Origin of the sequence: Streptomyces sp. NRRL S-920 (assembly GCF_000717945.1) — a bacterium.
Classification (GTDB): Bacteria; Actinomycetota; Actinomycetes; order Streptomycetales; family Streptomycetaceae; genus Streptomyces; species Streptomyces alboniger.
The window spans coordinates 1-115343 of the sequence record NZ_JODF01000009.1; the positions used below are offsets into that span (position 1 = coordinate 1).

Consider the following 115343-nt stretch of genomic DNA (forward strand, 5'->3'; position numbering starts at 1 on the left):
GACCGGGGTGGGGCGGGTGCGGCTCGCCGCCGGGGACGTCGACGCGGCCGTCGTCGAGTTCGAGCGGGCGCGGCAGCTGCGGCCCACGGCTGCCGGGCCGCTGCACTGGCTGGGCTGCGCGGCGGCGCACCGCGGTGACCTCGCCGCCGCCGAGCGCCACCTCACCGCCGCGCTCGCCTGCGCCGTCCCGCACCGTCGCAGCCTGATCCAACGCGCGTACGTCCACGCGCGCGCGGGCGCCTCGGATGCCGCCCTCAGCGATCTGCGCGCCGCCTCCCGCATCGCCCCGCTGGACGACGAGGCCCGCTGCGTCATGGCGGCGCTCTCGGGCCGCCCCGCGCGCGAGGTGGCGCTGCGGCTGCGCAAGGCCGCGCTCCAGGGGCTGATGAGCGAGCGTGGCGCGGACCCCGCACGGGAGTGCGCCGGTTGGGCGCGGGCCGGGGCGCTGATCGACGCCGCCCGCGGCCTCGACCCGGAGCCGGGCGGATTCGTTCCGCTGTACGCCGTGGTGCTCGTGCGCGGCGGCCGGCGTGCCGCCGCCGTGGAGCTTCTTGGCGAGGCCTCCCGGCGCGACCCCACCGCCCACAGGGTCACCCACACCCTGGCGCTGGCCCTGCTCAACTCACCCGGCGGGCAGCGGGGTCCCCAGTGGGAGAGGTGTATCGCCGCCTGGGCTTCCGTGTTGCACGACGCGGGGTTCTGGGAGCGGGCCCGCGCCACCGCGGCCCGGCGGTACGGCGTGGCGGTGGAGGCCTCCCTGGTGCCTGCCCTGCGCGCCGGTCTGCGCGAGGCGCTGGAGCGGCGCATGCCCGACGACGCCGGTACGCGCGTAGCGCCGGGACCGCTGCTCCAGCGGGAGGCCGACGCCGCGAAGTTGCTCGCCGCCGTGGGCGGCTTCCCCTCCGCGCAGGGTGGCGGGGTGCCCCTCTTCTGCGGGCCGCTGCGCATCGCGGAACTGGGCAGGTCGGCCGAGTTCGGCGCGTTCGCCGCGGCTCAGGAGGCCCGCGCGCTGCACACGGGCGCCGCGTACACCGCCACGCAGCCGGGCCACGCGCCCCGGGTGGACGGCTTTAACCCCGTCGAGGGCACGCCCGCCGTCGGCGCCCCGACCACGTACACCTCCCTCACCTACGCCTTCTCCGAACTGGGCTTCGCCCAGCTGCTGTTGGGTCTCGGAAAGCCCGGCGACGCCCTCGCCGCCCTGTCCGAGCTGCGCTGCCCGAGCTGTCGCGCGCGGGGTGGGCCCGGGGCGGCGGCCGTGTGCGAGCCGGACTGTGCGCGCTTCGACGAGCTGAACCCCGGTTACGCCGGGCTTCCGGACAGGCACCGCAGGCTCTCCCTCGACGCGCGCGGCCTGGCCCTGGAGGCACGGCTCAGCATGGGGCGCGACGAACTCACCGCCGAACGGCCCGACTTCACGGCGGCCGCCGCGTACTGGCGCCGCGCCCTGGTCCACAGCCGGGAGCTGGACCGGTACCGCGAGACGCAGACCGCCATCGTCGACATGGCGCTCGGCGCGGCCCGCGCGGCGCACTACGAAGGACGGTTGACCCGCGCGGTGGCCACCCTGGAGGCGACCCGCTCGGTGATCGGCGCGAACGAACGGGGCCGACTGGAGGGCCAGTTGGCCCGAGTCCTCGCCGACCGGGGCATCTCCGTGGCCAACGAGGAGGACGCGCCGCTCGACCAGCCCGCCGCCGACCTGCGCCGCTCCGTCGCGTTCAACCCGCACCTGCTGCGGACCCAGGTCAGCCTCGGCATCGTGCTGCGCCGCCTGGCCGCCGCCCGCTGGGGCTCGGGCAGCCTGTCCGGCGCCCGGGACACCCTGCGCGAGGCCATCGACCAGCTCACCGCCGCCCTGGAGCACTTCCCCGACGACCCCGACCTGGAGGACCAGCGGGAAGCCGCCGTCGCCGACCTCGACCACGTGATGTGGCAGCCCGACGAGAGCGAGCGGTGACGGCCGTGCTCACCTACGAGGAACTGCGCATCCGGGTCCGCCGCGTCGGCGGTGACCGCTATCTCGTGACCGCCAACGGCCCGGCGGCCGCCGCCGAGATCATCACGGTCGGCGCGGAGCCCGCGGCGCTCCGCGAGCAGTGGGACCGGCTGATCGCGGCGGAACTCTGCCTGGCCCCGATGGGCGAACTGCACACCGTGACGCAGCTGCGGGAGCTGGGGCGCGGGGTGTTCCGCCTGCTGTTCGGCGGCGAGGGCAAGGAACCGGAGGAGAGCGGGCACGAGGAGGACCGCCAGGGGGCCGAGGGCGAGGACCGCGAGGGGATCGGTACCCGTGTCGGCGCCTGTGTCGAGGCCGCGTACGACCGCGCGCAGGGAATGTCGCGGCAGCGCGGGCTCCGGCTCCGCTTCGACCTGCCGCCCGAGCTTCGCGACCTCCCCGTGGAGTCGCTGTGCGGGCCGCCCGGCAGCCCGCAGCAGGCCTTCGCCCTCAACCACGGTTACTCGCTGGCGCGTTCCCTGCCGGGCGGGTCCCTCGGACAGCGGCTGCCGGGGCCGACGGACGAGCCGAGCGTGATCCGGCTCGTGGTGGCCTGCGCCTCCCCCAAGGACCTCGCCCAGCTGCGGACGTCGGCGGAGGTGGCCGCCCTGCGCCACGATCTGCCCGATGTCGCCGTGAAGACCAGGGTGCTCGAGCGGGCCACGCGCGCGGGTCTGGAGTCGGCGCTCGCCGAGGATCAGGAACTCCCCACGGCCGTCGTACTGATCGCGCACGGCGAGTACGACCAGGAGCTGGGCAAGGGCGTGGTGGCCCTGGAGACGGAGAGCGGTGGCAGCGACCGGGTGCCCGCGGATCTGCTCAGCGGGATCCTGCTGAAGTCCCGTCGGCTGCGGCTGGTCGCCCTCAACCTCTGTTTCGGCGCGGACAGTTCGCACCTCGAACCCTTCTCCGGGCTCGCGCAGGCGCTGATCGGCGGCGGCGTGCCCGCGGTGGTGGCGATGCGGGGGCTGGTCAGCGATGCATCGGCGGGCGCGTTCAGCCCGGAGCTGCTGAAGGGCATCGCGGCCAACAGGACCGTCGACGAGTCGGTGGCCGCGGCGCGGCTGCGCATCTCCCACATGCCGCAGCACACGGCGGTGGAGTGGGCGACGCCCACGCTGTTCCTGCACGAGGGCTGCCGGCAGGGGTGGCTGTTCAAGGCACGGGAGGTACGGGACCGGGCGGAGCCGGACCCGCTGCTGGAGGGCGCGCACGCGCTGGAGACGCTCCAGAGCCCCGTCGGCCACGTCGGCTCGGCCGTCCTGATCGGCGCGGCGCGCTTCCAGCGGGACCGGGGCGAGTGGGCGCAGGTGCAGCGGATCCTGCGGACACCGGCCGAGAGCTACGCCGATGAGCAGCGCCGGATGCGGGCCGAGGCCGACTTCGAGCTGGCCTGGCCCCAGGTCGACAAGTTGTGCGCGCTGCTCGCCGGGGAGCGGGACGCGGCCGCCGCCGTGGCCCAACTCGACGTAGTCCGGCGGGCCTTGCCGGGCGCGGTGCCGGGCTGCCTGGAGGCGGAGGTGGCCGAGCTGGAGCGCCTGGCCGCGCTCGTCGACGAGGCGCGGGCCGCGGAGGCGTCGGCGGACTGGCCCACCGCCATCAGCCGTTACGAGGACGTGCTCGCCGCGCGGCCCGGCGGACTGCGGGACGTGGTGGAGCGGCTCGCGGCCGCCCGCGACGAACTGCACGTGGCGCGGACCTGCGAGGCCGCCGAGCGGGCGCGGCAGGCGGGCGACTGGGCGGCGGCCTCGCGGGGGTACGCCGCCGTCCTGGCGCTGCGCCCCGGCCACGGTACGGCCGCGGCGTGGGCCGCGTACGTGGCGGGGCGGGCCGCCGAGGCGAGCGAGGACTGGCCCGCCGCGCTGGCCGCGTACGGGGCGTGCGCGGATCTGGAGGACGCGGCGGGGCGGGCTGCCTACGCGCGCGGCCGGGCGGCGGCGCGGGACGGGGACTGGCCGGGCGCGCGGGAGGCGTTCGCGCAGGCGGGGCCCGAGCGGGCCGACTGGTGCGCGTATGCCGAGGGACGGACGGCGGAAGCGGCGGGCGCGTGGGCCGCGGCGGTGACGGGCTACGGCTCGGCGGACGGCTTCCTCGACAGCGGGGTGCGGCTCCTGTACGCGCGGGGGCGTGCGGCGGCGGACGCGGACCGCGTCGTGGACGCGGTCACCGACCTGTCGGCGGCGGCCGCGCGGGGCTGGGACGCGGAGCCGTGGCTCGGCGAGCTGCGCCACCGCGCGTACGAGGGCGCCCTCGCCGCCGCGGAGTCCGCCGACTGGACGGCCGCGCTGGCCCAACTGGCGCCCCTGCCGGGCGAGTACCGTGCCACGGGGCCGCTCCGACGCTATGTGCAGGGCCGGTCGGCGATGGCATCGGGTGACTGGGGCGCGGCGGCGAAGGCATTCGGGGAAGCAGCCGACGGTGACGCCGGGGGCGGTCTGCCCTCCGACACGCTCCATCTGCGCGCGTACGCCGAGGGCCGGCTCTGCCAGGAGCAGGGCCGCTGGGCGCAGGCGCTCGCCCACTTCGCCGGGTTGCCCTCCGAGCTGACGGACGTACCGGACCGGGTGCTGTACTCCCGCGGGCGGGCCGCCGACGAGCGGGGCGAGTGGGGCGGGGTCATCGATGGATTCGGGCGGCTGCCCGACACGTACGCGCAGGGCGAGGTCGGCGTGCGGCGCCTTTACGCACGCGCGCGCGTGGCCGCCGATCGGCGTGCCGACTGGGCGGCGGTCCTCGGCCTCCTCACCGGTGTACCGGACGAGGCCCGCGAGGGCACGGTGGCCGCCCTGCGCCGCAAGGCGGAAGGCCGCAGGGCGGAGGAGGCGGGCGACTGGGCGAGGGCCTGTGAGATCCACGCCCGCGCCTTCCCCCCGCCGCTGCGCGGCGCACCGCTCCCGCCCGGCCCGCCGCCCGCACCCCCCGCATCCGGCACCACCCCCGTGGACGAACCCGCCCACCTCTACCACTACGCCCTCGCCCGCACCCGCGAACTGGACGGACGGTGGCAGGACGCGCTCGGCGTCTACGAAGTGATGGACGAGCAGTGGGCCGACGTCCGGGCGCGGCGGCGTTACGTGCGGGCCCGGATCGCCGAAGAGGGTGCTGACGGGGCCGCGGCGTGGCGAGGGGTCGTCGAGGCGTACGAGGAGTTGGAGCGGGAGGAGGCGCACGGTGTGGACGCCGCCACGCGCGGGCGGTACGCGCGCGTGCGGCTCGCCGAGGCCGAAGGGGACTGGGCCCGTGCCGCCGCCGAGGCCGACGCTCTCGGGGCGCACCGGGACGCCCACGCCGTCGCCGCCTACGCGCGCGGGCGTCTCGCCGACGCGCACCAGGAGTGGCAGCGGGCCGCCGATGCCTTTCGGCAGTGCCCGGGGCACCAGGACGCCGACGCTCATCTCGCCTACGCGAAGGGGCGGTTGCTTGAGGCGGCGGGGAAGTGGAGCGCGGCCGTCGCCGCGTACGAGCGGGCCCGGGGTGTCCTGGACCGCGCCGACGTGCGCTGCCGCAGGCTGCGGCGGCTGGTCGGGCTGCTCCCCTGGGCGGACGGGCTGACCAGCGCGCCCCTGGTCGCCGACCCCTTCGCCGTACAGGACCAGGCCTTTCCGTATCTCGCGCTCCGGGACGCGGGCGTGGATCCCGGCGCCTCCATGGACGTGGTGAAGAACGCCTCGTACGCACTCCTTGAGCGCGGTTCCATGTCGTGGCACGAGCGTGTCGCGCTGGAGCGGCTGCGCCTGCCGGCCCGACGGCTGCGGCTGGACGCCCTGCTCTACCGCTGGCACTCCCCCGAAGCCTTGCGCGACGCCCTCGCCGGGCTCTCGCCGGACGAGGGGCCCGGCCTCCTGGACGCGCTGTGCGAGCGCTTCCCGAAGGACGCCCCGCTGCTCCTGCTCCTCGCGCGCGACCGCGAGGCCGCCGCCGCCGAGTGGGAGCGGCGCCTGAAGGAGGCGCCCGGTGACATGGACGTGGTGCACGGGCTGGCCGCGGCCCGGCTGTGGCAGGCGCAGGAGCTGGAGCAGAGCGGCGCCTGGGAACACGCCGTGGGCGCCTGGGAGTCGGCGCTCGCGTACTGGGCGACGCTGCTCAGCGACGACGAGTACTGGGACGGCTGGCGTGCCGAGCGCGCCGTCTGCTACGAACGCGACCTCACCCACGAGGACATGGCGTCGTTGCGCTGGGAGCTGAGCCAGCACCTCTTCGGCCAGCTGTCGGCCTACGAGCAGCGCCACACCGAGCAGGACCGGCCCGGACAGGCCGCCGCCTACCAGGCGTTGGCCGGTGTCCTGGAGTCCGAGCTGGGCGGCGCCCGGGTGCTGAAGGACGTGGGCGGCCTGCCGTCGGTGCCGGGTGCGCGCGCCACGCTGGCGTGCGGCCCGCGCTATCTGCGGCTGCTGCGGCTCCAGGCGCCCCTCGGTGATCTGGTGGCGAGCCTGGACGCGGCGGCCCAGCAGGGCAAGGACCCCGGCGAGTACGCGGTACGCGAACTGCGCTGGGCCTTCTCGGAGCTGGCGCGGAGCTTCGCCCTGTGCGAGGTGCGCAAGTTCGGGCCCGCCTTGCGCGCACTGCCCGCCCTGCGCACGCTGAGCACCCTCCCCGACGACTGCGCGGGCCCCGCGTCCCGCGCCGGGCACGCCGAGGAGTGCGACCACTGCAAGGACTTCCTGCTGCGCAACCCCGCCTACGTACGTCTGCCGAGCCGCCACGCACGCCTCCTCCAGGACGGCGTCGAACTGGCCGTGCACGTGCGGCTCGCGCTCGCCAGGGCCGCCCTGACGCGCGGTGACGGCGGGCTCGACGAGGCCCTTGAACACTGGCGGGAGCTGGTGCGGGTCTCCCGGGACGCGGGGATGCAGGCCCGCTCGAAGAAGGCCGTGATCCGCACGGTCCTCGGCCGGGCCGAGGCCCTCGCCGACGAGGAGGGCACGCAGCTCGGCCCCTGTCTGGACGAGGCCGTCCTGCTCGTCGAGTCCGCCACCGCCGTACTGCACCCGCTCGACCGCGACCTGCTCGGCCGGCTCAACGGCAGGCTGTCGGCGCTGCTGTCCCTGCGGGGCGTGTGGCGCGGCTACACCTGCACCAAGCACGGCATGCGCTGCGACGTGTACGGCGCGGAGGCCGACCTGCGCCGCGCCCTCGCCCTCAACCCGGAGTCGAGCCACGCCCGCGACAACCTCGCGCGGGCCCTCGTGTTCACCCTCGACGAGCGGACGTACGAGGTACCGGCCCGCCTGGGACTCCTCCACGAGGCGCTGGGTCTGCTCGACGTGGGCCTCGGGCAGGCGCTGACCCACCGCTACCGCGAGACGCTGAGCGAGTCCCTCGACGAGCTGGAGAAGCTCCTCACCCGGCACCTCGGCGTCGGCGGGATGGGCGATCTGATCCGCAGCGACGGCCAGGAGACCCCGCCCGACGACGACGATCTGCCGTGCTGGGCGGCGGAGTTGACGGACAAGGCGGAGCGGGCGCTGCGCCGCGGGGAGATCCTGTGGGCGCTGCACCACCTGATCCGCGCCACCCGCGCGGATCCCACCGACAGCCGGATCCGGCGCGCGCTCCTGGACGCGGTGCGCCGCTGGCTCGCCGAGCTGAGCCCCGGACAGGGGACCCCCGAGAACGAAGCAGGAGGCAGTGTCGCGTGATCAAGGACCCCGACGCGAGCTGGGAGGGCCCCTTCCCCTACGACGCGCTCGCCCCGGCCGGTGTGACGCCCTGGACGACCCACGCCGACATGCGGGACGTCTCCTTCGAGTTGCTCGCCCGGCACCTGATGACGCCGGTCACCCAGCAGGCGTGGGACGAGCTGCGCGTCGTACGCCGCAGAATGCTCGTCGATCTGCTCCTGTACGACGTCGACCTCGACGCCGAACTCCCGGTGGCGGCAGCGGAGGTCGACCGGCACCTGGCCGTCGAGACGGCGTCCCCGGGGCATGCGGACGAGGCCACGCCCCAGGAGCGCCCCGGGCACCCGCTCCCGGAGGTCACCGCGCGCCTCCTGGACGATCTGATCCGCTTCGATGTCTGACCCGACGGCCCGGCTCGCCTACGAGCACGCCCGCGACCTGGCCGCCCGCGACGCGGTCCATCAGGCGCTCACCGAACGGCTGTTGCTGCGCTGCGCCGACGCCCTCGACTCCTTCGACCGGCTGCTCTCGGACGGCGCGGCGAGCGATGTGGAGACGTACAGAAGGAGCCTCGCGCTGATCGCCGGGCAGTTGGAGGCGGCGCTCGCCGAAGAGGGTCTTGAGCGGGTCGGGCGGGTCGGCGAGCGGGCCGAACCGGCGACGCACCAGGTGACCGAGGTACGTGCCGCGCCGCCCGGGAGCGCCGACGACGAGGTCCTTGAGATCCTCCAGCGCGGGTATCGATACCGGGGGCAAGTGCTGCGCGCCGCCCGGGTTGTTGTCGCCGTGGACGGCGGCACGGAGCAAGGGACGGAGCGGGAATGAAGGCCATCGGCATCGACCTCGGCACCACCAACAGCGCGGTTGCCGCCCACGATCCGCACCGCGCGGACATCGCGGTGCTCACCAACAGCAAGGGCGAGCGGCTCACCCCGTCGGTCGTCGGGATCAAGAGCCGCGACGGCAAGGACCAGCCGCTGGTCGGCGAGGACGCGCTGAACTGGGCGATCAGGCAGCCCAAGGAGACCATCGTCTCCGTGAAGCGGTTGATGGGCCGGGACTTCGCCGACGCGTCGGTGGCGCAGGCCCGCGACCGGATGAGCTACGAGATCGTCGCGGGGCCCGACGAGGACCCGCGGGCGCACGTGGTGCTCGGCGGCCGGGCCCGCACGCCCGCCGAGATCTCCAGCGTGATCCTGGACAAGCTGGTCAGGGACGCCTCGCGCACCCTCGGCGAGCCGGTGACGCACGCGGTCATCACCGTGCCCGCGTACTTCCGTGACGCGCAGCGCGCCGCCACGCGCGAGGCCGCCGAGAAGGCGGGCCTGGTGGTGAAGAAGATCGTGGACGAGCCGACGGCCGCCGCGGTCGCCTTCGGCCTGCACAAGCCCGGCGGGGCGCGCAGCCGGGTCCTGGTCTACGACCTCGGCGGCGGCACGTTCGACATCTCCGTACTGAACGCGGTCAAGGACCAGGAGGGCAGGAGCCAGTTCCAGGTGCTGCGCTCGGCCGGCGACATCTGGCTGGGCGGGGACGACTTCGACCTCGCGATCGTGGAGCGCATCATCACGTGGATGCGCGAGGAGCACCACGTGGACCCGTCCGGCGACAAGGCGTTCCTCTTCCACGCGAAGAAGGCCGCCGAGCGCGCCAAGCGGGAGCTGAACGACATGGAGGACACGTACATCGTGATCCCCGCCGCGTACAAGGGCGAGAACGGCGTGCTCGACGTCGAGATGAACCTGACGCGCCGCGAGTTCACCGCGATGATCGCGCCGCTGGTGGGCCGCACCATGTCGCTCGTCCAGGAGACCCTGGCGCGCTACGAACTCTCGACCGACGACATCTCGGACGTGCTGCTGGTGGGCGGCGGCACGCTCACGCGGCCCGTGTACGAGGCGGTCGAGGCGTTCTTCGGCGCGGACAAGGTGCGCAGGAACATCAACCCCATGGAGTGCGTCGCGTTCGGCGCGGGCGTCCTCGCCGAGACGCTGCGGGGCGTGGAGTGCTCCGACGCGGGCTGCGCGAAGGTCAACGAGTACGGGGCGAGCGCCTGCGCGGCCTGCGGCAGGAGCCTGGCCGACGGGCGTTCCAAGGGCGACACGGGGCTGTACGAGTCGACGCCGATGGCGATGGGCATCGCCGCGATCAAGGGCAGCCAGCGCGACGTGTTCGTCGAGATCATCGAGGCGGGCTCGCCGTACCCGCTCTCCGAGCCGCGCCAGCGCACGTTCCACGCGACGGACAGCCGCCGCATCCGGGTGCCGGTCTACGAGGGCGACAGCAAGGTGGCGAGCGAGAACCACGAGCAGGGCGTGGTGGAGTTCGAACTGCCGCAGGAGATCGAGATCAACCGCCAGGTGGACGTCTCCTTCAACTACTCCGCGGACCGCATCATCACGGTGAAGATCAGCGTGCGCGGCACGGACATGGTCCTGGAGGCCACGCCGAACCGGGAGAAGCCGCGCACCCCGCCGCCCGAGCCGGTGGAGGAGCTGGACAGCGCCGTCCTGCGCGAGCAGCTGGCCCTCGCCGAGCGGGAGGCCGACCACTTCCTGAAGCGGTACGGGCCCTATATCGAGCCGGTGCAGGCGATGAAGGTCCGCAGGGACATCGAGCAGGCGCAGCGGGCCGTCACGATGGGCGACAGCAACGAATACAAGCGCCTGACCGAGCTGCTGCTGGACGACATGTACCGCCAGTGCGGTCTGGCGAGCCAGTTCCGGCAGGCCGAGCTGGCGTCGGAGGGCGCTCCTCCGGAGACGGTCCGGCAGATCAACGAAGCGGTCGAGTACGTCAAGCAGGCGCACCGGCAGGGCAACAACGTCCAGACCGCCCAGCAGGCGCGCAACCTCGTGAACCTGGTGGCGGTCGCGCAGTCCGAGCGTGCGGTGCCTTCGCTCCCCGACAGGCCGGACTACGAGGGCATCCTGCGGTTCGCCGAAGAGACGGCCGGCGGATGAGCCAGCCGCGGCAGGACGGCCGCCCCGCGCCGGGGGCGGCCGCTGTCAGTCTCGGCATCGACTTCGGCGCCACGGGGGTGCGGGTGCTCTTCGCGCTGCCGGGCCGGCCGGGGCGGCGCCTGGAGGCGGGCGCGGAGGACGGGCCGTGGCTGCTGTGCGAGCCCGCCGAGACGGGGGAGCTGCCGGTGACCTTCCCCAGCCTCAAGAGCCGCCTGGGCAGCGGGCGCCCGGTGTGGGTCGGGGACAAGCCCGTGGACGCGGACCAGCTCGTCGTGCGGCTGCTGCGGTCCGTGCGGGAGCGGGTGGAGGCGGCGGCGCCCGGACGGGTGACGCAGACCGTGATCAGTGTGCCCGCGCGGTTCGGCTCGGCGCAGCGGGCGGCGCTGCGGGACGCGGCGCGCGAGGCGGGGCTCGACCCGGCGCGGCTGGTCAGCGACTCCATGGCCGCGGTGATCGGTCATATGACGGAACGGGACAGTGGCACGTGCCTGGTGTACGGCATGGGGTACGAGGGGTTCGAGCTGGGTCTGGTCCGCAGTGTGCGCGGGCACTTCCGCTCGCTGGGGTATGAGGGCGGCACCACGTCGGGGGGGCGCGCGTTCGACGCGGCGCTGCTGTCGTCGGCGGTCCGGCTGCTGCGCAGGCACCGCGCCCCGTCCTCGGTCACCGGGCTCGACGCGGCCGTGTGGCAGGGCCTTCGCGCGCGCGGGCAGGAGGCGCGGGAGGCGCTCGGGTCGCCGGGCGGCCCGGAGGCGGCGGTGCTGGACATGATGCCCGGCGCCGGGGTCCCGCTGTGGTTGCGGATCGAGCGGCCCGACCTCGACGCGTATCTGGACCGTCATGTGCGGCGCACCCTCGACCGGGCGCGGGCGCTGCTCGACCAGACGGGGATGGAGCCGTCGGACGTCGACACGCTGCTGCTCGTGGGGGGCAGCACCCGTATGGAGCAGGTGCGTGCGCGGACCGCCGGGCTCGGGGAGCGCAGCGTCCAGGCGCCGCCCGAGCTGCTGGCGCTCGGCGCGTTGAAGCACGCGGTGCGGCTCGCGGGCGGCGCGTCGTCCTCGGGGTCCTCGGCCCTGGAGGAGGGCCCTCTGGAACCGGCGGCGCCGGCCCAGGACACCCTCTCGGACGCGCCGCCGCTGACGGCGACGCTGGTGGGGGTCGATGCCGAAGAGGTACGGGAACCACGGGACCCGGGTGCCCCAGAGGATGACGATGCCGCACGCGATCGGCGGCCCGCGCGCGCCGCCGTACGAGACCCCCGCGAGGCCACCGCCCCGCACGGCGGGCGGGAGGAACGCGCGAGCCATGGCGCCCGCGACGTGGAACAGGCGCGGCTGCTCGTCCGGCAGGGGCGCCCGCGAGAGGCCGGCGCCCTGCTGCGCGAGATCATCGTCGAGGCCCAGGAGCTGCTGGACGACCTCGACCGCCCCTCGCCCCGGTCCGATCCCGCGCCGACCGCCCGGCCGGCCGCTCCCCCGCACCCGGACTCCCGGCCCCCGCTGCCCGCACCGGAGCCCGCGCCCGCCCTCGACTACGCCTCCCAGCGCCAACTGGCCCGCGCCCGAGCGCTGTTGTCCCTCGGCCGGTACGAGCACGCCGTGCGGGTCGCGCACCTCGCCTGGCAGGACGCGGCGACCAGGCCGACGGGCGCCGACATGCTGGACGCGATGATCGACGTGCACTGCGAGGCCGCGATGGCCGATATGTCGCCGGAGCACTTCACCGGCGCCGAGCAGTGGCTGAAGTGCGCGTACAACCACGATCCGACGAACGTACGGGTGCGCGGCCTGCTCGCCGAGCGCACCTACCGGCACGCCGTGGAGCTGGACCGGCGCGGTGAGCGCGATGAGGCCATTGAGGCCCTGGGGAAGTGTCTGACGTGGGACCCTGAACACTCCGCGGCCGAGGCGCTGTTGGCGCGGCTCAACCGTGACGGCAGGAACCGGCGCGGCAGGGGGGACGTCCTCGGATAGAGGCCGGCCGTGAGTCATGGAGGGGAACGCGCTTGACGCCCGACCAACTGCTCGACAAGGCCGTGATCATCACGGAGCTGAAGCGACTCGCCGCCCTGCGCGCGCTGGAGCCTCGCGGCGCCGAACTGACCGCGCTGCACCGGGACATGGGCACGATGACCCGGCTCGACAGCTGGGCGGAGGTCGACCTCGTACAGACGTACGTACGACCGGAGAGCGTACGCACACCCCCCGAACGGACATCCGGGCGGCATGACCGGCTCCTGGAGGCGGCCCTCGGGGTGCTCGTCTTCATTCCGCTGCTGATCACCTGGTTCGGACTGCGGGAGGCCGTGCGGGCGTACGGCGAGCTGGCCGACGAGGACCCCAAGCAGGCGACGCGCCCCTTCCTCCAGCTGTGGCAGACGGGCTTCGGCGGCCATCTGTCGTCGCTCGGGCGGTTCGAGAACGTGGCGCTGATGGCCGTACTCCTCATCGCCCTGCTCGTGGGCCTTTCGGTGTGGCACGCGCGCGTGCGGGTGCGCGCCGAGCGCGACGACGCGGAGCGGGAGGCGGAGCGGGAGCTGCTCCTCGCCCAGCTGGCGTCGGTGCTCACCCGTACGCAGATGGTGCTCGCGCCGTACCGCAGCGCGACGCCGCAGCAGTTCATCGCGGAGCTGAGACAGGCCGCCAAGGAGATGGGCGACGTCGCGGCGAAGGCGGAGCAGAGCCACAAGGCGCTCAGCGGGGCCACGGCGTCCGTGGGGCATGCCACCGACGCCCTGAAGAACGCGGCGCTGTCCCTCACGAAGGAAGTGCCCAAGCTCGGCGCCGCGGCGGACCGCATCGACACCACCCTGCGCGACGGCGCGGCGGCGACCGCGAAGGCGGGCCGGGCCAACGCGCTCGCGGCCCGCGGGATCGCCGACCACGTCAAGGCGGCGGGCGACACGGTCGAGGCCTCCCTGAAGGCGCTGGTCGCCGCGCAGCAGACGCTCGTCACGAAGTCCGAGTCGGTGGCGAAGGCGACCGAGCTGGCCTCTCAGGCCCTGGTGTCGAGCACGGGCCGCACGGGCGACGCGGTGGACGGCATGCGCGAGGCCACGGAGCGGTGGGACGCGGCGGCGGCCCACTGGCAGGACGCGGCGGCCCGCCTGGACGCCCGCATGGACACGCTGGCGACCGCCCTGCCCTCGCTGTCGCCGCGAGGCGAGGCTTACGGCGCGTCGCCCGGCAGGGGCAATACCAATGGGGCGTACGGCTCTTCGGGCGGGGCGTATGGCTCTTCGGGCGGTGCACATGGCTCCCCGAGCGGGGCGTACGGCTCCCAGAGCGGGGCGTTCGGCCCGAGCGGCGGCCCGTACGGCTCGGGCAGCTCGTACGGCTCGGGCAGCTCGGGCAGCTCGTACAGTTCCGGCGGTTCGAACGGGAGCGCGAGCGAGCCGCGTCCAGGGCGAGCCGGGGCAGCCGACAGCGGGGCGGCCCCTGGGCATGCCGCCGAGGACGGTTCGCCCGTACCCGCGCCGAGCCCGCCCGCGGACCCGCCGACGACCCGGCTGCCCCCGCCCGCGCCCCGTGACGGGGGCCCCGCGTGAGCCGAGGGGGGCCGGTGCGCGGGCGTGGCGGCCGGTTCAGCGTGGTGTTCCTCGCGGGGTGGCTCTTCGCCGACCTGCTGCTCGTCCTCGCACTCGTGTCCATGGCCGACCGCCCCGACCCGCAGGCCGACGACCGCCCCAAGCCCTCGCCGTCCAAGGGCGGCAAGCCCTCCCCCACCCCCACCGGGCCCCTCGCCGTGGACCGCGACCCGCAGGAGTTCCGGGTGTCGGGGCGGGGCAAGGGCGACCTCGTCGCGCAGATCTCGAAGGGCACCCGGAAGTGGTCGGGCCGCCGGGCCGCGCTCGTACTGACCTTCGGCGGCGGCCCGAACGGCACGGTCTACGCCCACCGCGTGAACGGCCTGCTCGGCAAGGGCCGTCCGGAGATGTTCACCAAGAAGACGGCGACGGACGACTTCCACAACCTCGGCAAGCGGCCCGAGACCGCCGTGGTCCGCGTGTACTTCTACACGGCGCCGGGCGGCTGAGGCATGGCGGTCCTGCGCCCCGGCGAACACCCGAAGGGGAGCGGCGCCCGCCCGCCGCTGCCCGCCCTGCCCCGCTGCCCCGGCATGCGCGGGTACCTCGCGCTGCGCGAGGCCATGCGGGAGGCGGGCTTCCGGCACGCGGCGGAGGTGCTGCGGGCCCCGGCGGCCGCGCCCGCGACGGACGCCCTGTTCGGCACGCTCCCGAGGGCCGACACGGACGACGGCTTCCGGGTGCTCGACGGCCTCTGGTTCCCCGGCCGCGGCGGCATCTGGCAGCGCGTCGACCGGCCCTACGTCCAGCGGGCGGGCGCCCGCTGGCAGGCCTCCGGGGAGCCTCGTGCCCAGCGGGCCGCGGCCTTGGTGGACACTCTTGAGACGGTCCTGCTCGACGACGCGATGGGCCTGCGCCGCATCGTCCTGTGGGAGGTGTGCTGCCTCCTCACGGACGCCGGTGACAGCCCGGGGGCCGCCGAGGCGGTGGCGCTCGGAGTGCACCGCAGCGAGGCGGGACAGCTCGCCGCGGCGGTCGCCGCCGGATTCCCCGGCGCCGGGCCCGCCCGGCATGCCGCCGAAACACTCAACGACGTATGGCCGGGCCCGCGGCTGCGCGAGGCGGAGCGGATCGTGGCACGGCTGCCGCGCGGCTCCGACTCCCCGGACGGGCCGCAGGACCACCGCCTGACCGCACTGGTGGGCTCCGTACGCGCGCGAGCCGCGGACGTCGACCGGCTCACCGCCGAGGCCGCACGGTCCGAGGCCGAGGGCGCGCTGCGCGCCGCCGCCACCGCCCGGCTCGGCGCGCTGCGCCTGGCGCGGGACGACCCGCACGCCCAGACGGAGCTGCTGCGCGTGGCCTCGCTCCTTGCCGACGACCCCTTCGCCCCGGCGGACGCCGAGGTCGGCGCCGTGACCGACGACCGGGCCGTACGCCTGTCCTGGTGCGCGCCGCCGCGCCACGCCCCCGGCGTCACCTACCGCGTCCTGCGCTTTCCCGACGGCGCTCCCCAGCTGGCGGTCGAGACGGCGGCGGGCGAGACGGGCCTCGGCAGCGTCGACACCGAAGCCCCGGTGGGCCGCCCCTTGAGATACGCCGTCGTCCCGCTGCGCCGCGATCGCATCGCCGGGGTGCCCCGCGTCACGGGGCCGGTGCTGCTCACCCCCGTGGTGACGGAGCTGCGCGCCACCGTCGTCCCCGGCGGGGTGCGGCTGCGCTGGCGGCCCGACCCGGCGGCTGCCGAGGTACGGGTGACGCGCTCGGGCTTCGGTGACGCCACCGAGGGCTGGGGCGGGGCGTCGCTGGTGCGGGTCCCCTGCGCACACGACGGGCTGCTCGACGCGCCCCTGGCACCGGGGACGTACACCTACGAGGTGCGCTGCGGCTACCGCGATCCGGACGGCGACCTCGTGTGGTCCCGCGGCGTCACCCTCACCGAGCGTGCCGAGCGGTGGCCGTCGCCGGTGGAGGAACTCACCGTACGGCGGCACGCGGACGGCGAGCGCGTGACCATCGCCTGGCGGCCCCCCGCCGTCGGCGACGGGCTGCTCCTCCCCTGGACGGCGGGCCCCGTCCCGCCGGGCACGGACGTGTCGGACCTCGTGGGCGCGGTGGACGCCGTCCCTGCGCGGTCGGCCGGCGCCGAGTCGTGCGCCGAGCTGACACCGCGGCCCGAGCGGCGCGTCCGTGTGACGGCGGTGAGCGTGCTCGGCGGCCGGGCCGTGTCCGGACCGAGCCTGGTCATCGAACACCCGGCGCCCATAAGCGACCTGATGGTGCGTCGGGTCGGCGCTGACCGGGCCGAGGTGTGCTTCGACTGGCCCGAACCGGCGGTCCTCGTCCGCGTGGCGTGGGGCGACGGCCTGCGGGGCGGGGAGCGGCATGTGGCACGCAGCGCGCTGCTCGCCGGGCGCGTGGAGATCCCCGTGTCCGCCGACGAGTGCGTGGTCACCGCGGTGCCGCTGCCCCGCCCCGACGCGGTCGCGATCGACACGCCCCCGGCCCGCGCGACGCTCCCCGCGGCGCCCCCGCCGCCACCGCCACCGCCGCCCTCCGATCCCCCCTGGTGGCGGGGGTGGTGGCGGCGCTGGTGGCGGCCGTGAGGCGCTCCCGCGTCACTCCTTGACCACGGCCTCCGTGCCGCCGCCGAACTCGATGAGCAGTCCCGAGCGCAGGGCGATCGTCTTGCCCGGTTCCACGTCCCGGACCGTGCCGTCGTCCTTGCGCGCCGTCCACACCGACTTCGTACGATTGGTGAGGCCGAACCGGCCGCGCTGCTGCGGGTGTTCGGTGACCTCGCCGACCACGGCGGTGAAGTCGTGGCGGTCGGGGTCGTCGCGCAGGTGATGGGCGTAGACGCGGGCGCTGGGAGCGAGGCGGATGCCTCGCCGGGTGCGCAGCGTGCCGGTGCCCGTGAGCAGTTCGAGGCGGGGCGGGAGGGTCAGGGTGGTGCGGCACTTCCAGCAGTTGGGCGGGGCTCCGTCCGGCTGGGTGAGGTTCTGCTTGCCGCACGCGCCGCACTGCGTGATGGCGTCGAGGACCTGGCTGAGCGCCTCGCGCCACTGTGACTCGCGCACCCGCAGGGAGGGGTTGTGCAGGCCGTCCGTGAACGTACGCACGAACAGGTCGCGCAGGATCTGCGGCAGCGCGTTCCAACTGGCCACGACGGTCGGCTGCTCGCTGGGCACCGGGCGGTTGCGGGTGTCCTTGGGGTCGTACACGAAGACGGGATCCGTGCCGTACAGCTTGCGCTTGGCGGCCATGTCGAGGCAGCGGATGTTCAACTCCAGGGCGCCATTGAGTGGGTGATCGTTCATCAGGAGATAGAAGAGGAGGACGGCGAGCGAGTGCAGGTCGCTCTGGGTGCCGGGCTGGGTGCCCTTGTCGCCGCGCACCAGCTCGGGCGCCATGAAGTCCATGGTGCCCGCGACGCCCGCCTCGGCGCCCTCCACGACGGCGTTGTCGTTGTCGCAGACGAGGACGTCGCCGGTGCGCGGGTCGAAGAAGATGTTGCCCCAGTTGATGTCGCGGTAGGCGATGCCCCGGGAGTGCAGCGCGCGGTACGCCTCGACGGTGTGCAGCGCCACGGTCACCAGGGTGCGCATCGTCGCGGCGGACACCGAGGGGTCGCGGCGGAAGAGGGCGGGCAGGTCGCAGAAGCGGGCGGGCCGTACGTCCATGAGGTAGCCGAAGCCGGGCTGCTTGCCCGCGGGGTCCATCACGATGGAGCGCGGCCACAGGAAGCGGTCGTCGTCCCAGCCCTTGGCGATGAGCCCTTCGAGGATCTCCCGCTGACGGGCGTCGGCCAGCTGGGGGTAGTACCACTTGACCGCGTGGTCGCCGGTGGGCGTCGTGACGCGGTAGACCTCGCCCTGGCCGCCGGAGCCGAATAGCTCGGCGACCTTGAGCTTCTCCCCCGACTCGGCCACCAGGGTCTTTCCGGCGGCGAGCATGCCGTTCACCATTCTGTTCCTCTCTGCCTTTCTGCCCTTACGATTCGTCGCTGCGCCGCGCGGGCGCCGCGATGGCGCCCACGAGGGTCGTGTCGTCCCCGGAGAACTGGGCGGCCCGCGCCAGCCAGTCCGGTAACTGGCTCTGGACCGCCGCCACGCCCTGCTCGGCGGCGCGGCCGCTGAGGCCCGTGGCGAAGTCCAGGAACCCCTGGTGGTCGGCGAAGCTCTTGGAGAGCCCGTCGGTGGAGAGCAGTACGCACGGCGGGGCGCCGCCCGTGAAGGGCTGCCAGTGCGAGCGCATCTTGCGCCAGGGCTCGGGCGCGCAGAGCGAGTCGGTCTCGTCGCCCATGTCGGGTCCGGTGGAGAGCGGGGTGTGCGGGACGCCCCCGTCGTCGACGAACACGATGTCGCCGTCGCCCAACTGCCAGCAGAACACCATACGTTCGGTCAGCACGGCGCCGATGAGGGTGCTGCCGTAGGCGGCGAGGTCCGGGGGCTCCTTGCGGTCGCGCTCCGCCTCCGCACGCCCCGCACGACACGAACGGGCGCCGTGCGCGGGCGAGTTGCGGTCGTGCAGCAGGGCCCATTCGTGCCAGCGGTGGCCGACCTGCTGCGGCAGGCGGCGCGCCTCCTCGCGCAGCCCGTTCCAGCCCGAGGCGTCGCCGCCGACCCGGACCGCTTCGTACGCGAAGGTCCGCGCGCACGCGGTGAACTCCCCGACCGCCCAACTCGCCCCGAGATCACTGCGGAAGTGGGCGGCGCTGCCGTGCCCGTCGGCGACCGCGAGGACGACCGCGCGGCCCCCGGCGACGGACAGCGCGGCGCTGCGGTCCTGGCTGTACTTCTTGGCCACTCCCTTGACCGCGCCGCTGAGCAGCGCCCAGGGTGCGGCCGTCGTGGGGCCGGACACCGGATCCGGTCCGGTCGCTGTCTGCGGACCCGTCACCAGATGTCGTCTTCGCCCTTGGTCATCGACGGGACGTCGATCGGCGTCGTGGGCCTCGAACCGTCGTCGACCTTCGGCGTGGAGGCGTCCTTGACGACCGCGGTGGACATCCAGCGGATGGCCGCGGCGAGCTGGCGGGGGTTCTTCGCCTGGAGCGGCTCCAGCTCGGGGTTGCCGAGGAACTCCTTGAGCATGCTCTTGTCGGCGTCGTCACCGATGGCGACCGCGACGCGCACGGCCCGCTTGCCCCACGGGGTGCCGTCGATGGCGCGCAGCCCGGCCCGCCAGTCGTCGGTGGGCTGCCCGTCGGAGGCGAGGGCGAGCACCGGCGGCAGGGCGCGCTGCGGCATCGGCGGCGTCTGGAGCGCGCCGGCGGCCAGTTTGAACGCGGCGCCCATGTCCGTACCGCCGTAGATGTGCACGTCCTCCCAGGAGAACTGGTCGACCGGCGTGGGGTCGCTGACGTGCCAGCTCGCCCCGCTGGCGAAGGTGATGGCCCGCACGAGCAGGGAGGCGGCCGGGTTGGACTGGGCGGCCTGCTGCATTTCGGGAATGGCCTCGCGGATGGCGAAGTTCAGCTCGCCGATCTTGCCGTTCACTCCCATGGAGCCCGAGCAGTCGAGCATCCAGATGAAGTGCACGGGTCGGCTGGCCATGCTTCCGCCGGGGAAGTTGTCGACGACGACGGTGTCGCTGGTGTCGCTCACGCTGGTCCTTTCCTATGGAGCGCGAAGGGTGCGGGGGGCGGGGTCTTCGGGGGGTCTGGGAGGGGGAGCTTCAGGGGCGCCGCTCGAACGCGCGGACTACTCGTCCTGGGGCGCGGTCGGGTGCGCGGTCGGGTGCTCCCGCTGTTTGATCCGCCGGCGCCACGCCGTCCATCCCTGCACGTCCTGGTTCTCCCGTTGGAGGACGGTCGCCACGCGGCCGAGGTGGTGGTCGTCCACGTGGTCGAGGACGGGCGCGAGGACCTCGTCGAGCAGTTCCTCGGCGACCGTGTTCCATTCCGGGCTGACGCCGTGCCGCTGCCGGGGCCGCCAGATGTGGAAGTACGCGGCCAGCTCGGCCGGTTGCTCGGGCAGTTCGCGCAGGAGGCGGTCGCGGGTGCGGTCGTCCAGGAAGTACGCGCGGTAGGGCCGCAGCAGTTCCCGTCGGGCGGCGAAGAGGATCCGCACGCCGTGGGAGTCGCACACGTCGAGGGCCTTCGCCCGGGCGAGGGCGTGGCCCACCCGCTCGTCGATGCCCTGCCGCAGGACCAGGCCGGGCGGCGGTGCCTTGCGGAACAGCTCCGCGAGGCGCTCGACGGTGGAACGCGTGAGGAGCATACGGCCGTCCGCGAGGTCCTGTGCGGTCACGAGCAGGGCGGCGGTATGCCGGTCTCCCGCGCCGAGTTTGGCGTCGCCGCACATCACCCGGGCGAATTCGACCAGCTCCGCGTCGCAGTGATCGGGCTCCCTCAGCCAGCCGATGACGCGCCGGCCGAGATCCGCCTCGACGATCAGGCGGGGCGTGCAGGTGCGGGCGATCCAGGGCTGCTCGGCGCGGTCCGGCGGGTTGGTGCGCCACACGATGTGCCACAGCAGGCCCAGAGTGGTCTTGTCCTCGACCTTCTGTCCGGGGAGGAGTTCGGTGAGCCGCTTGAACAGTTCGGCGCCGCGCAGGTGGTCCGGGGGGCCGTGCCACTGCGCTGCGGCGGCGACGAGCCGGACGGTGAGCGGCGCCTCCTCGATGTGCCGCCACAGCCAGTCGCCCTGCGGGGAGCGGGCCAGCTCCCGCAGGCGGTCGAGCTTGCGCTCGGTGAAGTCCTTGATGAGCAGGCGCAGCACCCGGCGGGTGAGGGGGAGGTGGCCGACCTCGTCGAGGACGCGGACCGCGTGGGCGCATTCGCCCCGGTCGGGGCGCAGCAGTGCTCCCGCGAGCCGGTTCATGGCCTCGGCGAGTCCCGGCCCGCCGTCGGTGCCCACGGCGAGGGCGAGCCGCAGCGGCTCCGTCCAGGTGTGGACGGGGTCGCACAGTCGGCGGCGCAGGGCGTCGTCCGCGCGGTCGCCGTACTCCTCGCGCAGCTGCCGCCAGGCCTCCTGGCCGAGCGGCAGCCCTTCGAAGGCGGTGAGGTCGGGCAGGGTGTCACGGGCGCGGGGCGCGTCGAGACGGTGTCTGACGAGGGCGAGGGCCAGCGGCCGGGCCGCGTGGGCCCGGTCGGCGTCGAGCCCTCGGCAGAGCCGGTCGAGTTCGCCGAGCGTGCGGGAGTCGGCCTCGCCCCGCGCGACGGACCCGGCGAGGTCGTCGAAGACCGCGCGGAGGGAGTCGTCGCCGAGCCCGGCGAGGTCGGCGCCCGAGGGGGCTTTCGTGAGGCCCGCGGCGTCACCGCCCTCACTCCCGTCGCCGCCGTCACTCGCGCTGCCGCCGCCTTTGGAGATGAGCGGGAGCAGCGCGAAGGCGTCCTCGGGCCGCGGCATGGCCCCGGGGGCGGGCCGCGGCGGGTTCCCGGAGATCCAGCGCTCGGCGGTGAACCGCGCCCAGGGGTCGCGGTCGGGGGGCGGGCTCTGGGGGCCGCCCGTGCCGTCGTGCACGCGGTACAGGTACGCGAGTGTGGCGGGGTCGGACCGGTCGAACTCCGCCTCCGGGCCGATCCCGATGATCTGCTGCGGGGACTGGTGCGGGGCGGTGGTCCAGGTGGTGAACGTGAGCAGAGGGACGTACGCCTCGGGCAGCGAGGCGCAGGCGAGCGCGACCCAGCGGGCCACGGCCTCGGAGTCCTTCTCGACGAGGACGATCTGCCGTCCCGCGGGGTCCTCGAAGAGGCGGCGCACATCGGCGAGGAAGGGCGCGACACGGTCCGCGCGCTCCCGGGCGAATTCCACCAGCCGCTCGCGGTCGAAGTGCGCCTCGGGGACGGGCAGTTCGGACTCGACGAACCCGGCGCCGAGTGTTTCCTGCGCGCCCGGTTCCCAGGTCGCGGAGCGCCACGTGTCGATCGGCCACACGGGGCCGGGCCCCGGGGTGTCCGCGCTCAGGTACAGCGCCTCCACGCGCTGTCCGGGAAGCGCCGCGCACAGGAGGCGGCCGCCGTCCGGGAGCAGGCTGTAGCTCAGCTCGGAGCCCGCCCCCATGACGCGTTCGACCGCGGGCCCGAACTCGCCGGGATCCGCGGCCGGTTCCCGACCGGGCTCCTGTCCGGACTCCTTCCCGGACTCCTGCCCCGGGACCTGCCCGCGGCCCTGTCCGGGCACCTGTCCGTCCGCCCCGGGCGAAGCACCCGCGGGGATCAGTCGGACGGCTCCGGTTTCGGGCTCCTGATCGAGCCGGTAGCTGAGGCGACGGATGGCCATGCCACATTCTGACCAGTCGCGGCACCGAACCGCAGGCCGTCCGGCAAGTTCATCCCCGCCGTCGCGCGTACCACCCGTACCGGTGCGGCCCTCGCGGGAGCAGGGGCGCCCTTGCGCGGCGTCGTAGTTGGGGCCACCGTGGTCGCGGGCCGGTGCCGACCGGCGGCGCCCGGACCGTGCCGGCGATCGGAGTCGATGTGACCTCCTTCCAGCTTCCCCGCACCCTGCTCGGCGAGGGCCCGCACAAGGTCGTCGCGGTCCATGGCTGGCTCGCCGACCGGTCGGCGTACGATCCCGTGCTCGCCGACCTCGACGGCGGGGCGTTCCAGTACGCGGTGGTGGACCTGCGGGGTTACGGCGAGGCGAAGGACGCGGTCGGCTCGTACACGACGGGTGAGGGCGCGGACGATGTGCTCGACCTCGCCGACCGGCTCGGCTGGGAGCGGTTCTCGCTGGTCGGCCACTCGATGGGCGGCAGCGTCGCCCAGCGGGTACTGGCCGCCGCCCCGCACCGGGTGCGCCGCCTCGTCGGGGTGTCGCCGGTGCCCGCCTCGGGCCTGCGGCTCTCTCCCGAGCAGTGGGAGTTGTTCGCCTCCGCCGCGCACACCCCGGCGAACCGGCGCGCGATCATCGACTTCACCACGGGTGGTGTACGCCCCGGCGCCTGGCTGGACCGCATGGTGGACCGTTCCCTCGCGGTCAGCGACGCCAAGGCCTTCCGCGCCTGGCTGGACTCCTGGGCGGGCGAGGACTTCCACGCCGAGGTGGCACGATCGCCGGTGCCCGCGCTCGCGGTCGCCGGCGCGCTGGACCCGGCGCTGTCGGCGGACCTCATGCGGGACACATGGCTGCGCACGTATCCCCGGGGGGAGCTGGCCGAGCTGCCGGGGGCCGGACACTACGCGATGGACGAGACCCCCCTCGAACTGATCCGTACCGTGGAGGACTTCCTGCGCGCGGACGACGACGCGGCTGACCCGCACCCGGGGAGCGCGGGCCGTGGAGGCTCCGGGGCATGAGGGCGGCGCCCGGGGGCGGGCCGCCGACGCCGCCCGTTTTATGCTCCCCAGCAGCCCGGCCGAGCCGGGGGCTCAGTGGAGCCTGCGCGGGCACCCGGGCGCACACGCCCACAGCTGCGCGCTCTGCTTCCTGCCGCAGCGGGCCCGGTAGGTGACGGTGCCCAGCAGGCGGTCCCGGTACAAGCGGGCCCCGCACAGCGCACAGGCCTGCTCGGTCAGCTGGAGGTTGGTCAGCGTCCGGGGGTCGGGAAGCACTTCCGCCGGGGCGTTCATGGCGTCCGCCTGCTCACGCGCAGGATCTCGTCCTCCTGTGCGGGCCGGACATACGCCGGATCCGCGTCCCACTCCCGGCCGCCGCCCGGAGGACGGAGTTGGAGGCGGTTGCCGACGTGGTCCATCACGCGCCCCAGCCGCTGCCGGGCGGTGTCGATCACCAGGTCGCCGGTTTCCCATGTCATGTCTCGCGTCCCCCTCGCCGGATCGTGTCGGCCAGGCGCAGGGCGACATCGGCGCGGACGCTGCCCAGGGTCACGAGTCCGAGATTGGGGGACGCGTGATCGGCCGCCAGGGATGGCAGGACGATGCCCGCCTCCCTCAGTGCGGCTCGCAGAGCCTCGGTCGCCGCGTGCGGGTCGGTACCCGCCTCGTACTTTTTCTGTGGGGCCATGAACAGGACGCTAGGGAGGGCGTGTTCACCGCGACAGCGAATGTTCTCGGATGTTCTCGGGGACTGGCCCGATGTTCTCTGGTGTTCTCATGCGGGCAGCGGGAGCCTGTGGTGCGGGGTTCGGTGCGCAGTCATCCTGGATTGATCAACGTCCCCGAAAGGACACGATCATGAGGCGACTGCGCTTCACCGGAACCGACAGCAAGAACGGCTCCTGCCCCGCAGTGCATGACGACCTGGACACCGGCGAGATCATCGTCCAGGGACAGCCGCTCACCGACCGCGACGACCTGGCACAGCTCCGGTACTTCGGGGCCGATGACGCCGCGGTCGTCGTCCCGCGCCGCCTGCTCGCCAACTGGATCCCGAAGGAGACGGACCGCGTGCCTGAGCCGATCACGCCGGAAGAGTTCGGGCGCCTCTTCGAGACGTTCGAGCACACGGCCTGGCACCTGGAGACGAGGCGCGGGTATGCGTCCGACCGGGAAGACCCTGACTTCGAGGTCTTCCGCCGGACCGGCGAGGCGACGTGGGACCTGGACAGTGCGTGGAACCAGAACATCCGCGTCCAGGTGGACGCCGGAAAGCGGGTCGGCCGCGTGCGCGTCGTCGACAGCCCGCCGACCGAGGGCCAGCGCTTCCTGCTCAGCTACGGCGCCGTGAACGCGGCATCCGGCGAGGACGTCGGCTGCCTGTGGCGAGCCGACGCGCGGCGAATCAGTCTGCTCGAAGAGGACTTCTGGATCTTCGACTCCCGACTTGTCGCTGTCCTGCACTTCGACGACGCCGACGTACTGACCGGCATCGAGACCATCACGGAGCCCGCCGTGGTCGTGCGGTACTCCATGGCGCGTGACGCCGCAGTGCATCACGCCATCCCGTACGAGGACTTCGTGGCGCAGGCGGCCGCGACCGAGTAGCAGCGAGCGTGACCGGTGACTACCGACTACCAGCAGGCGAGGGAAGCCCTCGGAGCGCGCTTGAGGGAGCTGCGCATGGAGCACTCCGGAGGCAAGCTCACCGGTCCGCAGCTCGCGCGCCGTCTCAGCTGGCCGCACTCGAAGATCTACAAGCTGGAGGGAGGCAAGCAGACCTCCACCCGGGAGGATCTGCGGCTGCTGGCCGAAGGCCTTGGGCGGCCGGAGGTCTTCGGTGAACTCGCCGCGCGCCTCGCGGGCTTCGAGACCCGCATCCGCTCATGGCGCCGACAGTTGGCGGAAGGTCACCAGCCCGTGCAGCAGCGCTGGCATGCGGAGATCGGCCGCGCGGCCGTCATCCGAGCATGGGAGGAAGCAGTCATCCCCGGGATGCTTCAGACCACGGACTACGCCCGGCACGTCTTCCATCGCTACGGCGCCTTGCACGGATCCCTGGACGATGTCGAGGACGCCGTACGTGCGCGGGCACGCCAGCAGGACTGGCTGTCCGAGCGAGGGCACCGCTTCCGCGTGCTGATCTGGGAGGCGGCACTGCGGTCGCTGATCTGCCCGCCGTCGGTCCTGGCCATCCAGCTCGACCGGCTGAGCGCGATGATCGGAATGGACACCGTCGAACTTGGGATTATCCCGTTCACGGCCTCCGTCAAGCTGGCACCGGCGAACGGTTTCTGGATCCTGGACGACCGGCTCGTGGCGGCAGAGGACTGGCATGCGGAACTGTGGCTCGACGACGGCGACAGCGTCGCCCTGTACACAAAAGTCTGGGCGACCCTGCGCGAGTCCGCCGTATACGGCACCGACGCGCACAACATCATCAATTCAGCCCGCCGGGCACTGGCAGCCCGCTGACTCCTCCCCCGAGGGCACCGCCCACTCACAGGGAGGGATGCCGGAATCACTCGGCCTCCCGCTCCACCGGCAGCCACAGCTCCGCATCGGCCTCGCTGCCATCCGCCGACATGCGCGTGCGAAGGATCTCCGGCCCGGCGCGGCTCCGGTACGGGTTCGATGGGAACCACTCGGTGAACACATCACGCCACAGCGTCTGGATCGCCCCCGGCGCCGGCCCCGACGTGGTGAAGACCGCCCATGTCCCGGCCGGCACGGGCAGCGTGGCCATGCCTTCCGGCGCGCACGCCGAGGTGACGACCCCGTGGTAGTAGTCGAGGCCGGTGCCCTCCGCCCGGCTGGGATCGAGGTCGTCGCAGACCGCGAGCATGCCGTGCGGCTCCTGGTCGGACAGCTTCTCCAGCAGCTTCCTTGCCTGCTCGCCGGTCCCGCGGACGAAGTCGATGATCGCCTGGTTCGGCCCCGAGTGCACGAGCGGCACCCGGGCCTTCGCCCCGACGACGGCGAACTCCCGCTTGCGCACGACGCGGTAGCGCATGCTGCCGCTCCCCTCGACGATGAGGCGGAAGGTCATCCGGGGCTGGGAGCTGAGCGCCGCGCCGGTGCGCCGCGCCTCGCCGGGCCCCACGCCGTGCACCGCGCGGAACGCCCGCGCGAATGCCTCCCCCGAGCCGTATCCGTACCGCACCGCGATCTCCAGCAGCGTCCGCTCGTCGGCCAGTACCTCCGCGCCCGCGACGGTCAGCCGCCGGCGTCTGACGTACTCCGACAACGGCATCCCCGCGAGTGCCGAGAACATCCGCCGCAGGTGGTACTCGGAGGTGGCCGCGGTCCGCGCCAGCTCGCCTACGTCGACGGAGCCGTCGAGCTGCCGCTCGATGTGCTCCATGGCCTGATTGAGCCGCTCCAGCACGCTCGCCTCCAAGATCCCGGCCATCGATTCAATCAGGCGCGGCTGCGAGCGCCGCACCCGACAAAGGCGGTGCGGCAAGTGTCGGGTGACCGGGACGGGCGGCGCCACACGATGGAGGCATGGACGACACGACCTTGGTATCCCGCTTCCTCCGCGACGGCTTCGTCAAGCTGGAGGGCGCCGTCGCGCCCCGCGTGGCCTCGAGCTGTGCGCGGCTGCTGTGGCGGGAGACGGGCTGCGACCCGGACGACCCGGAGACCTGGACGCGGCCCGTGCACTGGGTCGGCGGGATGGCACAGGGACCGTTCGCCGCCGCACCCAACTCTCCAGCCCTGCATCGGGCGTACGACCTGCTGGTCGGTGCCGGGCGCTGGGAGACGCGGTACTCACTCGGCACCTTCCCGCTGCGCTTTCCGCACGAGGAGGAGCCCGACGACGCGGGCTGGCACATCGAGGGCGGCTATGCGGTGGAGGGCGAGGCCTGGCCCTTCACCAATCTCCGCTCACGCGGCCGGGCCCTGCTGATGCTCTTCCTCTTCAGCGAGGTGGGGGAAGAGGACGCCCCGACCCGGATCCGGGTCGGCTCCCACCTCGACGTGCCAAAGGTGTTGGAGCCGTACGGGGAGGAGGGCGCGAGCGGCCTGGCCATCGCGCCGGACCTGGTAGCGGCATCCGCCCACCGGCCGCTCGCCCTCGCCACCGGTTCCCCGGGGGACGTCTTCCTGTGCCATCCGTTCCTGGTGCACGCGGCGCAGCCGCACCACGGGGCGCGACCGCGCTTCATGGCCCAGCCGCCGCTGATGCCGGCCGCGCCGTACGAACTGGAGCGGACCGATGGCGCGTACTCACCCGTGGAGACCGCGATCCGCCGGGGCCTGGGACAGTCCACCTCCGACCCCGCGTAGGGTGCAAGATCCATTCAGTACGGCGGTTACGTACGTACGCGGTTACGTACGACCCGCACGCGCGCACGCTAGTACGCACGCACGCGGAACACGGACCCGAAGGCGGAGAACGACCATGCACGCGGCAGCCGACGCCGAGGACGAATTCCACGACGAGATCTTCCCGTTCGTCCCCGCTCCGGAGGACGGCAGTCGGTGGCGGGCGCCCGCCGACCTCGAGGAGCACCTGTACGAACTTTGCGAGGACGACGACGCGTACACGTATCTGCGAGCCGTGGCCGTGGCGGGCCTGTACCGGCCGGTGGCACTGCACGGGAAGGACCCCGACGCGGACGCGAGCCCGCTGCTCACCGTCGATCTGCCGGACGGCCGCAAGGCGGCGCAGGTGTACACCGCGGGGCTGCTGCCGCGTCCGCACCCCGCCGTCGTATACGAGTTCGTGACGCTCGGCGCGCTCGCCGAGGGCTGCCCCGACGACGTGGACTTCCTGGTGGTCAACGCGGCGACGCCGTGCGAGCAGTACTACCTCACCACCGACGAGGAGCGGCAGGTCTGGGCCGACCTGCACGAGCGCCACCACCGTGCCGGCGGCCTCGGCGACCGCATCGAGACCCGCCGCACGGGGGCGCCCGAGCCGGGCCCGCTGCTGCACGGCCTGGCCTGCGGCGCGCACCTGTGCTTCGCCAACGGCGACCCGTGGAACACGCTCGACTGGCACGGGGCGGGCCACCGCAACGAGGTGGACCGCCTTGCGGAGTCCTGGGGAGTGGCCGGCCGAGCGGACTGGCTGGCCGTCCAGGAGCGCCTGCTGACGCGCGAAGTCAGCCCCTGGTACTGGGACTTCGTCCTCGGCGCCCGCCTCGCGGTGCTGGCCGAGGTCGGGGGGCGCCTCGACCCGGAGCGGTGGCGGGAGTGCGTCGAGGTGACGCTGCGCAACCGCGTCGTGGAGACGGGCGGCCCGGACACCCCGCACCGCCCGGGCGACGACCCCGAGCTGGACGACTTCGTCACCGCCATGCGCGGCCTGGTCGGGAAGATCCTGCGCTACGAGGCCCGCTTCCGCGCCGACGAGCTGCTGCCGCCCGACGGTTTCGTCCGCACGGTCGCGGCGTGGGACATCGGCCGCGCCTCCAAGATGGCCCGCTGGGGGCGGGGTGCCCGGTACGCGACCGAGGCGGAGCTGCGTACGGCCGTCGAGCGGACCTCGCATGCCGCGCGGGCCGCTTACGCCTCGTGGGAAGAGTTCTCCGCGGGCTACATCCTGGGCCGCTGCCTCCACTTCGACGACGAGTCGTTCGGCTCCTGGTACACGGACGTCCTGCACGCGCACCGCGCCCTGACCTCGGACCCGGACAGCCCTTGGCTGACGGTCCCCTTCCGGTCGGCCTGAGCCGCCGGCCCGCCCCTCCCCGCTTCATCACGATCAGATCTCACTCCCCCCACCGCCCCCTCCACCCCCTTGCCACACCCTCGTGTAATCGTTTCCAATCCTCCGTGTAATCGATTCCACAAGGAGGTGGACCGACGATGGCCGCAAGCTCGGGCTCCGTGAGCATCAAGGACGTCGCCGCCGAGGCGGGCGTCTCCGTCGCCACCGTGTCGCGGGTGGTGAACAGTCACCCCTCGGTCAGCCCCGCGGCCCGCGCCCGCGTGCTGGCCGCCGTCGAGGCGCTCGGCTACCGGCCCAACGCCGTAGCCCGGTCCCTGCGCACCGACCAGACCCGCACCCTCGGGCTCGTCATCAGCGACGTGCTCAACCCGTACTTCACGGAGCTGGCGCGCTCCGTCGAGGAGGCGGCCCGCGCGCTCGGCTACAGCGTGATCATCGGCAACGCCGACGAACGGCCCGAGCTACAGGACCACCATGTGCGGACGCTGCTCGACCGGCGGATCGACGGGCTGCTCGTCTCCCCCACCGACGGCGGCTCGCCGCTGATGCTCGACGCCGTACGGGCCGGAACGCCGATGGTCTTCGTGGACCGGTGGATCCCCGGCGTGGAGGTGCCCGTCGTCCGCTCCGACGGGCGGCAGGCCGTGCGCGACCTCGTCGCCCATCTGCACGGCCTCGGTCACCGCAGACTCGCCATCATCGCGGGGCCGGCCGCCACCACGACCGGCAGCGAGCGCGTCGAGGCCTTCCGTGACGCGCTGCGCGAGCACGGCATCGCCCTGCCCGACGCCTACATCGGCCAGGGCGACTTCCAGGCCGACAGCGGCCGCCGCGCCACCGAACGCTTCCTCGCCCTGCCCGAGCCGCCCGAAGTCGTCTTCGCGGCCGACAACCTGATGGCGCTCGGCGCCCTCGACGCGATCCGCGCGCACGGCCTGCGCGTCCCGCACGACATCGGGCTCGCGGCCTTCGACGACATCCCCTGGTTCGTGCACACCGACCCGCCGGTCACCGCGATCGCCCAGCCGACCGCCGACCTCGGCCGGGCCGCCGTACAGGCGCTGATCGACCGGATCGAGGGCAGGAGCCCGCGGTCCGTGACCCTGCCCGCCCGCCTCGTCGTCCGGCGCTCCTGCGGCGAACCCGCCGCCCGGCGTACGCAGCCGGGCGAGCGGGCGGACACGGACCCGAGCACGCAAAGGAGCAAGCCGTGACCCACGCGGACGAACTGCTGCGCATCGAAGGCATCCGCAAGACGTTCCCCGGCGTCGTCGCGCTCGACGCCGTCGACTTCGATCTGCGGCGCGGAGAGGTGCACGTCCTGCTGGGCGAGAACGGCGCGGGCAAGAGCACCCTCATCAAGATGCTCTCCGGCGCCTACCGCCCCGACAGCGGCCGCATCCTCGCCGAGGGGCGCGAGGTGCGCATCAACGGCGCGCAGGACGCCGAGCGGCTCGGCATCGCCACCATCTACCAGGAGTTCAACCTCGTACCGGATCTGACGGTCGCCGAGAACATCTTCCTGGGACGCCAGCCGCGGCGTTTCGGCATGATCGACCGGAAGCGGATGGAGGCGGACGCCGAGACGCTGCTGAAGCGGGTCGGCGTCCGGGTGTCGCCGCGCGCCAAGGTGCGCGAACTGGGCATCGCGCGGCTCCAGATGGTCGAGATCGCCAAGGCGCTGAGCCTGGACGCGCGCGTGCTCATCATGGACGAGCCGACGGCCGTGCTCACCTCCGAGGAGGTCGACAAGCTCTTCGCCATCGTGCGCACGCTGCGCGAGGACGGCGTCGGCATCGTCTTCATCACCCACCACCTGGAGGAGATCGCCGCGCTCGGCGACCGCGTCACCGTGCTGCGGGACGGCCGCAGCGTCCAGCAGGTGCCTGCCTCCACCCCGGAGGAGGAACTCGTACGCCTCATGGTGGGGCGCAGCATCGAGCAGCAGTACCCGCGCGAACGGCCCGAGACGGGACCGCCGTTGCTGTCCGTCGAGGGCCTCACCCGCGACGGCGTCTTCCACGACGTCAGTTTCGAGGTGCGGGCCGGTGAGGTCGTCGGCCTCGCGGGGCTCGTCGGCGCGGGCCGCACCGAGGTGGCGCGGGCGGTCTTCGGCGCCGATCCCTACGACGCGGGCAGCGTCGGCGTGCGCGGCGAGCGGCTGCCCCGGCACGACGTGAACGCCGCGATGGGCGCGGGCATCGGCCTCGTACCGGAGGACCGCAAGGGCCAGGGTCTCGTCCTTGACGCGTCCGTGCGGGAGAACCTCGGCCTGGTGACGCTGCGTTCGGCGACCCGGGCCGGTCTGGTGGACCTCAAGGGGCAGGCGCGGGACGCCGCCCGGATCGCCGAGCAGTTGAAGGTGCGCATGGCCGGGCTCGGCCAGCACGTGCGCACGCTGTCCGGCGGCAACCAGCAGAAGGTCGTCATCGGCAAGTGGCTGCTCGCGGACGTCAAGGTGCTGATCCTCGACGAGCCGACGCGCGGCATCGACGTGGGCGCGAAGGTCGAGATCTACCAGCTGATCAACGAACTGACGGCCGCCGGGCACGCGGTCCTGATGATCTCCAGCGATCTGCCCGAGGTGCTCGGCATGAGCGATCGGGTCCTGGTCATGGCGCAGGGCCGGATCGCCGGTGAGCTGCACCGCGACGAGGCGACCCAGGACGCGGTGATGGCGCTCGCCGTCAGCACGGCGGCCCCGGTCGACACCACGCACGACACGACGCGCGACACGACGCACGACACGAACGTACGGAACGACGAAGAAGAAGCGGAGGGCTCCCGTGGCCACTGAAACCGTGAAGCGTGACGCGGGCGGCGCGAGTGGCGCGGCCACGCTCCGCCGCGTCCTGCTCGACAACGGCGCGCTGAGCGCCCTGATCGTCCTGGTCGTGGCGATGTCGCTGCTCTCCGGCGACTTCCTCACCACGCAGAACCTGCTGAACGTCGGTGTGCAGGCCGCTGTGACGGCGATCCTCGCGTTCGGCGTGACGTTCGTGATCGTGTCGGCCGGCATCGACCTCTCGGTCGGTTCGGTGGCCGCGCTGTCGGCCACCGTCCTTGCTTGGTCGGCGACTTCGGAGGGGCTGCCGGTCTGGCTCGCGGTCGTCCTCGCCGTCGGCACCGGCATGGCGTGCGGGTTCGTCAACGGCCTGCTCGTCTCGTACGGGAAGCTCCCGCCGTTCATCGCGACGCTCGCGATGCTGTCGGTGGCCCGCGGCCTCTCGCTGGTGATCTCGCAGGGCAGCCCGATCCCGTTCCCCGACTCGGTCTCGCACCTCGGTGACACGGTGGGCGACTGGCTGCCGGTCCCGGTGATCGTGATGGTCGTGATGGGCCTGGTGACGGCCGTCGTCCTCGGCCGTACGTTCATCGGCCGTTCCATGTACGCGATCGGCGGCAACGAAGAGGCGGCCCGCCTCTCGGGCCTGCGCGTCAAGCGCCAGAAGCTGGTCATCTACGCGCTCTCCGGTCTCTTCGCGGCCGTCGCGGGCATCGTGCTCGCCTCCCGCCTGGTCTCCGCGCAGCCGCAGGCCGCTCAGGGGTACGAACTCGACGCGATCGCCGCGGTCGTCATCGGCGGCGCGAGCCTCGCGGGCGGCGTCGGCAAGGCGTCCGGCACGCTCGTCGGAGCGCTGATCCTCGCGGTGCTGCGCAACGGCCTCAACCTCCTCTCGGTGTCGGCCTTCTGGCAGCAGGTCGTGATCGGTGTCGTCATCGCGCTCGCGGTCCTGCTGGACACGCTGCGCCGCCGGGCCGGGGCGACTCCGGGAGCCTCCTCGGGCGCGTCCGGAGGCATACGGGGCAAGGGGCCGCAGGCGGCGAAGTACGCGGTGGCCGCGGTGGTCGTCGCGGCGGTGATCGGTGCCGTCTCCTTCTTCAACTCGGGCACCTCGGGCACCTCGACGAAGGTCGGCATGTCGCTCTCCACCCTCAACAACCCCTTCTTCGTACAGATGAAGGAGGGCGCGCAGGCGGAGGCCGACAAGGCGGGCGTCGACCTGACCGTGACCGACGCGCAGAACGACGCGTCCCAGCAGTCGAACCAGCTCCAGAACTTCACCGGCGAGGGCGTGAAGTCGATCATCGTCAACCCGGTGGACTCCGACGCGGCGGGTCCGGCCGTGCGCGGCGCGAACAAGCAGGACATCCCGGTGGTGGCGGCCGACCGCGGGGTGAACAAGGCGAAGACCGCCACGCTCGTCGCCTCCGACAACGTGGCGGGCGGCAGGCTCGCGGCGAAGGCCCTCGCCGGGAAGCTGGGCGGCAAGGGCAAGGTCGTCGTCCTCCAGGGCACGCCGGGCACCTCGGCGAGCCGCGAGCGCGGGCAGGGTTTCGCCGAGGGCATCAAGGCGTACCCGGGTATCAAGGTCGTCGCCAGGCAGCCCGCCGACTTCGACCGCACCAAGGGCCTGGACGTCATGACGAACCTCCTCCAGTCCAACCAGGGCGTGAACGGCGTCTTCGCCGAGAACGACGAGATGGCGCTCGGCGCGGTCAAGGCGCTCGGCGCCAAGGCGGGGACGTCCGTCCCGGTGGTCGGCTTCGACGGGACCCCCGACGGCCTCAAGGCGGTCGAGGCGGGCACGCTGTACGCCTCCGTGGCGCAGCAGCCCAGGGAGCTGGGCAGGATCGCCGTACGCAACGCGGTGCGGGCGGCGCGGGGCAAGGAGGTGCGGGAGATGGTGAAGGTGCCGGTGAAGGTCGTCACGTCGAAGAACGTGAAGAATTTCTCCTGACCGCCCTCGCCTCACCGACTGCCCTCGCCTCACCGACCGCCTCGCCTCATCACCGTACGAAAGCAGGAAGCAGCACATGAACGACAACAACGCCGGCAGCACGGGCGACCCGGACCTCGAACTGCTCGTCGTGGGTTCCGCCAACGCCGATCTGGTGGTCGGGGTGGAGCGCCGCCCCGCGCCGGGCGAGACCGTGCTCGGCTCGGACCTCGCCGTCCATCCGGGCGGCAAGGGCGGCAACCAGGCGGTGGCCGCCGCCCGGCTCGGCGCGCGCACGGCGCTGCTCGCCCGGGTGGGCGACGACGCGCACGGCACGCTCCTGCTGGACGCGCAGCGCGCGGCCGGGGTGGACACCGCCGGCGTCCTGGTGGGCGGCGCGCCCACCGGCGTCGCGCTGATCACGGTCGACCCGTCGGGCGACAACAGCATCGTGGTGTCGCCGGGTGCCAACGCCCGCCTGACTCCGGAGGACATCCGCGCCGCGAGCGGTCTCCTGGCGGCGGCGCGGGTGGTCTCCAGCCAGCTGGAGATCCCCCTGGACACGGTCGCCGAGGTCGTCCGCACGCTGCGGCCCGGCGCCCGCTTCGTCCTGAACCCCTCGCCGCCCGCGCCGCTGCCCGCCGAGGTGCTCGCCGCCTGCGACCCGTTGGTGGTCAACGAGCACGAGGCGCGCGTGATCCTCGGCGAGGACGCGGGAGACGCCCCGGAGGAGTGGGCGCGCGGGCTGCTCGCGCTCGGGCCCCGGTCGGTGGTGATCACGCTGGGTTCGGCGGGCGCGCTCACCGCGGACGGCTCCGACGCCGTCCGGGTCCCGAGCCCGAAGGTCGACGCGGTGGACACGACGGGAGCGGGCGACGCCTTCACCGCGGCGCTCGGCTGGCGCCTCGGCCTCGGCGAGGATCTCGCGACGGCGGCCGCCTACGCGGTCCGCGTGGGCGCGGCGGCGGTCACCCGCAAGGGCGCGCAGGGCTCCTACCCCACGGCGTCGGAGCTTGCCAAGGCCGTTCCCGAGGTCTCGTCCCGGTGAGGAAGTCGGGCATCCTGAACCGTCATCTGGCGGGCGCGCTGGCCGAGTTGGGCCACGGGCACACGGTCCTGGTCTGCGACGCGGGCATGCCGATCCCGGCGGGCCCGCGCGTGGTGGATCTGGCGTTCCGCGCCGGGGTCCCCGCCTTCGCGGAGGTCCTCGACGGTCTGCTCGCCGAGCTGGTGGTGGAGGGCGCGACGGCGGCACGGGAGGTCGGGGAGGCGAACCCGCGGGCGGCGCGGCTGCTGCGGGAGAGCATCCCCGCGCTGGAGCTGGTCCCGCACGAGGAGCTGAAACGCCTCTCGGCGCAGGCGCGGCTGGTGGTCCGGACGGGCGAGGCGCGGCCGTACGCGAATGTGCTGTTGAGGTGCGGGGTCTTCTTCTGAGGCCGGACGCCGCCGGAGAGGCGTCCGCTATACGAACATGGCTGACCGTATTCTGACCGGTTTCCGCTCTTGACGGCAGATCGTCGCGCCCTCAACATCAGGCAACGCACAGCTCCAAAGGCGCCCCGCGGCACCCGCGTCGCGGGGCGTCTCGCACGTTCCGTCCCCTTCGCTGTTCGGAATTCGGAGCCCCACATGAGACTCTCCAGCCCCACCGCGCTGCCCCGCACCCTGAGACGCACCACCGCGAGACGCACGACTGCGAGACGCACGACCGCGGGCATAGCCGCCTTCGCCGCGGCCGGCCTGCTCGCCGCCGCCGCGCCCACGGCCCTCGCGGCACCCTCGGCACCCTCGGCGCCCTCGGCCCCCGCCCCGGCACTCGCGGCGCCCGACATCCCGCTCGCCAACGTCAAGGCGCACCTCTCCCAGTTCCAGTCCATAGCCTCGGCCAACGGCGGCAATCGCGCGCACGGCCGCCCCGGCTACAAGGCCTCCATCGACTACGTGAAGGGAAAGCTGGACGCGGCCGGATTCACCACCACCGTCCAGCAGTTCACGTCCGGTGGTGCCACCGGCTACAACCTGGTCGCGGACTGGCCGGGCGGCGACCCCGACAAGGTCCTGATGGCGGGCGCCCACCTCGACAGCGTCTCCTCGGGAGCCGGCATCAACGACAACGCCTCGGGCTCGGCGGGCGTCCTGGAGACCGCGCTCGCGGTCTCCCGCGCGCAGCTGAAGCCGACGAAGCACCTGCGGTTCGCGTGGTGGGGCGCCGAGGAGGTCGGCCTGGTCGGCTCCCGCCACTACGTGAACACCCTCCCCGCCGCCGAGCGGTCGAAGGTCACCGGCTATCTGAACTTCGACATGATCGGCTCGCCGAACGCCGGCTACTTCGTCTACGACGACGACCCCACCATTGAGAAGACCTTCAAGGACTACTACGCGGGTCTGAACATCCCGACGGAGATCGAGACCGAGGGCGACGGCCGCTCCGACCACGCCCCGTTCAAGAGCGTCGGCATCCCGGTCGGCGGCCTGTTCAGCGGGGCCTCGCGCGCCAAGACCAGCGCCCAGGCGCAGAAGTGGGGCGGCACGGCCGGCCAGGCCTTCGACCGCTGCTACCACTCGTCCTGCGACACCACGGCGAACATCAACGACACCGCGCTCGACCGCAACAGCGACGCCATCGCCCATGCGGTGTGGAAGCTCGGCACGGACACGCCGGTCCCGCCCGGTGACAGCTACGAGAACACCACCGACGTCACCATCCCGGACAACGGCGCCGCGGTGACCTCCACCGTGAACGTGACCGGCCGCACGGGCAACGCCCCGGCCACCCTCAAGGTGGACGTCGACATCCGCCACACCTGGCGCGGCGACGTCGTCGTCGACCTCCTGGCCCCCGACGGCAGCGCGTACCGCCTGAAGAACTCCAGCGGCGACGACTCGGCGGACAACATCATCGCGACGTACACGGTGGACGCGTCCAGCGAGACCGCGAACGGCGCCTGGAAACTCCGCGTCCAGGACGTGGCGGCCCAGGACACGGGCTACATCAACAGCTGGAAGCTGACGTTCTGAAGCCCGTCCCCGGGCCGGCTCAGCCCTCGTCCGGCGTGAGCCGCAGCGAGATGCTGTTGATGCAGTACCGCTGGTCGGTGGGGGTGGGGTAACCCTCACCCTCGAAGACGTGGCCGAGGTGCGATCCGCAGCGCGCGCATCGCACCTCGGTGCGGACCATGCCGTGCGAGGTGTCCTGGATCAGTTCGACCGCGTCGGTGTCCTTCGGGTCGAAGAAGCTCGGCCAGCCGCAGTGCGACTCGAACTTCTCCGCCGAGGTGAACAGCTCCGCCCCGCACGCGCGACAGGAGTAGACGCCCTTCGTCCTGGTGTCCGTGTACTCACCCACGAAGGCCGGTTCCGTGCCGGCCTGGCGCAGTACCGCGTACTCGGCGGGGGTCAGCTCCGCGCGCCACTGCTCGTCCGGCTTCTCGACGTCGTACGACATGGGTGGGGTCCCCTTCACTTGGACAGTTCGGCCAGGATCCGCGGGCCGAGGTCCGTGACGTCGCCCGCTCCCATGGTGAGAACGAGATCGCCGGGCCCGGCCATTCCCGCGATCGCCGCGACCGCCGCGTCCTTGTCCGGGGCGGCCGCCACCTCGGCGCCCGCCGCGCGGGCCGCGTCGATGATCAGGGCGCTGGTGATGCCGGGGATCGGGTCCTCGCGGGCCGGGTAGATGTCGAGGACCACGGAGGAGTCGGCGAGGGCGAGGGCCTGGCCCATCTCGGTGCCCAGTTCCTGGGTGCGCGAGAAGAGGTGGGGCTGGAAGAGGACGAGGATGCGGGAGTCGCCGGCGGCGGAGCGCATCGCCTCCAGGTCGGCCGTCATCTCGGTGGGGTGGTGGGCGTAGGAGTCGATGACCTGGACGCCCGCGGCCTCGCCCTTGAGCTGGAGACGGCGCTTGACGCCCGTGTAGGAGCCGAGCGCGGAGGCGAGGTTGTGCGCCGGGATGCCGAGGGCGATGCCCGCGGCGAGGGCGGCGACCGCGTTGTTCGCGTAGTGGCGGCCGGGCACCGAGACCTGGAAGGTGAGGAACTTGCCGTTCAGCACGACGGTGACCTCGCTGGTCAGACCACGCGCTGTGATCTTGTGGATGCGCAGGTCGGCGCCCTCGGACTCGCCGTACGTGACGACCTTCAGCTGTCCGAGGTCCCGCAGGCGCTTGGTCAGCTCGACCGCGCCGTGCTGGTCCGCGGAGATCACCAGGGTGCCCCCGGGGACGACCTTGCCCGCGAAGATCTCGAAGGATTCGTAGATCTCGTCCATCGAGGCGTAGTTGGCGTGGTGGTCCAGCTCCACGTTGAGGACGATGGCGACCTCGGGCGCGTACTTGTGGAAGCTGCGGTCGCTTTCATCCGCCTCGGCGACGAAGATGTCGCCCTCGCCGTGCAGCGCGTTCGAGCCGGGCACGTCCAGGTCGCCGCCGATCGCGTACGACGGGTCGAGGCCGAGGGTGGCGAGCGTGACGGCGAGCATCGACGTCGTCGTGGTCTTGCCGTGCGTACCGGCCACGGCGATCGGGCGCCGGCCGTCCATCAGGGAGGCCAGGGCGTCCGAGCGGTGGACGACGGGGATGCCCAGCTCGGCGGCGCGGGCCAGCTCGGGGTTGTCGGCGCGGATCGCGGAGGAGACGACGACGCAGGTCGCGTCGGAGGCGAGGTGCGCGGCGTCGTGCCCGATGTGGACCGTGACGCCGAGCGCGCGCAGCGCGTCGGCCGTGGCGGACTCCCGGGCGTCGCTGCCCGCGACCTTGGCGCCGCGCTGGGCCAGGATCTTGGCGATGCCCGACATTCCGGCGCCGCCGATGCCGATGAAGTGCGGTCGGTCCATGTCGGCCATGGACTGGGGCAGGCCGGGTGCCATGCGTGTGTCTCCCCTGGTGGTGCGACGGTGTCGCGTTCGTACGGTGTGAACGGCCCCAGCCTAAGCGCCCCGCGGTAAAGCGCCCGCAGGGATGCGCCCCAAAGGGGCGCGGGGAACTGCGCGCCCAGCCACGAACAAACCCGCACGACAGAGACCCGCCCCCCAGCGGCAGCGACCCCGCACAACAAAGAACCGCCCACCCACAGCGGGCAGCGTCACGCCTCGCTGTGCGAGAAGAGCTTGAGAACCGGCACCCCGACCTTGTGCCGCGCCCGCGAGGCCCAGTCCCGGTGGAAGAACTCCTCCACGTAGTGGGGATCGGTCAGCACGATCACCTCGTCGGCGCCCACGTCGTCCACCAGCGCCTGGAGCGCGTCCAGCGGGTGGTCCTGGATGAGCCGCCCCTGCGCCGCGCAGCCCGCCGCGTGCAGCGCTGTCAGCGAGACGCTCAGCGCCTGCTCGCCGAGGGCCGCCGCGTCCTTGCCCTCGGGGGTCTCTCCTTCGCGCGCCGCCTCGTCCAGCTCCCCCAGGGCGACGTCGTCGATGGCTCGCAGCAGGCGGTCCGCCTGATCGCCCCGGGGCTGGAGCAGCACGTGGAAGGTGACCGGCTCGTCCCCGTGCAAGGTGGTGACGAACTCCACGTCGGCGGACGTCAGGGCCTTCTCGATCATCAATACGCTTGTGAACACGACAGGCGCCCTTCTCCTCCGTAGGCCGTACTGAGGCCCGTGCGGAAACCATCCTGCCCCGTGGCCGCACGGGGTCTGCGAGATCTAGTGTGCCCAGCGGAAGCCAAACGGAACGGGTGATTCCGCCGATTGTCAGCTACGACGGTATCGGGTGAAGAGGAACCCGGCCTCCTCCAGTACGGACGTCAGTACGAATTCATCGGGCGTCGCGAGCGCGTGCCCGCCCGCGATCCGCTGCGCGTCCCCCGCGGTGAGCATCGGCGAGACCGTCAGACACAGCTCGTCCAGCGCCTTGGCGGCCACGAGCTGCCCGAGCAGGCGCGGACCGCCCTCGGTGAGCAGCCGGGTGAGCCCGCGTTCGGCCAGGGCGGGCGCCACGCGCGCGGGGTCCACGGTCGCGCCCTCGCCCGCGATCACCACGACGGCGCCCGCCCGCTCGGCCGCCGCGATCCTGTCGGCGGGCGCGGCGGCCCCGGTCACCACGAGCGTCGGGGTCGGCGGCTCGGCGAAAAGCGGAAGCGAGAAGTCCAGGTCGAGGCTCGCACTGACGACCGCGATGGCGGGCGCCGGGGTCTGCCCGGCGGCGGCCCTGCGCTCGGCGAAGGCCTCACGCGCGCGTGCCGGACGATAGCCCTCAAGACGGACCGTCTCGGCCCCCACCACCACGACGTCGGCGAGCCCGCGCAGGGTGCCGAAGATCCGCATGTCGGTGTCGTTGGAGATCGGCCGGGAGCGGCCGTCGTGCTGGGCGGCGCCGTCGAGCGTGGACACCATGTTGGCGCGCAGCCAGGTGGCCGTCCCCGCGGCGGTCTCGGCCGGGTAGGCGTAGGCCTCGGCCAGTTCGTCGAGGCTCCACTCCCGTGCGGCCTCGGTGCTCGCGCCACGTCCGTCCGCGGCGTTCGTCTCGGTTGTCTGGTCGGTCACAGGGAACAGGCGTCGCATATCCGCAGTCTTGCACGCCCCTTAAGGTGGGGAACCGTGTCGTCCTCCACCGCAGCCCATGGGCCCGGCCCCATAGCCGAAGTCGCTCCGCTGTCCCTGTGCGCCCGCGAGCCCCACGTCCCCGCCGACCGTCTGGTCGCCGAGATGGTGCCGCCGCCGCGCTTCGACTCGGTCCGCTTCGATACGTACATCCCGGACCCGAACCAGCCGAGTCAGACCGAGGCGGTCCGCGTCCTGAGCGGGTTCGCGGCGGGTCTCGGCGGAGCGCACGCCTCCGGCGCGGGCAGGAAGCGCTGGTTCCAGAAGAAGGCCCCGGCCCCGACCGGGCCGCGCGGCGTCTATCTCGACGGCGGCTACGGCGTCGGCAAGACCCACCTCCTCGCCTCCCTCTGGCACGCGACGCCCGCGGCGCCCGAGCAGAAGGCGTTCGGCACGTTCGTCGAGCTGACGAACCTGGTCGGCGCCCTCGGCTTCCAGCAGACGGTGCGCACGCTCAGCGACCACCGGCTGCTCTGCATCGACGAATTCGAACTCGACGACCCCGGTGACACCGTGCTGGTGTCCTCGCTCCTGTCGAAGCTGGTCGAGCAGGGCGTGGCGCTGGCCGCGACCTCGAACACGCTGCCGGGCAAGCTCGGCGAGGGCCGCTTCGCCGCCACCGACTTCATGCGGGAGATCCAGGGTCTTTCCGCGCACTTCAAGGCGTTGCGCATCGACGGCGAGGACTATCGCCACCGGGGTCTGCCCCAGGCTCCGGAGCCGTACTCGCAGGAGCAGGTCACCAAGGCGGCGTACGCGGCCGAGGGCGCCTCGCTCGACGACTTCCCGCATCTGCTCGCGCACCTGGCCAAGGTCCACCCCAGCCGCTACGGCGCGCTGACCGACGGGATCGCGGCCGTCTGCCTCACCGAGGTGACGCCGGTGCCGGACCAGTCGACCGCGCTGCGGCTCGTGGTGCTCGCCGACCGGCTGTACGACCGGGAGGTGCCGGTACTGGCCTCCGGTGTGCCCTTCGACCAACTGTTCAGCGAGGAGATGCTGAACGGCGGATACCGGAAGAAGTACTTCCGGGCGATCTCGCGGCTCACGGCGCTCGCCCGGGATGCCAAGGGTCTCGTGCACTAGTCAGGGCGCATGGTACACACATCCGGTCACATTCCTGTCCGCCAGCAGGAGGTTGCCCATCATGTCTGCCACTCGACGTCAGGTTCTCGCCCGCACCGGTGCCGTGGGCGCGGGAATCGCCTTCACGGGCGCTCTCTCCGAGCTGTTCGCGGGGACGGCCGCCGCCCACGGGCGGGCCGGTTACGGCCCCCTCGTCCCCGACCCCAAGGGCCTGCTCGATCTGCCGAAAGGTTTCCGCTACCGGGTCCTCTCGCGCGAGGGTGAGAACCTCCGTTCGGGTGAGGGCAAGGTGCCCAGCAACCACGACGGCATGGCCGCCTTCCGCGGCAAGCACGGCGGTGTCCACCTCGTGCGCAACCACGAGAACCGCGTCACCGCCAAGATCGGCGTGCCGACGGTCGGCGAACTCACGTACGACCCGGCCGCCAAGGGCGGCTGCACGGCGCTCGCGCTCGACCGGCGGAACGACGTCCTGGACGAGCGCGTGGCGATCGCCGGGACCGCCGTGAACTGCGCGGGCGGGCCGACCCCTTGGGGCACCTGGCTCACCTGCGAGGAGACCGAGGACAAGGCCGGCACGAACGGCTACACCAAGGACCACGGCTTCGTCTTCGAGGTCGACCCGGTGGACCCGCGCCGCACCGGCGCCGTACCGCTCACCGCGATGGGCCGCTTCCAGCACGAGGCGGTCGCCGTCGACCCCGGGCGCGGCATCGTCTACGAGACCGAGGACGCCTTCCAGAAGCCCTTCGGCCTCTTCTACCGCTTCCTGCCCAAGAAGCCCGGGGGCGGCCGCGGTTCGCTGCGCGCGGGCGGCAGACTCCAGGCGATGCGCGTGCCGGGCGTACCGGACCTGTCCTCGATCCAGAAGACGGGCGCGAGCTTCGACGGTGTCGAGTGGGTCGACGTACCGGACCCGCTGGCCACCCAGACGCCCATCCGCCACCAGGACTTCGGCCCGAAGGGCATCACGCACGCGCAGAAGCTGGAGGGCTGCTACTGGGGTGGTTCGTCCGTCTACTTCGTGTCGTCCTTCGCGCGCAAGGCGGAGGGCTCGGCGGGCGACCACTTCGGCCAGATCTGGCGGTACGACCCGGCCGCGCGCCGCCTCACCCTGGTGATCGTCTTCGGCCCGAGCACGGACATCCAGCTGCCCGGCGAGTCCCCCGACAACATCTGCCTCGCACCCACCGGCGGCCTGATGGTCTGCGAGGACGGCGACGGCGCCCAGCACGTCTACGGCGTGACCCGGCGCGGCGAGGTCTACCCGATGGCCGGCAACCGCCAGAACATCGGCACCCCCGAGAAGCCCGAGTGGGGCGAGTTCGCGGGCGTCGCCTTCTCCCCCGACCACGCCACGATGTACGTCAACTGCTACACGCCCGGCACGACGTTCGCCGTGACCGGGCCCTGGCACAGGTAGCGGCCGACGTACTAGGACCCCGTCACGGGGTAGTGGTCCGACAGGTTCGTGTACGTGTACTTCTTGCCCCAGCTGGAGACCGTCCAGGGCGCGCTCTGTTCCTTGATCACGTCGTTGTGCCAGGTGGCGGGGCGTGCGTGGCCCTTGCGGTGCAGGACGTAGTCGAGGTCCTCGCGCGGGTCGTCGGGGTAGCGCTCGGAGGCGATCGAGTTGTCCCGGGTGTCGAAGGAGTACGGGTGGCCGGTGCGGGCGTCGGCGGGGGCGAGGCCTCCGTCGGCGAGCATCGAGGCGTACTCGGCGCTGTGCGAGTCGACGTTGAAGTCGCCCGCCACGATGACCTGTTCGGCGGCCGGGATGTTCTTGGCGTCGAGGAAGGCGTCCATCTCCTTGAACTGCTTCGCGCGCGTGGCGGCCGCCTCGCCGCTGCCGCAGCCCGGGTCGGTGGACTGGGCGTGCGTCCCCACCACGTGCGCCCTGGTGCCGTTCACGTCCAGCACGGCGTAGACGAAGCCCTTGTTGGAGTACGAGTCGGCGCCGCACGCGTCCTTGTAGACGTACTGCTCCTTGCGCACGACCGGCCACTTGCTGAGGACCGTCACGCCGCCGTCCTCCGGTGTCACCGAGGAGTAGGCGCCGCCGGTGGCGTCCCAGCCGCTCTTGCCGCGGCCCATCACCGGGGTCTGGTACGGGTAGCGGCTCTTGGCCCCGGCCAGCAGCGCCTCGGACGAGGAGTTGTCGAACGCCTCCTGGAGGACGACGACGTCCTGCCCCTGGAAGAAGTCCGCCGCCGGTATGGCCTTGGCGCGGTGGTCCTGGCCCCAGTTCGGGTAGAGCGTCTTGCTGAACAGGAACGTGTTGTACGTGAGCACCTTGAGCGAGGGCGTCGCGGCGGAGGCGTCGGCGGCGGTCGCGGACGGGGTGACGGCGGCGAGCGTGGCGGCGGCGAGCACGGCGGTGATCGCCGCCGCCCGGGTCCTGCGCGGCGCTGAGTGCGGCACTGAAACTCCTGACGGTGGGGGGCTGTTGCAGCCTGTTCCGGGTGGCCGGAAGTGACCGTTGATCCGGCGCCCGCACATCCAACCAGCTGGGATTACTTCTGGGGATACTCCGCGTGAACACGTTGTGGGACCGGGCGGGAAAATCCCGTCCGGCGGCGCCCCTGGAAGGCCCCGTGCGGCCTCTCGCAGGGGGTGCGGGCGCTTCTTGCGCCGGGGGGCGGAGGGAGTCGTCCGGCATCCGCGCACGGGCCCGCCGGATGCCCGTGAACGGCCCCGCACAGCATGTCTCGCACCCGGCCCGACCTGGGCTTTCATCGGTCCCCGCCCTACCATCGCCCCCTCGGAAAAGGGGAGTTGATGGATCGCGACATCCGCACGACCGACGACGTGCTGAACCTCCTGGACGGCCTGTTCGCACCGGAGGCCGACCGCTGGACGGCCGGCGGCGCGGCCTGGTGGGACGACTTCTACGCCGACCGCTCCAGGCCCGTGCCGTTCTTCGTGGCGAAGCCGGACGAAAACCTCGTCTCGTACGCCGAGCGGGGCCTCATCGCACCGGGCCGCGCGCTCGACCTCGGCTGCGGGCCCGGCCGCAACGCCCTCCATCTCGCCTCGCTCGGCTTCGAGGTGGACGCCGTCGACCTGTCACCGGCCGCGCTCGCCTGGGGCCAGGACCGCGCCCGCTCGACGGGGGCCGCCGTACGGTTCCACCAGGGCGACGCCTTCGCCCTCACGCAGGGCGAGTTGGCCGGTCCGTACGACCTGGTCTACGACTCGGGCTGCTTCCACCACCTGCCGCCGCACCGCCGCGTCAGCTACCTCGCCCTCCTGGGCCGCGTCCTCGCCCCCGGCGGCCACTTCGCCCTCACCTGCTTCGCGGCCGGCGCGGGGGGCATGGGCTCCGAACTGCCGGACGCGGAGTTCTACCGGCAGTCCGCCCTGCACGGCGGCATCGCCTACGACGACCGGGCGCTGCGGCACATCTTCGGGGACCTGACGGAGGTCGAACTGCGCCGCATGCGCGACGAGCCCGCCGAGTCCGCGCTCTTCGGCGAGCCGTTCCTCTGGACGGGCCTGTTCCGCCGCCCGGCCACCGAGAGCGCCCCGACCCGCCGGGGCGCCGCCTAGGGCCTGTCCGGCGGATCAGGCCGTACTTGGGTGGCGGTGACCTTTCTGCGCTGGTGAGCGGGGTCTGGTGCGTCGAGATGCAAGGCGGAGGAGGGCGGCAACGCGATGGGGGCGCCCCCTGCTCGAGCATGATCCGCCGGACAGGCCCTAGGACGGCCGTACGAGCCGCACCTTGTCGACTCCGAGCAGCCCCGCGAGCGGCACCCTTGCGGTGGTCTGCCGGGGGTCGACCGTCAGCCCCTCGGCGCGGAGGAGGTCGAGCAGCATTCCGGCCAGCGGCATGACCATGTGCCGCCCCCAGCAGCGTTCGGAGGCGTGGCCGAAGGGGAGGTAGCCGGGGTGGTCGTCCGGGTCGAGGGCGGCCCAGCGTGCGGGGCGGAACTCGTCGGGGTCGTCCCAGAGCGCCGGATCGCGGTGGCTGAGCAGCGGCAGCAGCAGGACGTCGTCGCCCGCGCCGATGCGGGCGTCGAGCGCCGGGTACTCGGGGGACGCGTTGCGCAGGATGTTCCAGGAGGGGGGCAGCAGGCGCATGGCCTCGTACAGGATGTGCTCGTTCGGGGTGTCGTCGTCGAAGGGCGCCCCGAGCCAGTACGCGCTCGCGACGAGCGTGGAGACGGTGAAGCAGACGGGCGCCGCCGCGCGCCGGTACAGGCCCATCGCGTACCGCCGGTCGCTGTAGGTGGCGGCCTCGGCGGTCAGGCTCGCGATCTCCGTCACGGGCGCGCCCGGACGCGGCCTGCCGGGGAGCGCGGCGCCGATGGCGATGGCCGTCCACGTCAGCTTGGGCGTCAGCTCCAGGGTGCGGTCCATGAGGATGCGCAGCCGGTAGGGGTCGGCGCCGAGGATCAGGTCGCGCAGGTGGACGTGGCCGACGTGCGGCCACTCCCCGGTGAGGTCGGCGTCCCCCGGCCCGGGGCCGCGCAGCGCCGCGCGTACGTCGCGGCCGATGGCCCGCATGACGTGCGACGCCTCGGTGCGGTGGATGGAACGGCCGTGCAGGGGCTTGAAGGTCGGGCGCTCGTGCTCGGTGGCGGGCCGGGCGGCGAGGATCCGGTCGGTCAGCTCGGGCCCGGCGACGCCCACGGTGTCGGCGTCCAGGCGGAACACGTCCTCGCCGCGGTGGTCGCGCAGCAGGGCGTCGAGCCGCGGCGTGAAGACGGTGGTCCGGGCGGAGCGGGCGGACCGGTCGGTACCGGAGAGGGGCATCGGTGGTCTCCCAGGGCGGAGGGCCCGCGCCCGGCGGCCGCTCGGGCACGCCGGACACGGGACGCACGGAACACAGAGGGACGATTCGCCGGTTTAGTACCAGTGGTACCAGGCGTACGCCTTCAGGCTCTTCTCTCCGGTGATCTTCTTCTTGAGCGAGCGGATCATCTTCATGCACATACCTCCGGTCAATTCCGTTGGTTCACTACGGACTTGGACCAGCGAAGCGTCCGGCGAGGCGATCAACAGCCGATAAACGGACCCGGGTGACGCGTGAGCGGTACGTGAGCGCGCCGCGGGTCCTCACAGATCGGCGAGCGCGCCCTCCACCGTGGCGAGCAGGACCTCCCGGTCGTCGTGTACGCGGCTGAGGACGCGCAGTCCGTAGTAGGCGCTCTGCACCCGGCGGGCCACCGTCCGCGCGTCACCCGTGGAACGGATCTCCCCGGCCCGCCGGCCCTCCTCCACGACCGCGCACAGTTCGTCCTCGACCCGGTCGAAGCTGCGCCGCACCGCCTCCTTGACCTCCGGGTCGGGCCCGGCGGCCTCGACGGCGGCATTGATCGCGAAGCAGCCGCGCGCGTCCGCCGGGTCGAGGTCGGCGTCGAGGGCGTGGAGCATCATCGCGCGCAGCCGCTCCTTCGCCGGGCCGGGGCCGCGCAGGATCTCGACCTGCTCGGCGGTGGCGGTGTCGTAGTAGTGCCCGAGGGCGCGGAGGTAGAGCTGCCGCTTGCCGCCGAAGGTGTTGTAGAGGCTGGAGGGGCCGAGGCCCGTGCTGTCGCACAGGTCCCGGGTCGAGGTGCCCTCGTACCCGTGGCGCCAGAACGTCTCCATGGCCGCGGTGACGACGCGGTCCTCGCTGAACTCTCGTGGCCTGGCCATGGCCCTACAGTAAACGTTTTGGAACGTTCTCACAAAACCTGGCGCCCTGGTGGGTCATGCCGGTGACGAGGTCCTCCCGCGCGCCGGTGCTCACGCCTCCGCCTTGGCGGTCTCGCGGGTGATCACGGTCGTACGAGAGCCCGGCGTCGGCACCCGCTTCGGCCCCGAGCGCTGGAGGTACGCCGCCCACAGCACACCGGCGACACCCGCCGCGGCCAGCGCGGCCCCGACCCAGGCCACCGAGGCGTAGCCGAACCCGGCGTCGATGGTCAGGCCGCCGAGCAGCGGGGCCACGGTGTTGCCGACGTTGAACGCGGCCGTGTTGGTCGCGCCGACGAGCGTCGGGGCGCCCGGCGCCAGGGTGAACACCCGGGACTGCAACGCCGGGTTGGTGACGTAGCCGACGAGGCCGAGCAGGAAGACCAGGGCGATCACCACGGTCGTCACGTGCGCCGCGAGGGCGAGCAGCGCGGAGAACAGGGCGAGCCCGCCGAGCCCGACGCCGAGCGTGCCCAGCGGCCGCGCCTCGGCCGTGCGTCCGCCGATCACGATGCCGACCATGCCGCCGACGCCGAAGAGGGCGAGCATGGCGGGCACCCACCCCTCGGCGACGCCGCTGACCTCCGTCAGGAGTGACGCCAGATAGCTGAAGGTGACGATGACCGCCCCGAAGGCGAAGGCCGTGATGGCGTACGAGAGCCACAGCTGCGGCCGTGCCATGCCCCGCAGTTCGGCCCTGACCGACAGGCGCTCGCCCTCGCCGCGGCCGCCGGGGACCACGAGCAGCGTGCCCACCAGGCTCACCACGGTCGCCGCGGCCACCGCCCAGAAGGCGGCACGCCAGTCGGAGTACTGGCTGAGGACCGTGCCCGCGGGGACGCCGACGATGGTGGCGAGCGTCAGCCCGCACCCCACCACGGCGATCGCCCGCGCCTTGGCCGCCGCCGGCACGAGCGCCACCACGGTGGCGACGGAGACGCCCCAATACCCGGCGTAGGCAAGGGCGCTGACGATGCGTGAGACGAACAGGACGGTGTAGCCGGGCGCGAGGGCGCCCACCACGTGGGCCGCGACGAAGGCGGCCTGGACGGAGACGAGCGCCGTGCGGCGCGGCCAGCCGAGCGTGGCGACGGCGAGCAGCGGCGCGCCGACGACCATGCCGACGGCGAAGGCCGAGATGAGCAGTCCGGCGTCCGGGATCGACACCCCCAAGTCGTCGGCCATGCCCGGCAACAGGCCGGACAGCATGAACTCCGAGGTGCCCTGGGTGAAGATACCGAGCCCCACTATGTACACCGCAGGTGGCATGGAAACGTCCTCCGACGCGCCGAGACCTTTTTGAAGCAACTGCTTCATAACTGACGAGTGAGGACGCTAACACATTCTGAAGCAGTTGCTCCATAACGGTGGGGCCCAGCAGGAGAGTCGGCCGGGGAGCCAGTCAGGGAATGAGCGAGGGCCGCGGGGTCAGCGGGGCGCCAGCCTCCACAGCGACGTGACCTCGGCCGCGCGGGCCGCGTGCAGCGGGTCGGTGGTGTCCGCGGCGCGCGGGTGGCGGGGGACGGTGTCGAGCCGGTCGGCGACCCGCAGGCCCGCCGCGTCGAAGAGCGCCAACAGGTCGGCGCGCGAGCGCAGTTGGAGGTGCTCCGCCAGGTCCGAGAGGACGAGCCAGCCTTCGCCGCCCGGCTCCAGGTGTTCCGCGAGCCCGGCCAGGAAGCCGCGCAGCATCGCGCTGCCCTGGTCGTACACGCCCTGCTCGACGGCGGAGGCCGGGCGGGCGGGCAGCCACGGCGGGTTGCACACCACGAGCGCGGCGCGGCCCGCCGGGAAGAGCCCGGTGTCGACCACGTCCACCCGCTCGTCGAGGCCGAGGCGCCGGACGTTGTCGCGTGCGCAGGCGAGGGCACGCGGGTTGATGTCGGTGGCCACGACCCGGTCGAACCCGCGCCGGGCGAGCACCGCGGCGAGGACGCCCGTTCCGGTGCCGATGTCGAACGCCGTGCGCGGCGCGGCGGGCGGCAGCGGGGCGTGCGCCACCAGGTCGACGTACTCTCCTCTGACCGGCGAGAACACGCCGTAGTGGGGGTGGATGCGGTCGCCGCCGAGGGCGGGCACCTCCACGCCCTTCGTCCGCCATTCGTGGGCGCCGATGACGCCGAGGAGTTCCCGCAGGGAGACCACCATCGGGCCGTCGGGCGGCCCGTACGCCTCCCGGCAGGCGGCCCGGACGTCGGGCGCCCTGCGCAGCGTCAGGGCGTACTCCTCGTCGAGGTGCACGAGCAGCATGCCGAGCACTCGGGCGCGGTGGCCGCGGGCCCGCCGGTGCAGGTGGAAGCCGTCGGCGGGGGTGGCGCCCGGCGGCGCGGGCTTCCTGTCGACGCGGCGTGCCAGGGCGGCGAGCAGTTGCCGGGCGCCGTGGAAGTCGCCGCGCCAGAGCAGCGCGGTGCCCTCGCAGGCGAGGCGGTGGGCGGCGTCGGCCTTCGTCCGGTCGTCGGCGACGACGACCCGGCGGGGCGCGGCCGCGTCGCTTTCGGAGTGCCAACGGGCGTACTGGGTGGGGGTGTTGTCGTTCTCGGTCCACTCGATGCGGGGCATCGGGGTCTCCTCGTGGTCGCGGGCGCCGGGACACGAAGCGCGCTTCGACGAGGAGCACCATGCCCATGCTCAGGACCGGAAACCTGTCACACCGGCCTCTCCCCTGGCAAACGTACGTCCGCGGCCCCCGCCACGCCCGCGAGGATCCGCTCGGTCGCGCCGGACTCCACGGCCCGCCCGTCGGAGAGGACCAGCAGCGCGTCCGTGCGGCTCGCCACCAGCCGCAGGTCGTGGCTGATGAGGACGAGGGCGAGGGCGCGGCTCTCCCGCAGCTCTTCGAGGAGGTCCATCACCGCCCCCGCGGTCCTGTCGTCCAGGGCCGAGGTGACCTCGTCGCAGACCAGGACGTCGGGGTCGGCCGCGAGCGCCCTGGCTATGGAGGCGCGCTGCCGCTGCCCACCGGAGAGTTCGTGGGGGTAGCGGTCGGCGAAGTTCGCGGGCAGGCCCACGCTCTCCAGAAGCTCCAGGACGCGCCCGGGGACCTCGGCGCGCGGGGCGCGGCCGTGCAGCCGCAGCGGCCGGCCGAGGGTCTCGCCCACCGTCCGGCTGGGGTTGAGGGTGCCGAGCGGGTCCTGCGGCACGAGCTGGAGCGCGCGGCGCTGGGCGCGGGTGCGGCCGTGCGCGGCGGGGTGCAGGCGTACGCCGTCGAGCGTGACGGTTCCGTCGGCGGGCCGGTGCAGCCCGACGACGGCGCGTACGAGCGTGGTCTTGCCGGATCCGGAGGCGCCGACGATGCCCGTGCTGGATCCGGCGGTGACGGTGAGGCCGACGTCGTGCAGGACGGGGACGGCGCGGCCGCGGTGGGTGAAGGACGCGCACAGTCCGGCGACGGCGAGCTTCGGGGTGCCGTCCGCGGGGGGTCGGGCCTCGGCCGTACGGGGGCGGGGCGCGGGCAGGGGCAGGGGCAGGGGCGGCGCGCCGGCGGCGGACAGGTCGACGACGTCGTCCGCCAGGCGGGTGACGAGGTCGGTGTCGTGGCAGGAGAGGGCGACCGCGAGGCGGTGGTGGGCCGCCAGGTGCCGCAGCAGTTCGGCGATCTCGTCCCGCACCTCCGGGTCGAGGCCCGCGGTGGGCTCGTCGAGGAGGAGGACGGCGGGGCGGCGGGCGAGGGCCCTGGCGAGGGCGACGCGGCGCTGCTGGCCGCCGGACAGCTCGCCCGTGCGCCGGTTCTCCAGCCCCTGGCCGAGAGGGAGCCGTACCTCCTCCAGCTGGGCGCGCAAGGCCTCGGCGCCGCGGTCGACGGCGACCTCCGCGATGAGGCGGCGCACCTTCATGCGGGGGTTGAGCCCGGAGCCGGGGTCCTGGCCGAGGTAGGCGAGGCGGTGGCGGCGCAGGGCGCGCAGGTCGGCGGCGCCGAGGGCCAGGGGGTCCTGGCCGAGCACCTCGACCGTGCCCGCGGTGCGCCGGGCGCCGGGCGGCAGGACCCCGGCGACGGCCCGCAGGAGGGTGGTCTTGCCGGACCCCGAGGGCCCGACGAGCGCGGTGACGCGGCCGGGCCGCACCTCCATGCCGCCGCCCTCCAGGAGGAGCCGTCCGTCGGCGGCGGCCACGCTCAGTCCGTCGACGCGCACCGCCGCCCCGGAGGAGGGGATCTGCCCCTTCGGATACCAGTCGGGCATGTGGTTCACGAGGCGACCCCCTGGGTCATCGCGGGCTCTTGCATCGCGGAGACGGGCTCTTGCTTCGCGGAGGCGGGCTCCCGCTCCGGGAAGACGGGCTCTTGCTTCGCCCAGGAGGGCTCCCGCTTCACAGCGCGGTCACCTCTCTCCTTCCGGAGCGCGGCACCAGCGCCGACGCCGCGAGGTTGACGCTCATGGCGAGGAGGCCGATGGCGAGGGAGGGGGCGAGGACCGCCCAGGGGTTCAGGACGATTCCGCCGGAGTTCTCGCGGATCATCAGTGCCCAGTCCGCGGCGGGTGGTTGCGGGCCCACCTGGAGGAAACCGGCCGTCGCCACGATGTAGACGGCGGCGACGAAGCGCAGGCCGAAGAGGGCGAGCAGCGTGGCCCGCAGATTGGGCAGGACCTCGCGTACGACGAGGTGCCACAGGCGTTCCCCGCCGACCGCCGCGGCCTCGATGTACCCGGAGGCGGCGACCGGCGCGGCGGCGCCCGCGACCAGGCGTACGGCGTAGGGCACGCCCATCACCACGGCGGCCGCGATGACGGCGAACCGTCCGCCGCCCGGCCAGGACAGCGCGATGAGCAGGATGCCGAGGACGGCGGGCAGCAGCATGAGGATGTCCGCGCAGCGTTCGACGACGCGCCCGACGGCGGGGCGCAGCGCGCCGAGGGCGCCGAGGAACGCGGCGGCGCCGGTCACCAGGGCGGCCACCAGCAGGGAGGTGGCGATGAGTTCGCGGCCGCCGGCGAGCAGGCGGCTCAGGACGTCGCGGCCGAGCTGGTCACCGCCGAGCGCCGCCTCCCCGCCCGGTTCGGCGTAGGGGGCGGTGACGGGGGTGTCGATGGCGTGCGGCGCGAGCCAGGGCCCGGCGAAGGCGAGGGCGACGAGCAGCAGGGCGGGCAGGACGCGCAGGACGACGCCGCGGCGCGGGAGGCGGCGTGCGGCCCGCTTCGCCAGGGTGAGGGGCGCGGTCATGTTCGGCCTCCCGAAGCCCAGGAACGTACGAGGTCGGCGAGGAGCAGCACGCCGGTGATGACGGCTCCGGTGACGGCGACGACGCCGGCGACGAGGGGGCCGTCGCGGTCGGTGACGGCGCCCGCGAGGACCGAGCCGATGCCCGGGTAGTTGAAGATGGTCTCCACCACGACGGCACCGCCGAGCAGCATGCCGGTGGAGGTGGCGATGCCCGCGGCGATGGTGGGCAGCGCGCCCGGCAGCAGGTGGTGGGTGAAGACGCGGTGGCGGGGCAGCCCGTCGATGACGGCGCTCTCCACGTGCGGCGCCTTGGCCTCGTCGGCGAGGGCGGCGCGCACGATGCGGACGTTCCAGCCGATCTGCGGGATCGCGAGGGCGAGGACGGGCAGGATCAGCATCCGCCAGGAGGCGGGCGAGCCGTCGGCGTCGGTGAGGGTGACCGCGGGCAGCAGGTCGGTCCAGAGCGCGAACACCAGGACGAGCGCGACGGCGACGACGAACTCCGGCAGCGCGAGGATCCCGGTGGCGGTCGCGGAGACGGCCCGGTCCGTGGCACCGCCCGGCTTGAGCGCGGCCCAGCAGCCGAGCGCGAGCGAGAGGGCGAGGGTCACCAGGAGCGCGAGCCCGCCGAGCAGCAGGGTGTTGGGCAGCGGCTTGGAGAGGATGTCGGCGATGGGCTCGCCGCGCGCGGACGTGCCGAAGTCGCCGGTGGGCAGGCCGGTCATCCACTCCCAGAAGCGGGTGAGGACGGGCCGGTCCAGGCCGAGGAGTTCGCGGCGGCGCGCCAGGTCGGCGGCGCTCTCGCCGCGCTCCGATGTGGCGTTGGCGGCGTCGCCCGGCAGGAGTTCGACGGCGACGAAGACGGTGACGAGCAGGACGGCGAGCAGCAGCGCCCGGCGGGCGAGCAGCCCGGCCAGGCGCAGGGTCCCGGAGAGCGCGGGACCGGCGGGCCGCGGGCGAGGACCCGCGACCCGCTCGCTCACCGTGCCGCTCAGCGGGCCAGCCATGCCCGCTCGAGCTGGACGCGTCCGTAGCCGGGCAGCTTGGGCAGGCCGTGCACGGGGGCCGCGGCGAGGTCGATGCCCTCGGCGACGCCCCACAGCAGGTAACCGGAGTCGTCGTGCTGGATCTGCTGGACCTTCTTGAGGGCCTTGGCGCGCGCGGCCGCGTCCTTGCCGCCGATGGCCTCGCGGTAGGCGGCGTCGAACTCCTTGCTCTTCCAGGCCGCCTCGTTCTGCGCGGACTTGGACTCCATGGTCTTGCTGGCGAAGAAGAGCACCGAGTCGTTGGTGCCCCAGTAGGTCGTGTACAGGTCGGCCTTGAGCCACGTCTTGTCGTAGAAGGTGGCGGACTCCTGCTTGACGACCTGGACCTTCACGCCCGCCTCGCGGACCTGGCTCGCGAAGAGCGTCGCGGACTCGGCGAGGCCCGGGACGTCCTCGGTCGTCATCAGCTTGTACGTCTTGGAGGTGTCGAAGTCCGCTTCCTTCAGGAGGGACTTGGCCTTGGCGAGGTCGCGTGCGCGCTGCGGGATGCCCGACTCGTAGGCGGGGTCGCCGGTGCCCATGATGTCGTTGCCGACGGTGCCGTAGCCGGACAGGACCTGCTTGACCATGGCCTTGCGGTCGACGGCGAGGCGCAGCGCCTCACGGACCTTGGGGTCGGCGAAGGGGCCGTCGCCCGCGCGCATGATGATCGGCATCGCCATGTCGTCGGGGCGGCGCACGACCTGGATGTCGCTGCGCTTCTCGGCGGTGCGGGCGGCGACCGCGCCGACGTTGGAGGCGAGGTCGATCTGGCCGGCGAGCAGGGCGTTGGACATGGCCTGCGGGGACTCGAAGATCTTGACCTCGATGGCGTCGAGGAGCACTTCGCCGCCGTGCCACTTGTCGTTGCGGACGAGGCGCGCGTTGCCGGAGCGGAACCAGTCGAGCTTGAAGGGGCCGGTGCCGGGCGCCTTGCCGAGGTCCTTCTCCTTGGTGTCCTTCTTCAGTACGAAGGTGGACAGGCGGGTGAGCAGGGGCAGTTCGGCGTTGGCGTAGTCGGAGACGAGGACGACGGTGTCCTTGCCCTCGGCCTTGATGTTCTCGGCCTTGATGCCGGGCAGCCGGGAGGCCCCGGAGGGCGTGCCGCGCAGGCGCTTGAGGGACCAGACGACGTCGTCGGCGGTGACGGGGGTGCCGTCGTGGAACTCGGCGCCCTCGGCGATCTTGAAGCGCCAGGTCTTCAGATCGGCGGACGGCTTCCAACTGGCCGCGAGGCGCGCGGCGGTGTTGTCCTTGGCGCCGGGCGCGGTCAGGGTGTCGTACACGAGGGCGATGATGAGGTAGTCGCTCTCGTTGGCCTGGGTGCCGTGCGGGTCCCGGGTGATCGCCGAGGCCCGGCCGAGGGCTCCGACGCGCAGGGTGCCGCCCTTGCGGGGCTTGCCTCCGCCGCCCGCCTTGGACGAGGTGTCGTCGCCCCCCGAGCACGCGGTGAGCAGTGTCGCCGTGCCCAATGCCCCGCCGGCCCACAGCACTTGGCGCCTGGTGATGTCCACGTACGTCCTCGTTCCAGTTCAGAGCGGCCTGTCGAAGCGCGATCGAAGTACGTGTCGAAGCACGATCGAAGCGCGTATCGAAGCAGAAATACGATCGGAAAATCTTAGGGTTGCCTACCCTAATGGGCCGTGTCTGCGCAACCCCGCGCACGCCGCCAAGTGCGCCCCCTGCCCTCCCACTTGCCGTCCGGTAGGAGATGGTTCAACCATAAATCAGGAAGGTTTGCCTTACCTAAGTTTACTGCTAGCGTTCGACTCGTCACCGGTGATCGCACGCCCGGATTCCTCCACCAACTCGACGGAAACGGACTAATTTCGCGATGAGCACGGCCGCAGCCGCACCTGTCCGCCAGCTCGATCCCCACTCCGTGGGCGAGCTGCGCACCGCAGCCGAGAAGATTCTCGGCGAATTCGGCACTTCCGCGACATCTCCCCGGCTTCTCGCACGAGTTGAGGAGTCGGCGGCGGAGTTCGGCGCCGCCCTGCGCCACCACTGCCGCCCCGTCGACACCGACGACGGCCTCTTCGTCCTGCGCGGCCTGGAGGTCGACGACGCCCAGGTGGGGCCGACCCCGCCCGGCTGGGCCCACGCGGGCGACAGCGGAGCCGTGCACGACATCGTGCTCCTGCTGCTGGCCAGCGTGATGGGCAACCCCATCGCCTGGCAGGGCCAGCAGGACGGCAGGTTCGTGCACAACATCGTGCCCTCGCCCGGTCATGAGTCCGAGCAGACCGGCGCGAGCAGCGCGGTGCTCCTCAGCCCGCACACCGAGGACGCCTTCCACCCCGGCCGCGCGCATCTGCTGATGCTCGGCTGCATGCGCAACCACGACCGCATCGCGACCACCGCGGCCAGCGTCCGCAAGGTCCGGCTCACCGATGAGGACGTGGAGCTGCTCTCCCGGCCCGCCCTGCCGATCCTGCCCGACGACGCCTACGCCGAGGCCCAGGGCTACGCCGACGCCGCTCCCCCGCCCGTGCCCACGCTCTTCGCCGCCGAGGACGGGCTCACCCTGCGCTTCGACCCCGCGTACACGCCCCTCGACCAGGCGGACGAGGAGTACCGGGCCGCGTACCAGCGCCTTGAGGACGAACTCGCCCGTGTCTCCGTCGCGGTCAGCCTCGACCCGGGGGAGGTCCTCGTCGTCGACAACGACCTGGTCGTGCACGGCCGGGTGCCCTTCAAGGCGCGCTACGACGGGACCGACCGCTGGCTCAAGCGGGCCTCCGTGCGGGTGCCCGGGCGGCGCGGACGCCCCTTGGCCGAGGCCGACGAGCACGGTTACGGTCAGGCGGCGCTCGAAGCGCACGCCGCCTGAACGCGCCCCCACGGAACGGAAGGAACGGACATCATGACCGGCAGTACCCCGCCCAGCCCCACCGAGGACCGAATACCCGGCAGCCCCGCCGAGCCCCGGACCTCCGGCGACGACCAGCATCTGCGGATCCTGTCGACCAGCGACCTCGCCGGCATCGACATCTCCCTCTCCGACGTGATCGCGACCGTCGAGGGCGCCTACCGCACGCTGTACGCCGGGGAGTCGGACAACCCGCGCAAGCTCACCGTGAAGCCGAAGGACGGGCACTCCGTCTCGTACGCGATGCTCGGCCGTGACGGCTCCCGCGACGTCGTCGCCATCAAGACCTCGTACAAGCACGGCCTGGACAAGGGGCGCGAGGAGCAACACTACTACACCTCGCTCACGCTCTACGACGACGTGACCGGACTGCCGGTGGCGATGATGGACTGCTCCCGCATCGGCTCGCTGCGCACCCCGGCCGTCTCCGCGCTGCTCGCCCGCGAGCTGGCCGCGCCGGGCGCCCGCAGCGCCCTGGTCGTCGGGACCGGGACGCAGGGGCGACTGGCGCTGCCGTTCCTGCTGACCGCGCTGCCCGGCCTGGAGCGGCTGATGCTGTCCGGCACCCATCCCGAGGGCATCCAGGCGGTACGCGACGAGCTGCACCGGCACTTCCCCGGACACGAGGTGGAACTGGTCGAGGACCTGCGCGCCGCCGCCGGGGACGCCGACGTCATCGTCGCCACCGCGGGCGGACACACCCCCGCGGCGATCGAGGCGGACTGGCTGAAGCCGGGCGCCCTCTCCATCCTGGTCGGCCACGGCCTCGCCCCCTCGACCCTGCACCGGGCCGACCGCGTCGTCGCCACGAGCGAGGCGCAGATGAACGTCACCGGGACGGACATGGCCGACGCCGAGGGCAAACTGCCCGCGGTGGACACGGAGTTCCCCCCGGTGCTCGCGGGCGCCGCGGCCGGTCGCACCGGCGCCGAGGAGCGGATCTTCGCGTACAACAGCGGTCTGGTCGTCACGGACATCGCCCTGGGGCACCGCTTCGCACAGCTCGCGCTGGAGCAGGGCCTCGGGACCGAGGTGGCGGTGTGGCGGTGAGCCGGGCGGAGGTCTCCGCGGGGCTGCCCGCACTGCCGGACCCCGCCACCGACTCCGTGCTGGCCTCCGGGCTCGTCGAGGAGCTTTCCTACGCCTTCGGCGGACCCTTCCACTTCCTGCTGCCGGACGCGTTCGACGCCAACCTGCGTGCGATGCGCGGGGCGTTGGAGGACGCGGGAGTCGCCGGGTTCGTGTACTACGCGAAGAAGGCCAACAAGGCCGCCGTGTGGATCGAGCGGTGCGCGGCCCAGGGCGCGGGCGTCGACGTCGCCTCCCTCGGGGAACTGCGGGAGGCGCTCGGTCACGGCGTACCCGGCGAGCACCTCGTGGTCACCGGACCCGCCAAGGCGCACGACCTGCTGCGGCTCGCCGTGCGCCAGGGCGCGCTCATCGCCGTGGACGCGCTGGACGAACTCGACGCGCTCCTCTCCCTCGTGGCCGACGAGGGCGCCGGCCCTGCGACGCGGCCCGCCCGCGTCCTGCTGCGCGCCCTGCCCCCCGGCCAGTCGCACAGCCGCTTCGGCCTGACCGAGGCCGAGCTGGCCACGGCCATGGACCGTTGCGCGCACGCGGGCGAGACCGTCCTGCGCATGGAGGGCTTCAGCTTCCACCTCTCCGGATACGACGTGGCGGCGCGCGCGGAGTTTGCGGCCTCGCTCGCCGAACTGTGCGTCAAGGCACGGGCCTTGGGACTGCACGCCGACCGCGTCAGCATCGGCGGAGGGCTGCCGATCAGTTACGTCGGCGCCGACGACTGGCGGGCCTTCCTCGCCGCGCGGCACGACGGGCACTTCCACGCGCGCAAGTCGTTCGAGGACGGCGACTTCTATCCGTACCACTCGCCCGTCGCGGGCGCGGACGCGCTCCGGGCGCTGCTGGCGCATCGCACCGGGGGGCGCGCGCTGGCCTCCGTGCTCCAAGACGCGGGCGTACGCCTGCTGCTCGAACCGGGCCGGGCGCTGCTCGACCGCGCGGGCGGGACGGTGTTCCGCGTGCAGGGCGTCAAGGAGCGGGCGGGCTACCGGCTGCTGACCGTCGACGGGAGCAGCCTGAGCCTGTCGGAGCAGTGGTTCGCCAGCGAGTACCTGCCCGACCCGGTGCTGGTTCCCCGCGGGGGCGCCGAGGAGACGGGCGGCACCGCGGACCCGGCCGCCACCGAAGGGACGTATCCCTCCAGCGTCGGCGCCGCGACCTGCCTGGAGTCGGACATGGTCACCTGGCGGAAGGTTCCCTTCCGGCGGCGGCCGCGCGTCGGCGACCTACTGGTCTACCCCAACACGGCCGGCTACCAGATGGACTCCAACGAATCCCCCTTCCACGACCTGCCGCTGCCACCCAAGGTCGTCGTCGACCGCACCGAACTGCCGCGCCCGCGCTGGCGGTTGGACCGCCACTTCACCTGACGTCCCCGCCCTTCCCCTTCCGTACAGGAGCACATCGATGCCCGGAGCCCTTCAGCGTCCCGCCGTGGTCTCCCACGTGTCCGACCTCATCGGCCGCACCCCCCTTCTGGAGCTGGCCACCACCGAGACCGGCAGCCGTCTGCTGCTGAAGCTGGAGATGTTCAACCCCACCGGCACCGCGAAGATCCGCATGGCCCGGCAGATGGTCCTCGACGCCGAGGAACGCGGCGAGCTGCGCCCGGGCGGCCGGATCATCGAGTCCACGTCCGGCAACACCGGCCTCGGTCTCGCGGTCGTGGCCGCCGAGCGCGGCTACACCTTCACCGCCGTCGTGGACCACCACGCCTGCACGGACAAGCTGCGCGCGATGAAGGCCCTCGGCACGGAGCTGGTCTACGTCGACGAGGGCGGGGAGAGCGAGGAGCTGGCCACCGCCGCCCGCGAGGAACTCGCCGAGGAGATGGCGCGCGGCAAGGACAACACGATCTTCACGGAGCAGCACAACAACCCGAGCAACGGCGTCGGCTACTTCCCCGTCGCCCACGAGCTGCACGAGGCCCTCGACGGCCGCATCGACGTACTCATCGGGGCGGTCGGCACGGGCGGCGCCCTGTGCGGCACCACCCGGGAACTGCGCAAGCTCGTACCGGACTTCGCGACGGTCGGGGTCGAGCCCAAGGGGTCGATCGCGTTCGGCGGGCCCGCGCACGACTACTACCAGTCCGGCACGGGTACGCCGGAGGGCGCCGAGATCGGGGCGCTCGTCGACTTCGACCTGATCGACGAGGGCGTCAAGGTCGGGGACGTCGAGGCGTTCGCGACCTGCCGCGCCGTGGCCCGCACCGGGCTGCTCATCGGCGGCTCGGCGGGCGGTGTGGTGTACGAGGCACTGACCCGCCTGGGCACGCTCCCCCCGGGCAGCACTATGGTCGCCCTCATCAACGACGGCGGCGAGAAGTACCTGGACACCGTCTTCGACGACGCCTGGATGAACGCCCGCAACCTCCTCGATCCCGACGCGGAACGCGAGATCGACGAGATCCTCACCAAGCTCCGCAGGAACCGATGACCCCGATGCCCCCCAAGCCCGACTCGCCCGCCGCTCCCGAGGCCCCCCACCGGGACGCGCCGCCCTCGGCGCTCGCCACCCTGCTCGGCGACAGCCGCGCGCTGGCCACGCTCGCCGTTCCGCTCATCCTCACCCAGCTCGCCCAGGTCGCCCTGACCACCACGGACACGGTGATGATGGGCCTGCTCGGCACCCAGGAGCTGGCCGCGGGCGGCCTCGCCATCGTCATCTTCAACCAGCTCCGCACGATGGGGGTCGGCCTGGTCACCTCGGTCGGCAACCAGATAGCCGCGGCCGCCGCACGCGCCGAGAAGGCCGAGGAGACCGGGGGGGAGGGCGCGGGGGGTGATCACGAGGAGGTCCGCGGGATCGTCCGCGCGAGCATGGCCGTCGCCACGCTCGCCGGGATCGTCGGCGCCGTCCTCATGGTCCTCATCGGCCAGTGCCTGACCTGGCTCGGCCAGGACGCCGCCGTCGTCGACCGCACGCAGACGATGCTGATCGCGCTGGCGCCCGGCCTGCTGCCGTGTCTGTGGTTCCAGGCGATCCGCCAGTTCACCGTCGGCATGCGCCGCCCACAGGCCCTGCTGCGCATCACGATCGCCTCGATCGCGGTCAACGCCGGTCTCAACTGGGTGCTCATCCACGGCACGTGGGGCCTGCCGAAGCTCGGCCTGACCGGCATCGGCGTGGCCACGTCCACGGTCTATCTCCTGTCGTTCCTCGCGCTGTACGCCTCCGCCAAGCGCGACGCCGCCCTGGCGCCGCTGCTCACGCTGAACGCCGCCAAGGCCGATCCCGCCGCCGTGAAGCGGCTGATCGGACTCGGGGTGCCGATCGCCGCGACGTACGGCTCGGAGGCGGGGTTCTTCTCCGTGACGGCGCTGATGGCGGGCGCGTTCGGGCCGGCGGCGCTCGCCGCGCACACGGCCGTGAACCAGCTCGTGTACATCGTCTTCCAGGTCGCCGTCGGCCTCTCGCACGCCGCGTCCATCAACGTCAGCAGGGAGCTGGCGCTCGGCCGCGTCGACGACGCGCGGCGCATCAAGAACACCGCGCTGGCGTGCGCGGCGGCCGTCATGGCGGTCGTGGGCATCGCCTACCTCACCGTGCCGCGCCTGGTCCTGGCCCCCTTCATGGACTCCGGCTCCGACCGCGCGCTGACGATCGCCACGCACCTGTTGATCGTCACGGCGTTCCTCCAGTTCTTCGACTGCGCGCAGAACATCGGCGTGGGCCTGCTGCGCGGGCTCGACGACACCAAGAGCGGCTTCCGCATCACGGTCATCGGCTACTGGGCCGTCGGCCTGCCCGCGGCCTGGCTCCTCTCCCACCCGCTGGGGCTGGAGACGGTCGGTATCTGGCTCGGCCTCCTCACGGGCCTCGCCACGACGGCGGTCCTGCTGCTGCGGCGGTACGGTTCCTCGCTCGCGGCGAGAGAGGTAGCGGCGCCCGCGGCCTGACGTACCGCGGGCCACCCCCGCGAAGAGCGGGAGGGCTACGGTCCGCGCCGCAGCGCCGCGGACACCTCGGCGCGATGGTCGACCCGGAGCTTCTTCAGCGTCCGGGCGACGTGGTGCTCGACCGTGCGCACCGAGAGGTAGAGCGCCTGGGCGATGTCACGGTTGCTCGCGCCCTCGGCGAGCAGCCGGGCCACTTCGGCCTCCCGCGGCGAGAGATCCTCGCCGTAGCCGCGCCGTCCGGGGGTGGCGGGGCGTTTCGCGCCCGTCTCCCGCAGGGCGTGCCGGCATCGGGCGAGGTCGGCGGTGGCCCCGAGCCTGCTGTAGGTGTCGAGCGCCTCGCCGAGGCAGGAGGGGTCCGCGGCTGCCCGCGGGCCGTCGTGGCAGTGGGCGAGCAGCTCGACGGCGCGGGCGGCGGGGTAGGGCCGGCCGATGGCACGCCACTTGTCGCGGGCCCGCCGGAACCACCGAGCCGCGCCGTCGGGGTCGGTGTCCTGTTCCAGCAGCCCGCGAGCCACGTACAGTTCGGCGTCCGCCGCCGGCGCGATGTAGTTCTCCTGTGCTGCCAGCGCTTGCTCCACCAGCTGTTGCGCCGCCGCGCGGTGACCGATTCCCAAGGCCGCTCGGACCGCCGCCTGCACCACCCCCAGGAGCTTGAACCAACTGGAGGTGGACTGGAGCAGCCGGATCGCGGGACCGAGCGCTTCCCACGCCCTGTCCGGCTCGTCGCGGGCGAGATGGACCTCGGCGGTGGCCGCTGCCGCGTGCAGGGCGCACAGCGTGCCGCAGATGCGCTCCCCCGCGCCGCGAGCGAACTCCAAGTGCTCCATCGCCTTGGACCACTGCCCTCTGCTCGCTGCCAGGCTCCCGCCGAGAAGGGCTCGTTCGCGCTGTGCGATCGCCATGTCGGGGCACGACGTGTTCAGTTCTTCGAGGCGCTCCTCAAGGCCGTCCCACGCGCCGGAGAGCCAGTCGTAGCGCAGGAGCTGGGTCCGGGCGAAGCACTCCAGGGACGGGTTGACACCATCGGTGGTCAGCCGGACGGCCTCGTGCAGCAGCGCGGCGGCGCGCGCGTCCTCCCCCCGGTTCAGCGCGTTCGTTCCGACGTTGTACAGGGCGATGAGCCGCTGCCTTCGCACCTCGGGGTGCGGCGAGGTCCGCGGGAGGGCGTCGATGCGTTCCCAGAGTGCGGGGTCACCGCCCCTGGCCATCAGGAACAGCTTGGCGCCCTCCAGTTCGGCCAGCCGCCCCTCGTCCCGGCAGCCCCGCAGGGCCGTCTCGGCCCGGTCCACCCACAGGGCGATCTCGGCGGGGGTCTGGACGCGCTCGTAGAAGATCGCGTTGAGCATGCCGGACGCGGCGAGAGCGGGCCACGGTTCGAGTTCCTCCATGGCCTTCGTCAGCTCTCGGAACGAGGCCACGTCACCCGCGTGGTTCATGAGGACCGCGGCGAGGGTGAGCCTGACCCGGCCGCGGGTCCGGATGGGGAGCGTGGGGTCGTCCACGAGCCGCCGCATGATGGCCAGGTGGTGCGCGAAGCGGGTGAACTTGTGCGCGATGTCGGCTAGGGCGAGGGCGGCGCGTGAGCGGGCCTGCGGCCGCACTCCCTCCTCTTTCAGGATGCCGTGCAGGAGTTGGGAGGCGACGCCGTCGTCCCCCACGGCGACGGCTTCGCGGGCCGCTTCCTCGGCTTCCCTCAGCCATGCCTCCTTGTCCCCCAGCGCCTTGGTGTGGTGGGCGATCTGGACCAGCGGAGGCCGCTGCTGCCCACGCAGTGCGCCATGTGCCCGCCGGTGCAGGTGCAGCCGCCTCGGGCCGGGGAGGTCTCCGTACACGGCCTGCTGCGCGAGTACGTGGCGGAAGGCGTACTTGGCGGGTTCCGGCTCGTGCAGGAGCGCTCGGTGCAGGGCCTGGGTGAGCGCGGTGGTGGCCTGGTCGGCCTCGAGGCCGGCCACCTCCGCCAGTACGTCCTGGGCGGCGGGCACCGCGAGGACGGCCGCCGCCTCCACGACGCGGGCGGCGGGCTCCGGCAGCACGGCGAGCCGCTCGTGGACGGCTTCCCGCAGGGAGCGCGGCACCGGGGAGCGGCCCAGGGCCTCCGTCTCCTGTTCGAGCCCCTGCGGCCCGTTCTTCTTGCGCCGGTCCAGGAGCGTGAGCAGGTCCTCCTCCACCGCCAGGGCGAGACCGGCGCTGCGCCGGTGCAGGACCTGCCCCAGAGCACGGCCCGCCACGCGCCCCACGACTTCCGACGCCAGGGCCGTGACCTCCTGCTCGCTGAGCGGCTGGAGCCGGATCTCGCCGCCCGACACCCCGATCGGCCTGCGGAACGCGCTGCCCAGGACCGGCTCGGTGGGCGGCAGGTCCTCCGCGCGGTACGTCAGGACGAGGCCGAGGCCGGGCGGGGGCTCCCGGGCGATGAGGAACAGGAGTTCACGGGTGGCCTCGTCCGCCCAGTGCATGTCCTCGATGACCAGCACCACCGGTTCGACGACGCGCAGCACGGCCCGGATGCCGAGGAGGAGCCGGTGCCGCTCGGGCATCGCGCCGGCCACCTGCTGCGAGTCGTCGACGTGCGGTGCCAGGCCGGGGAGGAAGGAGGCCAGCGTCCGGGTCTCGGGGGGCAGGAGGCAGTCCGCGGGGAGCCGCTCCGCCGCCTGGCCGACCGCCTGGAGAACGGGGCCGTACGGGAACGGCTCGCGCAGTGGGCAGCACAGGCCTGTCGCCACCCGCGTACCATCGGCCGTGAGGAGTTGCTCCGCTTCGCGCACCAGCCGTGACTTGCCGGATCCCGACTCGCCCTCGACCATGACCACCGAGGGCAGAGTCCGTAACGCGGTGACAAGGTCTTCGAGTTGCCGCTCGCGGCCGACCAGAGTGAAGCCATTTCGCCGCATCCACGAGATGTCCGTGGAAGTCACCGCTTGCGCCACCGGTTCTCGCCCTCTGCAAGGTGTGACCGAGCCACACCCACCGGAACATCAGCCAGATACGCAGTTTAGGCGTTCTGCCCCTCTTGGCGCGACCCGCTGACAGTCCGCTGACGGGCCCTGAGACGGGTCCGCCGACGGCCCCGCCCGGCCTCGGTACGCATGCTTTCCGCCAGATGATTAGGTAGCGCCCCGCATTGAATCCGTATCCGTGCGCGCGGTCCTCTGGGAGTCGACAGGGGCGAGCCCGTGAGGCTCTGTCCAGCGGACCACAGGAGGCGGAGATGGCTCCCTTGATCGAGACCGCCGGCCCGGTCGCACTGCGGCCCCGGCCAGGTCATGAGACACGGCGGCCGAGGGACTTCCGCGCCCTGCGGCTCAGAGTTCCGGCGTCCGTCCGGGCGGTGCCCGGCGCCCGCCACCGGGTGCGCCGCTCCATGATCGAGTGGGGGTGGGGCGAGCAGGTGGACACCGTGGAACTCCTCTTCTGCGAACTGCTGTCCAACGCCGTCACGCATGCGGCGGTCGGCGCCCGGACCGAGGAGACCGTCGAGGTCAGCATCCGGCAGGGGCCCGCATCGCTCATCATCTCGGTCGACGACCCGGGGTGCGCGGGCCTTCCCGTGGTCGCCGACTCCCCCGCGGAGGAACTGGCGGAGAGCGGCCGGGGGCTGCTCCTCGTGGAGGCGATGGCTTCCGCGTGGGGCTGCGACCGGACCCGGCAAGGCACCAGGACCTGGTTCGCCCTTGAAGAAGACATGTCCCCCAGCGCTCAGGAAGACGCATGATCAGATTTCCCGCTCCACCCCCGTCCACGCCTGTGCCGGGTCGCCGAAGCACTCACCGGGCGACCGGCGGCGTTCCGGCTCTGCGCTGGCCCGAACAGGCCGACGTCGTGGAGGAGTTGCGCCTTCGCAAGGTGCCTCGGCTCCTTCTGGTGCACCCCGGTGAGCAGCCTCCGACGACCCTGGATCCGATGGAGGACTGGGTGCGACTTCCGGTCGACGAACGGGAGTTGCGGGTGCGCTGCGACACATTGCGGGCCAGAGCGGCGCAGCGCAGACCGGCGATCGACGCACAGAACGTGCTGAGTTTCGCCGGGCGGCACCTGCCCCTGGCGGCGAGCGAGGCCGAGATCGCGCGTCTGCTCATCGAGTCCTACGGCTCGGTGGTCAGCCGGCACGTGCTGGCGGCGCGGGTGTGGCCCGAGGACAGGGACGGCCGGCGCAACGCCTTGGACGTCAGGATCCTGCGCACGCGCCGCCGGGTCGCCCCCCTCGGCCTGTTCATCAAAACGGTGCGGCAGCGGGGCTATCTGCTCCACGCCGATGTCGACGAAGGAGCGGTATGAACGTCGGTTTGAGCGTCGGTGGCGACACCCCGGTCGCGAGGGACGGCCGAGCCGCCCCGGACGCCCGCCCCAGCGGCCCTTCCGGGACCGGCGGGACGCTGGCTCACCTCGCACGACGGAACGCGGAACGGTGGCCGACGGCGGCCGCGATCCGCTGGCGCGGCCCCGCCGACGAGCCGTGCCACCTGACGTACGCCGAGGCCTGGGAGGCGAGTGAGGGCACGGCGCGCGGCCTGCTCTCGCTGGGCCTTGCGCCGGGCGACCGGGTGGCGGTGCTCTCTGGACTGCGGCCCGAGTGGACGACGACGCTGCTGGCGGCCGCGGCTTCGGGGCTCGTGGTGGTGTCCCTGCTGCCCTCGACGGTCCCCGAGGAGATCGTCCATGTGCTCGGTGACTGCGACGCCCGGGTGGTGGTGTGCGAGGACGCGGAGCAGTTGGCGAAGGTCGAGGCCGCCCGGCCCCGTCTGCCGCACCTGCGCCACACCGTGCTGATCGATCCCCCGGCTCCCGCGTCACCGCCCGACTCCGCCGACTCGGCAGCGGGTTCCGCCGAGCCCCCCGTACGAACGCTGAGCCTCGACGAACTTCAGGCCCGGGGACGGCGTGACGTGGACGCGGCGGAGCTGAGGCGGCACTCGGACGCGGTAGGGGCGGACGACCTGCTGGCCATCATCTACACCTCGGGCACCACGGGCCCCAAGAAGGGCTGCGCCCTCAGCCACGGCAACTATGTGAGCGTCCTGCGGGCGCACCCGCAGCCACCGCCCCGGCCGGAAGGCGCTCAGGAGCACACCAACGGAACCGTCTTCGTCGTCACCGGGCCGCACACCATCGCGATGCTGATGCAGGTCCTCGCCTGGTGGTCCCGGTACACGCTCGTCTTCCGGCGCGGTGGCCCCGACGACAGCCTGGTGGACGAGATCCGCGCCGCACGGCCGCAGATCCTGCCGCTCGTCCCGCTGGCGCTCGAACAGATCTACAGCTCGGTCCTCGCCTCCTGGCCCGAGGAGGACGTGTCCCTGGTCGTCGAGGCGGCGCGGGCAGGGCTGGACGCGCGGGAACGCGTCAGGCGCGGCGAGGTGCTGCCGCCCCGCCTCCAGGAGTGGTTCGACGCCACGGAGAAGTCCCTGTTCGCCAAGGTCCGCGACCATTTCGGCGGCGCGCTGCGGAGGGTGACGGTGTCGGGCGCGCCGGTGTCCCGGGAGATCCTCGTCTTCTTCCTGGGCTGCGGAGTTCCCCTCGTCGAGTGCTACGGGATGACGGAGACAGCGGCGGCGGCCACCACCAACACCCCGGATGCCTACCGGCTGGGGACCGTGGGCAGGCCCTTGCCGGGGGTCGAGGTCGCCACGGCGCCCGACGGTGAGGTGCTGATCCGGGGTGCCAACGTGTTCCGCGGCTACTGGGGCTACCACGAGGACGAGTTCGGTTCCGTACGCGACGGCTGGCTGCACACCGGAGACCTCGGCAGCATCGACGCCGACGGGTACGTGACGCTCACCGGCCGCAAGAAGGAACTCATTCAGCTCTCCCACGGTGTGGCCGTGTCACCGAACCCCATCGAGAGCGAACTGCGCACCAATCCCCTGATCTCCCACGCGGTCGCCTACGGGGAGGGGAAACCGCACCTCGTGGTCCTGCTGACGCTCAATGAGCCGTACGCCAGGAAATGGGCCGCCGAACGCCGACTGCCCACCGCCATGGCCTCTCTGGTGCGCGACCCGATCCTGCTGCGGGAACTGACGCGGACGGTCCAACGCGCGAACGCCACGCTGCAAGAGTATTACCGCGTGCGGACGTTCATGGTCATGGACCGCGATCTTTCGCTGGGCGAAGGGGAGTTGACCATCTCCATGAAGGTCGCGCGCCATGTGGTGCACGCGCGGTTCCGCGAGGAACTCGACGCCCTGTACCGGTGACCGTGCCCGCTCACCCGGTGAAGCCGATGTCCTGGTAGACGACCGTGGTGAAGCCCTGGGCTCCCAGGTTGGCGAGGCTGCGCTTCGACGCGACGATGCCGGGCTCCTGGTAGAGGGGGATGGCGGCCGCCTGCTGCCAGATCAGCCGATCGGCCCGGTTGATGACGTCGACGGCCTGCCCCCTGTCCGTCTCGGTCACCGCCTTGTCGAGCAGCGCGTCGATCCGGGAGGTCCCGGTCCGCGCGAAGTTCAACTGGATGTCCTTCCCCTTGGGCTTCACATAGAGGCTGCGACTCGCCGACACCGGGAAAGGCCTTTTGGTCCAGCTGAAGACGGCGAGGTCGAAGTCGCCCGGAATGACATGGCGCTCGAAAAGCACGTTCTGCGGCACGAACGTGAGTTTCAGCCGTACGCCCACGTCGCGGAGCATCGCCTGGATGACCCGTCCCTCGTTCTGCGCTTCCGCCTCACCGCTGACGGACACATAGTCCAGTTCGAGCGTCCGTCCGCCCTTCTTGCGGAATGTGCCCTCGCGGCGCCAGCCCGCCGAGGCGAGCGCCGCGCGGGCCGCCGCGGGATCGTACGTACCGACCTGGCCCGCGCTGTCCCGGTAGCCGTCCTGCTGGGGGAGGAAGAAGTGGTTGCCGAGCGGTCGGGCGTTCCAGTCGACTCCCTGGAGCGCGACCCGGGCGATCCTGCGGCGGTCGACGGCCCGTGCCAGCGCCCTCCGGACGCGGACGTCCTTGAGGAGTCGGCTCTGCCCGTTCATGGTCAGCTGGCGGTGGCTCGGCGCCGCGGCCCGCAGGATCTGTGCGCCGGGCGTGTCCTGGGCGGAGCGGTACGCGGCGGCCTTGGCCCCGACATCGAAGAGGTCGATCTCCCCGTTGTCGAAGGCCCCGGGGTGGGCGGCCGGGTCGAGTGCGCGGAACACGATCCTGTCCAGGAGCGGGGTGTCCCCCCACCACTTGTCGTTGCGCACCACGGTCAGTGTCTTGGCGGTCTCGTCCCGGCCGGCGAACCTGAACGGTCCGGCCGTGACCTTCGCCCTGCCCTTGAATCCGGAGTTGAAGCCGGTGGCCGTACCGATGACGGACGCCGGGTACAGCGGCGTGAACAGTGCTCGCCACTCCCCGAAGGGGCGGGCGAAGTCGACGATGACCTCCCGGTCTCCCCCGGGCCCTGCGGACACCTTCGAGATCAGCTCGTAGCCGGTGCGGGAGAGCGGGTGGAAGGCGGGGTTCCGGCCGTTCTGCGCCTTCCAGTTCGCCCGGAAGTCCCGGTAGGTGATCGGCGCCCCGTCGGTCCATCGCGCGTTCTCGTTGACGCGGTAGGTGACGCGCTGCCGCCCGGCCCTCATCCGGGATACGGCGGACACGAGATAGTCGGGGTCGGGGGCGACGCGGCCCCGGGCGTCGCTCTTCATGAGGATGGGCAGCATCGACTCCACGACGCGCCGCGTGTCGACGTGACCGCCGTCGAGATGCCGGACGTTGAGGTTCTCCTGGATGACGGCCACGGGCCAGTCGAGCACGCCTCCCTTCTTCAGGTCGGCGCGGTCCACGGGGTTGATCCGGCTCGCGGGTGGCGCGGCCGACGAGGGCTTGTCGTCGTGGGTCGAACACGCGGTGACGAGTGACGCGCAGAGCGCGGCCGCGGCCACGACCGCGATCACCGGCGTACGTGTCGTGCGTGCTGTACCTGTCGTACGTGTCGTGCATGCCGTGCGTGCCGTGCGTGCCGTGCGGGAAGAACGCAAGATGCCGCCTCCTGAAGACGTGACTACTGACTGCTCGGCCATGGCTGTGGGGGGTCTCCGTCGTGGGCCACGCGAGGCCCGGCGAAGTGGCAGGCCACGGTGTGTTCCGTCGCCTGGGCCAACGGCGGGGGGTCCTCGCTCTCGCAGCGCCGTCGCTGCTCGCTCGGCAGTTCCGCGTAGCGGGGGCATCGACCGCGGAAGCGGCACCCCGGGGGGATGTCCATCGGCCCCAGGGGCTCACCGAGCAGGGGCAGGCGCGGCCGGGTCCGCTCCAGCCTCGGCTCGGGCCGCGGGGCGGCGGAGAGCAGGACCTGGGTGTACGGGTGGCCGGGCCGGGTGAGGACCGTGTCGGCGTCACCGGTCTCGACGACGCGTCCGAGGTGCATCACGGCGACGCGGTCCGCGAGGTAGCCGGCGACCGCGAGGTCGTGGGCGACCAGGAGACAGCTGAGCCCCAGTTCAGCCCGCAGTCTTCGCAGCAGGTTGAGCACCGCCGCCTGTGCGGAGACATCGAGGGCGGAGACGGGCTCGTCGAGCAGGAGGAGCCTCGGCCGCAGGGCCAGCGCCCGCGCGATGCCGACTCTTTGGGCCTGGCCTCCGGAGAGCTGGGCGGGGAAGCGGTCCCGGTGCTCCGCGCCGAGGCCGACGAGACCGAGCAGTTCGCCGACCCTGCGGGCGCTCGCGTCACGCGTCCAGCCGTGCGTGGCCAGCGGCTCGGTGAGGATGTCCGCGACGGTCATCCGCGGATCCAGGGCCGCGACCGGGTCCTGGAACACCATCTGCACCTCACGGCAGAGCAGTCGCCGCTCACCCGGCGACGCGCCGCGGATGTCCTGACCGGCGACCAGCACCGTCCCTGCCGCGTGCCCCCGCTGCGGCGGCGCCTCGACGACCTGTCTCAGCAGCGTGGTCTTGCCGCTTCCCGATTCACCGACGAGTACGAGCGTCTCCCCATCCCGGATGTCCAGGCTGACGTCGTCCACCGCCCGTACCGGACCGGCCCCGGACCGCCCGGAGGAGGTCCGGCGGGCCGGGTAGTGGCGGGACACCCGCCGCATCCGCAGCACGACGGGCCGCTCGACGCGCGGCGGCCGCGGCGCGTACGCGCTGGGGTCGGACGGTGTCGACAGGGCCGCCGTGAGGGCCGGCCCGTGCTCCTGCTCGAACTCTCCGCTGCGCAGGCAGGCGGTCGCGTGGCCGACACCGTCGCGGACCTCCAGTACGGGCTCCTCCTCACCGCAGGCATCGAGGGCCAGCGGGCACCGCGGCACGAAGGGGCAGCCCCGCGGTGTCCGGAGCGGACTCGGTGGACCGCCCTCGATGGGGGTCAGGGTGCGGTGGCGGGTCTCCGGGCGGGGCACGGCACCGAGCAGGCCGATCGTGTACGGCATCCGGGGGCGTTCGTAGACGTCGTCCACGGGGCCTTCCTCGACGAAGCGTCCCGCGTACATGACGTGGATCCGGTCTGCCAGTCCCGCGACCGCCGCCAGGTCGTGCGTGATGATGACGACCGCCGCTCCGGTGGCCGTTCGGGCCCTGCCGAGGAGGTCCAGGATCTGGGCCTGGGCGGTGACGTCCAGCGCGGTCGTGGGTTCGTCGGCGACGATGACCGAGGGGCCGTGGGCGATGGCCATGGCGACGGCGACGCGTTGCCGCATTCCGCCGGACAATTCGTGGGGATAGGCGTCGATCCGCCGCGCGGGGTCGGCGATGCCCACCAGCCCGAGGAGCTGGACCGCCCGTTGCCGCGCCGCCGTTCTGGTCAGCCGCTGGTGTACGCGCAGGGCCTCCGCGAGCTGGAATCCGACGGAGTACACGGGAGTCAGCGACGCGTGCGAGTCCTGGAAGACGATGGACAGTTCCTTGCCGCGGACGCGGCACAGTCCGGCCTCGCCGAGGGCCGTCAGGTCCTGTCCGTTCAGCCGTACGGAACCGCGGACCTCGGCCTGTTCGGGCAGCAGGCCGAGAATGGCGGACGCCGTCACCGACTTCCCGGCCCCGGATTCCCCGACGACGGCGAGGACTTCGCCGGGCCGCACCTGAAGGGACACTCCCCGGACCGCGTGGACGGTGCCGCCGGGGCTCGGCAGGCAGACGTGGAGGTCCCGCACCTCAAGGACGGGCGGGTCGGGCGGGGCCGACTCATCGGTGCGGAGCCGGCCGCCCTCGACGGGAGTGCCGCCCGCCGTGACGTCTCGTCGGCGCCTCGTGCCCGCGGACGTGCCTCGTCGGCGCTTCATACCCGCAAACGCGCCTCCTCGGCGCTTCGTACTCGCGGATGTCGGGTCGAGTGCGTCGCGCAGGCCGTCGCCGATCAGGAAGAGCGACAGGCACAGCAGCAGCAGAGAGCACACCGGGAAGTAGAAGAGCCAGGGGTACGCCATCGCGTTCGGCGTGCCCGTGGCGATGACTGTCCCTAGGGACACCTCAGGGGGCCGTGCCCCGAAGCCCAGGTAGGCGAGGCTCGCCTCGGCGATCACGGCGGACTCGGCCTGGAGGGTCGCGTCGATGATGAGGAAGGAGGCCAGCGAGGGAACCACATGCCGGCGGATCACCGTCCGGCCGGGCACCCCGAGGTAGCGTGCCGCCCGCACGAAGTCGCGTTCCCTCAGCGACCGGGTGCTGTCGCGTACCACCCGAGCGGTGATCATCCAGCTGAATGCGGTGAGGAACACGACGAGCAGCAGCCAGTTCGTCTCCTCGATGACCGGGGACACCGCCGCGACCAGCAGAAAGCCGGGCAGCACCAGGAAGAGGCCGATGCACGCGAGGACCCCGCGGTCCAGCCGGCCCCCGCCGTAGCCCGCGGCTGTCCCGATGACGACCGCCACCGTCGTACTGAGGATCGCGGTGAGCACGCCCACGATCAGGGATCTCCGGGTCCCCCGCAGGACCTGGGCGAAGACGTCCGCGCCCGCCCCGTCGGTGCCGAACCAGTGGCTGCCGCTCGGGGGCCGGCTCAGGGCAAGGGGGTCGAGAGCGGTGTGCTCCCAGGGGTAGAACAACGGCCCGCAGCAGGCGAGTAGGGCGAGCCCGGTCAGCAGTGCCGAACCGGTGAGCGCTGCCGGGTGGCGCCTCACCGCGCCCGGAGTGAGGGCGGCCCGGTCCGTCGCCAGGAGCACGCCGGGGTCGGGGAGTGTGCTCATGCGGCCCTGCTCCTGGGGTCGAGGGCGAGGTGCAGCACGTCGGCGATCAGACCGGCCGCGAGGACCAGGGCGGCGGTGAAGAGCCCGACCGCCGCCACCGGGTTGACGTCCTGGGCGAGCACGGAGTCGACGAGCCATTCGCCCATGCCGTGCCAGCCGAAGATCTTCTCGACGAAGACGGCTCCGGTGAACGACAGCACGGTGTTGTAGGTCAGCAGGGGAAGCAGTGGCAGTACCGCCACCCGCAGCCCGTGTCTGCGCAGGGCGGTGCGTCGCGAAAGGCCTTTGGCCCGGGCTGTGCGTACGAAGTCCGCGTGCAGGACATCGAGCATCGTATTGCGTTGGTAAAGGCTGAACAGCGCGGCTTGATAAACGATGAGTGTGATACTCGGCAGCACGAAGTGCTGGACTCTGCTGAGCAGTCTGTCCCAGGTGCCCGTCGCCCCTGGCGCGTATTCACCCGTGTATTCGAAAACGGTCATGCCCGCCGCGTCGTTGATGTTCCTCGCCCATAACTGCAAGGCGGCCGCGATGACGAAGACCGGTGTGGCGAGGACGGCGAAGGACGCCAGGGTCAGCGCACGGTCGCTCCGGCGCCGCTGCCGGGTGGCGCTCCAGGCCCCCAGCAGGATCCCGGCCGCCGAGCCGACGACCGTGGCCACCAGCACCAGCCTGGCGCTGGTCGCGGCGCGGCGCAGGAACTCCGGGCCCACGCGCCCACCTGACACCGTGTAGCCCAGGTCTCCCCCGGCGACCCCTCGCGCCCAGTGGACGAACCGTTCGGCAAGCGGAGTTCCGGGGTTGAGGTTGTAGGCGTTGAGGACGGCCTCGATCTCCGCCGGGGACGGCGGTGGATTGCGATCGGCATAGGTGGATCGCGGGTCCAGGCTCAACGCCGCGAGAAAGTAGGTGCAAGTACCGGCCACCATCACCAGTACGAGATGGGCACCCAGTCGTCGGGCGCATCGGAGGAACACGTCGAGACCCCCTCAAGCCGACGCCGTACCGTGAACGTACCGACTTCTGGCACCCTTCCGGCACTTGACCGGGAATGCGTACCCGTTAGTGGTATTCACCGGGAATTCGGCATGGAGTGGGGAGCGAGTCCGTACCGGCGGCGCCGCCCTCCGGACCTCGACGTCCGGCTTCTCGCGTCAAGGGGCTAGTGGATCCGTTCGTTCACTGCTAAACATCCTGTCGCGGGTCAACTGACACGTGTCACCGACTCGTTCTCGACCTTGCCGCCCAGTAGGCCCTGAGGGCCGACCACCGGAGGAGGAGGGCACTGTGCCCCTTTCCGCTCGTCAGGAACAGGCCTTCCCGTCGGATCGTGCCGCCCGTGTCCCGCGCGGTCTGATGCCGCTGCTCATGCTCGGCAACACCGCGATGTTCACGCTCTACATCGGCGTCGGCGGTGTCTTGCTCCCCCTCCAGATCGAGCAGATCGACAAGGCCGACAAGGTCGCGCTGCTCGGCCTGGTCAGCGGGGTCAGCGCGGTCTTCGCCACCCTCTTCAACCCGGTCGCGGGCGCTCTCTCGGACAGGTCGGGGCGCCGCAACCCGTGGATTCTCGGCGGCGGGCTCGCCGCGGTCGGCGCGATGGCGCTGCTCGGCGGGGCGGGCACGGTACTGCTCGTGACCATCGCTTGGTGCGTGGGCCAGGCCGTCATGAACGTCTTCCAGGCCGCGCTCACCTCCGTCGTCCCGGACCGGGTGCCGCTCTCCGCGCGCGGCAGGGCGTCCGCCGCGGTCGGCCTCGGCATGCCGATCGGCTCGACCATCGGGGCGCTGCTCGGCTCGGCCTTCGCCGATCGCCTCGGCACCGGCTATCTGGTGCTCGGCGCCTTTGTGGCGCTATCTGCCGTGCTCTTCACCTCGTTCGCCCGGGAGAAGCCGCTGCCCGCGGTGGCCAGGGCCGAACAGGTGCCGCTGAAGCGGCAGTTCGCGGCGTTCCTCAGCGCCCTTCGCCACCATGACTTCCGCTGGGCCTTCATCGGGCGGGCGCTGCTCGTCCTCGGCTACTTCTGCGTCTTCGGCTACCAGCTCTACATCCTCCAGGACCACATCGTCCTGCCGCCCGGCATCGAGCCCGAGGCCGCCATCGCGATCCTCGCCCCGGTCAACGCGGCCGCCATGGCCCTGTCCACGGTCGTCGGCGGCGTGCTCTCCGACCGCCTGGACCGCCGCAAGCTGTTCGTGGCGCTCTCCGCGGTGATTTCCGCGGTCGCGCTGACCGTCCCCGCGCTCTCGCCGACGTGGCCCGCCATGCTCGTCTTCGCCGTGCTCAACGGTCTCGGCTTCGGCTGCTTCATGGCCGTCGACAACGCGCTCGTCTCGATGATCCTGCCGAGCGCCGAGGACGCGGCACGCGATCTGGGCGTTCTCAATATGGCGCAGGCGGGCCCGCAGATCCTGGCGCCGTTCGTCGCCTCCGTGATCGTCTCGCTCTGCGGCGGCGGTCAGGGCGGCGGCTACACCGCGCTGTTCCTCGCCGGCGCGGTGCTCTCCCTGCTGGGCGCGCTCGCCGTACGGCCGATCCGCGGAGTGCGCTGACCGACCCCGGCACGGCCCCCGGGTCGGCCCCCGATACAGCTCTCGCGGCGCATCGTCCAAGATCGAGGTGTGCCGACCGGCTCACGTGAAAGAAGGGCACCACCATGAAGCTGCACACCCACGAATGGGGAACAGGAGACCGCGTCGCGCTCCTGGTCCACGGAATCATGTCGGACCACCGCACGTGGCGGCGCGTGGGGCCCGCACTCGCCGACCGCGGCTACCGCGCGATCGGCGTCGACCTGCGGGGGCACGGGATGAGCGAACGCGGCCCGTACAGCGTGGAGTTGTTCGCGGACGACCTCGTCGAGACACTGCCGGCGGGTGCGGAGCTGGCGATAGGGCACTCGCTCGGCGCGATCGCGCTGGCCCTCGCGGCCGAGCGCCTGGCGCCCGCGCGGGCCGTCTACTCCGATCCCGCCTGGGCGCTCGGCCGTGTCGGGGCGGCGGACCCCGCGCTGTTCGTGGAGTTCAAGGGCGCCAGGCGCGGAGTGATCGCGCACTTCAACCCGCGCTGGGACGAGGCCGACGTCGACATCGAACTCGCCACGCTGGCCGCCTGGGATTCGGACACCGCGCTCGCGCTCTCCGGTGCGAACGCCGTCGACCGCACCCCGGCCAAGGCGGTCGTCCCCTCGCTCGTGCAGGTCGCGGAGACCAGTTTCCTCGTCGACGAGGCGTTGAAGAAGGAGCTGACGGGGCGCGGGTTCGAGATACGTACGGTCAAGGGCACGGGGCACACCATCCATCGCGACGACTTCGAGGCGTTCATGGGTTCGCTGGAGGGGTGGGTGTGAGCGGGCGCCGCGGACCTCGCGGGCGTCCTCGGCGACCGCGCTGAGCAGGCGGGGCGCCACGACGAGGTGGCCGTCTCGCTCAACTACCGTCTGGGGGCGGGTCCGGTAGGGAGAGGGCCGGGAGGAGCAGGACCGTTCCCGCCGGCGCCGCTGCCTCCGGGTCCGCTCCCGCCGGGGCGTTTCCGCCCGGTCCGCTCGCGCCGGGCCGTTCCCGCCGGGTCCGCCCTCCCGGGAGGAGGGAACGGACCCGCGGGCGCCGCCGGGGGCCCGCCGCGCGGCCCAGACGGGTGGTGCCGGAACAGACATGCGAGCCGATAACCTATTTATCGCATTTCCGCACATATCGTCACCGCGTGATCAATCTCGTACGGAGACGCGCCGCGCTCTGCGCCCTGGGCGCCCTGACCACCGTCCTCGCCGGCTGCTCATCCGGCGACACCACGGCCAACGGCCACCCGGGCCGCCCGGCCAGGCCCGCGGCGACCGCCTCGCCGCCCGCCCCTCCCACGCTCGCACCCGGCCCCTCGGGGCTCACCCCCGTATTCAGCAACGGATCCCGGACGCAGGGCCGTACCGTCGCGCTCACCTTCGACGCGGACATGACGGTGAACCAGGGGACGCGGGCCGCGGCCGGTGAACGGTTCGACCATCCCGCGCTGGTCGCGACGCTGCGGCGGCTGAACGTACCGGCGACGTTCTTCATGACGGGCCGCTGGGCGGAGGAGTATCCGGACCAGGCCAAGGACATCGCCAAGAACCCGCTCTTCGAGGTCGCCAACCACTCGTACAGTCACCATGCCTTCACCAAGGACTGCTACGGCCTGCCGACCGTGCCTCCGGAACGGATGCGCGCGGATATGGAACGTGCCTACGAGGCGTTCCGCAAGGCGGGCGTGGAGCGGCCGCTGCCGTACTTCCGCTTCCCCGGGGGCTGCTACGACCAGCGGGCCCTGCGCGCGCTCGCGCCGAGCGGCGTCACCGCCGTGCAGTGGGACGTGGTCAGCGGCGACGCCTTCGCGAAGGACGCCGATGCGGTGGCCCGGCAGGTGGTCGACGGGGTGCGGCCGGGGTCGGTCGTCGTCATGCACTGCACACGCAGCGCGGCACCGATGACAGAACGCGCCCTGCGGACGATCATCCCGAAGCTGCGGGAGCGGGGCTTCCGGTTCGTGCGGGTGTCGGAGCAGATCCGTTCGACCCGGGTGGCGGAGGCGCGGGGCCGGGGAGGCACCGACGGGCGGGGCCCCACGAACAAGCCCTAGCCTGTGCGGCGTTGGCGGGCAGCCGCCAGCCCAGCGGTCCAGCGGTCCAGCCGTGGGAGGTCAACCGCGCCGAGAGCTGAGCGCGCAGGCCGTCCACACCGCCGCCACCGCGGCGCCCACCGCACCCGCCAGCGCTCCCAGTGGCCACGGCACGACACCCTCCCGCGAGCCCGTCGTCAGGTCGGTCAGCGCCGACTGGGCAGGGGAGCCCGTCGTGACCAGGAGGAGCAGTGCGGCCAGCAGCATCGTGGGGACGGACTTGCCCGCCGAACGCAACAGGGGCCAGTTGGTGAGGGCGCCGACCGCAGTGCCGAGGAGCGCGCTGACCAGCATCGCGATCAGGCCGGCGGCGCTCGCGGGGACGCGGGCCACGGGCAGGCGGCCATTGGTGCTCACCCCGTCGCTGATGACCGTCACCACGAGCACGGCCAGCACCCCCAGCGCGGACGCGGCGAGGAACGCCGACAGGAGCGAGGCCAGATGGGCTCGCCCCGGGCCCACCGCGGCAGCGGAGCAACTGCGCGCCGCGGGCGGTTCGTTGGTCGCGCAAATACGTACCAGCCAGGCGGCGACGGGCAGCAGCGCGGCCGCGGCGTAGGCGAGCGAGTCCAACACGGGCTGCCCGCCCTGAACGCCGACGGCAAGGAAGACGGCGTACAGAATCCCCGGAGCAAGCCACCGCTGCGACCGCCCCAGCAGGGCCACGTGATAAGCGAGCAGAGCACTCATCGCCGGGCCTGCCCATCAGAGGCCGGGGCCGGGCCGGGGGGCGGGGGCGGGTCGGAAGCTGGGGCCGGATCGAAAGCCGAGGCCGAGTCGGAGACCGGGTCCGGATCAGAAGCTAAGGCCGGACCGGAAGCCGAGGCCGGACCAGAAGCCGAGGCCAGATCGGAGGCCGTCGCCGGGGCCGAGTCAGAAGCCGGGGCCGGGATTGAGGCCGAGGCCGAGCCAGAAGCCGAGCCGGGAACGGAAGCCAGGGCCGGACCGGAAGCCGAGGGCGCGTCAGAGACCGGGGCCGGACCGGAAGCGGAGACCAGACCGGAAGCCGACACGGCGGCCGAGCCAGGAGCCGGCGCCGGGATTGACGCCGAGGCCGAGTCGGAAGCCAGCGCCGGGATTGATGCCGGGGCGTGTTTTACCGTCACGATGTGCCACGGTGGCCGTGCCGTCAGCAGTTCGCGCAGGGCCGCGTCCGAGTGGCTCTCCGGGACCGTGAGGCGCGTGGCCCCCTCCTGCGCGTCTGTCACCACGGACGCCGCCGCCGCGGCGACCGGCGCTGGAAGCTCCGCGCCCCGCGGGCCCCGCGTCAGGATGGTGACCGTCGGTCCGCCCAGGCCGGCCAGGGGCTCACAACTTCCCTTCCCTGTCAGCCGCTTCACTTCCGCGCCGAGCACCCCGTACGTCTCGTCCACCACTCCCCGCAGCCGCCGCGGGTCGTGGTCCACGAAGGCGACGGCGCCGCCCGCCGCCGTTCGCTCGGCGACCGCGCGGTCGAGTTCCGCGCGGGCGGCGGCGTCCAGGCCGGTCCACGCCTCGTCCAGGACCAGCAGGTCGGGCGCGGCCAGCAGCGCCTGCGCCACGGCCACCTTCTGGCTGCCGCCCTTGGAAAGTTCGCTGAGCGGGGTACGCGCGTAACCCCCGGCGTCGAAGCGCTCCAGCCACTGTTCCGCGCTCCGCCCCGCCGCACCCCGCGCGAGACCGTGGACGCGCGCCATGTGCGTGAGGTAGCCGACCGCGGTGAACGGCATGGACGCGGGGAAGCGTTCGGGTACGAACGCCGTCCGCGGGCGTCCCGCCACCCGCCCCTCGGAGGGCGCGTCGATACCGGCAAGGAGCCTCAACAGGGTCGACTTGCCGCTGCCGTTGGCGCCCTCGATCCGCACCAGGGCGCCCGCCCGCACGCCCAGCTCGACACCGCGCAGCACCCACGGCCCGCGGACGCCGTAGCGCCGCCCCACCCCGCTCAGCCGCACCACGAGATCACGTTCCATGCGGGCCATCCTCGCGTACGCCCCTCTCCGGAAGCCCGGCGGATCCGCGAACCGGCGCACTGGCAGACTGGACGCGTGAGCGACGAGAACACCACCACCGCCCAGGACAGCCCCTTCCGGTATGAGACCACCTCACGCGACCAGGCCCCGCAGTTCGTACTGCCCCTCGTCGCCCGCATCGAGCGCGCCGCTCCACCGGCCCGCACCGACGCGCTGGAGACCGCGGCCCGTGCCGTCCTGGTGATGCTGAGCGACGAGCGTTCCCTGGGCGAGGGCGAGTGGGCGCGGGCGATGCGCGACTGGCAGGACGCCCGTATCCGCAAGGTGGTGCGCCGGGCGCGGGGTGCCGAGTGGCGCAGGGCGGAGGCGCTGCCCGGCATCACGGTCACCGGCAAGTCGGCGGAGGTCCGCGTCTTCCCGCCGGTTCCGCTGGACGGCTGGCCGAAGGATCTGGCGCGGCTCCAGGTGTCGGGCACGGACCTGGACGATCCCGAGCCGCCGACCGGGGCCGACCCGACCCACCCCATCCTGTGGATGAGCCCCGACGTCGACATGTCGGCAGGCAAAGCGATGGCGCAGGCGGGCCACGGCGCCCAACTGGCCTGGTGGGAGCTGTCGGCGGAGGACCGCACGGCCTGGCGCGACGCCGGGTTCCCGCTCTCCGTCCGCACCCCCGAGGCGGCCCACTGGCGCGAACTCACCGCCTCCGGGCTTCCGGTGGTCCGCGACGCGGGCTTCACCGAGATCGCCCCGGGCTCCTGCACGGTGGTCGCCGACCACCCGGCCCTGCGCGCGCCCCGCCCGTGACGGGCTCGGCGCGCGAGATCACGCACCCCAATCCGAACAATGTCTCGCGCACGTGAACGCCCCGCACGTATCTTCCGTACTCCCCGGTATCACCGGTGACACGGGAGCATTACGGGAGGCACCTTGCGGCGCGTCAACGGCACGGCTCTGATCATCGCGGCACTCGTCGCCACGCTCGGCGCGCTCGCGTTCCCCATGTGGTCGTACGCCGACCGCTCCGGCACGGGGCCCGCCAATCTGGCCGCCGGGTCCGTGCCCACCCAGTGGGGGCCTCTCTCGGCGGCCGACCGGGATCTGCTGGTGAAGGTGCGGCTCGCCGGGCTCTGGGAGATACCGGCCGGGCAGCAGGCCGTGGAGCGCGCGCCGACCAAGGCCATCAAGGAGGCGGGTGACCACCTCATCGTCGGCCACACCGACCTCGACCAGCGGGCCCGCATCACCGCCGCGAAACTGGGCGTGGAGCTGCCCAATCAGCCCACCGAGCAACAGCAGGGCTGGTTGAAGGAGTTGACGGAGGCGAGCGGCGAGACGTATCAGCGCAAGTTCGCGAACCTGCTGCGGGTCGCGCACGGCAAGGTGTTCAGCGTGCTCGCCCAGGTGCGCGACAGCACCCGCAACTCCCTGATCCGGCAGCTCGCCACGGACGCCAACCAGACCGTCCTCGACCACATCACGATGCTGGAGGCCACCGGCCTCGTCGACTTCGACGGAATCGCGAACGACGCCGCGTCCAAGGCGACCGCCAGCCCCTCCGGGCCTCCCCCGCCGTCCGGAGGCACTCCCCCGGAGCCCGTGCCCGCCCGGCCCAGCGGCGACATCTCCACCACGTCACGGCCCTCGCCCGGCCCGCCGGGGCAGATCAACACCGGACGGCCGGAACCTCAAATGTAGCTCTGAACGTCCCTCCCTGAGGGTTCGGCCGACCCCGCCCCGGTGAAGGACCCGGGGACGGGGGCCGGGGGGACCGGTTCGGGGGACGAGGGGCGAAGGGGGAGCGACATGCGGCGTCTGGGGACCGGCATCGGTTGGCGTCCGGAGATCGCGGACGCCGTGGAGGCGATGCCCGGCATCGACTGGGTCGAGGCGGTCGCGGAGAACGTCTGTCCGGGCCACCTGCCCGACTCCTTGCTGCGGCTGCGCGAGCGCGGCGTGGAAGTCGTGCCGCACGGCGTCTCCCTGGGCCTCGGCGGCGCCGACCGCCCCGACGAGGGCCGGCTGACCGCGCTCGCCGAGCGGGCGCTGGCGCTCGGCTCGCCGCTGGTCACCGAGCACATCGCGTTCGTGCGCGCCGGCGGTGACCTCACCGCCACGCAGCTCCTCGAAGCCGGTCATCTGCTGCCGGTGCCGCGCACCCGTGACGCGCTCGCGGTGCTCTGCGAGAACGTCCGCATCGCGCAGGACGCGCTGCCCGTGCCGCTCGCCGTGGAGAACATCGCGGCGCTGATCTCCTGGCCCGGTGAGGAGATGACGGAGGGCCAGTTCCTGTACGAGCTGGTCGAGCGCACGGGCGTACGCCTGCTCATCGACGTCGCCAACCTCCACACGAACCACGTCAACCGCGGCGAGGACCCGGCCAAGGCGCTGGACGAACTGCCGGTCGAGGCCATCGCGTACGTCCATGTGGCGGGCGGCTTCGAACGGGACGGAGTCTGGCACGACAGCCACGCGCACCCGGTACCGGAACCGGTCCTCGCCATCCTGACCGACCTGGCCTCCCGGACGACCCCACCGGGCGTCCTCCTGGAGCGCGACGACAACTTCCCGGAACCGGCGGAGCTGGAGAGGGAACTGGCCACAATACGGGCGACGGTCGAGGCGGCGGGCGATCTGGCCGGGGGCCTTGACACGAAGGCGGGTGAACTGGCCGGGGGCCTTGGAGCGAAGGCGGGCGGGGCCCTCCCCAAGGGGGCTTGGGGAGGCCTCCCGAGCGGAGCGCACGGGGGCCTCCCCGCACCCCCGGCAGGCCTCCCCGCGCCCGCCGAAGCCCGGCAGCGCGCTGCCCTTGCGCAGGTCGCCCTGCTCTCCGCGCTCGTCGCGGGGACCCCGGCCCCCGAAGGGTTCGACTGCGCGCGGCTGAAGGTGCAGAGCCACGCGCTCGCCGCCAAGCGGGCCGATGTCGTCGCGAAGGTCGCGCCCGAGCTGCCGGACATCCTCGGCGGGGCGTACCGCGCCGACTTCCTCGCCTACGCCCACGCCCGGCCCATGACGGGCGGTTACCGCCTCGACGCGCTGCGGTTCGCCGAGCACCTGCTGCTCGCCGGGCGGCTCGAAGGGACCGACGCCGGACGGCGGCTGAGCGACTGGTGGCTGGAGCGCTCGGGCCCCGCGCCGCTCCCCCGGCGGCCCGCCGCCAAGTTGCTCCGGGCCACCCGCCGCATCCTGTCGGGGCGGTGACGCGGTGAGCATCGCGGGCGTGATCTACACGATCCTCGTCGTGGTCTCCTCCGCCGCGCTGATCAGGGGCGTGGTGGCGGCCGGGCGCGCCCAGGTGCCCACCGGGGACGACGACCACGGCGACTTCGTACGCGGCACACCGGAGGCCGCGTTCCTCTCCGGCGGCCCCGCCCGGCTGGCCGACGCGTTGATCGCGGGGCTGCACGAGGACGGCCGCCTGGTCGTGGCCGGGCCCGGCGTCGTCGGCATCCCCCGGCCGACGGCCAGGAACGCCGCCGAGCAGGCGGTCATCGACGCCCACCGCGCGGCGCCCAACGCCTCGCTGCACTGGCTGCGGGCCGCCGTGATGCGCAGCGGCCCGGTGCGGGAGACGGGCGACGCGCTCGCGGCGCGCGGCCTCCTCATGCGGCCGGGGCCGCGGCAGATGTGGCGGCGCTGGGCCGGGGTACAGCTCTTCGCGGGCCTCTTCGGATTCCTGGCGGCCGCCATGCTGACCTTGGCGCAGTACGCGGACGACCCCGTGGTGCACGGAGGGGCCGATCGGGCGCTCGACGCCGTCCTCCACATGGTCCCCGCGGGCATCGTCGGTCTCGCGGTCGCCCTGAGCTGCCTCTCGGTCACCGAGAAACAGCTCACCTCGGCCGGGCGCCGCGCCCTCGGCGAGTACGTCACCTCGTCACGCCATCTCGCGGGCGCCGCGCACCTCGTGGCGACCCGCGGTTTGGCGGCGGCCCACCCCGATCTGCGGGCCCAGCTGATCACCGCGGCCCGCGTCCGGGGGCCGGCGCCGGTTCCGTCGGGCCCGCACCTGACTCCCTTCCCGGGCCCCAACGCCTGGGGCGGGCACAACGGCTTCGCGTGCTCGGGCAGCTCCGGTTCCGGGGGCGGGGCGGCCTGCTCCGGAGGCGGCTCGGCCTGCTCCAGCGGCGGAGGCGGCTCGTTCTGCTCCAGCGGCGGAGGCGGCGGCTCGGCCTGCTCCGGTGGCTCGGCCTGCTCCAGCGGCTCAGCCTGCTCCAGCAGCGGCGGCGGCTCCTCCTGTTCCGGCGGAGGAGGCGGAGGGGGCGGGTCCAGTTGCAGCAGCTCGTCGTCCTCCACCTGACGGCAGTCACCAAGGGCGCCACTTCACGCGAGGCGTACGGCAGTTGACGTACCCCCTGCCATAACCCGCCGCCCCACGCCCGAGGCGCACTAACGTGCGGTGCCGCAACAGGAGGCACCATGCGATCCCCAGCCATCAACGGAACCGGCCTCGTCGTCACAGGACTCGTCGCGACGCTGGCCGCGCTGCTCTTCCCCCTCTGGTCCTACGAGGACCGCTCGGGCACCGGACTCGACAGGCTCAACGCCGAGACGGTGTCGACCGACTTCGGGCCGCTGTCCGCCCTGGACCGGGACTTCATCACCAAGGTCCGCCTCGCGGGCCTGTGGGAGCTGCCCGCCGGCCAGCAGGCCGAGGCGCGCGGCACCACCAAGGCGGTGCGGACCGCGGGCGAGCACCTCGTCGAGGGCCATGCGTTCCTGGACGCGCGCGTACGCGAAGTCGCCACCCGGCTCAGCCTGGAACTGCCCAGCCAGCCGAACCCCCAGCAGCGGCGCTGGCTCGCCGAGTTGAGCCGCGCGCGCGGTGAGACGTACAACCAGAAGTTCGCGAACATCCTGCGACGCGCGCACGGCAAGGTCTTCTCCGTGGTCGCGGAGGTCCGCGCGAACACCCGCAACTCGCTGGTGCGGACGCTCGCGGACGACGCGAACACCACCGTCCTCGACCACATCACGGTTCTGGAGGACACCGGCCTCGTCGACTTCGAAGGCATCGCCCGCGAGGCGGCGACCGCGGGGCCACCGCCCCTGACCCACTCGCCCGCGCCCCCGGGCCCGACCACGTCCCCGGACCCGGCCACGCCGGTCACCCCGTCAGCGACCTACACGCTGCCGCCCGCCGCGTCCCGCCCGAAACCGGAGGGGTCCGGTCCGCAGAGGCCGTATCCGGAGAGGCCGAACGCCCGGCCACAAGCGGAACGTTACCCACCCGTCACCCCGCGTCCGCATAGTGAATAAGCCGTGGCGCCGAGAGGTGCCTTCGCATAGAACACCGTCATGTTCTGGGTTCCGCTGCTCCTCCTCGCCTGGGCCCTCACCGGCCTCGCCTGCGGCCGTCTCTGCCTGGCCGCGAGCCGCGCCGCCACTCAGGAGAGGGCGGCGCCGCCCGGTCACGAACTCAACCTCTACGAGGCCGCGTTCCTCTCCGGTGGCCCCACCCGCGTCGCCGACGTCACGCTCGTGGCGATGGCGCGGGCGCGGCGGTTGCTGATCGCACACACGGGGTGGGCGACCGTCGTCGATCCGGTGGGCCGCGACGACATGGAGCGTTCCGTGCTCGGCGCGATCGGTCCCGCGGGCCAGGCGCGGATAGCGCCGATACGCCGTGGCGCGGCGGCCACCGAGGCCGTGCGGGCGCTCGCGGACGGGCTCGTCACCGCGGGGCTCGCCGTCCCGGCGGGCTCCGCCTCGGGGGTCGCGGCCGCCGTGCGCCAGGTGCGGGCGACGACGGTGGCGGTGCTCGCGCTCGGCGCCGTGGTGGTCCTCATGCCGGCCCAGGGGCGCGGGGCCCCGGGGCAGGTGCCGGTCGCGGTGTGGTTCGGGCTGCCGCTGCTCCTGTGCGCGGGCTGCCTGGTGATCGCCCGCGTCGAGGTCCATCCGTACACGCGGTGGGCGTCCCCCACCGGTCAGCGGCTCCTGGGCGCGCTGTGCACGCGGGGCGACCAGCTGACCGCGGTGGCCGTGCGCGGGGTCCGCGCGGTCCCCGACCCGGAGCTGCGTCAGGCCTTCTGCGGCCGGGGGCGGCGGGAGGCCGCACAAGGGGGGCATTGAGCCGACACCGGCGCCCGGTGCTTTACTTCACCGAATATCACACGAATCATCCCTTTTGTTCGAAGATCGCCTGGAACGCATGGCCGAACAAAAGAGGTAGAGAAGCGCGATGAGAGCAGCAGCCGCCCGCTATGGAACCGCCGGATCCCTGGTCCTGACCGCCCTCGTCGCCGCCCCCGCGGGAAGCGCGAGCGCCGCCCTGCCCACCCCCGAGACGCACGGCACCACCGTCGCCGCGCAGCGCGCCGAGGCCGCCGGGATCCGCTGGGGCACCTGCGCCAAGGCCGAGCACCTTCCCCCCTCCCTCCAATGCGGCACGGTCTCCGTACCGCTGGACTACGCCCACCCCCATGGCGAGCAGATCAAACTGACCGTCAGCCGCGCCAAGGCCAAGGCGAAGGGGAAAGAGAAGGGGCAAGAGAAGGGGAAGGGGAAGGGGAAGGCCGCGGGCCGGGCCGTCGCGCGCCAGGGCGCGCTCGTCTTCAATCCCGGCGGACCCGGCGGCTCCGGAATGTACTTCCCGATGGCGGGCGTCATGCCCGAGTGGAAGCGCATCGCGGCCGCGTACGACCTCATCGGCTACGCCCCGCGTGGTGTGGGCCGCTCGGCGCCGCTGTCCTGCCAGGACCCGAAGGAGTTCGGCAAGGGCCCCACGCAGGCGCCGACCCACCCCGACGAGGCGTACAAGCAGGAGCGCGTCGCGAAGGCGAAGGCGTACGCGCGCGGGTGCGCCGCCCGCAACCCCGGCCTGCGGCACTACACGAGCCTGAACAACGCGCGCGACCTGGACGTGCTGCGGGCCGCGCTCGGCGAGGAGAAGCTGACGTTCCTGGGTGCCTCGTACGGCACCTACTTCGGGGCCCTCTACGCGACGCTCTTCCCGACGCACGTGCGCCGGATGGTCTTCGACTCGGCGGTCAACCCCGCCCCCGCGCAGATCTGGTACCGCAACAACCTCGACCAGTCGGCGGCCTTCGAGCGGCGCTGGGCGGACTTCCGCGCCTGGGTGGCCAAGCACGACAAGACGTACCGCCTGGGCAGGACGCCCGAGGAGGTGCTGCGCAACTACGAGAAGGTGCGCGCCGAACTGGGCCGCAAGCCCGCGGGCGGGAAGGTCGGCCAGAGCCAGCTCCAGTCCGCGTACCTCCAGGCCGGGTACTACGACGACTACTGGCCGATGCGCGCCAAGGCGCTCTCCGCGTATCTGAAGGGCGACCCGAAGCCGCTGATCGAGCAGGCCGCGCCCGAGCCGCGCGCGGCGGCCGAACAGGAGAACGGCAACGCCGTCTACACGGCCGTGGAGTGCAACGACGCCCCGTGGCCGACGGACTTCGCCACCTGGGACCGCGACAACACGCTCCTCGCGCGCGTGGCGCCCTTCGAGACCTGGGACAACGCCTGGATGAACCTGCCGTGCGCCTACTGGCCCGCGCCCCGGCAGCAGCCGCTCGACGTGCGCGCGGACGACGACGAGCTGGCCCCGACGCTGATCCTCGCCGCCGAGCGCGACGCGGCGACGCCGTACGAGGGGGCGCGCGAGCTGCACCGCAGGCTGCGCGGTTCGGTCCTGGTCACCGAGCGGGAGGCCGGCACCCACGGGATTGGCGGCGGCGCGAACGAGTGCGTCAACGGACACCTGGAGGCGTACCTCCTGGAGGGCACGCTCCCGGCGCGGCGCGCGGCGTGCGCACCGCACCAGGAGCCCCGGCCGGACTCAGCCGAGCGGGCGGTGGAACGCCCCAGGGCGCTCTGACCCGCGGGCAGCCGCCCGGGGGGTGGTTACGCCAGGCCCGCCACGAGGTCCGCGACGGACTTGCGGCGGCCGGTGTAGAACGGCACCTCTTCGCGTACGTGCATCCGGGCCTCGGAGGCGCGCAGGTGACGCATGAGGTCGACGATGCGGTACAGCTCGTCGGCCTCGAAGGCGAGCAGCCACTCGTAGTCGCCGAGGGAGAACGAGGCGACGGTGTTGGCGCGCACGTCGGGGTAGCCGCGGGCCATCTTGCCGTGGTCGGCGAGCATGCGGCGGCGGTCCTCGTCGGGCAGCAGGTACCAGTCGTAGGAGCGCACGAAGGGGTAAACGGAGACGTAGTTGCGCGGCGTCTCGTCGGCCAGGAACGCCGGGATGTGCGACTTGTTGAACTCGGCGGGGCGGTGCAGCGCCATGTTCGACCAGACCGGCTCCAGGGCGCGGCCCAGCTTGGTGCGCCGGAAGAGGTTGTAGGCCTCCTGAAGCTCGTCGGCGGTCTCGGCGTGCCACCAGATCATGACGTCGGCGTCGGCGCGCAGGCCGGAGACGTCGTAGGTGCCGCGGATGGTGATGTCCTTGGCGGCGAGCTGGTCGAACAGCTCCTGGACCTCGTCGGCGTAGCCGGCGCGGTTCTCGGGGAGCACGTCACGCAGCTTGAAGACCGACCACAGCGTGTAGCGGATGACCTCGTTGAGGTCCTTGGCCTTCTTGCCGGCGTTCGGGGTCTTGGCGGGGGCGTCGTCACTCATGGGGCTATTCTCCTCCGCCGCCGTGCAGGCTCTGCACCGGGTTGCGGGTGAGCTGCTCCACACCCGTGAGGTCCCCGGCCAGCTGGTCGACGGCGGCGTTGGCGCTCGCGATGCACGCGGGGATGCCGACACCGTCGTACGCCGCTCCGCAGACCGCGAGGCCGGGCAGCGCGCCGACGTGCGCGCGGACGCGGGCCACGCGCGCGTGGTGGCCGACGGGGTACTGCGGCAGGCCGTCGTCCCAGCGGGTGACGCGGGAGGCGACGGGGGTGGCGGTGAGACCGGTGGCCTCGCGCAGGTCGTGGCGGGAGAGGGCGATGAGGTCGGCGTCGTCGCGGCCGAGGATCTCCGTCTCCCCGTACCGGCCCACCGACGTGCGCAGGACCAGCAGGTCCGGGTCCTGCCGGTCGATCCAGCCCCATTTGCGGCTTGCGAAGGTGGACGCCTTGATGGTGTGTCCGTCCACGGGCGGCACGAGGAAGCCGCTGCCTTCGGGGAGGTCGGTATCGGCGCGCCTGTACGCGAGCGTGATCAGCGCCATGGAGGCGTACTCGACGCCGCGCAGTTCGGCGGCCGCGGCGGGCGACTCGGCGTCCAGGAGCTTCGCGGCGGCGGGCGCGGGCAGGGCGAGGACGACGGCGTCGGCTTCGTACACCTCGTTCGCGGTGACCACGCGCCAGCGGTCACCGGCGCGCCGCAGCTCGGTGACGGGCGTATGGGTAAGGATTCGTGCGCCACGCGCGCGTACCGACTCCGCGACGGCGAGCGGCAGCCCGCCGACGCCGCCGTCGATGCCCATGAAGACCGGGCCGGTCTGCTGGTTCCGTGCGGCGCGGGCCTGGATGTCGCGGACGCCGTCCGTGAGGGAGGCGTGCGTGCGGGCGGCCTCGAAGAGCTGCGGGACGGCCGAGCGCATCGAGATGCGGTACGCGTCCCCGGCGTACACCCCGCCGAGCAGGGGCTCCACGAGGCGGTCGACGACCTCGCGGCCCAGGCGCGCGGCGACGTACTCGCCGACGGCGACATCGTCGTCGATCTCGGTGCGGGGCAGTTCGCGGTCCCGCTCGATGCGGCGCAGGCCCTCGTCGGAGAGGACTCCGGAGAGGGCGGAGGCGTCACCGGGCACGCCCATGACGTGGCCCTTGGGCATGGGGCGCAGGGCGCCCCGGGTCCAGATCGCGGCGGTCGCGGTGGCGGGCGGCTGGAGCCGGTCGGCGAGGCCCGTCTCGCGGGCGAGGGTGACGGCCTCGGGGCGGCGGGCGAGCATCGACTCGGCGCCGAGGTCGACGCGGACCCCGGCGATCTCCCCGGCGCGCAGCTTGCCGCCGAGCCTGTCGGAGGCCTCCAGGACGGTCACGCGGGTCCGCGGATCGGTGGCGAGCAGGCGGTGCGCGGCGGCAAGGCCGGCGATCCCGCCTCCGATGACGACGGCGTGGCCGCTACCCGTACGTGTGTCCGTTTCGCGCATGTCTCCACTCTCTCAGACCGCCGAGTCCCGACCGTGACCGCATCGGGACCGGTCGGCAACCACCGTTGTACTCCTCCCCGGCGTCGTAGGAGCATCACTGGCCACGACCCTCGGGGGTACGTCGATGCACACGTCCAGCAGGCTCACGGTCCGGGCTCTGTTCGGTTTGCTCCTGGCGGTCGCGCTCGCGCTCACTGGGTGCACCGCGGGCGGCGACAGCGACAGCGGCGGGGACGGCAAGGGGGCCTCGGCGGCCGATCAGGCCGCCGGTCTGCAAGGGCCCGAGGACGCGGACGGCGCGCAGTCGGGCAAGTCGGGCAAGTCGGCGAAGCGGAAGCCCTCGAAAGTGACTGGCCCTCAGATCATTCGCACCGCGAGGCTCACCGTCCGGGTCGAGGACGTACCGAAGGCACTGGAGGAGGCCCGCGCGGCGGCCGAGGACGCGGGCGGCATCGTGGGGGACGAGAGCACCTCGCGCGACGACGGGGGCCGCGAGCGCTCCCGCGTGGTGCTGCGCGTTCCGCAGGAGGAGTACGAGGACGTCCTCACCGCGCTGGAAGGGACCGGCAAGCTGGTCGACCGCGATGCCAAGGCGCAGGACGTCACCGACCAGGTCGTCGACGTCGAGAGCCGCGTCAAGTCCCAGCGGGCGAGCGTGGCGCGCGTGCGGGAGCTGATGGACAAGGCGACGAAGCTGAGCGATGTGGTCACCCTGGAAGGGGAGTTGAGTACCCGTCAGGCCGACCTGGAGTCACTGCTCGCCCAGCGGGCCTCGCTGAGGGACCGTACGGCCATGGCGACGATCACGCTGTCGCTGACCGAGCGCCAGGGCCGGGCGAGTACCGGGGACGACGATCCGACGTTCGGGGACGCGCTCGGGGGCGGCTGGGACGCGTTCGTCACCGGACTGCGCTGGGTCGCGATCGCACTGGCGGCGGTCCTGCCGTTCGCGGCGGTGGCCGCACTGCTCCTACTGCTGTGGCTACGAGTAGTACGCCCCCGCCGAGACCGGCACACCCCGCACGGGCAGGGGGACGCCCCGTAGGGGGCGCGGGGAACCAGCGCAGCGCGCCGTCGCCGTAGCGTGTTCCGCATGAGCACCACACAAGAGCGACTGGTCATCATCGGAGGCGATGCAGCCGGCATGTCGGCGGCATCGCAGGCACGCAGGCTCAGGAGCCCGGACGAACTGGAGATCGTCGCGTTCGAGCGCGGCCACTTCACCTCGTACTCCGCCTGCGGCATCCCCTACTGGGTCGGCGGCGCCGTCGACGAGCGGGACGATCTGGTCGCGCGCACGCCCGAGGAGCACCGGGAGCGCGCGATCGACCTGCGGACGCGCACCGAGGTGCGCCGCATCGACGTGCCGGGGCGGCGCGTGCTCGCGCGTGACCTCGAAGCGGGCGAGGAGTACTGGACGGCGTACGACAAGCTCGTCATCGCCACCGGTGCCCGGCCGTTGCGTCCGTCGCTGCCCGGCATCGACGCGCCCGGCGTGCACGGCGTGCAGACCCTCGGCGACGGCCAGGCCCTGATCGACACCCTGGAGCACACCGAGGGCCGCCGCACCGAGGGCCGCCGCGCCGTGGTCGTCGGCGCGGGCTACATCGGCGTAGAGATGGCCGAGGCGATGATCCGGCGCGGCTACGACGTGACGGTCGTCAACCGCGGCAAGGAGCCGATGTCGACGCTCGACCCGGACATGGGCCGCCTCGTCCACGACGCGATGACGGGCCTCGGCATCGAGATGGTGAACGACACCGAGGTCACCAAGATCCTCACGGGGAACGACGGGCGGGTCAGGGCGGTGGCCACGGAGAGCGCCGAGTACCCGGCCGACGTGGTGATCCTCGGGGTCGGCGTGCGGCCCGAGACCGAACTGGCGCGCGAGGCGGGGCTGCCGCTCGGCGAGCACGGCGGCCTGCTGACCGACCTCGCGATGCGGGTGCGGGGGCACGAGAACATCTGGGCGGGCGGTGACTGCGTGGAGGTCCTCGACCTGATGTCGGGGCGCGAGCGGCACATCGCGCTCGGCACACACGCGAACAAGCACGGGCAGGTCATCGGCTCGAACGTGGGCGGGAGTTACGCGACGTTTCCCGGTGTGGTCGGCACGGCCGTCAGCAAGGTGTGCGACCTGGAGATCGCCCGTACGGGGCTGCGCGAGAAGGACGCCCTCGCGGCCGGGCTGCGGTTCGTGTCGGTGACCATCGAGTCGACGAGCCGCGCCGGTTATTACCCGGGCGCGGCCCTGATGACGGTGAAGATGCTGGCCGAGCGGCGCACGGGCAAGCTCCTCGGCGTGCAGATCGTCGGGCGCGAGGGCGCGGGCAAGCGGGTCGACGTGGCGGCGGTCGCGTTGACGGCGGGCATGACGGTGGAACAGATGACGGCGCTGGATCTGGGGTACGCGCCGCCGTTCTCCCCGGTGTGGGACCCGATTCTGGTGGCGGCGCGCAAGGCGGTGGCGGCGGTCCGGGCGGACACGGCCTCCAGCTGAAACAGCCGCACCGCGTACGTAACCTGTTCCGCACCCCCTCAGGGGACACGGAACGCGCTTTCCTCGCAGGTCAGTACGCGCTTACTAGGGAAAAGTGACCACTGGGTAACGTTTCCCGTTTGGCTGAATCCGGGCGGTCGCGGCCGCTCGGATTCAGCGTGCCGTGGGAGCCCGCCCACGGGCGGCGCGTGTATCCGCCACCCACTGACGGCGTGGGACCCGGCAAGCCCTCTGAGCGGCCATGGTCCATCGGAAGCTTCGATTCCGGGGGTGCCTCACGCGCCCCGCGCATCACATGCCGCACCCCTGACGGAGTGCCAGCTCTTTTCCGCCAGGTTTTCACAGCATCGGCACAGATCCCACAGACGGGCCCCACTATGTGACGCGTCAGAGCGGCACGGACACACACCGCGACGTGTGACCACGCCGTTTGGGGGGTGGGCCATGGGGTGGAGACACCCCCGCGGTCCGGCCGTGGAGGGGACCACACACCGCATGAATCACACCGGCATTCTCCTCAAGGAAGCGTGAGGAGACCGTGCGCATACTCGTCCTTGGCTCCACCGGATACCTGGGCGGCCACATCGCCGAACGGCTGCGCGCCCTGCCGGGCGTGCGACTGCTCCGGGGCGGCCGTGCCCCCGTCGACGACCACCGGATCGATCTCGCCACCATCACGTCCGACGCGCTCGCCGAACAGCTGGGCCGGGCCGCGCCGGACGCCGTCGTCAACTGCGCCGGCGCCGTCGGTGGCGGCCCGCTGGCCCTCGCCGAGGTCAACTCCCGCGGCCCGGCCGTCCTGTGCGAGGCCCTGCGGGCCGCGGTGCCCACCGCCCGGCTGGTGCACCTCGGCTCGGCCGCCGAGTACGGACCGAGCGCGATCGGCGAGCGGACCTCCGAGGACGCCCCCGCCCGCCCGGTCACCCCGTACGGCGCCACCAAACTGGCCGGCACCCTCGCCGTCCTGGACACCCGGCTCGACGCCGTGGTGCTGCGGGTCACCCAACCGGTGGGGCCCGGCGCTCCCCCGGCCGCTCTCCCGGGCCGCCTCACCGCCGAGCTGAGCCACGCCGTCGCCCGGACCCCGCACGGCACGGTGCGGGTCGGTGACCTCTCCGCGCACCGGGACTTCGTCGACGTACGCGATGTGGCTCAGGCCGTGGCACTCGCGCTGGCCCTGCCCGGACGGCTGCCGCGACTGCTCAACATCGGCAGCGGCCGCGCCGTCCCGGCACGCGACCTCGCACACGGCCTGGTGGCCGCCTCGGGCTTCACCGGGGACGTCGAGGAGGTGCTCGCCGCGGCGGGCCGGCCGGCCGCGGCGCCCTGGCAGTGCTCAGACGTCACTGCCGCGGAGTGGGAGCTGGGCTGGCAGCCGCGGTTCACCCTGCGCGAGTCGCTGGCCGCGCTCTGGGCCGCGGACGGCGCGCCGCACCTCGCGCCGATCACCGGGAGCCCCCGGTGACCTCAAGAGAGATCTCAAGAGAGATGTAAGGGGAGATCCGAAAAAGGTCCCTGCCCACCCGGGCAGGGACCTTTTTCGGACATTTTTCAGACAGCCGTACGCGTGTGGACGTACTCCACGAGTCGGGTCAGCGCCTCCGGGTCGGTGGTCGGCAGGACGCCGTGGCCGAGGTTGAAGATGTGGCCCTCCAGGCCGCGCGCGGCGGCCAGTACCTCGTCCGTCTTCGCCTCCACGGCCTCGCGGGTGGAGAAGAGGACGGCCGGGTCGAGGTTGCCCTGGAGCGCCTTGCCGGGGCCTACGCGCCGCGCCGCCTCGTCCATCGGCACCCGCCAGTCGGCGCCGACGACATCGGCACCGGCCTCGCCCATCAGCCCGAGCAGCTCGCCCGTGCCGACGCCGAAGTGGATCCGGGGCACGCCGTAGGAGGCGACCGCGTCGAAGACCTTCGCCGACGCGGGCATCACCGAGCGCCGGTAGTCGGCGGGCGACAGCGCGCCCACCCACGAGTCGAAGAGCTGCACGGCGCTCGCACCGGCCTCGATCTGCACCTTCAGGAAGGCGGCCGTGATCTCGGCGAGCCGGTCGAGCAGGTCCGCCCAGAGCTGCGGGTCGCCGTACATCAGCGCCTTGGTGTGCTCGTGGTTGCGGCTCGGGCCGCCCTCGACGAGGTAGCTCGCGAGGGTGAAAGGCGCCCCGGCGAACCCGATGAGCGGCGTCGCGCCCAGCTCGCCCGTCAGCATCCCGATCGCCTCGGTGACGTAGTGGACGTCCTCCGGGGTGAGGTCCCGCAGCTGCGCGAGGTCGGCGCGCGAGCGGATGGGATTCTCGACGACAGGGCCGATGCCGGGCTTGATGTCGAGGTCGACGCCGATCGCCTTCAGCGGGACCACGATGTCGCTGAAGTAGATCGCCGCGTCCACGTGGTGGCGGCGCACCGGTTGCAGCGTGATCTCGGTGACGAGGTCGGGCCGCATGCAGGACTCCAGCATGGCCGTGCCCTCGCGGACCTTGCGGTACTCGGGCAGTGAGCGCCCCGCCTGCCGCATGAACCAGACCGGCGTGTGCGGCACGGCCTCGCGCCTGCACGCCTTCATGAAGGGGGAGTCGTACGTCGCTGCGTTCTGCCGGCCCGCGGGGCTCTGGCTGCTGTTGGCACTCACTCGGAAAGTCTCGCACGTTGACCGGGGACCCCCTCACGGGTGTCTCTCCCTGCGCGAGGGCGCCGTTCCCCTTAACCTTCCCCGCATGGCTGCGGCTCAGGGACAACGGTCGGACGGCGCTGGAGAGATGGACGGTTCGGAGGGGAAGGTGGCGGATTCGGCACCGGAGCCCTTCCGCGCGGCGGTCGAGGCGCTGCGGGGGGCACGGCTGCGGCCGGAGATCGAGATCGATCCGACGCGGCCGCCGCAGCGCCTCGCGCCGTACGCGTACGCGCTGGAGGCGGCGGTCGTGGACGGCGAGGAGGACCTCGCCGACGGGCGGCTCGTACTGCTCCACGATCCGGCGGGGCACGACGCCTGGCGGGGCACGTTCCGGCTGGTGACGCTCGTGCGGGCGGAGCTGGAGCCGGAGATGGCGGCGGATCCGCTGCTGCCGGAGGTGTGCTGGTCGTGGCTGACCGGGGCGCTGCACTCGCGCGGCCTCTCGGTCGGGGAGGCGAGCGGCACGGTGACCCGTGCGGGGTCGCACTACTTCGGGGGGCTCGCGGAGCGCCCGCCCGCCTCGCAGATCGAGATCCGGGCGTCCTGGACTCCCCGGGAGGGGGGCGGCGGGGTGCCGGACACGGGGGCGCATCTGGCGGCGTGGTGCGAGTTGCTCTGCCAGATCGCCGGGCTGCCGCCGGCCGGGCCCGCCGGGGACGGTTCCGTGGTGTCGCTGCCCCAGCGGCGGGGTCCTCTCTCGCCCTGACGTTCCCGGACACGCCGGTTGCCCCGTGGCCTTGTGCCGCGGGGCTCTTTTCTTGTCCCTCGGGAGAGTGAGGGTTCGGAATGGTCTTCGGATGGTCGAGTACGTGTCCTAATTGTCCCGATTGACACTCATCAAATCGTGATCATTCCTAAAGGCTGACGGGTTTGCTGCCGAAGAGGTTTGTGACCTTGAAAAGCATGGTTCGTCCCGGCTTCATCCCCGAGCCGGTCCCGTCCCGCTCCCCCCTCCCCCCACCCGCTCCCCCCAGGAGGCCTGGTGTCCGTTCTCCTCGAGCAGCCTGCAAGCCTGGTCGCCTACCGCCCGAACAAGCCGACCGCCATGGTCGTCGTGGCCGACCCCCGCGTGCGTTCCACCGTCACCCGCCACCTGTGGGCGCTCGGTGTACGTGACGTCATCGAGGCCTCGTCCATCGCGGAGGCTCGTCCCCGCATCGGCAACCCCCGGGACATCTGCGTCGCAGACGTCCACCTCCCCGACGGCTCCGGTCTGACGCTCCTGTCCGAGACCCGCGCCGCGGGCTGGCCCAACGGCCTCGCCCTCTCCGCTGCCGACGACATCGGTGCCGTGCGCAACGCCCTCGCGGGCGGCGTCAAGGGCTACGTCGTCACCGGCACCCGTACGAACGTCGGACTCCCCACCCGTCCCGGCGCCGCTCCGATCGGCTCGGCCGCCGCCCGAATGCACCGCCGCCCCCCGGGCACCCCGAGCCACCCCGGCGGCTACCGCGAGCTGTCCGGACGTGAGGTCGAGGTGCTCCGCCTCGTCGCCGAAGGCCAGTCGAACAAGGCGATCGGCGTCTCCATGGGCCTGTCGGCGCTCACCGTGAAGAGCCACCTGGCCCGTATCGCGCGCAAGCTCGGCACGGGTGACCGAGCGGGGATGGTGGCGGTCGCCCTGCGCACCGGAATCATCCACTGACTGATTTACAACCCTCCAGCGCCCGTCGACGGAACGTTCCGTCGACGGGCGCCGTGCATCCACAGATACCCTTGACAGGTGACCGACGCCCAAGAGACCGCAGCAGACAGCTCACTGCGAACCACCGGAGGCGCTCCTCCGGACGACGTCGAAACGGCGCCGACCCCCTTGCTCGAGCCCCGTGACGGCATCCCGCCGGTGATCGCCGACGAGGAGTCCCTCGCCGCGATGATCGCCGACTATGCCCGCGGCACCGGCCCCGTCGCCGTCGACGCCGAACGCGCGTCCGGATACCGGTACGGCCAACGCGCCTATCTCGTCCAGCTCCGCCGCGAGGGCGCGGGCTCCGCGCTCATCGACCCCGTCGCCTGCCCCGACCTCTCGGGCCTCGGCGAGGCCATCGGCGACACCGAGTGGGTCCTGCACGCCGCCACCCAGGATCTGCCGTGCCTGCGCGAGATAGGCATGGTTCCGTCGCGGATCTTCGACACCGAGCTGGCGGGACGGCTCGCCGGGTTCCCGCGCGTGGGGCTCGGCGCGATGGTCGAGGGCGTACTCGGCTTCGTACTGGAGAAGGGGCACTCCGCCGTCGACTGGTCGACCCGGCCGCTCCCCGAGCCCTGGCTGCGGTACGCCGCGCTGGACGTCGAGCTGCTCGTCGACCTGCGCGACGCCCTGGAGAAGGAGCTGGACCGGCAGGGCAAGCTGGAGTGGGCCCGCGAGGAGTTCGACGCCATCGCCTCCGCGCCGCCCGCGCCGCCCCGCAAGGACCCCTGGCGCCGGACGTCCGGCATGCACAAGGTACGCCGGCGCCGGCAGCTGGCCGTCGTGCGGGAGCTGTGGACCGCGCGCGACCGGATCGCGCAGCGGCGTGACGTGTCGCCGGGCAAGGTGCTCAGCGACGGCGCGATCGTCGAGGCGGCGCTCGCCCTGCCGCCGAACGTGCACGCGCTCGCCGCACTCCCGGGATTCGGGCACCGCATGGGGCGGCGCCAGCTCGAACAGTGGCAGGCCTCGGTGGACCGCGCCAAGGCACTGCCGGACTCCGAGCTTCCGCAGCCCGGACAGACGGTGAGCGGGCCTCCCCCGCCGCGGTCCTGGGCGGACCGGGACCCCGCCGCCGCGGCGCGGCTCTCCGCCGCGCGAACGGCGGTCTCCTCGCTCGCCGAGGAGCTGAACATGCCGCAGGAGAACCTGATCACCCCGGACACGGTCCGCCGGGTCTGCTGGGAGCCGCCGGCTTCGGTGGACGCCGACTCGGTGGCGTCGGCACTCGCCGCGCACGGGGCGCGGCGCTGGCAGATCTCCCAGGTGACGGCCCCTTTGGTGGCGGCCCTTTCCTGACCCGGGCCGACGGCGGGGGCCCGCCCCGGGGAGAGCCCCCGCGCGGAGCGGCGCGGCAAGTGTGACCTTCGCCTCGCCGAGACCTCCCTTGGCCGCATAGTTACCGGCAAGTAGGGTGGACGGAGGAAGCGCGCCGCAGGTGTGGCGCAACCGCACCCTGGAGGAGAGCCATCGTGCCTCGTACCGTCAGGGACGTCGTCTTCGTGGACGGCGTCCGCACCCCGTTCGGCAAGGCGGGTCCGAAGGGCATCTACCACGAGACCCGTGCCGATGACCTCGTCGTGAAGGCCATCCGGGAGCTGCTGCGCCGCAACCCGGACCTCGACCCCGCCAAGATCGACGAGGTCGCCATCGCGGCGACCACGCAGATCGGCGACCAGGGCCTGACGATCGGCCGCACGGCCGGCATCCTCGCCGGTCTGCCGCAGTCCGTGCCCGGCTACTCCATCGACCGCATGTGCGCCGGTGCGCTGACCGCCGTGACCTCGGTCGCGGGCAGCGTGGCCTTCGGCGCGTACGACATCGCCGTCGCCGGCGGTGTCGAGCACATGGGCCGCCACCCCATGGGCGAGGGCGTCGACCCGAACCCGCGGTTCGTGAGCGAGAAGCTCGTGGACGAGTCCGCGCTGTTCATGGGCATGACCGCCGAGAACCTGCACGACCGCTACCCGAGCATCACCAAGCTGCGCGCCGACGAGTACGCCGTGCGCTCGCAGGAGAAGGCCGCCAAGGCGTACGCCGACGGCAAGATCCAGGCCGACCTGGTCCCGATCTCCGTACGGCGTACGAACGAGGAGGCCGGTGAGACCGGCTGGGGCCTCGCCACCGCCGACGAGCCGATGCGTCCGGGCACCACCCTGGAGAACCTCGCCGGGCTGAAGACGCCGTTCCGTACGCACGGCCGCGTCACGGCCGGTAACGCCGCCGGTCTCAACGACGGCGCCACCGCCTCCCTCATCGCCTCCGAGGAGTTCGCGCGGGAGAACGGCCTGCCGGTCAAGATGCGCCTCGTCTCGTACGCCTTCGCGGGCGTCGAGCCGGAGGTCATGGGCTACGGCCCGATCCCGGCCACGGAGAAGGCGCTCGCCAAGGCGGGCCTGTCCATCTCCGACATGGGTCTCTTCGAGATCAACGAGGCCTTCGCCGTGCAGGTGCTCGCCTTCCTGGAGCACTACGGCATCGCGGACGACGACGCGCGCGTCAACCAGTACGGCGGCGCCATCGCGTTCGGCCACCCCCTCGCCTCCTCCGGTGTGCGTCTGATGACGCAGCTGGCGCGGCAGTTCGAGGAGCAGCCCGAGGTGCGTTACGGCCTCACGACCATGTGTGTCGGCTTCGGCATGGGCGCGACGGTCATCTGGGAGAACCCGAACCACAAGGACGCCGGAGGCGACAAGTGAGCACCACGACCGCTGAGCTTCTGAAGGGTGCGGCCGAGCTGTTCCCCGACGAGGTCGTCACGCAGGCGCACGTACGCCACCTCGACCTCCCCCAGGGTGCCGGGCGCTTCGCGCTCATCACCCTCGACAACGGCTTCGACCACACCAAGCCGACCACCTTCGGGCCGGGCTCGCTGGCGAACCTCAACGCCGCGATCGACCAGGTCGAGAAGGAGGCGGCCGAGGGCGCCATCGTCGGTGTCGGTATCACCGGCAAGCCGTTCATCTTCGCCGTCGGCGCCGACCTCAAGGGCGTGGAGATCCTCAAGCGCCACGAGGACGCGCTGGCCATCGGCAAGGGCGGCCACGACGTCTTCAAGCGGCTCTCCGGGCTCGCCGTGCCGACCTTCGCGTACTACAACGGCGCCGCGATGGGCGGTGGCGTCGAGGTCGGTCTGCACTGCTCCTACCGCACCGTCTCCAAGGCGCTGCCCGCGTTCTCGCTGCCCGAGGTCTTCCTCGGCCTGGTCCCGGGCTGGGGCGGCTGCGCGCTGCTGCCGAACCTGATCGGCGCGGACAAGGCCGTCTCGGTCATCATCGAGAACTCGCTCAACCAGAACCGTCAGCTCAAGGGCAAGCAGGTCTTCGAGCTGGGCATCGCCGACGCCATCTTCGAGGGCGCGGACTTCCTCGAGCAGTCGCTGATCTGGACGGCCTCCGTCCTGAACGGCTCCGTCGAGGTTACCCGCCCCGAGGTCGACCGCGGCGAGGGCTGGGACGCCGCCGTGGCGCGCGGCCGTGCCATCGCGGACTCCAAGGTGCACGGCGCCGCCCCGGCCGCCTACCGCGCTCTGGAGATCATCGAGGCCGCCAAGGACGGCGACCTCCAGAAGGGCTTCGACGCCGAGGACAAGGCGCTCGCCGACCTCATCATGGGCGGTGAACTGCGCGCCGGCATCTACTCGTTCAACCTCGTGCAGAAGCGCGGCAAGCGCCCCGCCGGCGCCCCGGACAAGAACCTGGCGCGCCCGGTCACCAAGGTCGGCGTCGTCGGCGCCGGTCTGATGGCCTCGCAGCTGGCGCTGCTCTTCCTGCGCCGCCTCGAGGTGCCGGTCGTGCTGACCGACATCGACCAGGAGCGCGTCGACAAGGGCGTGGGCTACGTCCAGGCCGAGATCGACAAGCTCCTCGGCAAGGGCCGTATCAACCAGGACAAGGCCAACCGCCTCAAGGCGCTGGTCAGCGGTGTCCTGGACAAGGCCGAGGGCTTCTCCGACGCCGACTTCATCATCGAGGCCGTCTTCGAGGAGATCGGCGTCAAGCAGCAGGTCTTCGCGGAGGTGGAGGCGGTCGCCCCGGCGCACGCCATCCTCGCCACGAACACCTCCTCGCTGTCGGTCACCGAGATGGCGTCGAAGCTGAAGCACCCCGAGCGGGTCGTCGGCTTCCACTTCTTCAACCCGGTCGCGGTCCTGCCGCTCCTGGAGATCGTGCGCGGCGAGAAGACCGACGACGCGTCGCTGGCCACGGCCTTCGGCGTCGCCAAGAAGCTGAAGAAGACCGCGGTGCTCGTGAAGGACGCCCCGGCGTTCGTCGTGAACCGCATCCTGACCCGCTTCATGGGCGAGATCCAGAACGTCATCGACGAGGGCACCCCGGTCGCCGTCGCCGAGAAGGCCGTCGAGCCGCTCGGTCTGCCGATGTCGCCGCTGGTCCTCCTTGAGCTGGTCGGCCCGGCCATCGGTCTGCACGTCTCCGAGACCCTGAACCGCGCCTTCCCGGAGCGCTTCACCGTCTCGCCGAACCTCGCGGCCGTCGTCAAGGCGGGCAAGCGCGGCTTCTACGTCTACGACTCGGGTAAGCCGGAGCTGGACCCCGAGGTCGCCGCTCTGCTCAAGCAGGGCGACTCCGTCCTGACCGAGGAGCAGGTGCGCGACCGCGTGCTCGACGCCGTGGCGCAGGAGATCGGGCTCATGCTCGACGAGGGCGTCGTCGCCGAGGCCCAGGACATCGACCTCTGCCTGATCACCGGCGCGGGCTGGCCCTTCCACCTGGGTGGCATCACGCCGTACCTGGACCGTGAGGGTGTCAGCGAGCGGGTGAACGGCAAGCGGTTCCTCGCGCAGGGCGTGGCGAGCGTCCCGGCGTAACCTCTCGCGCGACAACGAAGGCGGGCCGTACGGGACTTGTCCCGTACGGCCCGTCTTCGTGCGCTCACACGCGGGTCCACGCCTCCAGCGCGAGGCCCGGCTCGGCCTTCTGGCGGGCGAGGCGCAGCGTGCCGTCGAGGCCGATCGCCGCCATGACGACGCGGCCCCGCGCGTCGAGCGCCAACGCCGGTGCGCCCAGGCACGGTTCGCCGGTCTCGGCCCACCACAGGCCCGCGTCCTCGTCCTCGGTGGGGAAGGCGGCGAGCGCCGGGCGGCCGGTGCTCGTGCGGTGGGCGAGGACCGTACAGTCGTAGCCGTCTATGGTCGTCCGCAGGGCCGCGACGGGTCCCGTGCCGGGGGCGCCGCCGAGCGGGATCGCGAAGCCGCCGTTCGCCGGGCGGTGGGCGAGGACGCCGCTGCCGAGCGCGTCGGCCGCGTAATAGGTGAGGCGGTCGGGGGCGGTCTCCAAGGCGGTGCCCGAGCCGGGGGCCGGGGCGAGCGGGATGTCGTCCGCGCGGGAGAGTTCGCCGCCCTGCTTCTCCTGGGTCCAGCGCAGCGTCGCCTTGGCGCCGGGCGCGAGGACCTCGACGCGGCCGGTGGAGGTGGCGAGGGCGACGATGCCGTCGAGTGCCTCGCGGACCTTGAGGTCCTTCCAGCCCTCCCACTTGCCGCCCTTGCCCTCGCGGCGCATGCGTACGCTGTTCACGGCGTCCCGTACGAAGACGTGGACCGTGCCCGCGGCGTCCACCGCGGCGGCGGGCGCGCCGAGGTGCGGTGCGCGCTCCACGAGCTTGGTGTGGGGATTGCCGACCGAGCGCCAGTCCATGAGGGGGCGGCCCGTCTGGTACTGGATGGAGTGCACGATGTCGACGACGGCCTTGCCGTCGTCCCCCGGCCGCTCCCGCCGGCCCACGAAGTGCACGTATCCGTCGGTGCCCTGGGCGAGCGTGAGGTACGTGAGGTCGGGCGCCTCGAAGAAGTCGGGTCCGCTCCACTCCGGTCCGCCGGGCCGCGTCTGCGTCCAGCGCAGGAGGCCTCCCGCGGCGCGGGCGTAGGCGGTGAGGCGGCCGTCGTGACCGCGCAGCAGCCAGCGGGCGGTATCCGGGGCACCAGTGCTGGTGTACCTCGACGGCATGACTCGGCGCCAACCCTTCCACGTTCACGGACGCACAGCGTTTTGCCTATTAGTTTACGTTTGCCGCATGAGAACTCTCGTCGTCGTCGATGCCGCGAACGTCGTCGGATCCGTGCCCGACGGATGGTGGAAGGACCGCCGCGGGGCCGCGGAACGGCTGCGGGACGCGCTCGTCGCGTACGCGGAAGAAGGCGTCGCGGGGCATCCGGGGCCGGTGGAGATCGTCCTCGTCGTCGAGGGGGCGGCCCGGGGTGTGGAGTCCGTGCCGGGGGTGCGGGTGGAGAGCGCGCCGGGCAGCGGCGACGACCGCATCGTGGAGGTGGCCGCGCAGGCGTCGGGCCGGCCGTGCGTGGTGATCACGGCCGACCGCGAACTGCGCCGCAGGGTGGGCGAGGTGGGGGCGGAGTGCGCGGGCCCCAGGACGGTACGCGCCCCTTAAGGGGCGCTAGAGCCGCTTGGCGCTGCGCAGCGTCGTGGCGTAGTAGCCGTTGCCGTCGAGGCGTGACGTGCCGCCCTTGTCGCCGATCGTCGGGCCGTTGACCTCTTCACGGCTGGAGATGAAGATCTTGTGGCCGTCGGCGTCGTGGCCGAGGAAGATGCCGACGTGGTCCAGGCGCTGCTTGGTGCGGGCGTCCAGCTTGAAGAAGACCAGGTCGCCGGGTTGCACCACGTCGATGGACTTGGGGCGGTCCGCCGCGCCGACGCCCTTCAGCTCGATGACGTCCGTGCCGGCCTTGCCGCGCGCCATGCCGTTGGCGGTGCGGGGCAGGCCGTCGCCGACGCCGTCGCTGGCCATCAGGGGGTAGCGGGCGCGGTAGCCGAAGACCGTGCGGATGAAACCGGAGCAGTCCATGGAGCGGGCGCGCGCCTTCTCGGGCTGCGCGGTGGTGCCGTTGCGGAACGTGTAGGGGATGCCGAGGTAGTCGAAGAAGTCGGACTGCTCCAGGCGCAGGTCGTTGCCCGAGCTGCCGTTCGGGTTCAGCGGGCCGAAGTTGGCGTCACCGGCGTACGCGATGCCCTCGTCGTCCTTCTTGACGGGCGCGCCCTCCACGTACTGGAAGGCCATCGCGAAGATGTCGTCCTCCTCGCTGCCGGAGAACTCCTTGTACCAGTCCTTGAACCACTTCTCCTTCTCCGCGCCCTCGCGCCAGGTTTCCGGCATCAGCCGCACCCAGTCGTTGGTCACCACCCGGGACTTGGTGTTGGCGGGCTCGGTGAAGGTGCGGCTCGGGCCGGTCAGCGTCGCGGTGCGGGCGCCGTCGGTGAAGGTGGCGAGGACCTTGCCGCCGTCGGTGCGCAGGACGGAGCGCTCGGGGTTCTTCAGACGCTCCCACGTCTGCTTCCCGCTCGTCTGCCGGCCGGTGCTGTTGTGCAGCTCGGGGGTGTCGGTGACGGCCTGCACCTTGGGCGCCTTGGCCGCTTCGTCCGCGCGCAGTTCCACGGTCAGATAGGCGCTGCCGGCGAGCAGGGCGAGCACGGTCGCCGCGTGCAGGACGGGACGCTTCTTCTTGGGCGGCATGAATGACTCCTGGGAATCAGGCGGACGGCATGAAGCCGAGGAGGATCCCGGCGGTGAGGACGACATAGGCCATGAGCGTCACCGAGCCGGTGGCGAGCAGCGTGGGGCCCTTGGGCTGGCGGACCAGCTGGTAGGCGATCAGGCCGGGGACGATGAAGCCGAGGGTCTGGTTCGCGTACATGAGCGGGAACTCCATGGACAGCACGATCATCACGGTCGCCTGGAGTGTCACGCCGAGCAGCACGACGGCGGCGAACAGCCGCTTGCCGTAGAGGATCACGAACTTCTGCATCAGCAGGGTGCCTGCGTACGTCAGGACGGTCACGCCGACCACCATGGCCGCGCGCTGCAAGTCCTCGACGAGGGTCAGCGCCAGCCAGCCCGGGGTGATCATGCCGCCGGGCGAGAGGTTGGTCGTCAGATAGCAGACCAGGGAGAAGAGCAGCCCGAGCGCGATGCCTATCGCGGCGATCTCAGGGGTGAGGACGGAGGGAATCAACGGGGCTCTCCTGGGCTGTGCCACTGCTGGGTGTCGTCTGCGGCGGGCGGTGCGGGCGGCACCCGCGGCTCGAACAGACCGCGGGGGGCGGGGGGCTGGGCGTAGGTGTCCGCGGGCGCGTAGGACTGCTGCTCGTAGGCCTGCTGCTCGTAGGGCGCGTACGTCTGCTGCTCGTACGGCTGGTACGGCTGGTACGTGTCATACGGCTCGTACGCGTACGCCTCGTAGGGCTGGTCCGTGGTGCGCTGGGCGGGCACGTGGACCTGCGGGTGCTGGCCGGTGCTCGTGTACCGCGTCTCGTACGCCTCGGGGTAGTGCTGGTACGGGTCGACGTGCGGCTCGTAGAACGGGGCGGGCTCCTCGGGAGCCTTCTCCTCGCTCTCGTCCGGCGGCAGTTCCGCGAGGTGTTCCAGGAGCAGCTCGCCCTGGCCGTGGATGTTGCCGATCGCCACGAGCGAGGAGTCGGGGCCGAGCTGCCCGAGCATCTCGCGCATGAACTCCTCGGGGTCGCGCCGGTCGCCGCCGAGGTCGACGGCGCGCGAGCGCCACTGGGCGGGGATCGCGTCGATCGCGGACTTGGCGGGGTGGCCGATGACGAAGACCTTCTCCGGCTGTAGCTCGGGGATGATCTCGCCCATCTGGCCGTTGCGCTCGACGCGGTCGGGGCGGCAGTTGATGACGACGTTGAGCGGGCGGTGGATGGCGCCGAGGTCGAGCAGCTGGTTGATGTTCATCAGCGTCGACTCGGGGTCGTTCGCCGCGAAGACGTTGGCGAAGCGGAGCTTCTTGCCGTCCTCGGTGGCGTACCGCTCGACGGAGAGGACACCGGGGTCCGGCGGGGCGTCGTACATGCCCTTGAGGGCCGTCTCCCGCTCCACGCCGAGGAGTTCGGCGACGGTCAGCGCGATCGCCACGTTCTCCTTGAAGGTGAACCAGCTGAAGCCGCGCAGCTCCTCGTCGGTGACCGACTCCGGGTCCGCGTAGATCAGCTTGCAGTCCCGGGCGTCGGCCTCCTCCTTGAGGATGGCGTAGCGGTCCCTCTCCGCCGTGACGCAGATGCCGCCCTCGGGCATGGAGCGCGACAGCGAGCGCGCCACGTCGTCGAGGGTCGGGCCCATCTCCGCGAGGTGGTCCTCGCGGACGTTGCACAGCACGCCGATGGTGGAGCGGATCAGCTTGGACTGGTTGATCTCCTGGAGGGCCGGCATGACCGCCATGCACTCGATGACCAGGGCGTCCGGGTCGTACGCGGCGGCGCGCCGCACGATGCCGATCTGCTCGACGACGTTGGCGATGCCGAACTTGCGGTAGACGGGCTCCTCGGTGGCGTCCGGGTGGATGAAGCGGGCCGCGGTGCCGGTGGTCTTGGCGACCGTGGTGAGCCCGCCGCCGCGCAGCGCGCCCGCGCACAGGCGGGTGATGGAGGACTTGCCGCGGATGCCGTTGACGAGGACCCGGGTGGGGATGTGCTCCAGGTTGGTGAAGTGCCGCCGCTGTTCGACGACTCCGGCCGTCAGCAGGACGGCGCAGCACACCACGAGCACGGTGTAGAGGAAGAGCACGGCGGTTCAGTTCCTTCCGGCGAGGCCGGCGGTGACGCCGTCCCGCTTGCGCTGGGTGCCCGTCGGCAGCTGCTGCCTGATGAGTTCCAGACTGCGGGTGACCGCGCCGACCTCGTCGTGGTGGCGCGGGTAGAGGACGGTGCGGCGGTCCCCGTCGGCCAGCGCCTCCGCCTGGTCGGCGAGGTGCCGCAGCGGACGCACGACGACGATGTGCAGCCAGCCCAGGCAGGCCGCCGCCGCGGTGATGCCGAGGAGGCCGGCGAGGACGGTGCGGTTCTGGAGGCTGTACTCGGGGATGGCGAGGCCCGACGCGGGCTGCCAGCTGAGCACGGTCCAGCCGAGCGCGTGGGCGGCGCCGCCACCGACGAAGGGCGCGGCGGCCGCGATCTGGATGTCGTCGCCGTCGCGGTAGAGGACGCCGCTGGGGCGCGGGCTGAGGCCGACCTTCTGTCCCGTGCCCTCGGCGAGCGCGTTGAGGCGGCCGCTCGGCAGCCCCTCGAACTCGCGGTAGCCGGTGTTGGCGCCGATCACCTTGCGCTTGGCGTCGACGACGCGGACCTCGCCGAGGCCGGGGCGCTTGAGCAGCGAGTTGAGGAAGTCGATGCGGAACTCGCCCACCACGGCGGCGCCCTGGCGCCCCTGCACCTCGGCGGTGCCGAGGATGACCGGCTCCTTGCCGCCCTCGTCGAGGACGCGGATGGGCTGGTCGGACGGTCCCTTGCCGGAGGGGCTGCGGGGGTCCGCGCCCGCCTTGGCCAGCACCTTGCCCCGGGCGTCCAGGACGTACAGGGACTGGTAGCGGGGGTGTTGGTTCAGGGTGCTTTCGAGGACCTTGGACATGTCCGAGGCCTCGGTGCGGTCGCCCATGAGGGAGGCGACGGAGGTGAGGTCGGCGTGGCCTTCGTTGAGGGCGCGGCGGACGCGGTCGGTGAGGGTGTCGGTGCGTTCGCGCTGGTCGTTGACCATCTGCTGCGGTACGACGACGGTGTCGCCCGCGCGGTTGAGCAGCAGCATGAGCGGCGCGGACCAGGCGAGCAGCAGCACTCCGCAGACGGCGATCAGGGTGCGGCTGCCGAACCTGCGGCGGCGGGCGGGCGCGTCCTGCTTCCGTGCGGGTTCGCCGAGCAGTTGGCGGCGCAGGCGTTCGAGGGCGGCGCCGATGCGGGCGGCCTCGCCGGACTTCGGCACGGGGACGGGCCGGTCGAGGTCGCCCCGGCTCAGGCGGCGGCCTTCCAGGAAGAGCCGGATCAGCGGGCGTTGGACGGTCCGTACGAGCAGGAAGACGGTGGCTCCGCCGATGAGCAGCAGAGCGGCCGCGGCGAGCAGCCCGAAGGCCGAGCTGTTGGTCGCCCTCGGGTCCTCGGCGACGGGGACCATCGCGACGACGGAGAGGCCGAGCCGGGTCGCCACGGTGGGCTTGCCCGCCTCGGGTCCGGCGAGGCTCGCGTAGCCGCCGATGGCGCGCTCGCCGAGGTAGCGCTCGCCGGTGAGGTGGCCACTGACGCCGAGGAAGCCGCCCGAGCCGGGCTCCTTGGACATGAGCGGATGCGTACGCGTCTTCTTCGCCGCGGCTTCCGCGAACGCCTTGAGCTGCTTGTTGGACTGCTTGACCTCCTCGCGCTGGAGGTCGGTCAGGACCTGCTCGGGCTCCGGGATGCCGTCGGTGCTCAGCACGTGGCCGTCCTGGCCGACGACGGCGATGGAGCGGAACTTGCCGAGGCTGATGCCGGGGAAGCGCAGACTGCTGGAGGCGACGAGGAGTTGCTGCGGCTGGCCCTTCCAGGTGAGCAGGGCGAAGGAGAGCAGGCGGGTCTCGCCGTTCTCCAGGCGCACCATGCGCGGGGCCAGGCCGTCCTCGTCGGCGAGCGCGCCGCGGTCGATGGCGGTCAGCGGCAGGTTCTCACCGCGGGCGGCGAGCAGCTTGCCGGAGGAGATCTCGACGACCGCGGTGCCCATCCACTTCTGGTAGACGCTGCCGATCTTGTCGAGGACGGCGTCCGGGGCGACCGGTCGGCCCGCGCTGAAGAGTTCGGCGGTCCGGGTCAGGTCGGTGACGGACTCGTCGATGGAGGCGCGCAGCGCGATGGCGCCGTCCTCGGCGAAGTGCTGCTGGGACAGCTTGACCGCCTTGGGGACGGCCTCCTGTCCGACGCGGCCGAGGGTGAGGGCGGTGATGCCCGCGAGGGCGAGGAGCAGGACCGACAGCACGGCTATGGGGGGACGTATGCCACCCAGCAGGGACATGTCGGTCCTTCGGCGGACCTTGTGCCGCCGCTTCGAACGCGAAGCGGCCAAGGGGTGCTCCTCTCCTGGAATGACGCGGGGTACGGATGCGCACGGTGATGCGTTCCGGAGAGCTTTGACCCGCGACTCGTCCGGAGGGATGTACGAAGTACTCGAAATGTGAGCCAGCTCGCACTGATCGAGGGTTTGCGCCTCGGATCAGCTGGAAGCGGTCCTTCCGGTCAGTCGGCGGGCAGCTCTTCCAGCGGTTCGAGGCCGTCCTTGCTCGCGCCCCTGTTCAGGAGCGTGCCCTGGGTGCGCTCGAAGGCGAGGCGGTAGCGGGCGCGCTGCTGCTCGCTGAGGCCCTTGCCGTCCCGCAGGGTGGCGGCCACATCGAGGAGCCGGTGGTCCTCGACGGCCCCCTTGGGCAGGGCGCCGGTCTCGTCCGGGTCCGGCGGGATGTCCACGAACGTGGGCACGTACTTGGCGTCGACGTCCCACTCGCCACCGCGCTTGACGAACTCGAACCAGCCGATCACGCCCTCCTCGGTCAGACCGCTGGGCACGTCGTGCCGGGCGACCTGGTTGCCGAGTCCGTACGCGATCCAGGTGCCGTCGACCTTCTCCATCGGCTGGACGACGTGCGCGTGGTGGCCGATGACGAGGTTGATGCCGGTCTTCTCGGCGATCTGGCGGGCGAGCTTGATCTGGGGGGCGCTGGCGTTGGGCTGGTTCTCACGGCCCCAGTGGATGCTGAGGATCACTACCTCGGCGCCCGCCTTGCGCGCCTTCTTCTCGGCGGCGGCGATCGCGTCGAAGTCGTTCTGGTTGACGATCCACGGCTTGTCCTTGGGGACCTCGCGGCCGTTGAACCCGAAGGCGAAGGCTATCTGCCCGACCTTGACGCCCTTTACCTCGGTAATGAGCGGTTTGCCCCCTTCTGCCGCGCTTCGCGCCGAGCCGGTGTGGCGCAGGCCGGCCTTGTCGAGCGCGTTCAGGGTGCGGGTGACGCCGGCGGGACCGTGGTCGAGCGTGTGGTTCGACGCCGTGGAGCACTGGTCGTAGCCGATGTCCTTGATGGCCGTGGTGATCTGCGGCGGCACGAGGAAGTCCGGGTAGCTCTGGAAGGGACCGCCCGGCTTGCCCACCACCGGCTCGAAGTGGCAGATGCCGAGGTCGGCCTTGCTGATGACCGGCTTGACCCCGGCCATCATCGGCCGGAAGTCGATGCCCTTCTCGCCCTTGCCCGTGACCTTGGCGTCCTTGCGGGCCTGGTCGGTGAGTTGCGGGTGGATCAGGATGTCGCCCGCGGCGGCGACGGTGAACGAGGGACCGGCGTCGGCGGCCTGGTCGTCGTCGCCGAAAGGGCCGCAGGCGGCGGTGGCGAGCAGCAGGAGCGCGGAGGCCGCACAGGTCACGAAATGCCTGCGGGAGGGACGTGTCATCACAGGGCTATCTTTATACAACCATGATGAACTCCCACACTCGGCCGGTAGCGATAGCAAAAAAGCTCGGGATTCTCACCGCCGCGACCGCCTGCGTACTCAGCCTCACGCAGTGCTCGGGCGGCTCCTCGGACCAGGGCCGGGCGCCCTCGCGGGAGCACCGGGGGCCGTCCGCTACGACCCCCCGGCCCGGCCTGGAGCGGGAGATCACCACCTACACCGCCGATTTCGGCGAGGACACCGGCTACCGCCGCCCCTCGCGCACCGACCGCGGCACGGTCGCCGCGGGGGTCGGCCTGCTGCTCGACGGCCGCCGCGATGAGGCCGAACGCCGCCTGGCCGACGTGGACTTCGCGGTCCGCACCGTGACCGACGAGGCCACCGGGCGGCGGTACGCGGAGATCGCCGACCGCGCCGAGAGGGGCGCCGCGCCGCGCGGCTGGGGACGTGTCTACGTCGGTCTCGACTCCCCCGCGCGCTGGTCGGTCCAGGTCCCCCACCCCGTGGCCGACCAGTACACGGAACGGCTCGGCGCCCAGCTCCTCAGCCACGCCCCCGGCGGCGTACTGGTCATCGCGGGAGCACATCGCAAAGCCGGCCGCGGTGATGAGGCGGACGTCGCGCACCGCAGGGACAGCGTCTTCCACGCCGTCTGCGCCGAGCTGGTGCGCCGCGGGCTGCCCGGCGTACAGCTGCACGGCATGGCGGACGACTCCGCTCCGGATCACGATGTGGTCGCCTCGACGGGCCGGGGCAGGGAGGCCGTCACCGAGGGCCGCGCCCTCGCGGACGACCTCGGGAAGCGCGGCTACGACGTGTGCCGCGCCTGGGCGAGGTCCTGCCCCCTGGCGGGCCGCACCAACGTCCAGGGCCGCGCGGCCACCGCCCGCGATGTGCCGTTCCTGCATGTCGAGTTCGGCCCGAGGCTCCGCGAGGACCGCGACCGCGCGGAGGGGGCGGTTCAGGCGCTGGCCGATGTCACGCGGACATGGCGGCGAGGCGCTTAGCCCGGCCACCTCCCAGAACCGGTCCCCCGCCTCGGGACGTCAGGCCGCCGTGCGCGGCGGAACCGTCGGCGCAGGCAACTGGTCCAGGATCTCGAACCGCACGTGCAGGCTCGGGTGGCGGAGCAGCCGAAGGGCGACCGGATCCGTGCAGATCAGACGCAGTCGTCCGGCGCCCGCGCGGGACCAGGCACGGTTCAGGAGGCGTACCGCGGAGCCGTCCATGAACTCCACCTGCCGCAGGTCGATCAGCAGCTCGGCGGAACCGGCGTGGGACAGGGTGTCGAGGTAGGCGGTGACGTCGGGTGCGGTGGCAAGGTCGATCTCGCCGCACAGGCGGACCAGGACGCCGGTGCCATGGGTGTGTACGGACGCGATACAGCGGGCTGCTGGCAACGGGAAGGGCATGACTCTCGCTCGGCGAAGTGCAGCGGATCCCCCGTGGGGAGCGGACTGCCGACGGGGTCTTGGCCGACGTTCCACCGTAGGGCGCCCCGCCCTGCGGTGGATCCGGTTCGGCATAACACCTGCGGCGCCGGGCTCCGCGCTGGTAAGGAGCCCGGGTCACGGGGCCGGGGCTCAGGGCCCGGCGGGATCCGGCGGGGGCGGATCGGGCAGGCGCAGGCCGCGGTGGACGATGGCGTGGGCGAGGTCGGTCAGGTCGGTGCCGCGGAGGTGCGCGTGCGAACGCAGCAGCGCCAGGGCCTGGCCGGTGGTGAGGGCGTGGCGGTAACTGATCATGCCGGTGGCCTGGTGGACGACGGCATCGGTCGGCAGCAGCCAGGCGTCGGCGGCGGAGTCCTCGCCGGGCACCGGAGCGGCCAGGAGCAGCAGTTCCGCGGCTAGTACGTGCGTGCGGGCGGTGCGCAGGTCCGCTTCGGGCAGGTCACCGGGCCGGTCGCGGTAGAGGCTCAGCACGAGCCCCGGCTGGGGAACGGCCGGGCGGGCGCCGACGACGGGGATCGCGAAGACGGCCCGGATACCGTCGGCGCGGGCCTGCGCGGCGAAGACGGGCCACGCCCCGGTGACGTCCGTGTCGTCGAGGTCGGGCGCGAGGACCGGCGCGAGACGGCTCAGGGACTGGACGCAGGGGCCTTCGCCCAGGTTTATCTGGAGGGTCTCCCCCCGGCCGGCCAGCGGGCCGACGGCGGCAAGGGAGACGCGTTGAGCCAAGGCCGCGTCCGCGGCCAACGTCAGTCCGACCGAGCAGCGTCGGCTCAGTGCCGCCCTGCACGCGCGCACGAGACTGCTCGCCGGGTCGGGGCGGTCGACGTGGAGGGCGGCCAGCTCGACGGCCGTCGCCCGGGCGCCCTTCACGGGGAACAGACGTGGGGCGCGGACAGGGAGAGCGCGCGGGGAAGTGTGCACATGGCCGTGCTTCCGATCCTTGGCACTCAACTGCCGATGCCACCCATGATCGGAAGCCAATGTCATGGTTGCCGTACGAGACGAAACCAGCGTTCGGGGCGGGTGGCCTGCTTCCACCCTACGCTCCTGGCGCCGCCGACCACGGCCCATGCCCGGAATGAACGGGCCCCATAGACTGGGCGTGCCGTTTCCCGGATGGATTCGGCCAGGCAGGAGGTGACACCCGTGGGTTCCAAGGGCGACCTCGCCGCTGTCCTGGAGAGCCTGCGCCCGGCCCCCGAAAGCGGCGGCCTGCTCGGCGCGGACGCGCCGCGGTGCGCCCGTGCGCTGGGGGTCGACGGTGTGGCGGTGTCCGTGACGGTCGGCAGCCGCCTCAACGAACTGCTGTGGGCCACCCCGGGTGTCAGCACCCGGCTGGAAGACCTCCAGTTCACCCTGGGCGAGGGACCGGGCCCGCAGGTCGCCGAGTCCGGTGCGGCCGTGTCGGTGCCCGATCTGGGGCGTGAGCCGGCCAGCCGGTGGCCAGCCCTGCTGCCCGAGGCCCTGGCGCTGGGGATCAGGGCGGTCTTCTGCCTGCCGCTGCTGGCCGGCACCGCCTGCCTCGGCACGATGACCCTGCAACGCGCGAGACCCGGCCCGCTGGAGGAGATGTCCCTGACCGACGCGTGGATCGTCACGCACGCGCTGACCGCCACACTGGTGCGGGACAGCGGGCAGTGGGACGCCTTCGCCGCCGCGGAGGACGGCTCGCACCTCTACCGGGCCGCGGTGCACCAGGCGACCGGGATGATCAGTGTGCAGGCCGGGGTCTCCCTGGCCGAGGCGCTGGTCCGGCTGCGGGCCCATGCCTTCCGCCACGGCCGGCCGTTGATCGAGGTCGCCGAGGACGTGGTGGCCCGGCGGGTGCATTTTCGTCAGGATGATGGGGACGGCCGGGCGCGCTTGGCCGGCGGAGGGACTGAAGGGCCATGACTCGAGAAGAACACCTGCTGGCAGCCGTCATCGACGCGGTCGACACGCTCGTCGACGACTTCGATCTGATCGACTTCCTGCACACGCTGTGCGATCGCTGTGCGGAGCTGCTCGATGTGTCGGCGGTGGGAGTGATGCTCGAAGACCCGCAGGGCAACCTCCAGCTGATCGCCGCCTCCGACGAGCACACCCGCCTGCTGGAGCTGTTCGCCCTCCAGCACGACGAGGGGCCGTGCGTGGAATGCCACCGCAGCGGTACGGTCCGGCTGAACATCGACCTCTCCTCGCCGGTGGAGACCGGCCCCTTTCCGCTCTTCGCGGCCCGGGCCCAGAAGGCCGGTTTCGTCGTCACCCACGCACTGCCGATGCGCCTGCGCGAAGCGGTCATCGGTGCGTTGAACCTCTTCGACACCCGCCCGCAGAGCCTCTCCGCCGCCGACGCGCGGGTCGCGCAGGCGCTGGCGGACGTGGCGACCATCGCCATCCTCCAGCACCGCACCGTCGCCCACGCCAACCAGCAGCGCGCCCAGATGCACGCGGCCCTGACCAGCCGCGTCACCATCGAACAGGCCAAGGGCATCCTCGCCGAACGCTGGGGCACCACCGTCGACGAGGCCTTCGACGCCCTGCGCCGCCACGCCCGCTCCCACCAGCTCGGCCTGACCCAGCTGTGCCGCCAGCTCATCGACGGACACCTCGACTCCAACTCCATCGCGCACGCCTGACCCGCCCGCCGGGTCCCGCACTCCGTGACCTCTCATCGGGACATCCCATGGATGACGACGAACACGCCGCCGCGTGGCGCAGCGTCGGCTCCGCCGACGGCAGCATCACCCTCGCCACGGCCTGCCGGGCCTGCGCGGCGGATCTGGACATCGACTGCCTCGGCGTGACCCTGGTCGTCGGCGGCGAACTGCGCCTGCTGGCCCACGTCACCGACGAGCGCGCCCGGCGCCTGGAGGACGCCCAGCTCACCACCGGCGAGGGGCCTTGCACCGAGGCCTACGTCGGGCGCGCCCTGGTCGAGGAGGCAGACCTGGACCGGGCGTTCCGCCGGTGGCCGGCCTTCACCCAGGCCGCCGCCGAGCAGCGCCTGCGCTCCGTGACCGCCCTCCCCCTGACCACCGGCCACCTGCGCGTCGGCGCCGTGAACCTCTACCGCGCCGCGCCCGGTCTGCTCACCGCCCGGCACAAGGCCCTGGCACGCGGCTACGCCCGTATCCTCGCCCTGCTCGCCATCGACGAACACCCCCACCTGGCCACCGCCGAATACCGCCCCGTCCGGCCCGGCCCGCAGGGCTACCCGCCCAGTGTCCACATGGCCGCGGGCGTCCTCGCCGAGGCGTACCAGCTGCCCCCGGACGACGCCCTGGCCCGGATGCGCGCCCACGCGTTCCGCCACGACCAGCCCCTGCACCAGACCGCCGAGCACGTCCTCACCCACCACACCCTCGACTGAGGTGTGCCCGCGTCGGCCTCACCGCCCCCGCCGATCCACCCGCTCGTACACCACCGCCCCCTCCACCCACAGCACCGGCTCGTACCCCACCGCCAGCGCCCTGCGCAGGGACGGGACGCGGGCAGGGGCGTACGCCTTGCCGCGGGAGTCGTCGACCACCAGCGTCGGGGGGTGGGCCCGCCACTCCTCGCGGAAGGCCGGCCAGGCGCCCCGGACCGCGTACTTCTCCCCCACCTGCGGGCCGTTGCGGCCGCCGCTGTAGTTGGTGAGCAGCCCGGCCGTGAGGAAGCGGCTCGCGGGGGTGCGGTCGGCCAGCCAGTAGCCTTCCGGGTGTATCCCCCACAGCAGCACCCGGTCCTGCGGGCCGGTGTGCGCCCTGACGGTCTCGGCGAGGCGCGTGGCGTGCGCCAGTTCGGGGCGCGGCGCGAGGAGGCCCCAGGCCAGGAAGAGCGCACAGGCACACCCCGAGGTCACCACCGCGCGGATCGTGCGGTCGCGCGGCAGGATCTGGAGTGCCGCCGTCCCCAACAGGGCCAGTGGCGGCATGAGTTGCAGGTAGTAGTGGCCGAAGAAGTGGAAGCCGAGGAGGACCGCGGCGACCGACGAGGCGAGCCACAGCCACAGCTCCGCCGCTCCGGTGCGAGCGATGCGCAGTACGCGTACGACCGGCGGGAGAATGCCCGCGCAGGCCGCCGCGAGGACCGCGGCGTTCACCAACCCCCGCGCCAGGACGTGGAGTTCGGAACCGGTGAAGGAGGCGTAGGCGCCCGAGCCCGTCACCGTCCAGAACAGGAACCCCGAGGGTGTCGTCTGGGCGGCCGCGGCCAGGACGGGCGCGCACAGACCGGCGGCAAGGCGCAGGGCGTCCCGCCGGGAGGGCCCGCCCCGCCACAGCAGCCAGAGCACCGGCAGCAGCACCGCTCCCCCGGTCTGCTTGGCGAGGAAGGCGCAGGCGACGGCGGCCCCCGCCGCGCCCCACCGGCGCCGGTCCGCGCACCACATCGCCGCGGCCGTGCACGGCAGCGTGAAGACCTCGAAGCTGGCCGCCTGGGCGTCCTCCGGGTTGAGGCCGACCGAGATCAGGAGGTACAGGACGCCCGCCGTGCGGCCCGCGCCGTCCCCCCAGCGGCGCCGGGCCAGCGAGGCCAGGAGTACGGCCGTCAGGAGCTGCGCGGCGACCGCGAGGACCTTCAGCGGCAGGAGCGAGGAGTCGCCGAAGAGCGCGAAGGCGCCCGCGTAGAGCCAGGGGACGAGCGGCGGCTTGCGGTCGACCACCGTCTCGTACAGCTCGCCGCCATCGGCCAATATCCGCGCCTGGACGGCCAGATAGCCCTCGTCGGGGTTCCACAGCGGCCACCGGAAGGAGGGCAGACGGGTCACGCACGCCAGGGCGGCGAGCAGCGGGAGCAGCCGTACCCAGTAGGCGGCCGAGGGCTCGGGGACGTACTCCTTGCGCGGGCCCGGCACCCGGAGGTCGCGTACGGAGCGTAGTGAGGTGGAGGGCGCGGCGAGCATACGGTGCACGCTATCCGGCCCCGCAGTTCCGATCGGATCGGGACATACGGGGCCGGTGAGGAATGCCTGGCGAACGGCGGGCGACTACCGTGCGTCGTCGGCGGAGAGCTGCTTCTCGCGCCGGCCCAGCTGGCTGTGCGAGCGCC

94 protein-coding genes and 1 pseudogene (1 of these 95 running past the window's edge) are annotated in these 115343 nt (G+C 72.7%); 54 read left to right on the top strand and 41 right to left on the bottom strand.

From position 1 onward, the window contains the following. From IG54_RS0108900 to IG54_RS0108940, 9 genes are all read left to right on the top strand, one after another. Nucleotides 1–1960 (top strand): hypothetical protein (locus IG54_RS0108900; protein ID WP_030779572.1); only part of this gene is annotated, 1960 nt, incomplete at its 5' end. Then, nucleotides 1933–7638 carry a CHAT domain-containing protein gene (locus tag IG54_RS0108905; protein ID WP_234336072.1) on the top strand — a complete coding sequence of 1902 codons (5706 nt, stop codon included), beginning with the start codon at nucleotides 1933–1935 and terminating at the stop codon, nucleotides 7636–7638. The genes IG54_RS0108900 and IG54_RS0108905, both read left to right, overlap by 28 nt. After that, nucleotides 7635–8021 carry a hypothetical protein gene (locus IG54_RS0108910; protein WP_030779577.1) on the top strand — a complete coding sequence of 129 codons (387 nt, stop codon included), beginning with the start codon at nucleotides 7635–7637 and terminating at the stop codon, nucleotides 8019–8021. Before IG54_RS0108905 ends, IG54_RS0108910 begins: the two co-directional genes overlap by 4 nt. Continuing rightward, entirely contained in the window at nucleotides 8014–8445 is a 432-nt protein-coding gene (locus IG54_RS39175) for a nucleotide exchange factor GrpE (protein ID WP_030779580.1), read from the top strand. The genes IG54_RS0108910 and IG54_RS39175 overlap by 8 nt, the downstream gene beginning before the upstream one ends. Next, the gene (locus tag IG54_RS0108920; protein WP_030779582.1) at nucleotides 8442–10583 is read left to right on the top strand and encodes an Hsp70 family protein; all 2142 of its coding nucleotides are present in this window, start codon (nucleotides 8442–8444) and stop codon (nucleotides 10581–10583) included. Before IG54_RS39175 ends, IG54_RS0108920 begins: the two co-directional genes overlap by 4 nt. After that, entirely contained in the window at nucleotides 10580–12559 is a 1980-nt protein-coding gene (locus IG54_RS0108925) for an Hsp70 family protein (RefSeq protein ID WP_030779585.1), read from the top strand. The genes IG54_RS0108920 and IG54_RS0108925 overlap by 4 nt, the downstream gene beginning before the upstream one ends. 32 nt (nucleotides 12560–12591) lie before the next feature. Further along, on the top strand, nucleotides 12592–14133 hold the full coding sequence (locus IG54_RS37805; protein WP_063756207.1) for a hypothetical protein: 1542 nt from the start codon (nucleotides 12592–12594) through the stop codon (nucleotides 14131–14133). Between the two features lie 14 nt (nucleotides 14134–14147). Further along, complete coding sequence (locus IG54_RS0108935; protein WP_030779591.1) at nucleotides 14148–14621, top strand: hypothetical protein; 474 nt, start codon at nucleotides 14148–14150, stop codon at nucleotides 14619–14621. 3 nt (nucleotides 14622–14624) lie between these two features. Continuing rightward, entirely contained in the window at nucleotides 14625–16718 is a 2094-nt protein-coding gene (locus IG54_RS0108940) for a hypothetical protein (RefSeq protein WP_030779605.1), read from the top strand. Between the two features lie 12 nt (nucleotides 16719–16730). Here IG54_RS0108940 and IG54_RS0108945 read toward each other — a convergent pair whose 3' ends face one another. The 4 genes from IG54_RS0108945 to IG54_RS0108960 all read right to left on the bottom strand — a co-directional run bounded on the left by IG54_RS0108945 (nucleotide 16731) and on the right by IG54_RS0108960 (nucleotide 22340). Then, a complete protein-coding gene (locus IG54_RS0108945) occupies nucleotides 16731–18080 on the bottom strand; it encodes a protein kinase domain-containing protein (protein ID WP_199809516.1) in 1350 nt (449 codons plus the stop codon). 25 nt (nucleotides 18081–18105) lie between these two features. Next, nucleotides 18106–19014, bottom strand: a complete 909-nt coding sequence (locus IG54_RS0108950; RefSeq protein WP_158708845.1) for a protein phosphatase 2C domain-containing protein — start codon at nucleotides 19012–19014, stop codon at nucleotides 18106–18108. Further along, entirely contained in the window at nucleotides 19011–19670 is a 660-nt protein-coding gene (locus IG54_RS0108955; RefSeq protein WP_037896779.1) for a vWA domain-containing protein, read from the bottom strand. Before IG54_RS0108955 ends, IG54_RS0108950 begins: the two co-directional genes overlap by 4 nt. 147 nt (nucleotides 19671–19817) lie before the next feature. Next, on the bottom strand, nucleotides 19818–22340 hold the full coding sequence (locus tag IG54_RS0108960; protein ID WP_030779616.1) for a GTPase-associated protein 1-related protein: 2523 nt from the start codon (nucleotides 22338–22340) through the stop codon (nucleotides 19818–19820). A 197-nt stretch (nucleotides 22341–22537) separates the two neighbouring features. On the opposite strand from IG54_RS0108960, the gene IG54_RS0108965 reads away from it, so the two are divergent. Beyond that, nucleotides 22538–23359: an alpha/beta fold hydrolase gene (locus IG54_RS0108965; RefSeq protein ID WP_051819398.1), complete on the top strand. Its 822-nt coding sequence runs from the start codon at nucleotides 22538–22540 to the stop codon at nucleotides 23357–23359. 72 nt (nucleotides 23360–23431) lie between these two features. On the opposite strand, the gene IG54_RS0108970 is transcribed toward IG54_RS0108965, so the two are convergent. From IG54_RS0108970 to IG54_RS0108980, 3 genes are read right to left on the bottom strand one after another with little or no spacing between them, the layout of a single operon-like run. After that, on the bottom strand, nucleotides 23432–23632 hold the full coding sequence (locus IG54_RS0108970) for a hypothetical protein (RefSeq protein WP_051819379.1): 201 nt from the start codon (nucleotides 23630–23632) through the stop codon (nucleotides 23432–23434). After that, nucleotides 23629–23817: a hypothetical protein gene (locus tag IG54_RS0108975; RefSeq protein WP_030779625.1), complete on the bottom strand. Its 189-nt coding sequence runs from the start codon at nucleotides 23815–23817 to the stop codon at nucleotides 23629–23631. The genes IG54_RS0108970 and IG54_RS0108975 overlap by 4 nt, the downstream gene beginning before the upstream one ends. After that, complete coding sequence (locus tag IG54_RS0108980; RefSeq protein WP_030779628.1) at nucleotides 23814–24026, bottom strand: hypothetical protein; 213 nt, start codon at nucleotides 24024–24026, stop codon at nucleotides 23814–23816. Before IG54_RS0108980 ends, IG54_RS0108975 begins: the two co-directional genes overlap by 4 nt. 167 nt (nucleotides 24027–24193) lie before the next feature. On the opposite strand from IG54_RS0108980, the gene IG54_RS0108985 reads away from it, so the two are divergent. Next, entirely contained in the window at nucleotides 24194–24946 is a 753-nt protein-coding gene (locus IG54_RS0108985; RefSeq protein WP_030779631.1) for a DUF6879 family protein, read from the top strand. A 15-nt stretch (nucleotides 24947–24961) separates the two neighbouring features. Then, nucleotides 24962–25813: a helix-turn-helix domain-containing protein gene (locus IG54_RS0108990; RefSeq protein WP_030779634.1), complete on the top strand. Its 852-nt coding sequence runs from the start codon at nucleotides 24962–24964 to the stop codon at nucleotides 25811–25813. Nucleotides 25814–25859: 46 nt separating this feature from the next. Here IG54_RS0108990 and IG54_RS0108995 read toward each other — a convergent pair whose 3' ends face one another. Continuing rightward, nucleotides 25860–26726, bottom strand: a complete 867-nt coding sequence (locus IG54_RS0108995) for an AraC family transcriptional regulator (protein WP_030779636.1) — start codon at nucleotides 26724–26726, stop codon at nucleotides 25860–25862. A gap of 119 nt (nucleotides 26727–26845) precedes the next feature. Here IG54_RS0108995 and IG54_RS0109000 point away from each other — a divergent pair, with 119 nt between their 5' ends. The 8 genes from IG54_RS0109000 (at nucleotide 26846) to IG54_RS0109035 (ending at nucleotide 36760) form a co-directional block, all read left to right on the top strand. Next, entirely contained in the window at nucleotides 26846–27631 is a 786-nt protein-coding gene (locus IG54_RS0109000) for a phytanoyl-CoA dioxygenase family protein (protein WP_030779639.1), read from the top strand. Between the two features lie 115 nt (nucleotides 27632–27746). Further along, nucleotides 27747–29021: a DUF1266 domain-containing protein gene (locus IG54_RS0109005; protein WP_030779641.1), complete on the top strand. Its 1275-nt coding sequence runs from the start codon at nucleotides 27747–27749 to the stop codon at nucleotides 29019–29021. A gap of 137 nt (nucleotides 29022–29158) precedes the next feature. Continuing rightward, nucleotides 29159–30235, top strand: coding sequence for a LacI family DNA-binding transcriptional regulator (locus tag IG54_RS0109010; protein ID WP_037896758.1), 1077 nt, complete (start codon nucleotides 29159–29161; stop codon nucleotides 30233–30235). Further along, nucleotides 30232–31818, top strand: coding sequence for a sugar ABC transporter ATP-binding protein (locus IG54_RS0109015; RefSeq protein WP_030779648.1), 1587 nt, complete (start codon nucleotides 30232–30234; stop codon nucleotides 31816–31818). The genes IG54_RS0109010 and IG54_RS0109015 overlap by 4 nt, the downstream gene beginning before the upstream one ends. After that, entirely contained in the window at nucleotides 31808–33763 is a 1956-nt protein-coding gene (locus tag IG54_RS0109020; RefSeq protein WP_030779651.1) for a substrate-binding domain-containing protein, read from the top strand. The genes IG54_RS0109015 and IG54_RS0109020 overlap by 11 nt, the downstream gene beginning before the upstream one ends. Nucleotides 33764–33839: 76 nt before the next feature. Continuing rightward, nucleotides 33840–34790 carry a ribokinase gene (locus IG54_RS0109025; RefSeq protein ID WP_030779654.1) on the top strand — a complete coding sequence of 317 codons (951 nt, stop codon included), beginning with the start codon at nucleotides 33840–33842 and terminating at the stop codon, nucleotides 34788–34790. After that, complete coding sequence (gene rbsD, locus IG54_RS0109030; RefSeq protein WP_030779657.1) at nucleotides 34787–35176, top strand: D-ribose pyranase; 390 nt, start codon at nucleotides 34787–34789, stop codon at nucleotides 35174–35176. The genes IG54_RS0109025 and rbsD overlap by 4 nt, the downstream gene beginning before the upstream one ends. Nucleotides 35177–35371: 195 nt before the next feature. Further along, nucleotides 35372–36760 (top strand): M28 family metallopeptidase, encoded by a 1389-nt coding sequence (locus IG54_RS0109035; RefSeq protein WP_078593875.1) that lies wholly within the window; start codon nucleotides 35372–35374, stop codon nucleotides 36758–36760. Nucleotides 36761–36779: 19 nt separating this feature from the next. Here IG54_RS0109035 and msrB read toward each other — a convergent pair whose 3' ends face one another. The 4 genes from msrB to IG54_RS0109055 all read right to left on the bottom strand — a co-directional run bounded on the left by msrB (nucleotide 36780) and on the right by IG54_RS0109055 (nucleotide 40236). Beyond that, nucleotides 36780–37187 (bottom strand): peptide-methionine (R)-S-oxide reductase MsrB, encoded by a 408-nt coding sequence (gene msrB / locus IG54_RS0109040; RefSeq protein ID WP_030779662.1) that lies wholly within the window; start codon nucleotides 37185–37187, stop codon nucleotides 36780–36782. Nucleotides 37188–37201: 14 nt separating this feature from the next. Further along, the gene (murC, locus tag IG54_RS0109045) at nucleotides 37202–38605 is read right to left on the bottom strand and encodes a UDP-N-acetylmuramate--L-alanine ligase (protein ID WP_030779665.1); all 1404 of its coding nucleotides are present in this window, start codon (nucleotides 38603–38605) and stop codon (nucleotides 37202–37204) included. Between the two features lie 215 nt (nucleotides 38606–38820). Next, nucleotides 38821–39294, bottom strand: coding sequence for a hypothetical protein (locus IG54_RS0109050; RefSeq protein WP_030779668.1), 474 nt, complete (start codon nucleotides 39292–39294; stop codon nucleotides 38821–38823). Between the two features lie 132 nt (nucleotides 39295–39426). Further along, nucleotides 39427–40236, bottom strand: a complete 810-nt coding sequence (locus IG54_RS0109055) for a pyrimidine reductase family protein (protein WP_030779671.1) — start codon at nucleotides 40234–40236, stop codon at nucleotides 39427–39429. Between the two features lie 36 nt (nucleotides 40237–40272). Here IG54_RS0109055 and zapE point away from each other — a divergent pair, with 36 nt between their 5' ends. Further along, nucleotides 40273–41361, top strand: a complete 1089-nt coding sequence (zapE, locus tag IG54_RS0109060) for a cell division protein ZapE (protein WP_030779673.1) — start codon at nucleotides 40273–40275, stop codon at nucleotides 41359–41361. A gap of 61 nt (nucleotides 41362–41422) precedes the next feature. After that, nucleotides 41423–42784, top strand: coding sequence for a PhoX family protein (locus IG54_RS0109065; RefSeq protein ID WP_030779675.1), 1362 nt, complete (start codon nucleotides 41423–41425; stop codon nucleotides 42782–42784). Between the two features lie 11 nt (nucleotides 42785–42795). On the opposite strand, the gene sph is transcribed toward IG54_RS0109065, so the two are convergent. Further along, nucleotides 42796–43782 (bottom strand): sphingomyelin phosphodiesterase, encoded by a 987-nt coding sequence (sph, locus tag IG54_RS0109070; protein ID WP_030779679.1) that lies wholly within the window; start codon nucleotides 43780–43782, stop codon nucleotides 42796–42798. Nucleotides 43783–44139: 357 nt separating this feature from the next. On the opposite strand from sph, the gene IG54_RS0109075 reads away from it, so the two are divergent. After that, complete coding sequence (locus tag IG54_RS0109075; protein WP_030779682.1) at nucleotides 44140–44910, top strand: class I SAM-dependent methyltransferase; 771 nt, start codon at nucleotides 44140–44142, stop codon at nucleotides 44908–44910. A gap of 147 nt (nucleotides 44911–45057) precedes the next feature. Here IG54_RS0109075 and IG54_RS0109080 read toward each other — a convergent pair whose 3' ends face one another. The 9 genes from IG54_RS0109080 to IG54_RS0109125 all read right to left on the bottom strand — a co-directional run bounded on the left by IG54_RS0109080 (nucleotide 45058) and on the right by IG54_RS0109125 (nucleotide 54730). Continuing rightward, entirely contained in the window at nucleotides 45058–46116 is a 1059-nt protein-coding gene (locus IG54_RS0109080) for a cytochrome P450 (RefSeq protein ID WP_030779685.1), read from the bottom strand. Between the two features lie 93 nt (nucleotides 46117–46209). After that, the gene (locus tag IG54_RS42865; protein ID WP_234336073.1) at nucleotides 46210–46308 is read right to left on the bottom strand and encodes a tryptorubin family RiPP precursor; all 99 of its coding nucleotides are present in this window, start codon (nucleotides 46306–46308) and stop codon (nucleotides 46210–46212) included. Nucleotides 46309–46419: 111 nt separating this feature from the next. Beyond that, nucleotides 46420–46998, bottom strand: a complete 579-nt coding sequence (locus IG54_RS0109090; RefSeq protein WP_030779687.1) for a TetR/AcrR family transcriptional regulator — start codon at nucleotides 46996–46998, stop codon at nucleotides 46420–46422. Between the two features lie 90 nt (nucleotides 46999–47088). After that, the gene (locus tag IG54_RS0109095) at nucleotides 47089–48306 is read right to left on the bottom strand and encodes a Cmx/CmrA family chloramphenicol efflux MFS transporter (protein ID WP_051819380.1); all 1218 of its coding nucleotides are present in this window, start codon (nucleotides 48304–48306) and stop codon (nucleotides 47089–47091) included. Between the two features lie 159 nt (nucleotides 48307–48465). Then, complete coding sequence (locus tag IG54_RS0109100; protein WP_030779690.1) at nucleotides 48466–49593, bottom strand: methyltransferase; 1128 nt, start codon at nucleotides 49591–49593, stop codon at nucleotides 48466–48468. A gap of 86 nt (nucleotides 49594–49679) precedes the next feature. After that, nucleotides 49680–51221: an ATP-binding cassette domain-containing protein gene (locus IG54_RS0109105; protein ID WP_051819381.1), complete on the bottom strand. Its 1542-nt coding sequence runs from the start codon at nucleotides 51219–51221 to the stop codon at nucleotides 49680–49682. A gap of 118 nt (nucleotides 51222–51339) precedes the next feature. Continuing rightward, nucleotides 51340–52191 carry an ABC transporter permease gene (locus IG54_RS0109115; protein ID WP_030779694.1) on the bottom strand — a complete coding sequence of 284 codons (852 nt, stop codon included), beginning with the start codon at nucleotides 52189–52191 and terminating at the stop codon, nucleotides 51340–51342. Next, nucleotides 52188–53198 (bottom strand): ABC transporter permease, encoded by a 1011-nt coding sequence (locus IG54_RS0109120; protein ID WP_030779697.1) that lies wholly within the window; start codon nucleotides 53196–53198, stop codon nucleotides 52188–52190. Before IG54_RS0109120 ends, IG54_RS0109115 begins: the two co-directional genes overlap by 4 nt. Next, the gene (locus IG54_RS0109125) at nucleotides 53183–54730 is read right to left on the bottom strand and encodes an ABC transporter substrate-binding protein (protein ID WP_030779699.1); all 1548 of its coding nucleotides are present in this window, start codon (nucleotides 54728–54730) and stop codon (nucleotides 53183–53185) included. Before IG54_RS0109125 ends, IG54_RS0109120 begins: the two co-directional genes overlap by 16 nt. 320 nt (nucleotides 54731–55050) lie before the next feature. Here IG54_RS0109125 and IG54_RS0109130 point away from each other — a divergent pair, with 320 nt between their 5' ends. From IG54_RS0109130 to IG54_RS0109150, 5 genes are read left to right on the top strand one after another with little or no spacing between them, the layout of a single operon-like run. Continuing rightward, nucleotides 55051–56049, top strand: a complete 999-nt coding sequence (locus tag IG54_RS0109130; RefSeq protein ID WP_030779702.1) for a TauD/TfdA family dioxygenase — start codon at nucleotides 55051–55053, stop codon at nucleotides 56047–56049. A gap of 33 nt (nucleotides 56050–56082) precedes the next feature. Continuing rightward, nucleotides 56083–57138, top strand: coding sequence for an ornithine cyclodeaminase (locus IG54_RS0109135; RefSeq protein WP_078593877.1), 1056 nt, complete (start codon nucleotides 56083–56085; stop codon nucleotides 57136–57138). Further along, the gene (locus tag IG54_RS0109140) at nucleotides 57129–58541 is read left to right on the top strand and encodes an amino acid decarboxylase (RefSeq protein ID WP_030779719.1); all 1413 of its coding nucleotides are present in this window, start codon (nucleotides 57129–57131) and stop codon (nucleotides 58539–58541) included. Before IG54_RS0109135 ends, IG54_RS0109140 begins: the two co-directional genes overlap by 10 nt. A 37-nt stretch (nucleotides 58542–58578) precedes the next feature. After that, nucleotides 58579–59610, top strand: a complete 1032-nt coding sequence (locus IG54_RS0109145) for a cysteine synthase family protein (protein WP_030779722.1) — start codon at nucleotides 58579–58581, stop codon at nucleotides 59608–59610. 5 nt (nucleotides 59611–59615) lie between these two features. Then, nucleotides 59616–61073 carry an MATE family efflux transporter gene (locus tag IG54_RS0109150; protein ID WP_051819400.1) on the top strand — a complete coding sequence of 486 codons (1458 nt, stop codon included), beginning with the start codon at nucleotides 59616–59618 and terminating at the stop codon, nucleotides 61071–61073. Nucleotides 61074–61108: 35 nt separating this feature from the next. On the opposite strand, the gene IG54_RS0109155 is transcribed toward IG54_RS0109150, so the two are convergent. Next, entirely contained in the window at nucleotides 61109–63988 is a 2880-nt protein-coding gene (locus IG54_RS0109155) for an ATP-binding protein (RefSeq protein ID WP_158708846.1), read from the bottom strand. Between the two features lie 293 nt (nucleotides 63989–64281). Between IG54_RS0109155 and IG54_RS39180 the strand changes: the two genes are divergently transcribed. The 3 genes from IG54_RS39180 to IG54_RS0109170 are packed head-to-tail and all read left to right on the top strand — an operon-like array spanning nucleotide 64282 to nucleotide 67267. Then, on the top strand, nucleotides 64282–64785 hold the full coding sequence (locus IG54_RS39180; RefSeq protein WP_051819382.1) for an ATP-binding protein: 504 nt from the start codon (nucleotides 64282–64284) through the stop codon (nucleotides 64783–64785). Next, complete coding sequence (locus IG54_RS0109165) at nucleotides 64782–65348, top strand: winged helix-turn-helix domain-containing protein (protein ID WP_078593878.1); 567 nt, start codon at nucleotides 64782–64784, stop codon at nucleotides 65346–65348. Before IG54_RS39180 ends, IG54_RS0109165 begins: the two co-directional genes overlap by 4 nt. Next, nucleotides 65345–67267: an AMP-dependent synthetase/ligase gene (locus IG54_RS0109170; RefSeq protein ID WP_051819384.1), complete on the top strand. Its 1923-nt coding sequence runs from the start codon at nucleotides 65345–65347 to the stop codon at nucleotides 67265–67267. Before IG54_RS0109165 ends, IG54_RS0109170 begins: the two co-directional genes overlap by 4 nt. Nucleotides 67268–67277: 10 nt before the next feature. Here the strand turns inward: IG54_RS0109170 and IG54_RS0109175 are convergent, their stop codons facing one another. From IG54_RS0109175 to IG54_RS0109185, 3 genes are all read right to left on the bottom strand, one after another. After that, a complete protein-coding gene (locus IG54_RS0109175; RefSeq protein ID WP_051819385.1) occupies nucleotides 67278–68939 on the bottom strand; it encodes an ABC transporter family substrate-binding protein in 1662 nt (553 codons plus the stop codon). Nucleotides 68940–69046: 107 nt separating this feature from the next. Continuing rightward, the gene (locus IG54_RS37815) at nucleotides 69047–72169 is read right to left on the bottom strand and encodes a dipeptide ABC transporter ATP-binding protein (RefSeq protein WP_078593882.1); all 3123 of its coding nucleotides are present in this window, start codon (nucleotides 72167–72169) and stop codon (nucleotides 69047–69049) included. After that, entirely contained in the window at nucleotides 72166–73098 is a 933-nt protein-coding gene (locus IG54_RS0109185; RefSeq protein ID WP_051819386.1) for an ABC transporter permease, read from the bottom strand. Before IG54_RS0109185 ends, IG54_RS37815 begins: the two co-directional genes overlap by 4 nt. 358 nt (nucleotides 73099–73456) lie before the next feature. Here IG54_RS0109185 and IG54_RS0109190 point away from each other — a divergent pair, with 358 nt between their 5' ends. The 3 genes from IG54_RS0109190 to IG54_RS0109205 all read left to right on the top strand — a co-directional run bounded on the left by IG54_RS0109190 (nucleotide 73457) and on the right by IG54_RS0109205 (nucleotide 76781). Then, on the top strand, nucleotides 73457–74722 hold the full coding sequence (locus IG54_RS0109190; protein WP_030779745.1) for an MFS transporter: 1266 nt from the start codon (nucleotides 73457–73459) through the stop codon (nucleotides 74720–74722). A gap of 104 nt (nucleotides 74723–74826) precedes the next feature. Continuing rightward, nucleotides 74827–75519 (top strand): alpha/beta hydrolase, encoded by a 693-nt coding sequence (locus IG54_RS0109195; protein WP_030779747.1) that lies wholly within the window; start codon nucleotides 74827–74829, stop codon nucleotides 75517–75519. Nucleotides 75520–75872: 353 nt separating this feature from the next. Continuing rightward, nucleotides 75873–76781, top strand: coding sequence for a polysaccharide deacetylase family protein (locus tag IG54_RS0109205; RefSeq protein WP_030779748.1), 909 nt, complete (start codon nucleotides 75873–75875; stop codon nucleotides 76779–76781). A 60-nt stretch (nucleotides 76782–76841) separates the two neighbouring features. Here the strand turns inward: IG54_RS0109205 and IG54_RS0109210 are convergent, their stop codons facing one another. Together IG54_RS0109210 and IG54_RS0109215 are read right to left on the bottom strand one after the other, a co-directional pair. Beyond that, nucleotides 76842–77510 (bottom strand): hypothetical protein, encoded by a 669-nt coding sequence (locus IG54_RS0109210; RefSeq protein WP_030779750.1) that lies wholly within the window; start codon nucleotides 77508–77510, stop codon nucleotides 76842–76844. 395 nt (nucleotides 77511–77905) lie between these two features. Then, nucleotides 77906–78772 (bottom strand): annotated as a pseudogene (locus IG54_RS0109215) (ABC transporter ATP-binding protein); the annotation flags it as partial. A 75-nt stretch (nucleotides 78773–78847) separates the two neighbouring features. Between IG54_RS0109215 and IG54_RS0109220 the strand changes: the two are divergent. The 7 genes from IG54_RS0109220 to IG54_RS0109250 all read left to right on the top strand — a co-directional run bounded on the left by IG54_RS0109220 (nucleotide 78848) and on the right by IG54_RS0109250 (nucleotide 86597). Then, nucleotides 78848–79579, top strand: a complete 732-nt coding sequence (locus IG54_RS0109220) for a peptidyl-tRNA hydrolase (RefSeq protein ID WP_030779753.1) — start codon at nucleotides 78848–78850, stop codon at nucleotides 79577–79579. A 123-nt stretch (nucleotides 79580–79702) separates the two neighbouring features. Further along, nucleotides 79703–80470, top strand: a complete 768-nt coding sequence (locus IG54_RS0109225; RefSeq protein ID WP_030779755.1) for a DUF4142 domain-containing protein — start codon at nucleotides 79703–79705, stop codon at nucleotides 80468–80470. A 108-nt stretch (nucleotides 80471–80578) separates the two neighbouring features. Beyond that, the gene (locus IG54_RS0109230) at nucleotides 80579–81973 is read left to right on the top strand and encodes a DUF692 domain-containing protein (RefSeq protein ID WP_030779757.1); all 1395 of its coding nucleotides are present in this window, start codon (nucleotides 80579–80581) and stop codon (nucleotides 81971–81973) included. A gap of 19 nt (nucleotides 81974–81992) precedes the next feature. After that, nucleotides 81993–83072 (top strand): TIGR04222 domain-containing membrane protein, encoded by a 1080-nt coding sequence (locus tag IG54_RS0109235; protein ID WP_158708847.1) that lies wholly within the window; start codon nucleotides 81993–81995, stop codon nucleotides 83070–83072. A 119-nt stretch (nucleotides 83073–83191) separates the two neighbouring features. After that, nucleotides 83192–84031 (top strand): DUF4142 domain-containing protein, encoded by an 840-nt coding sequence (locus tag IG54_RS0109240; RefSeq protein ID WP_078593885.1) that lies wholly within the window; start codon nucleotides 83192–83194, stop codon nucleotides 84029–84031. 39 nt (nucleotides 84032–84070) lie between these two features. After that, nucleotides 84071–84844 carry a TIGR04222 domain-containing membrane protein gene (locus IG54_RS0109245; protein ID WP_030779762.1) on the top strand — a complete coding sequence of 258 codons (774 nt, stop codon included), beginning with the start codon at nucleotides 84071–84073 and terminating at the stop codon, nucleotides 84842–84844. A 109-nt stretch (nucleotides 84845–84953) separates the two neighbouring features. Then, the gene (locus tag IG54_RS0109250) at nucleotides 84954–86597 is read left to right on the top strand and encodes an alpha/beta hydrolase (RefSeq protein ID WP_030779764.1); all 1644 of its coding nucleotides are present in this window, start codon (nucleotides 84954–84956) and stop codon (nucleotides 86595–86597) included. 26 nt (nucleotides 86598–86623) lie between these two features. Here the strand turns inward: IG54_RS0109250 and hemQ are convergent, their stop codons facing one another. Together hemQ and hemG are read right to left on the bottom strand one after the other, a co-directional pair. Beyond that, a complete protein-coding gene (hemQ, locus tag IG54_RS0109255) occupies nucleotides 86624–87343 on the bottom strand; it encodes a hydrogen peroxide-dependent heme synthase (RefSeq protein ID WP_030779766.1) in 720 nt (239 codons plus the stop codon). 4 nt (nucleotides 87344–87347) lie between these two features. Next, nucleotides 87348–88811 carry a protoporphyrinogen oxidase gene (gene hemG / locus IG54_RS0109260; protein WP_030779767.1) on the bottom strand — a complete coding sequence of 488 codons (1464 nt, stop codon included), beginning with the start codon at nucleotides 88809–88811 and terminating at the stop codon, nucleotides 87348–87350. A gap of 124 nt (nucleotides 88812–88935) precedes the next feature. Here hemG and IG54_RS0109265 point away from each other — a divergent pair, with 124 nt between their 5' ends. The 3 genes from IG54_RS0109265 to IG54_RS0109280 all read left to right on the top strand — a co-directional run bounded on the left by IG54_RS0109265 (nucleotide 88936) and on the right by IG54_RS0109280 (nucleotide 92776). Next, on the top strand, nucleotides 88936–89856 hold the full coding sequence (locus tag IG54_RS0109265) for a DUF4349 domain-containing protein (protein ID WP_037896764.1): 921 nt from the start codon (nucleotides 88936–88938) through the stop codon (nucleotides 89854–89856). Nucleotides 89857–89904: 48 nt separating this feature from the next. Continuing rightward, nucleotides 89905–91311, top strand: coding sequence for an FAD-dependent oxidoreductase (locus IG54_RS0109270; RefSeq protein WP_030779773.1), 1407 nt, complete (start codon nucleotides 89905–89907; stop codon nucleotides 91309–91311). Between the two features lie 538 nt (nucleotides 91312–91849). Beyond that, the gene (locus tag IG54_RS0109280) at nucleotides 91850–92776 is read left to right on the top strand and encodes an NAD-dependent epimerase/dehydratase family protein (protein ID WP_030779776.1); all 927 of its coding nucleotides are present in this window, start codon (nucleotides 91850–91852) and stop codon (nucleotides 92774–92776) included. A gap of 86 nt (nucleotides 92777–92862) precedes the next feature. Here the strand turns inward: IG54_RS0109280 and hemE are convergent, their stop codons facing one another. Continuing rightward, the gene (gene hemE, locus IG54_RS0109285) at nucleotides 92863–93870 is read right to left on the bottom strand and encodes a uroporphyrinogen decarboxylase (RefSeq protein WP_420712236.1); all 1008 of its coding nucleotides are present in this window, start codon (nucleotides 93868–93870) and stop codon (nucleotides 92863–92865) included. Nucleotides 93871–94021: 151 nt separating this feature from the next. Between hemE and IG54_RS0109290 the strand changes: the two genes are divergently transcribed. From IG54_RS0109290 to IG54_RS0109310, 5 genes are all read left to right on the top strand, one after another. Next, nucleotides 94022–94684 carry a DUF3000 domain-containing protein gene (locus IG54_RS0109290; protein ID WP_030779781.1) on the top strand — a complete coding sequence of 221 codons (663 nt, stop codon included), beginning with the start codon at nucleotides 94022–94024 and terminating at the stop codon, nucleotides 94682–94684. Between the two features lie 276 nt (nucleotides 94685–94960). Next, a complete protein-coding gene (locus IG54_RS0109295; RefSeq protein ID WP_016643199.1) occupies nucleotides 94961–95623 on the top strand; it encodes a response regulator transcription factor in 663 nt (220 codons plus the stop codon). 78 nt (nucleotides 95624–95701) lie between these two features. Then, on the top strand, nucleotides 95702–96967 hold the full coding sequence (locus IG54_RS0109300; RefSeq protein ID WP_030779786.1) for an HRDC domain-containing protein: 1266 nt from the start codon (nucleotides 95702–95704) through the stop codon (nucleotides 96965–96967). 173 nt (nucleotides 96968–97140) lie between these two features. Continuing rightward, complete coding sequence (locus IG54_RS0109305) at nucleotides 97141–98367, top strand: thiolase family protein (RefSeq protein WP_030779788.1); 1227 nt, start codon at nucleotides 97141–97143, stop codon at nucleotides 98365–98367. Beyond that, a complete protein-coding gene (locus tag IG54_RS0109310; RefSeq protein ID WP_030779790.1) occupies nucleotides 98364–100496 on the top strand; it encodes a 3-hydroxyacyl-CoA dehydrogenase NAD-binding domain-containing protein in 2133 nt (710 codons plus the stop codon). The genes IG54_RS0109305 and IG54_RS0109310 overlap by 4 nt, the downstream gene beginning before the upstream one ends. Nucleotides 100497–100560: 64 nt before the next feature. Here the strand turns inward: IG54_RS0109310 and IG54_RS0109315 are convergent, their stop codons facing one another. Then, entirely contained in the window at nucleotides 100561–101631 is a 1071-nt protein-coding gene (locus IG54_RS0109315; protein WP_051819387.1) for a hypothetical protein, read from the bottom strand. Nucleotides 101632–101698: 67 nt separating this feature from the next. On the opposite strand from IG54_RS0109315, the gene IG54_RS0109320 reads away from it, so the two are divergent. Further along, nucleotides 101699–102070, top strand: a complete 372-nt coding sequence (locus tag IG54_RS0109320; protein ID WP_030779794.1) for a hypothetical protein — start codon at nucleotides 101699–101701, stop codon at nucleotides 102068–102070. A 6-nt stretch (nucleotides 102071–102076) separates the two neighbouring features. On the opposite strand, the gene IG54_RS0109325 is transcribed toward IG54_RS0109320, so the two are convergent. The 5 genes from IG54_RS0109325 to IG54_RS0109345 all read right to left on the bottom strand — a co-directional run bounded on the left by IG54_RS0109325 (nucleotide 102077) and on the right by IG54_RS0109345 (nucleotide 108879). Continuing rightward, nucleotides 102077–103150, bottom strand: a complete 1074-nt coding sequence (locus tag IG54_RS0109325; RefSeq protein ID WP_030779798.1) for a C40 family peptidase — start codon at nucleotides 103148–103150, stop codon at nucleotides 102077–102079. A 16-nt stretch (nucleotides 103151–103166) separates the two neighbouring features. Next, complete coding sequence (locus tag IG54_RS0109330) at nucleotides 103167–103649, bottom strand: poly-gamma-glutamate biosynthesis protein PgsC/CapC (RefSeq protein ID WP_030779800.1); 483 nt, start codon at nucleotides 103647–103649, stop codon at nucleotides 103167–103169. Beyond that, nucleotides 103646–105211 carry a poly-gamma-glutamate synthase PgsB gene (gene pgsB, locus IG54_RS0109335; RefSeq protein WP_030779804.1) on the bottom strand — a complete coding sequence of 522 codons (1566 nt, stop codon included), beginning with the start codon at nucleotides 105209–105211 and terminating at the stop codon, nucleotides 103646–103648. The genes IG54_RS0109330 and pgsB overlap by 4 nt, the downstream gene beginning before the upstream one ends. 6 nt (nucleotides 105212–105217) lie before the next feature. Next, nucleotides 105218–107455, bottom strand: a complete 2238-nt coding sequence (locus IG54_RS0109340) for a HAMP domain-containing protein (protein WP_037896770.1) — start codon at nucleotides 107453–107455, stop codon at nucleotides 105218–105220. Nucleotides 107456–107676: 221 nt separating this feature from the next. After that, nucleotides 107677–108879: a CapA family protein gene (locus IG54_RS0109345; protein WP_051819388.1), complete on the bottom strand. Its 1203-nt coding sequence runs from the start codon at nucleotides 108877–108879 to the stop codon at nucleotides 107677–107679. 26 nt (nucleotides 108880–108905) lie between these two features. On the opposite strand from IG54_RS0109345, the gene IG54_RS0109350 reads away from it, so the two are divergent. Next, complete coding sequence (locus IG54_RS0109350) at nucleotides 108906–109886, top strand: hypothetical protein (protein ID WP_234336075.1); 981 nt, start codon at nucleotides 108906–108908, stop codon at nucleotides 109884–109886. A gap of 39 nt (nucleotides 109887–109925) precedes the next feature. Here IG54_RS0109350 and IG54_RS0109355 read toward each other — a convergent pair whose 3' ends face one another. Together IG54_RS0109355 and IG54_RS39185 are read right to left on the bottom strand one after the other, a co-directional pair. Continuing rightward, complete coding sequence (locus IG54_RS0109355) at nucleotides 109926–110291, bottom strand: STAS domain-containing protein (protein WP_030779815.1); 366 nt, start codon at nucleotides 110289–110291, stop codon at nucleotides 109926–109928. Nucleotides 110292–110462: 171 nt separating this feature from the next. Then, entirely contained in the window at nucleotides 110463–111200 is a 738-nt protein-coding gene (locus tag IG54_RS39185; protein ID WP_051819389.1) for an ANTAR domain-containing protein, read from the bottom strand. 276 nt (nucleotides 111201–111476) lie between these two features. Between IG54_RS39185 and IG54_RS0109365 the strand changes: the two genes are divergently transcribed. From IG54_RS0109365 to IG54_RS0109375, 3 genes are read left to right on the top strand one after another with little or no spacing between them, the layout of a single operon-like run. After that, nucleotides 111477–112223 carry a GAF and ANTAR domain-containing protein gene (locus tag IG54_RS0109365; RefSeq protein WP_037896796.1) on the top strand — a complete coding sequence of 249 codons (747 nt, stop codon included), beginning with the start codon at nucleotides 111477–111479 and terminating at the stop codon, nucleotides 112221–112223. After that, the gene (locus IG54_RS0109370) at nucleotides 112220–112948 is read left to right on the top strand and encodes a GAF and ANTAR domain-containing protein (RefSeq protein ID WP_030779825.1); all 729 of its coding nucleotides are present in this window, start codon (nucleotides 112220–112222) and stop codon (nucleotides 112946–112948) included. The genes IG54_RS0109365 and IG54_RS0109370 overlap by 4 nt, the downstream gene beginning before the upstream one ends. A 47-nt stretch (nucleotides 112949–112995) precedes the next feature. Next, nucleotides 112996–113682: a GAF and ANTAR domain-containing protein gene (locus IG54_RS0109375; RefSeq protein ID WP_051819391.1), complete on the top strand. Its 687-nt coding sequence runs from the start codon at nucleotides 112996–112998 to the stop codon at nucleotides 113680–113682. 18 nt (nucleotides 113683–113700) lie between these two features. Here IG54_RS0109375 and IG54_RS0109380 read toward each other — a convergent pair whose 3' ends face one another. Together IG54_RS0109380 and IG54_RS0109385 are read right to left on the bottom strand one after the other, a co-directional pair. Next, nucleotides 113701–115197 carry an ArnT family glycosyltransferase gene (locus IG54_RS0109380; protein WP_030779831.1) on the bottom strand — a complete coding sequence of 499 codons (1497 nt, stop codon included), beginning with the start codon at nucleotides 115195–115197 and terminating at the stop codon, nucleotides 113701–113703. 84 nt (nucleotides 115198–115281) lie between these two features. After that, nucleotides 115282–115343, bottom strand: partial view of an amino acid permease gene (locus tag IG54_RS0109385; RefSeq protein ID WP_030779834.1) — the final stretch only. 1441 nt of this gene lie beyond the right edge of the window; only the last 62 of its 1503 coding nucleotides appear in the window; its start codon lies beyond the right edge, outside the window; it ends in the stop codon at nucleotides 115282–115284.

Excerpts from the sequence above, each read along its gene's own strand:
- IG54_RS0109145 (WP_030779722.1), top strand. The coding sequence starts at position 58,579 with ATGCCCGGAGCCCTTCAGCGTCCCGCCGTGGTCTCCCACGTGTCCGAC.
- IG54_RS0108925 (WP_030779585.1), top strand. The coding sequence starts at position 10,580 with ATGAGCCAGCCGCGGCAGGACGGCCGCCCCGCGCCGGGGGCGGCCGCT.
- IG54_RS0109025 (WP_030779654.1), top strand. The coding sequence starts at position 33,840 with ATGAACGACAACAACGCCGGCAGCACGGGCGACCCGGACCTCGAACTG.
- IG54_RS0109100 (WP_030779690.1), bottom strand. The coding sequence starts at position 49,593 with ATGCCCCGCATCGAGTGGACCGAGAACGACAACACCCCCACCCAGTAC.
- IG54_RS0109035 (WP_078593875.1), top strand. The coding sequence starts at position 35,372 with ATGAGACTCTCCAGCCCCACCGCGCTGCCCCGCACCCTGAGACGCACC.
- IG54_RS0108975 (WP_030779625.1), bottom strand. The coding sequence starts at position 23,817 with ATGACATGGGAAACCGGCGACCTGGTGATCGACACCGCCCGGCAGCGG.
- IG54_RS0108945 (WP_199809516.1), bottom strand. The coding sequence starts at position 18,080 with ATGGTGAACGGCATGCTCGCCGCCGGAAAGACCCTGGTGGCCGAGTCG.
- IG54_RS0109115 (WP_030779694.1), bottom strand. The coding sequence starts at position 52,191 with ATGACCGCGCCCCTCACCCTGGCGAAGCGGGCCGCACGCCGCCTCCCG.
- hemE (WP_420712236.1), bottom strand. The coding sequence starts at position 93,870 with ATGAAGGCGTGCAGGCGCGAGGCCGTGCCGCACACGCCGGTCTGGTTC.
- IG54_RS0109270 (WP_030779773.1), top strand. The coding sequence starts at position 89,905 with ATGAGCACCACACAAGAGCGACTGGTCATCATCGGAGGCGATGCAGCC.
- IG54_RS0109375 (WP_051819391.1), top strand. The coding sequence starts at position 112,996 with ATGGATGACGACGAACACGCCGCCGCGTGGCGCAGCGTCGGCTCCGCC.
- IG54_RS0108955 (WP_037896779.1), bottom strand. The coding sequence starts at position 19,670 with ATGGCCAGCCGACCCGTGCACTTCATCTGGATGCTCGACTGCTCGGGC.
- IG54_RS37815 (WP_078593882.1), bottom strand. The coding sequence starts at position 72,169 with ATGAGCACACTCCCCGACCCCGGCGTGCTCCTGGCGACGGACCGGGCC.
- IG54_RS0109095 (WP_051819380.1), bottom strand. The coding sequence starts at position 48,306 with ATGCCACCTGCGGTGTACATAGTGGGGCTCGGTATCTTCACCCAGGGC.
- IG54_RS0109055 (WP_030779671.1), bottom strand. The coding sequence starts at position 40,236 with ATGCGACGCCTGTTCCCTGTGACCGACCAGACAACCGAGACGAACGCC.
- IG54_RS0109010 (WP_037896758.1), top strand. The coding sequence starts at position 29,159 with ATGGCCGCAAGCTCGGGCTCCGTGAGCATCAAGGACGTCGCCGCCGAG.
- IG54_RS0109315 (WP_051819387.1), bottom strand. The coding sequence starts at position 101,631 with ATGCCGTCGAGGTACACCAGCACTGGTGCCCCGGATACCGCCCGCTGG.
- IG54_RS0109170 (WP_051819384.1), top strand. The coding sequence starts at position 65,345 with ATGAACGTCGGTTTGAGCGTCGGTGGCGACACCCCGGTCGCGAGGGAC.
- IG54_RS0109340 (WP_037896770.1), bottom strand. The coding sequence starts at position 107,455 with ATGTCCCTGCTGGGTGGCATACGTCCCCCCATAGCCGTGCTGTCGGTC.
- IG54_RS0108980 (WP_030779628.1), bottom strand. The coding sequence starts at position 24,026 with ATGGCCCCACAGAAAAAGTACGAGGCGGGTACCGACCCGCACGCGGCG.
- IG54_RS0109245 (WP_030779762.1), top strand. The coding sequence starts at position 84,071 with ATGTTCTGGGTTCCGCTGCTCCTCCTCGCCTGGGCCCTCACCGGCCTC.
- IG54_RS0109325 (WP_030779798.1), bottom strand. The coding sequence starts at position 103,150 with ATGCCGCCCAAGAAGAAGCGTCCCGTCCTGCACGCGGCGACCGTGCTC.
- IG54_RS0109230 (WP_030779757.1), top strand. The coding sequence starts at position 80,579 with ATGCGGCGTCTGGGGACCGGCATCGGTTGGCGTCCGGAGATCGCGGAC.
- IG54_RS0109185 (WP_051819386.1), bottom strand. The coding sequence starts at position 73,098 with ATGGTGGCCGGTACTTGCACCTACTTTCTCGCGGCGTTGAGCCTGGAC.
- IG54_RS0109130 (WP_030779702.1), top strand. The coding sequence starts at position 55,051 with ATGAGCACGGCCGCAGCCGCACCTGTCCGCCAGCTCGATCCCCACTCC.
- hemG (WP_030779767.1), bottom strand. The coding sequence starts at position 88,811 with ATGCGCGAAACGGACACACGTACGGGTAGCGGCCACGCCGTCGTCATC.
- hemQ (WP_030779766.1), bottom strand. The coding sequence starts at position 87,343 with ATGAGTGACGACGCCCCCGCCAAGACCCCGAACGCCGGCAAGAAGGCC.
- IG54_RS0109345 (WP_051819388.1), bottom strand. The coding sequence starts at position 108,879 with ATGACACGTCCCTCCCGCAGGCATTTCGTGACCTGTGCGGCCTCCGCG.
- IG54_RS0108960 (WP_030779616.1), bottom strand. The coding sequence starts at position 22,340 with ATGGCCATCCGTCGCCTCAGCTACCGGCTCGATCAGGAGCCCGAAACC.
- IG54_RS39175 (WP_030779580.1), top strand. The coding sequence starts at position 8,014 with ATGTCTGACCCGACGGCCCGGCTCGCCTACGAGCACGCCCGCGACCTG.
- IG54_RS0109240 (WP_078593885.1), top strand. The coding sequence starts at position 83,192 with ATGCGATCCCCAGCCATCAACGGAACCGGCCTCGTCGTCACAGGACTC.
- IG54_RS0109005 (WP_030779641.1), top strand. The coding sequence starts at position 27,747 with ATGCACGCGGCAGCCGACGCCGAGGACGAATTCCACGACGAGATCTTC.
- IG54_RS0109250 (WP_030779764.1), top strand. The coding sequence starts at position 84,954 with ATGAGAGCAGCAGCCGCCCGCTATGGAACCGCCGGATCCCTGGTCCTG.
- IG54_RS0109355 (WP_030779815.1), bottom strand. The coding sequence starts at position 110,291 with ATGCCCTTCCCGTTGCCAGCAGCCCGCTGTATCGCGTCCGTACACACC.
- IG54_RS0109290 (WP_030779781.1), top strand. The coding sequence starts at position 94,022 with ATGGCTGCGGCTCAGGGACAACGGTCGGACGGCGCTGGAGAGATGGAC.
- IG54_RS0108970 (WP_051819379.1), bottom strand. The coding sequence starts at position 23,632 with ATGAACGCCCCGGCGGAAGTGCTTCCCGACCCCCGGACGCTGACCAAC.
- IG54_RS0109075 (WP_030779682.1), top strand. The coding sequence starts at position 44,140 with ATGGATCGCGACATCCGCACGACCGACGACGTGCTGAACCTCCTGGAC.
- IG54_RS0109090 (WP_030779687.1), bottom strand. The coding sequence starts at position 46,998 with ATGGCCAGGCCACGAGAGTTCAGCGAGGACCGCGTCGTCACCGCGGCC.
- IG54_RS39180 (WP_051819382.1), top strand. The coding sequence starts at position 64,282 with ATGGCTCCCTTGATCGAGACCGCCGGCCCGGTCGCACTGCGGCCCCGG.
- IG54_RS0109065 (WP_030779675.1), top strand. The coding sequence starts at position 41,423 with ATGTCTGCCACTCGACGTCAGGTTCTCGCCCGCACCGGTGCCGTGGGC.
- IG54_RS0108940 (WP_030779605.1), top strand. The coding sequence starts at position 14,625 with ATGGCGGTCCTGCGCCCCGGCGAACACCCGAAGGGGAGCGGCGCCCGC.
- IG54_RS0109320 (WP_030779794.1), top strand. The coding sequence starts at position 101,699 with ATGAGAACTCTCGTCGTCGTCGATGCCGCGAACGTCGTCGGATCCGTG.
- IG54_RS0109210 (WP_030779750.1), bottom strand. The coding sequence starts at position 77,510 with ATGAGTGCTCTGCTCGCTTATCACGTGGCCCTGCTGGGGCGGTCGCAG.
- IG54_RS0109135 (WP_078593877.1), top strand. The coding sequence starts at position 56,083 with ATGACCGGCAGTACCCCGCCCAGCCCCACCGAGGACCGAATACCCGGC.
- IG54_RS0109350 (WP_234336075.1), top strand. The coding sequence starts at position 108,906 with ATGAACTCCCACACTCGGCCGGTAGCGATAGCAAAAAAGCTCGGGATT.
- IG54_RS0109080 (WP_030779685.1), bottom strand. The coding sequence starts at position 46,116 with ATGCCCCTCTCCGGTACCGACCGGTCCGCCCGCTCCGCCCGGACCACC.
- IG54_RS0109165 (WP_078593878.1), top strand. The coding sequence starts at position 64,782 with ATGATCAGATTTCCCGCTCCACCCCCGTCCACGCCTGTGCCGGGTCGC.
- IG54_RS0109370 (WP_030779825.1), top strand. The coding sequence starts at position 112,220 with ATGACTCGAGAAGAACACCTGCTGGCAGCCGTCATCGACGCGGTCGAC.
- IG54_RS0109265 (WP_037896764.1), top strand. The coding sequence starts at position 88,936 with ATGCACACGTCCAGCAGGCTCACGGTCCGGGCTCTGTTCGGTTTGCTC.
- murC (WP_030779665.1), bottom strand. The coding sequence starts at position 38,605 with ATGGCACCCGGCCTGCCCCAGTCCATGGCCGACATGGACCGACCGCAC.
- IG54_RS0109380 (WP_030779831.1), bottom strand. The coding sequence starts at position 115,197 with ATGCTCGCCGCGCCCTCCACCTCACTACGCTCCGTACGCGACCTCCGG.
- IG54_RS0109120 (WP_030779697.1), bottom strand. The coding sequence starts at position 53,198 with ATGGCTGGCCCGCTGAGCGGCACGGTGAGCGAGCGGGTCGCGGGTCCT.
- IG54_RS0109195 (WP_030779747.1), top strand. The coding sequence starts at position 74,827 with ATGAAGCTGCACACCCACGAATGGGGAACAGGAGACCGCGTCGCGCTC.
- IG54_RS0108920 (WP_030779582.1), top strand. The coding sequence starts at position 8,442 with ATGAAGGCCATCGGCATCGACCTCGGCACCACCAACAGCGCGGTTGCC.
- msrB (WP_030779662.1), bottom strand. The coding sequence starts at position 37,187 with ATGTCGTACGACGTCGAGAAGCCGGACGAGCAGTGGCGCGCGGAGCTG.
- IG54_RS0109000 (WP_030779639.1), top strand. The coding sequence starts at position 26,846 with ATGGACGACACGACCTTGGTATCCCGCTTCCTCCGCGACGGCTTCGTC.
- IG54_RS0109150 (WP_051819400.1), top strand. The coding sequence starts at position 59,616 with ATGCCCCCCAAGCCCGACTCGCCCGCCGCTCCCGAGGCCCCCCACCGG.